Here is a 110,558-nt window from a genome sequence, read left to right as displayed (position 1 = left end):
CCCCAGCGTGCGCAGCACCGTCTGCGTGCTGCGGCGCGGGCGGATGATGCGCAGCCGCAGCAGCCAGGCCGTGGGCAGGCCGGCCACCAGCAGCAGCTGCAGCAGCAACTGGGGGTTGAACAGGTCGCTGCTTTCGCGCAGGTCGGTCTGCAGGATGTTGTTGATCATGCCGCCGTCCATGACCGTGCCGTAGGCGGTCATGAAGTACTGGGCCGAGCCGGCAATCCAGGGCAGGGCGATCCACAGCGGCTTCATGCCGCGCGGCCAGGCCGTCAGCGACAGCAGCAGCAGGATGCCGCCCAGGCCCAGCGGCAGCAGGCGCAGCACCAGGGTGGCCAGGCTGCCGTCATAGCCTTCGAGGTGGGGCAGGCGCAGCCACAGCGCCCAGTTCGCGGTGGCCAGCAGCCACAGCGCCAGCACCAGGGCCACGGCCTGGGGCGAGCGCGGGGCGCTCCAGGCCGTGCGCAGCCGTGCCGGGAGGCTGGCGGGGGCAGGCTGGGCAGAGGATGGGGCCGGGGCTTGGCCGGTGCCGGAGGAGCCGGCAAAGGGGGGGCGGGCGAGCAGGCGTTCTGACATGGCCGCGAGCGTAGAATTCGCAGCTTAAGAACATCTGAACCCCGCGTTCAGACTCCGTTCAGCTTGAACCCCTCCCGTCCCCTCTGTTGCGCCCGTACCCGGTGCACACCCTGATGTGCGAAGGCCCAGCCTCCCATGCGAATCCTCCTGGTCGAAGACGATGAGGCACTGGCCCAGGCGGTGGGCAGCTATCTGCGCTCCAAGGCCTTTCTGATCGACAGCGTGCCTTCTCTGGCCCAGGCGCGCGCCTGCCTGGCCGGTGCCAGCTACGCGGCCGTGCTGCTGGACCTGCACCTGTCCGACGGCGACGGCCTGGCGCTCATGCCCACGCTGCGCCGGCTGGAGCAGCCTCCCGTCACCATCGTGCTGACGGCCCGCGACCAGGTCAGCGACCGCATCCGCGGGCTGGACGCAGGGGCCGACGACTATCTGGTCAAGCCCTACGACCCCGAGGAACTGCTGGCCCGCCTGCGCGCCGTGAGCCGGCGCGGCGGCGGCATGCAGGCCGGGCAGGACGCTGTGCTGCGCATGGGCACGCTGGAGATCGACCTGGCCCGCGAAATGGTGCGCGATTCGGGCCGCACCCTGCTGCTCACGCCCAAGGAATGGGCGCTGCTGCGCGTGCTCACGGCCCAGCCGCAGCGTGTGCACGCGCGCGAGCATCTGCTCGATGCGCTCTACGGCTTCGATGCCGAGGCCGACAGCAACACGCTGGAAGTGTTCATCAGCCGGCTGCGCCGCAAGCTCGGGCGCGACCGCATCCTGACCGTGCGCGGTACCGGCTACCGCCTGGCCCTCGAGCATGGATGAGCCGCAGCGCTACAGCCTGGCGCTGCCGCCCCGTCTGGCCGACCAGCTGGCCCGCGAGCTGACACTGGCCCTGGCCGCCGTCTGGCTGGCCTGCGTGCTGGCGCTGGCCTGGTATGTCAGCCACATCGTGCACCACAACTTCGACCAGGAAATGATCGACAGCGGCCACCGCCTGCTGGAGGTGGCCGTGCACCAGCTGGAACAGGAGGACCACTCGCGAGAGGGCGTGCAGCGCCCGCATGTGGCCTCGCAGCCGGGCGACGAGGCCGAGGATCTGGTCTACCAGCTGCAGGACGGCCGCGGCAACGTGCTGCTGCGCACCCAGGCCGCCCCCGTGGCAGCCTTTGCAGTGCCCATGCGCGAGGGCTTCTACGAGCGCGAGGGCTGGCGCATCTATGTGGTGGCCCATCCCCGGCAGCCGCTGTTCCTGATGCTGGCCGATCCCATGGTCGAGCGCAGCGAGGCACTGCAGCGGGCGCTGCTGGCGCTGGGCGCGGTGATGCTGGTCATGCTCGCCCTCATGGGCTGGGCGCTGCGCGTGACCGCGCGGCGGCGCCTGCGCGTGCTGCGCGACATGCAGCTGCAGCTGAGCGAGCGCGGCGGCTCCAACCTGGAGCCGCTGGACCTGGACGCCATGCCGCGCGAGCTGTGGCGGCTGGGCCGGGGCATCAACCACCTGATGCAGCGCCTGTCGCATGCGCTGCAGGTGGAGCGCTCCATGGCTGCCAATGCGGCCCACGAATTGCGCACGCCGCTGGCCGTCGCCACGCTGCGCCTGCAGACGGCCCTGGACAGGGGCGTGGACAACACCGATGTGCGCGCGGCCTATGAGGCGCTGGAGCGGCTGCGCCAGCGCACGGAAAAGCTGCTGCAGCTGTCGCGCGCGGCCTCGGGCTCGGCCCTGGCGCAGGACGAGGTGCGGCTGGACGCGCTGGCCAGCATGGTGGCCTCCGAGTTCTGGCAGCAGGACGAATCCACCCAGCTGCGGCTGGACGTGGTGCTGCCCGAGCAGCCCTGCGGGCCGGTGGCGGGCGATGTGGACACGCTGGCCATCGCCTTGCGCAACCTGGTGGAGAACGCGCTGCGCTACAGCGATGGCTCGGAGGTGCTGCTCGAAGTCTGCGACAGCCACACCGTCCAGGTGCGCGACGAGGGGCCGGGCATGGATGCGGCGGCGCTGAGCACCGCGCGCGAGCGCCATGTGCGCCATGTGGACGACCTGCGCCTGCCCCAGGGCACCGTGCGGGAGCTGGCGTCGCCGGGCTACGGCCTGGGCCTGTCCATCGTGTCCATGATCGTGGCCCAGCATGGCGGCAGCCTGGAGCTGCAGTCGCCACCGCCTGGCAGCTCCAGCGGCCTGCTGGCACGCATTCAGTTGCCGGGGCGCGATCCGTCCGCGGATTCCGACGCCCCGGCCTGATCCGGGGCGCAGGCAGGCGGCAGGAGCGCATCGGCGGGCATGAGCCCGCACAGCCTTGTGTTGCGCTGCAAGGCAGGCAGGGCGGCCAGTTTCTTTACTTCGGCATAGAAACGCAGCCAGCCCTGGGCGGCCTCGCCGCCGGCATGGGCCGGCGCCTGGGTCTGCGCCTTTTTCCACAGCGCGGTGAAGGCAGGCACCCAGTCGTCGTAGGCGGCCAGCGCGCCAAAGCTGGCGTTGTTGGCATCGGCCACCCACTGGTCCAGCCGCGCCTGGTTGCGGTCGTAGAGCTGGCGCTGTGCATCGGTGGTCAGCAGGGCCGCATCGGCGCTGCGCCATTGCGCGCGCAGCGCGGCGTAGTCGCTGCGGAACTGCTGGTAGATCTGCGCCTTGGCCTGCGGCATGGTGGGGCCGCGCTGCTGCGGGTCCTGGTAGAGCTGCTGCAGCGCCTGGCGCGTGTGGCCGGTCAGCGCCCGCCACTGCGCGCGCCGCAGCTGGCCTGCATCCCAGCGTGCGCGGGCGGCGGGGCCGGCCTCGGTGGCCAGCCACAGCGGCGTGCCCAGGCGCTCCACGGTGGTGGCAAAGGATTCGTTGAAGGCCGTGTCGCCGGCCACATAGACCACCTGGTGGGCCAGTTCGTGGAACAGCAGGCCGGCGAACTCGCCTTCGCCCCAGCCGATGAAGGTGTTGAGCAGCGGATCGCCGCCCAGCCAGTTCAGGTAGCCCAGCGTGGAATAGGCGGGCACGCCGTAGCTGCCGGACTCCAGGCCCTGGTCGGCCAGTTGCCGTGCCTGGGTCATGGCGTCGGCCTCGGCAAAGTAGCCCCGGTAGCCCACGCAGCCGGCCACGGGAAAGCACCAGCGGTGCAGCTCCAGGCTGTCGGGAGGCGCGGCCACCACGTTCCATACGGCAAACGGCCGCTGCAGATCGGCATAGCGGCGGTAGCTGGCGTTGTCGGGCAGGCCCAGGCGCTCCACGGCAAAGGCGCGCATGCGCCGGGCCGACAGCAGGCGCTCGCGCAGTGCGGGCGCAAGGTTCTCGTCCTGCAGCCAGTCGTCAATCGGGCGGCTGGCCTGCAGCAGGTGCATTTGCCCGCGCAGGCTTTGCCAGTAATAGCCCAGCCCGTCGCCACCGGCCCCCCGGCTGGCACAGCCGCCCAGCAGCAGGCCTATGCCCACCAAAATCGCGGGCAGGCCGCGCCTGACTACACTCAAGCCTTCTCGCACCCTTGGCCCCCTTGCTGCTTTCATGGACTTCTTCACGCTGGCGATCATTGTCTTCATCGCAATCTACCTGCTCAAGACGCAGCAACAGCGCCGGCATACCCTGCTGCTGGCCCAGTATCTGGGGCGATTCCAGATCGAGAAGCTGATGGGCGGCCTGATCGAAGGCTATCTGCGCGTCCTGGGTGAGAGCGACGAGCAGCGCCGTGCCCAGATCTGGACCGTGCTGGACAACACCGAGGCCAACCTGGCCGAGCAGTTCCAGCGCTTTGCCAAGGAGATGGCCACGGCCGATCCGCAGCTCACGCGCGTGAGCACGCTGCCCGTGGCGCTGCCCTATCTGGACCGGCTCTTTCCCTCGTCGTCCTTCGATCTGCGCGACGCCATGCAGCTGCATGCGCGCGGCATTGCCTCCGTGCGCGTGGCCGACAGCGCCAACGAGGACGAACGCCGTGCGCGCGCCTTCACGATGACGGCCGAGCTGTTGCTCATGCAGTACACCTGTCATTGGTTTTGCAAATCGCGCGCCGTGGCATCCCTGCGGCTGGTCGCACGGCACAAGACGCCCTTCGAGCAAGTGCTTGCTTCGGTGACGGATCAGACACGGCGCGACTACAGGCAGCTGATCGCCTGATCACTCCCGCCGTGGCGGGGCGCCATGCCCCGCCATGCACAGCCCAGGCTGCGATTGACGCAGTGCGCCTTGCTGTCAAAAATGAACGCCATGACACAAGTGCTGAGCTCCATCGAGGCGCGGCTGGCGTCTCTCCCTGTCCCCGTGGCCGTGATCCTGCCGTCCGGCCAGCGCGCTGGTCCTGCGGATGCGCAGGTGGTGCTGCATTTCCAGACCATGTCGGCCATCGCCAGCCTGGCGGCCGGGCAGATAGGGACACTGGGCAGTGCCATCGTGGAAGGGCTGGTGCGCATCGACGGCCGCATGCGCGACGTGATGGCGGTGGCCGCCAGCCTGCTGCAGTCCGATCCGGTGCGCGGCACATCGCACTGGTGGGGGCATGCCATGGCCCGCATGCGCTCCATGGCCGCGCACACGCTGGCGCGCGACGCCCAGCAGATCCAGTTCCACTACGACATCTCCGACGACTTCTACGGCCTGTGGCTGGACCCGCGCCGCGTCTATTCCTGCGCCTACTTTCGCGATCCGCAGATGACGCTGGCCCAGGCCCAGGAGGCCAAGCTGGAGCACATCTGCCGCAAGCTGGACCTGCGGCCCGGCGAGCGCTTCCTGGACATCGGCGCGGGCTGGGGCGCGCTGCTGCTGTGGGCGGCCGAGCACTACGGCGTCACGGCCACGGGCATCACGCTCTCGCACAACCAGCACCGCTACGTGCAGCAGCTGATTGCCGAGCGCGGCCTGCAGGGCAAGGTGGACATGCAACTGCTGGACTACCGCGCGCTGGCGCCCGCCCAGCCCTTCGACAAGATAGGCTCGGTGGGCATGTTCGAGCATGTGGGCCAGGCCCAGCTGCCCGAGTACTTCCAGACCGTGCACCGCCTGCTGCGCCCGGGCGGCATGGCGCTGATCCACGGCATCACGGCGGGCGGCGTGGACAACACCGAGCTGGGCGCGGGCATGGGCGAGTTCATCGACCGCTACATCTTCCCCGGCGGCGAGCTGATGCATGTGAGCCGCGTGCTGCACGACATGGGCCACAGCGGGCTGGAAATGGTGGACACGGAGAACCTGCGGCCCCACTACGCACGCACGCTGTGGAACTGGTCCGACGCACTGGAAGCCCGGCTGCCGCAGGCGCAGCGTATCCTTGAGCAGCATGCCGATGCCGAAGGTGCCGCCAAGGTGCTGCGCGCCTACCGGCTCTATCTGGCGGGTTGCGCCATGGGATTCGAGCGCGGCTGGATCGCCCTGCACCAGATGCTGTGCACGCATCCCGATGGACGGCTCCAGTCGGGACCCATGGTGGGGGCTCAATCGGACTATGCTTTCAACCGCGAGTACATGTACCGCTGAGTGCATGACACGCCACACAGAAAAAGGATAGCCATGCTCTACAAGTTCAAGTCCCGTGCCACGGCCGACGTCATCATGCTCGAATCCAACGGCCGCCAGGTCCTGGAGATCGTCGGCAAGACGCCCGGCGCCAGCGGCATCATCACGGTGCAGCAGATTCCCGCCGCCATCGAGGCGCTGGAGGCCGCCGTCGCCGACGACGACGCCCGCCGCAAGGCCAGCCATGAAGACGAGTCCCAGGACGGCGAGCAGGACAGCGCCGCAGCGGGCGCGCGCGACGCCGTCAGCCTGCGCCAGCGCGCCGCACCCATGATCGACATGCTGCGACGCAGCGCCGCCGAGAACAGCGACGTCACCTGGTAAGCCGGCGGCCCCACCGGCCCCTTCAGGCGTTGATGCCCTTCATGCCTTCCTCCGTATAGCGCTGCCCGGCCACGGGCAGCTCGTCGCTGGCGCGCCGCAGCTCGTCCAGCTCGGCGGGGGTCAGAGCCACGGACAGCGCGCCCAGGTTGTCCTGCAGATGGGTGATGCGCCGGGTGCCCGGAATGGGCACCACGTCAGGCCCCTGGGCCAGCAGCCAGGCCAGGGCGATCTGCGCGGGCGTGCTGCCCTTGCGCTGCGCCAGGGCCGATACGGCGCCCACCAGGGCCTGGTTGGTGTCGATGTTGCCAGGCTGAAAGCGCGGCAGGCTGGCGCGGAAATCGCCCTGCTCGAAGGCCGTGCCGCCATGGAAGCGCCCCGTGAGAAAGCCGCGCCCCAGCGGCGAATAGGCCACCAGCCCCACGCCCAGCTCGCGGCAGGCGGGCAGCACCTCGTCCTCCACCTCGCGCGTCCACAGCGAATACTCGGTCTGCACCGCCGCCACCGGGTGCACGGCATGGGCGCGGCGCAGCGTGGCCGCGCTGACCTCGCACAGGCCGATGCGGGCGATCTTGCCTTCCTGCACCAGTTGCGCCAGGCCTTGCATGGTCTCTTCGATGGGGCGCGTGGCATCGACGCGGTGCACGTAGTACAGGTCGATGCGCTCCACGCCCAGGCGCCGCAGCGAGTCCTCGCAGCTTTGCCGTGCGTACTGCGCGCTGTTGTCGATGCTGCGCCGGTACTCGCCGGCCTTGCGCACGATGCCGAACTTGGTGGCGATCTTCACGCGCGGCCGGCGCGTGGCCAGGAAGCGGCCGATCAGCTCCTCGTTGTGGTGCGGCCCGTAGACATCGGCCGTGTCCAGGAAGTCGATGCCGGACTCCACGGCATGGTCCAGCGCCTGCAGCGCCAGGGCGTCGTCGCGCGGACCATAGAACTCGCTCATGCCCATGCAGCCCAGGCCCAGGGCGGACACCTGCAGGTCGTGGCCAAGTTTGCGTTGTTGCATTGCATATCCTCTTGCTGAAACAAGGGGCCAGTATGGTTTTCCGAAGCAGCCTTGCCTACTGACAAAATCGCGCTTTGATCTTCCGTTTTCGGAAAGCATTTCCGAAAAATATTCCCGAAAACAAAGGAGCATTCCATTGCAGTGGGACGACGCCCGCATCTTCCTGGCCATTGCCCGCGCCGGCAGCCTGAGCGGTGCCTCGGCCGCGCTGGGGCTGGGCGTGGCCACGGTCTCGCGCCGGCTGGACCGGCTGGAGTCCGCGCTGTCCATGCCGCTGTTCAGCCGCCACCAGAGCGGCTATCGGCTCACCGCCGACGGCCAGGCGCTGCTGGCCCCGGCCGAGGCGCTGGAGCAGGCGGCCCAGGCCCTGGGCGATGCCGCGCAAAGCCAGGCGCAGGTCGCCGGCGTGGTGCGGCTGGCCACGGCCGAGAACCTGGCCAACCCGCTGATCGCGCCCTCGCTGGTCCCTCTGTTCGCCCGCCACCCGGGTCTGCGCGTGCAGCTGGTCAGCGGCGTGCAGACGCTGAACTTGCACCGGCGCGACGCCGACCTGGCCGTGCGCATGACCCAGCCCGAGGCCGGCCACCTCACGATACGGCGCCTGGGCACGCTGGGCTTCGGCCTGTATGGATCGGCCGGCTATGTGCAAGGCCGCGCAGGCGGAAACGGAAGCGCGGGCACCCACGGCTCGGACCCGTTCGAGGGCGATGCCTTCATCGGCTGGGACGACAGCCATGCCCACCTGCCCGCCGCACGCTGGATGGCGCGCGCCCTGCACGGGCGGCCCTGCCGGCTGGAGACCAATACCCTGTCCGCGCAGCTGGCCGCGGCCCAGGCCGGCCTGGGCCTGGCCGTGCTGCCGCATTTCCTGGCGCGGCAGGCGGGGCTGGTCTGCGTGGAGCCGCAGCTGGGCGCCGACCAGCCGATCTGGCTTGCCATGCATGCCGACCTGGCCCATTCGCGGCGCGTGCGTGCCGTGGCCGACCACCTCATTGAACTGTTCGAGCGGCGGCATGCCGAACTCGAAGGCCCGGCCTGAGCCGCAGCAGCGGCCGCGCGCCGTGTTAAACACGCACGCAGATTGCGAGAAAGAAAGGACTTCCATGCACCGCCTCCGTCATTCCTCCCGATTCCTGCCCTGGCTGGGCACGCTGGCCGCCACGCTGGCACTGGCCGCATGCGCCGACAGGCCCAAGGCGCCCACCGGCCCGCAGGCGCCCCCGGGAGCGGCGGCTGCCGTGTATTCGCTGCTGTTTCTGGACAACGCCTCCAACCTCGGCCCCAAGGCGGCGGCCTACTGCATAGGCAACGGCCGGGGATGGGCGCTGCTGGACCCCGATGCGGGCACGCTGGCCCTGCTCAGCGGCCAGAGCCAGGTGCGGCCGGCTTCGGCCTGCGATGTGGGCAAGGGCGGCGAGCAGGTGCTGGACCGGGCCAGCGGCCGGCCGGCGCTGATGTTCGGCGTCGAGCTTGTGCACTGCACGGCCTCGGGATCGCAATGCCTGATGCGCGGCAGCTACTACGAAGGTCCCGGCAACACGCAGAGCAACCTCTACAACGCAAGCCAGCGCGGCGGCAGCTGGCAGGCCGTGATGGCGCTGCGCGGGCCGGCGCCCTGAGCCTGCAGCTGCTGTCGCGCGGCTCCCGCCAACGAAAAAGCCCGGCCGAAGCCGGGCTTGATCGTGGTTGCAACCGGGCGATCCGTCGCGGTGGTGGTCCTCGGGATCAGTCGGCGTAGGTGCCGGCTGCCTTGATGACCTTGCCCCACTTCTCGATCTCGGCCTGGACGAACTTCTTGTGGCCTTCGGGCTCGATGCGGCCGTCGCTGGCGATCACGGCGCCCAGGGCTTCCTGGCGCTTGATGAACTCGGGGTCCTTCAGGGCGGCCTTCATGGCCTCGTTGACCTTCTTGACGATGTCGGCCGGCGTGCCCTTGGGTGCGTACAGGCCGTGCCAGATGGTGACCTGGAAGTCGGGCACGCCCACTTCGGCCAGCGTCGGCAGGTCCTTGAGCGCGGGCATGGTCAGGCGCTTGGGCGTGGTCACGGCATAGGCCTGCACCTTCTTGGCCGTGATCTGGCCCGTGGTGTTGGTGGTCTGGTCGCACAGCAGGTCCACCTGGTTGCCGATCAGGTCGGCAATCGCGGGGGCGGCGCCCTTGTAGGGCACGGGCGTCATTTCCGTCTTCATGGACGCCTGCAGCATCAGGCCGCACAGGTGGGAGGCGGAACCGATGCCGGCATTGGCCAGGTTGACCTTGCCCTGGTTCTTGCCGATCCAGTCCTTGACCTCGGCGAAGTTCTTGGCCGGCAGGCTGGGGCGGCCGATCAGGGTCATGGGCACGTCGTTGATGATGCCGGCGTACTCGAAGTCGTTGAGCACGTTGAACGACAGCTTGCGGTACAGCGACGGGATCGTGGACATGCCGATGTGGTTGATCAGCAGCGTGTAGCCGTCAGGACGGGCACGCGCGGCCTTGGCCGTGCCGATGGTGCTGCCGGCGCCGTCGGCGTTGTCCACCACGATGGTGGCATTGTTCAACTGCTTGCGCATGGACTCGGCCAGATCGCGGGCCACCTTGTCGGTCGGGCCGCCTGCGGTGAACGGCACGATGAGGGTGATCGTCTTGCCTGCGGCAGGATAGTCCTGCGCGTGGGCGCCAAGGGCTGCACCGGCTGCCAGCGCAATGGCTGCGATCTTGAACAATGCTTTCATAGTGTCTCCAAGTAAATAGCGTGCAAATGATAGGGGGCGATGCGCATTTGCCTTCGAGGGCAAACACGCAAGAGAAACCGAATGCACGAGGAGACGGATTTTAAGAATTGTTTCTATTGCGCCGCAGCAGATTCCCTTGCCATTGATCTAGTGCAAACCCTGGGAGTCTTGACAGGCGTCATGTTTTCAGGGTCTGCGAATGCTGCTCGGCGGCGAGGCCGCCGTACCCGCGCCTCGGTGGCTACTTGTACGACCTCGCGTCTTCAATGACCTTCCCGTCATTGGGCAGTGTGCCCGGCAACACCATCTGCACATCGCCGCGCAGCTTGGTGACTTCGCGCACGGCATCGGACAGTTGCTGGGCCAGGCCCGGTGAGGTTTCGCGGGTTTCGACCAGCAGCTGCATCTGGTCGTTGGCCATCTCGCCTGTGACCACCAGCCGCGCGCGCTCCACCTGGGGGAAGCGGCGCACGACATCGGCAATCTGGCCCGGGTGCACGAACATGCCGCGCACCTTGGTGGTCTGGTCGGCGCGTCCCATCCAGCCCTTGATGCGTGCGTTGGTGCGGCCCGTGGGGCACTGGCCGGGCAGCACGGCAGAGAGATCGCCCGTGCCGAAACGGATCAGCGGGTAGTCGGGGTTGAATGTGGTGATCACCAGCTCGCCCACCTCGCCGGGGGCCACCGGGTCGCCCGTGCCGGGGCGCACGATCTCGACGATGACCTGCTCGTCCAGCACCAGGCCTTCGCGGGCCTCGGTCTCGTAGGCGATCAGGCCCAGGTCGGCCGTGGCGTAGCACTGGTAGCCCGCGATGCCGCGCTCGGCCAGCCAGTCGCGCAGCGAGGGCGGGAAGGCCTCGCCCGAGACCATGGCCTTGGTCACGGAGGGGATGGGCAGGCCCATCTCCAGGGACTTTTCCACAATGATCTTGAGGAAGCTGGGCGTGCCCACGTAGCCGGCGGGCTGCAGGTCGGCCATGGCCTGCACCTGTTGCTCGGTCTGGCCCGTGCCGCCTGCGAACACCGTGCAGCCCAGCGCATGGGCGCCGCTTTCCATCATCGAGCCCGCGGGCACGAAGTGGTAGCTGAAGCAGTTGTGCACCAGCTCGCCGGGCCGAAAGCCCGAGGCATGCAGCGCGCGCGCCATGCGCCAGTAGTCGGGGCGGCGGCTTTCGGGCTCGTAGATGGGGCCGGGGCTGCAGAACAGGCGCGGCATGGGCTGGCCCAGGCCAATGGCGTTGAAGCCGCCGAAGATCTGCGCGGGCCGCTGCTCGGCCTGGCGCTGCAGCAGCTCGTACTTGCGCGTCACCGGCAGGCGGGCCAGGGCCTCGCGGCTGGTGATCTGCGTGGCATCGACGCCGGCCAGGATCTGGGCGAAGGCGGCAGAGTGTTGCTGCGCATGGGCGATCTGCCGGGGCAGGGCGGACAGCAGCGCCGCTTCGCGTTCGTCAGGGGTGCGCGTCTCCAGCGCGTCGTAGAAGGCACTCATGGCAATTCCTGTTGGTGGAAAAGGGCTGGCAGGGACTGGGCAGGGGTGTGTCAAAAAATCCAGGGGGCTGTGTTCCGTCCGTTGCCCTTGAAACCGGCGCGGCCCAACCCAGGGACACCGAGGAAGGGCCGCCCCGCACCGAGGGTGTCGTCCCCCCCGCGAAGCGAGAGGGGGAAGGCGCGAAGCGACTCAGGGGGTATTCATGCAAGCCAGCGTTTTCTGCGCTTGTAGCTCTTGACGTCCTTGAAGCTTTTCCGCTCGCCGCCGCCCACGCCCAGGTAGAACTCCTTGACGTCCTCGTTGCTGGCCAGGTCCGAGGCCGCGCCGTCCATGACGATGCGGCCGCTTTCCATGATGTAGCCGTAGTCCGAGTACTTGAGCGCCATGTTGGTGTTCTGCTCGGCCAGCAGGAAGGTGACCTTCTCCTTGCTGTTGAGGTCGCGGACGATGTTGAACACCTCCTCGACGATCTGCGGGGCCAGGCCCATCGAGGGTTCGTCCAGGAGCACCATGCGCGGATTGGCCATCAGCGCGCGGCCGATGGCGCACATCTGCTGCTCGCCGCCCGAGGTGTAGGCGGCCTGCGAGGTGCGGCGCGTCTTCAGGCGCGGAAAGTAGTTGTAGACCTTCTCGAGGTTGGCTGCTATCTCGCCCTTGTCAGTGCGCGTGTAGCTGCCGGTCATGAGGTTTTCCTCGATGGTCAGGTGGGCGAAGCAGTGCCGCCCCTCCATGACCTGGACCACGCCGCGCTGCACCAGCTCGGAGGGCGTGAGGCTTTCGATGCGCTCGCCCTCCAGCTCGATCGTGCCCTTGGTCACCTCGCCGCGCTCGCCCTTGAGCAGGTTGGAGATGGCGCGCAGCGTCGTGGTCTTGCCCGCGCCGTTGCCGCCCAGAATGGCCACGATGCTCTCGCGCGGCACCTGGAGCGAAACGCCCTTGAGCACCAGGATCACATGGTTGTAGATGACTTCGATGCCATTGACCACGAGCAGCGGATCGCTGGGGGCCGGGGCGGAGGTGGGTGCGGTGGTCATGGCGTCGTCCATGGGCGTTGATACGAAAGCGGAGTGCGGGGCCGCAACTCTCGAAGCATCTCTGCGCGGGGCATGCCCCAACTCAGGGACACCGAGGAAGGGCCGCCCCGCACCGAGGGTGTCGTCCCCCTCCCCCGCGAAGCGGGTAGAGAGGGGGAAGGCGCGCAAGCGCCTCAGGGGGTGCAAGTTCTAGCTTTTACGTTCTTTTCCTTGGCGTACTTGTCCGCGTACTCCTTGACCAGCGGTTCGACCATGGACTTGTCGGCCTGGTACCAGTCGGAGACCACCTTCCACTTGGCGCCATCCCACTGGGCAATGCGCGACCAGTCGGTGCCCAGGTGGTTGTCGCAGCTGGTCTTGACGGGGCGGATGATCTTGCCGAAGCCCAGCTCGTTGAGGCGCTCCTGCGTGAGGTTCAGGTTCTCCAGGCCCCAGCGCACCTGCTCGGAGGTCATGACCTTGCCCTTGCCGTACTTTTCCTGTGCCGTGCGGATGGCCTCCACCTGCAGCATGGAGATCACCATGCCGCGAGTGTGGGCCATGGCGCCCAGTTCCTTGGCGTCGGTGGCCGTGCCCTGGCCCTTGTCGTAGACCATGGACTTGACCTCGTCGTGCACCTTGTCGTGCTCGGCCGTGTTGTGGATGGTCACGGTGTTGTAGCCCTTGGCGCCGGCGCCGATGTCCTTCACGTCATGGTCCGAGCCGGCCCACCAGATGGCGTACATCTTCTCGCGCGGGTAGCCGGTGGCCTGCGCCTCGCGCACGGCCGTGGGCGTCATCACGCCGGCCGACCACAGCAGCACGTAGTCGGGGCGCTGCTGGCGGATCTGCAGCCAGGTCGATTTCTGCTCCACGCCGGGCGCTGTCACGGGCAGCAGGGTCAGGTCGAAGCCTTCCTTGGCGGCGCGCTTTTGCAGCAGCGGAATGGGCTCCTTGCCATAGGGCGAGTCGTGGTAGACCAGGGCGATCTTCTTGCCCTTGAGGCTGCCCTTTTCCTTCTTGAGGATGTCCTGGATGATGGAATCGGCCGCTGTCCAGTAGTTGCCCAGCAGCGGGAAGTTCCACTCGAAGACCTTGCCGTCGGCCGACTGCGACAGGCCATAGCCCGTGGTGATGATGGGCATCTTGTCGCCCGGCGCCTTGTCCGTCACGGCGAACGTGATGCCGGTGGACTGCGGATCGAAGCCCGCCGCGCCGCCGCCCTTGCCCTTCAGGCGCTCATAGCACTCCACGCCCTTGGCCGTGTCGTAGGCCGTCTCGCATTCCTCGTAGGCGATCTTCACGCCATTGATGCCGCCCTTGGCGTTGACCAGCTTGATGTAGTCCTGCTTGCCATCGGCCCATGGAATGCCCAGCGGCGCGAACTGGCCCGTGCGGTAGACCAGCAGCGGCACGAACTGGTCCTGGGCCTGTGCGGCAGGGGCGGCCACGAGAGCGCCGATTCCAGCAGCGACCGTGGCAGCGGCGATGGCGACTTTCTTGAACATCATGACGTTGTCTCCTAGTTGGCTGGGGAAGATTCCCCGGTTATCCGGCACTCTGTGGCGCCCTGTCTCGATACAGATCAACTCAATGCGGGAAGGGCCAGACGCGCAGCTTCTGGCGGGCCGTGGCCCACAACTTGGCGAGTCCATGCGGCTCCACAATCAGGAAGAACACGATCAGCGCACCGAAGATCATGTGCTCCAGGTAGGTCGCCGTGGCCGTGGACAGCGGCAGGCCCATCCAGTGCGGCACCTGGGTGAGCAGCAGCGGCAGCAGCACGAAGAAGGCCGCGCCGAAGATGCTTCCCACCACCGAGCCCAGGCCGCCGATGATGATCATGAACAGCAGCTGCAGCGAGCGGTCCAGGCTGAAGGCCGCAGGCTCCCAGGCGCCCAGGTGAACGAAGCCCCACAGCGCGCCGGCCACGCCGACGATGAAGCTGCTCACGGCAAAGGCGCTGAGCTTGGCGTAGGTCGGGCGGATGCCGATCACGCTGGCGGCCACGTCCATGTCGCGCATGGCCATCCATTCGCGGCCGATGGCGCCGCGCACCAGGTTCTTGGCGGCCAGGCCCAGCACGCACAGGATGCCCAGGCACAGCAGGTACTTCTCCATGGGCGTGTCGATCTTCCAGCCCATGATGGACAGCGGGCCTGCGCTCACCGAGCCCGAGGAAGAGTTGTTCGTCACCCAGGCCGCGCGGCTGGCCAGCCAGTCCACGAAGAACTGGGCGGCCAGCGTGGCCACGGCCAGGTACAGGCCGCGGATGCGCAGGCTGGGCAGGCCGAAGATCACGCCGAAGACCATGGCCAGCACGCCGCCGCCGATCAGGGCCACCAGCAGCGGCATGCCCTCGAAGCGGACCTGCAGGTTGTAGGCCGCGTAGGCGCCCACGGCCATGAAGGCGCCGGTGCCCAGAGAGATCTGGCCGCAGTAGCCGACCAGGATGTTCAGCCCCAGCGCCGCCAGCGACATGATCAGGAAGGGGATCAGCACGGCCTGGAAGGTGTAGTCGCTGACGCTGAAGGGAATCACCAGGAAGGCGACGGCCAGCAGTGCCACGATGGCCCAGCGGTCCTGGGCGACGCCGAAGATCTGCTGGTCGGATGCGTAGGTCGTCTTGAATTGACCGTTCTCACGATAAAACATGGTGCAAGTTCTCCGTAACGGTCAAACGCGATCAATGATTTTGTCGCCGAACAGCCCTTGGGGCCGCACGAGCAGGAAGCACAGGGCCAGACCGTAGGCGAACCAGGTCTCGATGCCGCCGCCGACCATGGGGCCCAGGTAGACCTCGGAGAGCTTCTCGCCCACGCCGATGATCAGGCCGCCGATGATGGCGCCGGGCAGCGAGGTCAGGCCGCCCAGGATCACCACGGGCAGGGCCTTCAGGGCCACCAGCGACAGCGAGTACTGCACGCCCAGCTTGGAGCCCCAGATGATGCCCACCACCAGGGCCACGCCGCCGGCCACCGACCAGACGATGACCCAGATGCGCGACAGCGGGATGCCGATGGACTGCGCCGCCTGGTGGTCGTCGGCCACGGCGCGCAGCGCGCGGCCGGTCTTGGTCTTCTGGAAGAACACGCTGAGCGCGGCCACCAGCAGCGCGGCGATGCAGGCCGCGTACAGGTCTTCCTGGCTGAGCAGCACGCCGCCCTGGAACAGGCCCTCGAGGATGAACATGGGGTCCTTGGGCATGCCCACGTTGATGCTGTAGACGGCGCTGCCGAAGATCATCGGGCCCAGGCCGTCGAGCAGGTAGGCGATGCCCAGCGTGGCCATCAAGAGCGTGATGGGCTCCTGGTTGACCAGGTGGCGCAGCGCCAGCCGCTCGATCACCCAGGCCACGACCACCATGATGGCCAGCGACACGCAGATGGCCAGCAGGTTGGTGAACCAGCCCGGCTCCATGCCGATCCACTTCGGGATCCACTCGGAAAAGCGCGCCATGGCCAGGGCCGAGAACAGCACCATCGCGCCCTGGGCGAAGTTGAACACGCCCGAGGCCTTGAAGATCAGCACGAAGCCGATGGCGATCAGCGCGTACAGCGTGCCCACCATGAGGCCGCCGAACAAGGTTTCCAGAAAAAATCCCATGTCAGTCCCCTCAATGGCCTGTGCCAAGGTAAGCGCGGATCACGTCTTCGTTCTGGCGCACCTCGTCGGGTGCGCCGTCGCCGATCTTCTTGCCGTAGTCCAGCACCACGACGCGGTCGCTGATGTCCATGACCACGCCCATGTCGTGCTCGATCAGCACGATGGTGGAGCCGAACTCGTCGTTGACATCGAGGATGAAGCGGCACATGTCCTGCTTTTCCTCCACGTTCATGCCGGCCATGGGCTCGTCCAGCAGCAGCACCTGCGGCTGCATGGCCAGGGCGCGGCCCAGGTCCACGCGCTTTTGCAGGCCGTAGGGCAGCTGGCCCACGGGGGTCTTGCGGTAGGCCTGGATCTCCAGGAAGTCGATGATGTGCTCGACGAACTCGCGGTGGCGGATCTCCTCGCGCTGGGCCGGGCCCAGGCGCAGGGCCTGCATCAGGATGCCGCTTTTGATCTGCAGGTTGCGGCCGGTCATGATGTTGTCGATCACGCTCATGCCCTTGAACAGCGCCAGGTTCTGGAAGGTGCGCGCCACGCCCATCTCGGCCACCTGGCGGCTGTTCATGTGGCTGAAGGTCTTGCCCCGGAAGGTGATCGATCCCTCGGACGGCGTGTACACGCCGTTGATGCAGTTGAGCATGGAGCTCTTGCCTGCGCCGTTGGGGCCGATGATGGAGCGGATCTCGTGCTCGCGCACATCGAACGAGATGTCCGTCAGCGCCTTCACCCCGCCGAAGCGCAGGCTGATGTTCTTGATGTCGAGGATGACATCGCCGATCTTCTTGTGGGTCATGTCAGCGGCTCCGGTCAGGCCCTGGCGGTGGCGGCCACCGAATGGGTTTTGGCATCGATGATGGACAGCGTGGCGCTGACGCTGCCGGTGCGGCCGTCCTCGAACTTGACCTGGGTCTCGATGAACTGCTCACGCTTGCCCGTGTACAGCGCATCGACCAGCACGCCGTACTTGTCGGCAATGAAGCCGCGGCGCACCTTGCGCGTGCGGGTCAGCTCGTCGTCGTCGGGGTCCAGCTCCTTGTGCAGCACCAGGAAGCGCGCCACCTGCGTGTCGGCCATGCCGGCCTCGGCGGCCAGGTCGGCGTTCACCTGGGCCACGCAGTCGGCCACCATCTCCAGCACCTTGGCCTTCGATGCCAGGTCCACATAGCCGCCATAGGGCAGGCCCTGGCGCTCGGCCCAGTTGCCCACGGCCTCGTAGTCGATGTTGATGAAGGCGCAGACCTGGTCGCGGCCGTGGCCGAAGCACACCGCCTCCTTGATCTGGGGGAAGAACTTGAGCTTGTTCTCGATGTAGTTGGGCGCGAACATGGCGCCCCGGCTGGTCTTGCCCACGTCCTTGGCGCGGTCGATGATGCGCAGCTGGCCGCTGGCGTCGATCACGCCGGCATCGCCCGTGTGGAACCAGCCGTCGGCATCCACCACCTCGGCCGTGGCGTCGGGGCGCTTGTAGTACTCCTTGAGCACGGACACGCCCTTGAGCAGCACCTCTCCGTTGTCGGCGATCTTCAGCTCGATGCCCGGTGCGGCCTGGCCCACGCTGCTCAGCTCCACCTGCCCGTCGCGCTGTATGCACACATAGGCGCAGGTCTCGGTCTGGCCGTAGAGCTGCTTGAGGTTGATGCCGATGGAGCGGAAGAAGCGGAACAGCTCGGGCCCGATGGCCGCACCCGCCGTATAGGCCACGCGGATGCGCGACAGGCCCATGGCATTGCGCAGCGGCCCGTAGATGCACAGGTCGCCCAGCGCGTACTTCAGGCGGTCCAGCGTGCCCACCTTCTTGCCGTCCAGGATGTCCGAGCCCACGCGGCGCGCCACGGCCATGGCGCGGCCGTACATCCATTGCTTGAAGGGCGCGGCATCCTCCATGCGGATGGACACCGAGGTCAGCATGCCCTCGAAGATGCGCGGTGGCGCGAAGTAGTAGCTGGGGCCGATCTCGCGCAGGTCGATGGACACGGTCGAGGCCGACTCCGGGCAGTTGATGGTGAAGCCCGCCACCAGCCACTGCGCGAAGGAAAACAGATGGTCGCCCACCCAGGCCGGGGGCAGGTAGGAGATCACGTTGTCGCCGGGGCCCAGGCGGTCCACCTGCACGCCGCCGCGTGCCGACTCGCCAAAGCTGCGGTGCGTCTGGCACACGCCCTTGGGCTTGCCGGTCGTGCCCGAGGTGTAGAGGATGACCGAGACATCGTCGGGCGACAGCGCGGCCAGCATCGCATCCCAGGCGCCCGGGTGTGCGGCATCCCACTCCTGGCCCTTTTGCAGCAGCGCCTCGGTGCTGATCAGCCCGGGCTGGTCGTAGTGGCGCAGGCCGCGCGGGTCGTCATAGATGATGTGGCCGAGGCCGGAGACGCTCTCGCGCACCTCCAGCAGCTTGTCGACCTGCTCCTGGTTCTCGGCAAAGGCGAAGTCGATCTCGGCATCCTCGATGACGAAGCGCATCTCGGCGGCCACGGCATCCTGATACAGCGGGATCGGTACGCCGCCCAGCGCCTGCACGGCAATGAAGCCCATGTAGACATGGGGCCGGTTGTCGCTGATGAAGGCCAGATTCTGGCCGCGTGCCAGGCCCAGCGCCGCCAGGCCGCAGGCCATGTGGCGCACGGTCTCGGCGGCCTCGCTCCAGCTCCAGGTCTGCCAGATGCCGTATTCCTTCTCGCGCAGCGCCGGCGCCTGGGGGCGCTGGGCGGCATGCTGGAGCAGCAGGTGCGGGAACGTGGTCGTCATTCCATGTCCTTGGATGTTCGTGAATGGTGGTCGCATGGTGCAGATGCCCAGGCTGTGACCTACCGGCTTGGACTGCATCCTAGGACTGGCTTTGACGCCGTGGTGTCTGTTTGACGACAATCCGCGGGAAACTCATCATCGGGAAAACGCGCCGTAACAAAAGGTGCCAAAACGGTCTCATGTCCCGCTTGGGGGCTTGCGCATCCGGGAATGTGCGCGCGCCGCGGTCCTTCTGGAAATCCCGCTCACGCCAGCCACCGGGCTCGGGCAATGCTTGGGTGGTTTTGATGATTGATCCGCGCACCCTCGCCGCGACTCCATGAGCCAAGAACTGTCACTGCACCAGCGCCGCCGCGCGCCCCGGCCCGAGGAACTCGAAGGCATTCCCTGGCTGGCCGTACTCCAGCCCGCCGAGCGCGAACGGGCCCAGAAGGCGCTGGTCGTCGGCGACGCCCAGCCCGGCGACTATGTCTGCCGCACCGGCCGCGCGCCCACCTACTGGTTCGGCGTGGTCGAAGGCCTGCTCAAGATGAACACCGACGGCGCCGATGGCGCCAGCATGACCCTGGCCGGCCTGCCCCCGGGCGGCTGGTTCGGCGAAGGCACGGCCGTCAAGCGCGAGCCCTACCGCTACAACGTGCAGGCCATACGCCGCAGCGTGGTCGGCGGCCTGCCCATAGAAACCTTCCACTGGCTGCTGGACCACTCCATCGGCTTCAACCGCTTCGTCATGAGCCAGCTCAACGAGCGCCTGGGCCAATTCATCTCGGCCCGCGAAATCGACCGCCTCACCAACCCCGACCTGCGCGTGGCCCGCAGCCTGGCCGCGCTCTTTCACCCGCTGCTGTACCCGGGCGTGGGCGAGGTGCTGCGCATCACCCAGCAGGAACTGGCCTACCTGGTCGGCCTGTCGCGCCAGCGCGTCAACGAAGCGCTGTCCGTGCTGCAGCGCGAAAACGCCATCGTCGTGGAGTACGGCGGCCTGCGCGTGCTCGACCTGGAAGCGCTGCGCAGCGGGCTGTTTGCGGCGGCGCGGCGGGCGGCCTGACGCCGCCCACTGCCACCCACTTGCGGCCTCAGATCACGCCTTCGCGCCGCAGCCTCTCCTGCTGCTGCGCATCCAGCCCCAGCGCCGCATAGATGCGTGCATTGTCCTGGCCTGTGGCCGGGCCGCTGCGGGGCGAAGGGGCCTGGCGGCCGGTAAAGCGTGGCACGGGCGCGGGGGCGGCGAGGGGGCCCAGGTCGGGGTCGGGCAGGGTGATGAAGCTGCCGCGTGCCGCGAAATGCGGGTCCTGCAGCGCGTCCTCGGCCGAGCAGACCTTGCTGAACGGAATGTCGTGCGCGGCCAGCGCGGCCGTGGCCTGGGCGCAGTCCAGGCCTGCGCACCATTGCACGATCTGCGCATCCAGCGCCTGCAGGTGGCGTATGCGCGCGGCGTTGTCCGCAAAGCGCGGGTCGGCGGCCATGTCGGCGCGGTCCATGGCCTGGCACAGGCGCGTGAAGATGGTGTCGCCCGTGGCGACCACGGTGAGCCAGGCGCCGTCGCGCGTGCGGTAGACGTTGGAGGGCGCCGTGTAGCCCGCGCACGATCCCGTGCGGCTGCGTGCCTGTCCGCCCAGCTGGAATTCGGCCGCCAGAGGGTCCAGCAGGCGCAGCATGGCTTCGGTGGCTGACAGGTCGATCTCCACGCCGCGCCGTTCGCCATGCGGCTGCGCGTTGCGCTCGGCCAGTGCGGCCGCGATGGAGAAGGCGCCGAACAGGCCGGCCACGGCATCGCCCAGCGGGTAGTTCATGTGCTGGGGCGGGCCGTCCGCCTCGCCCGTGAGGTGGGCGAAGCCGCTCATGGCCTCGAAGATGCGCGCAAAGCCCGGCCGGCGCGCATAGGGGCCGGTCTGGCCGAAGCCTGTCAGGCGCAGCACGATGAGGCGCGGGTTGTGGGCATGCAAGGTGGCCAGGTCCAGCCCCCAGCGGTCCAGCGTACCGGTGCGGAAGTTCTCCACGAGCACGTCGAAATCCTCGATCAGCCGCAGGAACAGCGTGCGGCCTTCGGCCTTGCGCACATCCAGCGAGATGCCCTGCTTGCCCCGGTTGGCGGTTTTCCAGAACACGGCGTGGCCGTCGTGCACGGGGGCCAGGCTGCGCAGCGTGTCGCCGCCGCCGGGCAGCTCCAGCTTGACGACATCGGCGCCCAGGTCGCCGCACAGCGTGGCCGAGAAGGGGGCGGCCAGCACCGTGGCCATGTCGAGGATGCGCACACCCTCCAGCGGATAGCCTTGGCGCTGCATCAGTTGCCTTTCAGGTCCACGTTCTTCAGCACGGGCTCCCAGGCGCGGCGGTCTTCGGCCACGCGCTTGTGGAAGTCCGCCGTCTGCGTGGGCAGCGGCGTGGCACCCAGGCGCGCCAGCTTGTCGCGTGTCTCGGGCAAGGCCATGGCCTTGGCCAGCGCCTGGTTGAGCGTGGCCACGATCTGCTGCGGCGTGCCCTTGGGCGCGGCCAGGCCCACCCACAGGCCGGTGTCCAGCCCGGCCACGCCCAGCTCGGCAAAGGTGGGAATGTCGGGCGCTGCGGGCGAGCGGCTCTTGCCGGTCTGCGCCAGGATGCGGATCTGCCCGCCCTGCATGTAGGGCAGGGTGCCGCCCAGGTTGTTGCACATCACCGGGATGTGGCCGGCCATGAGGTCGTTGACGGCCGGGGCATTGCCCTTGTAAGGCAGGTGCTGCATCTTCGTGCCGAGCCGGTGGTTGACCATCTCGCAGACCAGGTGCGAGGGCGTGGCCGTGCCGGCCGAGCCGAAGGACAGCGTGCCGGGCCTGGCCTTGTCGGCCGCCACCAGTTCGGCCAGCGTGCGGTAGGGGGTCTTGGCGTTGACGGCGATGACGTTGGGCAGGTCGGCCACCAGGCCGATGTACTCGTAGTCGGTCAGCGGATTCCACTTGAGGTTGGCGTGCACATGGGGCAGGAAGACATTGCTCAGGCCTGCCATGAGCAGGGTGTAGCCGTCGGGCGCTGCGCGCGCAACGAGTTCCGAGCCCACCAGGCTGCCTGCGCCCGGCTTGTTCTCCACCACCACCGGCTGGCCCAGGGCCTGGCCCAGTTCCACCGACAGTGCGCGGGCCACGAGGTCGGTGCTGCCGCCTGCGGGAAAGGGAACGATCACGCGCACGGGCCGATCGGGAAAAGCCGCCTGGGCCGCCTGGGTAGCCTGCGCGCAGGCACACAGCGCAGCCAGCAGGCCCAGGGTGGCCAAGTGCTTCGAGGTGAGGGGGTGTGTCATGGGGGCCTCCGGTGTCAGGCGCTCTCGCGCAGCATGAGCTTGGCGATGTTGAGCTGGTGGATCTGGCTGGTGCCTTCGTAGAGGCGGAACAGGCGCACGTCGCGGAAGTAGCGCTCGATGGGGCTGAAGTCGGCCACATAGCCTGCGCCGCCGAACATCTGCACCGCGCGGTCGGCCACGCGGCCGCACATCTCGGAGGCGAAGTACTTGCACATGGAGGCGGACAGCGCCACGTCCTCGCCCCGGTCGCGGGCGCGGGCGGCCTCCAGGATCATGGATTGCGCCGCGAAGATCTCGGTGCGGCTGTCGGCCAGCATGGCCTGCACCAGCTGGAAGTTCGCCACCGGCTGGCCGAACTGCTCGCGCTGGCGCACATGGGCCAGCGCCAGGTCCAGCATGCGGATCGCCGGCCCCGTGCACAGCGCTGCCAGGTGCAGGCGCTGCTTGTTGAGCACCTTCATCACGGTCTTGAAGCCCTGGCCCTCGCGCCCGCCGATGATCTGGTCGGCCGGCACGCGGCAGTCCTGGAAATGCACGTCGGACACGGGCGAGCCCGCCTGGCCCATCTTGCGATAGGGCTGGCCCGTCACCAGGCCCGGCGAGCGCTCCACGAAGAAGGCCGTCAGCCCCTCGCTGCCCGTGCTGCCTTCGCCGGTGCGGGCGATGACGGTGAACACATCGGCCAGCGGCGCATTGGTGATGAAGCGCTTGCTGCCGTTGAGCACGTAATGGTCGCCCTCGCGGCGCGCCGTGGTCTGGATGTTGCTCGCCTCCGAGCCCGCGTCCGGCTCGGTCAGCGCCAGGCAACCCGTGAGCTCGCCGCGCGCCATGCGCGGCAGCCAGCGCTGCTTTTGCGCCTCGGTGCCGTCGGCCACCAGGGCTTCCGAGCCAATCCCGGTGTTGGTGCCCACGCGGGCCCGCAGCGCCACCGAGGCCTGGGACAGCTCGAAGGCGCAGCGCACCAGCTCCTCGGTGCTCAGGCCCAGGCCGCCGTAGGCCTGGGGAATGCTCCAGCCGAAATAGCCCTTGTCGCGCAGCTCCTGGACCACGGCGGGCGGAATGCTGTCGTCGCGCTCGATCTGCTCTTCGAGCGGATGCCAGCGGTGGCGCACGAAATGGCGGATGTCTGCAATCAACGCCTGCAGGCGGGCGTCGGCGGGATGGGGGGTGGGGGCTTGGCTCATGGGCCGCACTGTAGGAAGCGCGGGCACCAGGGCTGCAATGCAGTTTCAAATATTGAAATGCAGTTGCGGCTTTGCGGCCGTGGTCCGCACAATCGCCACGTGCCCCACACCCCCATTGCCCACCAACCCAGGGACTCGCAGGATGTCTGCCGCATCCGCGAGCAGGACCCGTATTTCGCGGGCACGCTGGCCAAGGGGCTGATGATTCTCCAGTGCTTCGTCAGCGACCCGCGCCCGCATGCCAACAGCGAGCTGGCCCGCCGCCTGGGCCTGCCGCGCCCCACCGTGTCCAGGCTGTGCCGCAGCCTGCAGACCATGGGCTACCTGGACCATGACGAGCGGCTGGACCGCTACTTCGTCGGCCCGGCCGCCGTCGCCCTGGGCTACCCCTATGTGATCAATACGCCCTTGCTCGGCCCGCTGCGCCTGCCCATGCAGGCGCTGGCCGACCGTGTGAAGGGGGCGGTGTCGGTGGGCGTGGTCATGGACCTGGATGTGGTCTACCTGGATACCTGCGCCTGGGAGGGCGGCACGCTCAAGCGACCCGGCGTGGGCGCCGTGCGCGGCGTGCTGGAAACGGCCATGGGCCGGGCAGGGCTGGCCCAGCTCGATGCCGGGGAACTGCAGCGCTTCCTGGACCGCGTGCGCAGCCAGCGGCCCGAGGAATATGCGCGCTGCATGGACAACGCCAGCGAAAGCCTGGCGCACTATGCCGCCCGGGGCTTTGCGGTCAACATGGGCGACTCCGGCCTGGGCGTGTGCGCCGTGGGTGCGGCCTCGCGCATCCGCTATGGTTCGCGCCGCCTGCTGTTCAACTGCGCTGTGCCGGGCCTGCGCATGCCGGCCCGCACGCTGATCCGGGATGTGGGCCCCCAGTTGGCGCAGTTGGTGGCCCTGTGCGACCGGCTGCCCGTGGACCGCTGATCTGCGGGCCTGGCGCTTCAGAAAGCGGCCAGCACGATGCCGATGGCCAGCAGCACGCCGAAGGAGATCCAGCCGTTCTTCTGGTCCAGGCCGCCGATCTGGCGCAGCGCCTCTTCGCGCGCAGCGCCCACCAGGCCCCTCTGGTTGATCTGCTGTATGCGCGTGACCAGCCATTGCAGGTAGGTGCGCTTGACCGTGAACGAGATGGCCACCGCGATGCCGAGCACGCGCCCGGCGCCGCCCGTGCCGGGCATCAGCAAATTGATGATCAACAGGGTGATGAAGGCCACCACGGCATAGGCGTAGACGCGGCGCGCAATGGCCCAGGAAACGCCCATGAAGGGAATGGCGGTCCAGCAGGGACTCATGGATGCGAAAAAGCCCTTTTTCCCGCTGACCATGCGCGCCCACAGTGGCCGGTATTTTTCAGCATTCGGTCCGATGGCGGTCTCCATATCGGACCACTCGATTCCAGTCAAGTCCGGCTTGGTGATAAGCAGTGCCTTGAATTGTTCTTTCAATGGAGTGGAATTCGATAGGTTGGGTGTATCGCTCATGGTTTTCCTTGTTGAATGAGGCGGGAGTCCGGGCGGGATGGTCTGGATACCGCAGCAGGCGCTGCGCGAAGGGCTGTTGTCTCGAAAGAGCCCCCGTTTCTGGACGGGCGCCATTCTATGGGGAGATGTATGGGCAATGGCAAGCCCAATGGGTTGATTCGCAATCGCCAATGAATGAAATCGCCCAAATAAAATACAGTTTTTTACATATTGCATGCCGTGCCTTGCAAGATCCCAATCGGCCGGATTGAAGATGTTTTGCCGATGTGATTCGCTTCTTGTCGATTTTTCATTGAGGATTCATCAGGTTGTGCATATCGCGCCGGATACAGTGATCGGGATGGGTCGGCCGCCAGGTGCATTGCATGGGGCATGAATGTGTGGTGCGGAACATGGCGAGCCCGCCGGGGCGCAGGGCCGGGCGGCGGGGCTGGCAAGGGGGCCCTGGCGGCCTGCCCGCAGGCCGCCCGATAGCCGCCCGATAGCCGAGCGCAATGCCCGTATTGGCCGCAGGGCGCAGCCGCTGCGGGCCTTGCCGCGCGACAATGGCGGTCTAATGTCATCCCCTACTTCTTCCAAACCGTCCCGGCCCGGCGCCGACGAGGCGGCAGCGCCCTCCGCGCGCCCTGTGCTGCGCCGCCCCGAAAAGCCACAGGCCGAGCCGGCTGGCGATGCCCGCCGCCCTTCGGGTGGCGCGGGCAAATCTGCGGGCGCACGCGGCGGCCCGCGCAGTGACCGCAACGACCGCAATGAACGTGGCGGCGACCGTGGCGGCCGCAATGATCGTTACGAGCGCTCCGACCGCCGTGATGCCCCCCCTCGCGGCGATGCCCGCGGTGCGGCACCCCGAGGCGATGCCCCCCGCGGCGCAGCACCCCGCGACGACGCCCGTGACCAGCGCCCGCGCAGCAGCGGTTTCGGCCGTGCCGAGGACCTGGACCGTTCCCAGCCGCGTGGCGACTGGCGCGAACAGGGCGGCGGCGAAAACCGTGCCCCGCGCGAGCAGCGCGACATGCGCGATGCCCGTGATACGCGCGATGCCCGCTCCCCGCGCCCGCCCCGCCCGGACGATCGCCGCGACCGGCCCTATGGCCAGCGCGATGAGCGTCCGCGTGATGGTCAGCGCGATGGCCAACGTGACGGCCAGCGCGATGGACCCCGTGACGGCCCGCGTGAAGGTGGTTTCCGCGACCGTCCCCGCGACGACGCTCGCGGCCCCCGCCGTGACGATGCGCGCGGACCGCGCCGCGACGACGCCCGTGGTCCCCGCCGTGATGACGCCCGTGGCCCGCGCCGCGACGAGGCGCCCCAGGCCGAGCCCGCCTACCGTCCGCTCAGCGGCATCCGCACCTACCGTCCCGCCGACGGTGGTGCCAGCCGCGAAATCCCCGTCAAGCGTGCTCCCGAGCCGCTGCAGGAGCAGGTTCCCGGTGGCGTGCGCATCAACAAGCGCCTGGCCGACATGGGCCTGTGCTCGCGCCGCGAGGCCGACGAGTGGGTGGACAAGGGTTGGGTCCGCGTCAATGGCGAACTCGCCGTGATGGGCCAGAACGTGGTGGCGGCCGACCGCATCACGGTCGAGCGCGAGGCGCGCGAGCGCCAGGACCAGCAGGTCACCATCCTGATCCACAAGCCCATGGGCTATGTCAGCGGCCAAGCCGAGGACGGGCACGAGCCCGCCGTGGTCTTGGTCACGCCCCAGAACCACTGGAACCAGGACACCAGCCGCACGCGCTTCAACTTCGCGCAGCTCAAGGGCCTGGCGCCCTGCGGCCGGCTGGACATCGACTCCGTGGGCCTGCTCGTCATGACCCAGGATGGCCGCGTGGCGCGCCAGATCATTGGCGAAGACTCGGAGATGGACAAGGAGTACCTGGTGCGCGTGACCTACGGCGACCGCGACATCGACGTGCAATCCGTGTTCCCGGCCGAACAGCTGGCACGCCTGTGCCATGGCCTGTCGCTGGACGGCGAGGCACTCAAGCCCGCCAAGGTGGACTGGCAGAACCCCGAGCAGCTGCGCTTTGTGCTGACCGAAGGCAAGAAGCGCCAGATCCGCCGCATGTGCGAACTGGTGGGCCTGCGCGTGGTGGGCCTCAAGCGCATCCGCATCGGCCGCGTGACGCTGGGCAATCTGCCTGTGGGCCAGTGGCGCTACCTGGGTGCACACGAGAATTTTTAGCACCCCCTGAGCGGCTGCGCCGCTTCCCCCCTCTCTCGCTTCGCGGGAGGGGGACGGCACCCTCGGTGCGGGACGGCCCTTCCTCGGTGCCCCTGATTTGGGCAGCGACGGTTTTGAGCTCGTGTTTAGAATGCGAACCATTCTCAAACGAGCTTCAGCGCTGCGGCACGCCAGTCCGGGGCGCGTCCGTCTTTTCATGCGCGCACCGGCCGATCCCGTACACACCCTCTATGTCGAACACCACGGCTGGCTGCAAGGCTGGCTGCGCCGCAAGCTGGGCAATGTGTTCGAGGCTTCCGATATCGCTCACGACACTTTCGTCAACGTGATCACCTCGGGCATGGCCGGCCGCATCGAGCAGCCGCGCCCCTTTCTGGCCACCGTGGCCCGCCATCTTGTGATCCGCCAGCACCGGCGCCGGCTGCTGGAGCGCGCCTATCTCGACACCCTGGCCCTGTTGCCCGCTGAACTTGCCCCTTCGCCCGAAGAGCGGCTGATCGCCCTCGAATCGCTGCAGGCCGTGGACCAGGCGCTGGACGCGCTGGCGCCCAAGGTGCGCGAGGCCTTCCTGCTGGCCCACCTCGAAGGCCTGAGCTATGCGGACATCGCCACGCGCCTGGGCGTGTCCATGACCAGCGTCAAGCGCTATCTGGCCCAGGGCTATGAGCGCTGCTTCGTGCTGGCGCTGTCCTGATGGCGCCGGTGCCTCCTTCCGATCCTCGGCGCCTGTCCAGCGCCGCGCCGCTACCCGGCAGCAGTATCCAGGCGCCCCAGGCGCTGGGCCGGCCCTTGCCGGCCGGCGTGGCGCGGGCGGCGGCTGGCTGGTTTGCGCTGCTGCAATCGGGCCAGGCCTCGGCCGCCGACCGGGCGCGCTGGCAGCGCTGGCTCGATGAAGACGCCGACCATGGCCGCGCCTGGGCCCATCTGCAGGCCGTCACGGGCGCGCTGACGGGGCTCAACGCCGGTGGCGCGGGCTATCGCAGCCTGTCCGCCGCTCCCCGGGCTGCGCGGCGGCGCCTGCTGGGCCTGTTTGCGGGCCTGGGCACGGCGGCGGGCGCGGGCTGGCTGGCCAGCCGCACGCCGCAGTGGCAGCAGATGGCGGCCGACTACGCCACGGGCACGCAGCGCCGCCGCTGGACCCTGCCCGACGGCACGGACATGCTGTTGGGCCCCGGCAGCGCCGTGGCCTTGCAGTTCGACGGCAGCGAACGCCGTCTGCGCCTGCTGGCTGGCGAGGCGCTGTTCACCACCGGCCATCCCGCAGGAACGTTGGGCGATCTGCCCTTTGTGGTGGAGACCGCCCACGGCCGCGTGCGCGCCCTTGGCACGCGCTTCATGGTGCGCAGCAGCCATGCAGGTGCGCGCGTGGCGGTGTTCGAGCGCGCCGTGGAACTGCGCACGGCCGGCACAGGCGCATCCGCACTGCGTCTGCAGGCGGGCGAGGCCATGGACTTCACGCGCACGGGCTGGAGCAAGGTGCAGCCGGCCGGCCCTGCGGACGACGCCTGGAGCCGGGGCCAATTGTGGGTGGACAACCAGCGCCTGGACGACTTCCTGGCCGAGCTCAACCGCTACCGCCCCGGCTGGCTGCACGCCGATCCGGCCGTGGCCGGGCTGCGGTTCTCAGGCGTGTTCCCGCTGGACGAAGGCGGCATCGATGGCACGGACGCCGTGCTGGCCATGCTGCCCGGTGCGCTGCCCGTGCAACTGCGCTGGCGCACGCGCTGGTGGGTGGTGGTGGAGCCTGTGCAGGCGCGCGGCTGAGGCTTTTTTCTTCCTTTTCGCATTTTTTTTGCGCCGGGGGTGACCCGATTTCCCGCGCCGCGCTTCCTTGTTTCCGAGAGCTTTGATTTTCGACATCGGAACACAGGGAGAACCCAGGACCATGCAACCCCTTTTCATGCCCCGCCCCGCGCTGGCGCTGGCCATCGCGCTCATGCCCGCCGCCGTGCTGGCCCAGGCCCAGCGCAGCTATGACGTCGCTGCCGGCCCGCTGGATGCCGCCTTGCGCAGCACGGCCGCCCAGGCCGGCGTGGCCCTGATCTTCACGGCCGAGCAGACGGCCGGGCAGCGCAGCGCGGGCCTGCGCGGCAGCTATACGGTGGAGGGCGCCTTCGAGGCCCTGCTGGCCGGCACCGCCTGGCAGGCCGTGCGCCAGGCCAGCGGCGCCTATGCGCTGCGGCGCGTGGAGCAGGTGGTGCCCGCTGCCGCTGCAGGCGCCACGCTGGCCACGGTCAACGTGACGGCGGCTGCCGAGCGCAGCGCGGTCTCCGAAGGCACGGGCTCCTACGCCACGCGCCAGTCCAGCACGGCCACACGGCTGGGCCTGTCGCAGCGCGAGACGCCGCAGTCCGTCAGCGTGGTCACGCGCCAGCTCATGGACGACCAGGGCCTGACCAGCCTGCCGGAGGTGCTGGAGAAGACGCCCGGCATCACCGTGGGCCGCAACGACAGCGAGCGCACCACCTTCTACTCGCGCGGCTATGCCATCGAGAATTTCCAGTTCGACGGCGTGCCCAACACCATGGACTCGGCCAACCAGTACACCACCTCGCTGGCCGACAGCGCCATCTATGACCGCGTGGAAGTGGTCAAGGGAGCGACCGGCCTGCTCACGGGCGCGGGCTATCCGTCGGCCGTGGTCAACCTGGTGCGCAAGCGGCCCACCAAGACCTTCCAGGCCTCGGCCGAGGCGGCCATCGGCAGCCATGACCGGTTGCGCGGCGTGGGCGACATCTCCGCGCCGCTGACCGAGGACGGCCGCGTGCGCGCCCGCGTGGTGGCCGTGGCGCAGAACGCCAAGTCCCATGTGGACGACTACAGCCGCAACGTGCGCAGCCTGTACGGCATCATCGAGGCCGACCTGGGCCCGGGCACGGTGGCCAGCCTGGGCATTGACCACATGCAGACGCGCGCCAACGGGGCCAGCTTCGGCCACATCCCGCTGTTCTTCAAGGATGGCAGCCGCACGCATTTCCCCACCTCGCTGAACCCGGCCGCGCGCTGGTCGTACTGGGACAACGACAGCACCAACCTGTTTGCCGAACTCAAGCACAGCTTCGGCAATGGCTGGAAGGCGGACCTGTCGGCCAGCCGGCTGCGCCAGTCGCGCGACGTGGAGGTCGGCGTGGCCGCCCACGGCATGGTGGACCCGGTCAGCGGCCTGGGCATCAACATGCTGTCCAACAAGATTCCCACCGATGCCACCACGCAGGCCGTGAATGCGGCGCTGTCCGGGCCGTTGCAGCTGTTCGGGCGCGAGCACGAGCTGTCGTTCGGCGCCAGCTGGTCGCGCCAGCGCCGCCATGCGCCCGGCTACACCAACGCCTACGGCCCCGTGGGCAACTACTTCGAGTGGGACGGCCAGGTGCCCCGGCCCGATTTCCAGCTGAGCGACCACCGCATGACGCGCATCGTGGAGAAGGGCGCCTTCGGTGCAGCACGCCTGCGGCCCACGGACGAGCTGTCCGTGATCCTGGGCGCGCGCGTGAGCTGGTACGACATGCTGGACGACACCACGGGCCTGGACGGCAGCTACGGCGTGAACAACGCGCTGCGCGTGGCGCACAAGACCGTGCCCTATGCAGGCGTGGTCTATGACCTGAGCCGCCAGCTGTCGCTGTACGCCAGCCAGACCGACATCTTCAATCCGCAGACCTACTACAAGGACGCAGCCGGCAGCCCGCTGCCGCCGCTCACCGGCCGCAGCCGCGAAGTGGGCGTGAAGGGCGAGTTCCTGGACGGCCGGCTCAACGCCTCGCTGGCGCTGTTCCACATCCAGCAGCGCAATGCCGCGCAGTACGTCAGCGCCAATCCGGAAACCGGGGAAGAGGTCTATGCGGCCATCGACGGCGTGACCAGCAAAGGCGTGGAGATGGAGGTGTCGGGCAGCATCACGCCGGCCTGGAACATCTACGGCGGCTACACCTACCGTACTTCGCGCGCACCGGCCCAGCCCGATGTGATCCTCAGCGCCGTCAACACCAACCAGCCGCGCCACCTGTTCAAGCTCAGCACCAGCTACCGTCTCAACCCGCAGTGGACCGTGGGCGGCTCGCTGGCCTGGCAGAGCCTGACCTACTACCAGCAATCCTCCGCCCCCTATGCACGCGCCGACCAGCGCGCCTATGCGCTGGTGGGCCTGATGGCGCGCTACGACGTGGACCGCCAGTGGTCGGTGACGCTGAACGTCAACAACCTGTTCGACAAGACCTATATGCCGGGCCTGGGCTCCTATGGCACGGGCGTGTATGGCGATCCGCGCAATGTGCTGCTGACTGCGCGGTACAGGTTCTGATGCGGCTCCCGGACCGCTCTGTCGTCAGGCCTGCGACCACATCCGCAACAGGTTGTGGTACGTGCCGGACAGCGCGGAAAGCGCGGGGTCGCCCGGGTGGCGCACCGTCAGTTGCTGGATCTGCTGGTCCAGGTCGAACAGGATGCGGCGCTTCTCGTCCGAGGCCACGAGGCTGTGCGTCCAGAAGAAGCTGGCGTAGCGCGTGCCGCGCGTGACGGGGTTGACGCGGTGCAGGCTGGTGCCGGGGTAGACGATGGCGTCGCCTGCGGCCAGCTTCACGCTCTGGTGGCCGAAGGTGTCCTCCACGATCAGCTCGCCGCCTTCGTACTCGTCGGGCTCGCTGAAGAACACGGTGGTGGAGACATCGCTGCGCACCTTGATGGCCGTGCCGGGGATGGTGAAGATGGCGTTGTCTATATGGTTGCCGTAGGTGCCGCCGCCCTCGTAGCGGTTGAAGCGCGGCGGCAGCACCTTCAGCGGCAGGGTGGCCGACATGAACAGCGCGCTGGCCCCCAGCTTGTCGAGGATGAGGTTGCCTATCGCCTGGCCGGCCTGGCTGTCCAGCGGCAGCTGCAGGTTGGCCTTGACCTGGGCTGCCAGAGGGCCGGCCGTGGCGCGGCCGTCCTGCCACGGGGCCTGCTCCAGCGCCTGGCGGCATTGGCGCACTTCGTCGGGGCTGAGCAGGGCGGGTATGCGGAGCATCATGGCAGGCGGTCCTCAGGGGGGAATCAGCGAGTGTCCCGCAAAAAAGCCCCGCAGGCGGCGATGGCCTGCGGGGCTTTGCGGTGATCTGCGCAGCGTCAAGCCGCTGCGCGGTCGCCCGGGGCGATCAGCAGATCAGTACGTCCACTTGAGCGAGGCCACGGCCGAGCGGCCTGCGGCCATGGTCGCGTAGTGGGGCGAGCGGATGCCGCTGTAGTAGACCTTGTCGCCCAGGTTGTACAGGTTCAGCTGCACGGTCAGGTTGCGGTCGATTTGGTAGGCCACCATGGCGTCGTAGCGCGCATAGCCGCTGGCACCCTTGGTGACGATGCCGCCATCCACCGTGGACAGGATGTAGCTCTGGTTCACGCTGCTCTGGGCGTAGATGCCCAGGCCCACGGTCAGCTTCGCCATGGGCTTGTAGCTGGTCCACAGGCTGAAGCTGTGCTTGGGCGTGTTGGGGAAGGGCTGGCCATTGGCCACGCTGCCCGCGCCTGCGTTCTTCTGCTCGCTGTCCATATAGGTGTAGCCGCCGAAGACGCTCAAGCCCGGCAGCACGCTGCCCGTGAAGCCCAGTTCCACGCCGTTGACCACCTTGTTGCCGCCCATGTAGGTGACGCCGTTTTCGGTGATGCGCGCATTGGTCACGTCGTTGCGGAACAGCGCGGCGGTCAGCGCCAGGCGCTTTTCCATCAGGTCCCACTTGGTGCCCAGCTCCAGCGAGCGGGTCTTCTCGGGAGCGAGGTTGGCCAGCTGGTCGGTGGAGATGCCCAGGTCCTCGTTGCCGTTGCCCAGCATGGAGCCGCCGGGGCGCGAGGAGGTGCCGATGCTGGCGTAGATGCTGCCGTTGGTGGCCGGCTTGTAGACCAGGCCCAGCTGGTAGTTGAACAATGTGTCCGAACGGCTCAGGTCATAGGCCGGCGTGTTGCGGCCGGCGGGGCCGGAGGAGCTGATCTTGTAGTGGTCCATGCGCAGGCCGGCATTGAGCAGCCACTGGTCGTTGAACTTCAGCGTGTCGAAGCCGTACAGCGCCACGGTGTCGATCTGGTTGTGGCTGGGGTCGCCCAGCGTCACGGGCAGGTTCCACAGCGGGCTGCTGTCGGGGTTGTTCAGCGAGGCGCACCACAGGCTGGCGGCCATGCAGGTGGTGTTGGTGGTCTGCAGCGCGGCGGTGCGGGATTCAGCCTTTTCCTTGGACAGTTCCAGGCCGAACGAGTAGCTGTGGCCCACGCTGCCGGTCTGGGCCTTGCCCGTGAATTCCGAGAGGTTCTGCAGCGTCTTGATGTCGGCCACGCGTGCATTGCCGCGGCGGAACACATAGCCGTTGACGACATTGCCCTTGCTGTCGTCGGGCTGGGTCCACAGGTAGTCCTGTTCGGTCTTGCTGTAGCGCAGGCTGTTGCGGAACTTCTGGGTGTCGGTGAACTTGTGCTCCACGGTGGCCGTGAACAGGTCGCTCTTTTCCTTTTCATAGTCGCGGCTGGTCAGGCCGTACCAGTTGTCGCGGTTGTTGCCGTAGGTGGGGCGCACCACGCTGCCGCCGCGCAGGCCGGCCGCAGCCGTGCTGCTGTACAGGTAGGGCACGCCGCCATCGGGGATGTTGTCGGTCTGCAGGTGCTGCCAGGACAGCGAGACCTCGGTGGGCGTGCCCATGCCGAAGGTCACCGTGGGGGCAATGCCCCAGCGCTTGTTCTCGGGGCCGCTGCGGCCGGGAACGTCGGCGTCGTGCACCATGGCGTTCAGGCGCAGGCCCACGCCTTCGCCCAGCACGCGGTTGGCGTCGATGGTGGCGCGCCGGTAGCTGTCCGTGCCCAGGCCCACGTCGCCGCTGATGAAGTTCTCGTTCCTGGCCTTCTTGGTCACCAGGTTGATGGAGCCGCCCGCGCCGCCACGGCCTGCATAGGCCGAATCGGCGCCCTTGATGACTTCCACCGCTTCCAGGTTGAACACCTCGCGCGTGCCGGCCGCAATGTCGCGCATGCCGTCCACGAAGGTGCTGGCCTGGGCGTCCATGCCGCGGATGAAGGGCTGGTCACCCGAGGGGTTGCCGCCTTCGCCGTTGCCGAAGGTGATGCCGGGCGTGGACCGCAGGGCTTCCTGCAGGCTGGTCGCGCCGGTCTGCTTGATGATTTCCTCGTTGATGACCTGCACCGTCTTGGGCGTGTCCACCAGCGGGGCCGTGAACTTGGCCGAGGAGGCGTTGTCGGTCTTGACGGGCGCTTCGGTCGAAGACGTCACGTTCACGGTGCCCAGCGTGGTGCTGGTCTGCGCGAAGGCCGAGGTGCCCGCGAGGCACAGGGCAGCGGCAAGGGCCAGCTGCGTGACGTTCGCGGGGGGGAGGATTTGTTGGATTTTGCTCATGTTCACTCCGATGAAAGCCCGCGAATTGTTATTGCGAATCACTAGCGTTCGGTTTCTGTTTCGTAAAGTTGGCCGGTTTGTGCCGGGTGAAAGTCCTTCGCGTTGCCGTCATGCAACAAACGAAAACCGTGTTTCACCAAAGATCCAATGAAAAAAGCGGCTGTCGCCAGCCGCTTGAGTCTGCTGCGGGGCGCCTGCAGCGCCCGTCCCTGGCCTTATTCGTTGGCCGGGTTGGCCAGCAGGGCCTTGTAGATCACGGCGCCGATCAGCGCACCCACGATGGGGGCCACCCAGAACAGCCACAGTTGCGAGATGGCGATCTCGGGGCCGAACAGGGCCGGGCCCGTGCTGCGCGCGGGGTTGACCGAGGTATTGGTCACGGGAATAGAGATCAGGTGGATCAGCGTCAGGCACAGGCCGATGGCCAGCCCGCCAAAGCCGGCTGCCGCGCGCTTGGCCGTGGCGCCCAGGATGACCAGGATGAAGAAGGCGGTCATCACCACCTCGGTGACCAGGGCTGCCGTCATGCCGTAGCCGCCCGGCGAATGCGCGCCGTAGCCGTTGGTGGCAAAGCCGCCGATGTCGGCGCCGGCCTTGCCCGTGGCGATCACATAGAGGATGGCCGCGCCCGTGATGGCGCCCAGCACCTGCGAGACGATGTAGCCCGGCAGTTCGCTCCAGGCAAAGCGCCCGCCCATGGCCAGGCCCACGGAGACGGCCGGGTTGAAGTGCCCGCCCGAGATGGGCCCGAAGGCATAGGCGCCCGTGAGCACCGTCAGTCCGAAGGCCAGCGAGACGCCGACCAGGCCGATGCCCACCTGCGGGAAGGCGGCGGCCAGCACGGCCGCACCGCAGCCGCCCAGGGTCAGCCACAGGGTCCCGAGGAATTCGGCGGACCATTTTTGAACAGAGCTGTGCATGGAAAATCTCCTGAAGCAGGCCCGCCATTGCGCCCGGGCCCTGCGCGCACCGTCCGCCGCACAGCGGAAAGTGGCGCAGTTATAGCTCTGCGCCAGCCCCGCCGTGAGGGCGAAAAAGTGAACAATCGTCCAGAGCCTGCGTCGCCACAGGGGCGGCGGGGTCTTGATAATGCGCTCGCCGGCCCGAGATGAGGGCTGATTTTTTCCCTGTTGTGAACCCATAGGACATAGGACACTGTCTGCATGAGCAAGCAAACCCATTCTTTTCAGGCCGAAGTTGCACAGCTGCTGCACCTGGTCACGCATTCGCTGTACTCCAACCCCGAGATCTTCCTGCGCGAGCTGGTCTCCAACGCCTCCGACGCCTGCGACAAGCTGCGCTTCGAGGCGCTGAACGATGCCTCCCTCTATGAGGACCAGCCCAACCTGGAAGTGCGCGTGTCCTTCGACGCCGCTGCCAAGACGCTGACCATTGCCGACACCGGCATCGGCATGAGCGAGCAGGAAGCCATCGACAACCTGGGCACCATCGCCAAGAGCGGCACCAAGGCCTTCATGGACAAGCTGTCGGGCGACCAGAAGTCGGACTCGCAGCTGATCGGCCAGTTCGGCGTGGGCTTTTACTCGGGCTACATCGTGGCCGACAAGATCACCGTGGAAACACGCCGCGCGGGCCTGCCGGCCTCCGAAGGCGTGCGCTGGACCAGCGGCGGCACGGGCGAGTTCGAGGTCGAGCAGATCGAGCGCCCCCAGCGCGGCACCAGCATCACGCTGCACCTGCGCCCCGAGGCCGAGGAGTTCCTCAACGCCTGGAAGATCAAGCAGGTCATCGGCAAGTACTCCGACCACATCAGCCTGCCCATCCTCATGGAAAAAGAGGAGTGGAAGGACGGCGAGAACGACCAGCCCGGCACCATGGAGAAGACGGGCGAGTGGGAGACCATCAACAAGGCCAGCGCGCTGTGGACGCGTCCCAAGAAGGACATCACGGCCGAGCAGTACCAAGACTTCTACAAGGCCATCAGCCACGACTTCGAGAACCCGCTGACCTGGAGCCACAACCGCGTCGAGGGCAACACCGAGTACACGCAGCTGCTGTTCATCCCGGCCAAGGCGCCGTTCGACCTCTACAACCGCGACAAGAAGGCCGGCGTCAAGCTCTACGTCAAGCGCGTCTTCATCATGGATGACGCCGAGGCGCTGATGCCCGGCTACCTGCGCTTCGTCAAGGGCGTGATCGACTCGGCCGACCTGCCGCTGAACGTCAGCCGCGAGCTGCTGCAGGAAAGCCGCGACGTGCGCCTGATCCGCGACGGCTCGACCAAGCGCGTGCTGTCCATGCTGGAAGACCTGGCCAAGCACGATCGCCACGACGCGGCCGCTGACGCGGCGGCCGACGGCGTCACCGACGTGGTCAGCGAAGAGGACAAGGCCAAGGAAGGCAAGTACAGCCAGTTCTACGCCGAGTTCGGCCCCGTGCTCAAGGAAGGCCTGGGCGAGGACTTTGCCAACAAGGAACGCATCGCCAAGCTGCTGCGCTTTTCCTCCACCAGCCAGGACGAGGCCATCGTCTCGCTGGCCGACTACAAGGCCCGCATGAAGGAAGGCCAGGACGCGATCTACTACATCACGGCCGACTCCCTGACCGCAGCCCGCAACAGCCCGCAGCTCGAAGTCTTCCGCAAGAAGGGCATCGAAGTGCTGCTGATGGCCGACCGCGTGGACGAATGGGCCATGGGCTACCTGACCGAATTCGACGGCACGCCGCTGCAGTCCGTGGCCAAGGGCGCCGTGGACCTGGGCAAGCTGCAGGACGAAGAGGAAAAGAAGGCCGCCGAGGAAGCTGCCGAGACCTTCAAGCCCCTGCTGGCCAAGCTCAAGGAAGCGCTCAAGGACAAGGCCGAGGACGTGCGCGTGACCACGCGCCTGGTGGACTCGCCCGCCTGCCTGGTGGTGCAGGACGGCGGCATGAGCCTGCAGCTGGCGCGCCTGCTCAAGCAGGCCGGCCAGCAGGCGCCGGACGCCCGCCCCGTGCTGGAGGTCAACCCCGAGCATCCGCTGGTCAAGAAGCTGGACGGATCGGTGCATTTCCATGACCTGGCCAACATCCTTTTCGACCAGGCCGTGCTGGCCGAAGGCGGCATGCCCGAGGACCCGGCCGCCTACGTCAGGCGCGTGAACGCGCTGCTGGCGTGAGTTCCTCACAAGGATTGCCTCGCCGCATTCCCTAGGCCTTAGTGCCTGCTCACTGCCGCGCCAGCGCGCGGCAGATCAGCATTGCAAGCCGGTGCCAGCCAAGCTGCCACCGGCTTTTTCACGTCTGCGTTCCGTGAGGAAAACCGACCGGAAAAGGTCGACTCACGAAAAACTCACAAATACCTCTAAATACTCACTTTTGTTAAAAATTCCAGATCATATTTACTTTTGGTAATAAAGAACCATCATGCCTCCTTTTGGTGCGTCCGGTAGTCGGCTTTCTGACAGAGCTGTTCCAGCCGGGCACCTCGTGCGTCCGTGCCTGCGGCATTCGGCGCTGTCAACGAAGCAAAAGAGAGGTTTGTATGGCTTTCACGAGAAAGGGCTGGCTGGCGCGTGCGCTGCTGTCCGGCGGCTTGCTGGCAACAGCGGCTGCCGTGGCGGCGCCGGCCGACACCGACATCCTGGTCAACCAGGACGGTCTCTATGACGGACAGGACGCATCGGCAGGCCCTGCCGGCGGCAACTTCACCTATGTGGCCAAGGTCAGGCACAACAACATCGGTCCCGACGCCGTAGGCGTCACCCTGACCGAGGTGCTGCCCGTGGGCGCCGTGTTCCAGGGCTACAGCAGCAGCCCGGGCGGCATCACCTGCACGGCACCGGCTGCCGGCACGGTGCTCACCGCAGGCAACAACACGCTGGTCTGCAACATCGGCAACCTGGCGCCCGCCGACGGCTTCAAGTCCGTGGGCTTCGAGGTCATCCTGCCGACCGTCGGCACCAACTGGCGCGCCGTGGCCAGCGCGCGCATGGCCTCGCCCGACTACGACAACGACCAGAACAACACGCAGCTCGATCGCAACTTCACCACCACCGAGGCCGCCGATCTGGCCATCGCGATAGCCGCTCCCGCCAGCGTCGCCAACGGCGGCGCCTTCCAGTACGTCATCGACGTGCAGAACAAGGGCCCGTCCGAGGTGCCCGCCGGTGGCCGTACCGTGGTGCGTTTCCCCGTGCCCAACGGCGCCGTGGTCACGGGCGTGCCCTCAGGCAGCGGCTGGAGCTGCACGCCGGCCTCGGGCTATCCGCTGATCTCGGGCGAGCTCAGCTGCACGCGCAGCGGCCCGGTGCTGCCGGGCGCCGTGCTGCCTTCCATCTCCGTGCCGGCCATCGCCAACATGAGCGGCACCATTGCCGGCGCTGCCAGCGTCAAGGGCTACAAGGACGCCAGCACCGAGATGCCCGACGGCCAGTCCGGCAACAACACCGCCAGCGCCGCCGTGGTCTCCAGCGGCAGCGAGTTCGTGGATGTCTCGCTGCGCAAGCAGGTGGCGCCCACGGTGCTGGATGCGCTGCAGGCGACCGAGGTCACCTACACGCTGCAGCCGCGCCGCGAAGGCGGCTCGCTCGTGCCGCGCGATCTCACCGTCACCGACACCCTGCCGGCCGGCGTGACCTTCATGGGCTTCGACGGCAGCACGGCGCCCTGGAACTGCGGCCACAACAGCGGCACCATCACCTGCACCCATGCGGGCGAGTACCCGGTGGCCGGCTACGCCAACATGCAGGCCATCCGCTTCAAGGCCAGCGTGGCTGCGGGTGGGACGCCGGGTGCGCAACTGGTCAATCAGGGCGTGATCGGGGTTCCACCCGAACTCAACGAGCCCAACAAGACCAACAACACGGATAGCGCGGCGGTGAGCTTCAGCAACGATGCACGGCTGCGCCTCGTCAAGGCCGGCCCCAGCCGCCCGGTGCTGGCGGGTGAGGAGTTCCAGTACACGATCACGGTGACCAACAACGGTCCCATGCCTGCGCTGCCGAATCAGCTGATCACCGTATCCGACACCCCTGCGGACAACCGAATGACCGTTATCGGCATGTCCGGTGCGGGCACCGGCGCGGGTGACTGGACCTGCGCCGCCCAGAGCTGCACCTCCACCGCGGGCCTGGCCGTGGGCGCCAGCCGCCAGATCACGGTCAGGGCCAAGGTCACGCTGGCCTCGGGCCATCTGGACTTCACCAATAACGCCTCGGCGGGCGTGATCGGCCGGGACAATGCATCGGCCACCACCTCCGCGACCGTCACCGTGTCTGCCGACAAGGTGGATGTGGGCATCGTCAAGAGCGTGGTCAGCCCTGTGCCGCCGGCCTCCATCAAGAGCGGTGGAGAGGTCACCTACCAGCTGGTGGTGAAGAACCACTCGGCCAGCACGACGGTGACGAATGTCCGCGTGCGCGACGCGCTGCAGTCCCTGGTCAAGCAAATTGACGGCGTGCGCATCGTGGGCGGCAACCCGGTGGACGAGGCCGGCAATCCCGTGCCGTACACCTACCCGGGCGGCGGCTTTGTCTCCAGCCGCATCGTCTCCGGAGCCAACGCCAGCTGCGGCACTCCTTCGGGCGGCGTCAACAGCGAGACGCGCGATCTGACCTGCGACATCTCCTCCATGGCCCCGGAGGCCGAGGTGGTGATCGAGGTCAAGATCCGCCCCAAGCGCGCCACCACCGGCGCCTATGCCAATGCGGCCTCGGCCCAGTCGCTGGACATCCATGACGCCGATCCCGGCAACGATTCCTCTACGGCCAGCATCACCGTGCAGGCCATCGCGGAAATCGCGGCGCAAAAGCAGGTCTCGCCCAAGGTGGCCGCTGCGGGCGAGCCTCTGACCTATACGGTCACGGTGCCCAACTACGGCCCCTCGTCGGCCGCCAATGTCACGCTCAAGGACGTGCTGCCTGCAGACGCCATCTTCATCGGCACGCCCACGGTCACCGGCGGCGGCACCTGTACTCCGGCTGCCACCGATGGCGTGCAGGGCGGAACGCTGGAATGCGCCTGGACCGATCCGCTGGTTGCAGGCGAGCAGTACACCGTGAGCTACAAGATGCGCTCGCGCGGCGATCTGGCGGCCGATACGGAGATCTCCAACACCGTGGCGGTGGACACCACCACCGAGGAGCTGACCAAGGCCAACAACCAGGCCGAGGCCAAGGCCCGGCTCAAGCGTGCCGAGCTGGATGTGAACATCAGCATGCGCCACACTGCAGACGGCCTGGTGCTGGGTGAGGACACCGAATACACCATCACGGTGACCAACTCCGGCCCCTCCTACGCCACCCAGGTGGTCGTGACCGACAAGTTCCCCGCATCGGGCTCCACGGCCACCTTCAGCTACCAGAACGGCCTGGCGTTGGCCGGCATTCCCGGCGCCTCCGCATCCTGGTGCGGCGTGCAGCCGGCGCTGAACGCGACCAGCGGGCCGCTGCAGTGCACCATCCCGGCGCTGGCTCCGGGCCAGAGCATGACCATCAAGTTCAAGATGCGCGCACAGACCTTGCCCGACAAGGCATCGGGCGGCACCATCTACCACGAGGCCTCGGTCAAGCCCTTCGAGACGGAATGGCTGAGCAATGGCGGCGATGTGATCGTCAACAACACCACTACCGACCGGACCTCCACCAGCCGCCAGGGCAATGCCGTGGACCTGGGGATCGGCAAGCAGGGCCCCGCCGGCCCGCTGGACGATGGCGACACGGCCAGCTACACGCTGACCGTCACCAACTACGGCCGCGATCCGCAGTCGCCCGCGGGCGGCTCGGTGACCGACGTGTTGCCCGCAGGGCTGGAGTTCGTCTCGGCCTCGGCAGGCTGCAGCTATGCCAGCGGCACGCGCACCGTGACCTGCAGCGTGCCGCAGCTGGCCCAGGGCGGCACGGCCGTCTTCACGCTGGAGACCAAGCTGGAAAAGCCCTACAAGGGCGCCCGCCCGCTGGTCAACTCGGCCACGGTCTCGGTACCCGGTGACGGCAATCCCGACAACGACAAGAGCACGACCACCACGCCGCTCAAGCCGGGCCCGGACACCACGGCCAGCATTCCCACGCTGTCGCAGTGGGGCCTGATGCTGATGTCGTCCCTGCTGGCGCTGATGGCGCTGGGGACCATGCGCAGGCGCGAGCGTCGGTGATGCGCCCGTGACGGCAAGGGCCGGTGGCGTGATTCACGCACCGGCCTTTGTCGTCTTTGAGCGGTCCGAAGATAATGCGAGCCTATAGAGGGACACTGTTTCGCAACTGCCAGGTCGCAAGCCCGGCAACCAACACTCCAAGACCTGCCATGCTGCGCTTCTTTCTGATCTTTCTGGCCATCCAGCTGACGATGTTCGGGCTGAACCTGCTCAGTTGGGTGCAGCAGCACATCGTGCTGCCCTGGACGTCCTTTCTGGCGCACATCTGCGCCTCGCTGGTGACCTGGTTCGACAGCACGGCCTCGGCCACGGGCAAGGTGCTGTGGAACACGGCCACGGGCTTCGGCGTCTCCATCGAGGCCGGCTGCAACGGCCTGGAGGCCTACATCGTGCTGTTTGCCGCCGTGATGGCCTTCCCCTCCTCATGGCGCCAGAAGCTGGTGGGCCTGCTGGCCGGCTTCGTGGCCGTGCAGGCCATCAACGTGCTGCGCGTCATCAGCCTGTTCTACCTGGGCCAGTGGAGCACCACGGCCTTCAACTTCGCGCATGAGTACCTCTGGCAGGCGCTGATCATGCTGGACGTGCTGGTGTTCTGGCTGCTGTGGGTGCGCTGGAGCGGCCGCAAGGCGCCGTCGCAGGATGACGGCGGCCAGCCGCCGCTGCCGCCCGCCGCTGCAGCTTCTGCCGCCGTGGCCGCCTGAGGAGCAGGCCATGATCGGACGCAATCCCATCTCGCGCTTCGCGGCCCTGGCCATGGGCGGCATCGTGGTGCTGACCCTGGCCTGGACGCTGGCGGCCGGCTGGCTGGCCGTGCCGGTGTCCGGCATGAGCAAGTGGGTGCTGGAGAACGCCGCCAACGGCTGGGTGCAGCGCGTGGACCTGGAGACGCCCCGCAGCCTGGTCGTCAATTCCTCGGTCCAGGTATCGAACGAGCAGACCGGCTGGCGCCGCGCCGAGGCCATCGTCGAGGTCGATCCCGCCCGCTACGGCTACGGCCTGCCGGTGCTGGTGGCCATGCTGCTGGCGGCCTGGGGTCCGGGCCGGTGGTGGCGCATCCTGGTGGGCTATGTGGCGCTGCTGCCCTTGCAGACCTTCAGCGTGGTCTCGCAGGTGCTGATGCAGCTGTGCCTTGCGGCGCGGCTCGACCTCAACGTGCTGGGCATACAGACATGGCAGCTGGAGGCCATCGTCTACGCCTACCAGATGGGCGGGCTGATGGTGCCCACGCTGTGCCCGGTGCTGCTGTGGCTGGCGCTGGACATGGGCTTTGTGCGCCGCGTGCTGCTGCCGGCCTGGAACCGCAGCCGGGCGCCTGCCCCCGCGCCCCAGCCCATGGTGGCGCCCAAGCCCTCGGCCTGGCGCCAGACTGATGGTGCGGCCACCTCCACCGGCCATCCGCTGGTGTCTTCCAGCAGCGCGGCCACCCTGCCCAAGGCCAAGGCCACCAGCGGCACGCCGCAGCGCTGAAGGCCGTGCGCGGCCGTCTTCAGCCCTGCGCGGGCATGGGCGGCAGCAGGCCGCGTTCGGTGATGAAGTCGATCACCTCGCGCAGGCCCTTGCCGCTTTTCACGCTGCCCATCACATAGGGCTTGTGGGCGCGCATGCGCTGCGTGTCGGCTTCCATGATGGACAGGTTGGCGCCCACGTAGGGCGCCAGGTCGGTCTTGTTGACCACGAGCAGATCGCTCTTGGTGATGCCGGGGCCGCCCTTGCGCGGAATCTTCTCGCCGCCGGCCACGTCGATCACGTAGATGGTCAGGTCCGACAGCTCGGGGCTGAAGGTGGCGGCCAGGTTGTCGCCGCCGCTTTCGATGAAGACGATGTCCGCCTCGGGGAACTGGCGCAGCATGCGGTCCACGGCCTCAAGGTTGATGGAGGCGTCCTCGCGGATGGCCGTGTGCGGGCAGCCGCCGGTCTCCACGCCCATGATGCGTTCCGGCGGCAGGGCCTCGGCCACCGTCAGCAGGCGCTGGTCTTCCTTGGTGTAGATGTCGTTGGTGATGACCACCAGGTCGTAGTGTGCGCGCATGGCCTTGCACAGCATCTCCAGCAGCGTGGTCTTGCCGGAGCCGACAGGGCCGCCGATGCCGACGCGCAGCGGGGGGAGTTTCTTGGTGCGGGTGTTCATGGTGGACTTGGAGTGAGTGATCAGGACCGGAAGAGCCGGGAGTACTGGTGTTCGTGCCGTGCCTGCAGCACGCTCCATTGGGGCAGCATGGTGTCCAGCCGGGGCGGCGCCTCGCTGGCGCGGCGGCGTGCCTCGCCCACGGCCTGTTCCAGCAGCGGATGCAGGGCCAGCAGCAGGCTCTGGCCCGCTACCTGGCCCAGCGGCACGGCCTTGATGGCGGCGGCCACCTGGTTCTCCAGCCAGGCAAAGCCATAGGCCAGAAGGGCATGGTCCTCGTCTGCATCCACGGCGGCGCAGGCGCAGGCAAAGGCCGTGGGATAGGCCAGGCCAGGGTCGTCCACCAGCGCGCCCAGTTGTGCGATGCGGGGCGCAAAGGCCTCGCCGCCCCAGGGCACGGAGCGCAGCAGGCTGTGCAGCGACCAGCCCATCTGCAGCGTCTCGGCACGGGCCTCGCGGCTGTCGCGGCTGGCAATGAACCATTGGTTCCATTCGTGCACCGCGCCCTCGTCGCCTGCGCTCCAGGCCCGGCGCAGCAGCAGCCACAGCGGCGCCTCGCAGCGTGCAAAGCCGTGGGCCAGCGCATCGGCAATCCAGGTGCGCGCCGTGCCGGCATCCGTGACCAGGCCGTGCTCGATGGCGGCCTCCAGCCCCTGCGAATAGCTGAAGCCGCCCACGGGCAGCTGGGGCGATGCCAAGTGCAGCAGGGCGCACAGCCCCTGTATCGACAGGTCAGCCATGCGGATGGTCGTGGCCGTGCCCGTGTCCGCAGCAGCCTTTGTGGTCATGGTCATGGTCATGGCTGTGGTCGTGGCCATGTTCATGCCCGTGGGAATGGCCGTGTGAATGGCCATGTTCGTGCCCATGGTCATGCAGCGCATACACGCTCTGCGCCAGCGCCTGGTCCTCGGCAAAGCTGGCGTCATGGCCGTGGCGGTGGCCGCCGCCATAGGCACCGGCCTCGGGCTCGAAGGGCGCATCCACCAGGGCCACCTGCGCGCCCAGGCGCAGCAGCATGTCGTGCAGCACGGGGTCGTTTTCCAGGTGCAGGTGGGTGGGCGTGACCTCCACCGGGATATGCCGGTTGCCCAGGTGGTAGGCCGCACGCAGCAGGCCCAGCGGCGTGGCCGCCGTCACGCGCAACACCGCCTGGGGCGCCGCGCGCACGGCGACCAGGCTGCCATCCTCGGCCACCAGCACATCGCCGCCGCGCAGCACGCTGCCGCGCGCCAGCACCACGGCCAGCTCGCGCCCCGTGGAGTCTGTTGCCGCAAAACGGCTCTTCTGGCGCATGTCCCAGTCCAGTTCCAGCGTGGCGGCGCGCCTGACCAGCACGGCGGCAAGGCCCCCGCCCTGGGGCATGTGTTTATTGACGGTGAGCATGGGGTGATCAGAACAGAAAATACCGCTGCGCCATCGGCAGCTCGGTGGCGGGCTCGCAGGTCAGCAGTTGGCCGTCAGCCACGACCTGGTAGGTCTCGGGATCGACGCTGATGTCGGGCTGCCAGTCGTTGTGCACCATGTCGCGCTTGCTGACGCTGCGGCAGTTTTCCACGGCCACGGTGCGCTTGCGCAGGCCGTAGCGGTCGGCCACGCCGGCCTGCTGGGCGGCCTGCGAGACGAAGGTGAGGCTGGCCGCCGCCACGCCGCTGCCCTGGCCCGCGAACATGGGGCGGTAGTGCACGGGCTGGGGCGTGGGGATGCTGGCGTTGGGGTCGCCCATGGCGGCGCTGGCGATGCTGCCGCCCTTGAGGATGAGGCTGGGCTTGACGCCGAAAAACGCCGGCCGCCACAGCACCAGGTCGGCCAGCTTGCCGACCTCCACCGAGCCCACGACATGGGCGATGCCATGCGTGTGGGCGGGGTTGATGGTGTACTTGGCAACGTAGCGCTTGACGCGGAAGTTGTCGTGGCGCGCGTTGTCGCCCGGCAGGCTGCCGCGCTGGACCTTCATCTTGTGCGCGGTCTGCCAGGTGCGCAGCACCACTTCGCCCACACGGCCCATGGCCTGGCTGTCGCTGGAGATCATGGAGAAGGCGCCCAGGTCGTGCAGCACGTCCTCGGCCGCGATGGTTTCGCGGCGGATGCGGCTTTCGGCGAAGGCGATGTCCTCGGCAATGGAGGCGTCCAGGTGGTGGCAGACCATGAGCATGTCCAGGTGCTCGTCCAGCGTGTTCACCGTGTAGGGCCGCGTGGGGTTGGTGGACGAGGGCAGCACGTTGGCCTCGCCGCAGACCTTGATGATGTCGGGCGCGTGGCCGCCGCCCGCGCCTTCGGTGTGGTAGGTGTGGATGGTGCGGCCCTTGAAGGCGGCCACCGTGGCCTCGACGAAGCCGCCCTCGTTGAGCGTGTCGGTGTGGATGGCGACCTGGGTGTCGGTCTCGTCGGCCACGCCCAGGCAGCAGTCGATGGCGGCGGGCGTCGATCCCCAGTCCTCGTGCAGCTTCAGGCCGATGGCGCCCGCCGCGATCTGCTCGCGCAGCGGCGCGGCCTGGCTGGCGTTGCCCTTGCCCAGCAGGCCGATGTTCATGGGGTAGCCGTCCACGGCCTGCAGCATGCGCTCCATGTGCCAGGGGCCGGGCGTGACCGTGGTGGCGAAGGTGCCCGTGGCCGGGCCCGTGCCGCCGCCGATCATGGTGGTCACGCCGCTGGTCAGCGCCTCGTCGATCTGCTGCGGGCAGATGAAGTGGATGTGCGTGTCGATGCCGCCGGCCGTGACGATCATGCCCTCGCCCGCAATGATTTCCGTGCCGGGGCCGATGACGATGGTCACGCCCGGCTGCATGTCCGGGTTGCCGGCCTTGCCTATGCCTGCGATCAGCCCGTTCTTGATGGCGATGTCGGCCTTGACGATGCCCCAGTGGTCGATGATCACGGCATTGGTGATGACGGTGTCGGCACAGTCGGCGGCCATGCGCTGGCTCTGGCCCATGCCGTCGCGGATGACCTTGCCGCCGCCGAACTTGACCTCTTCGCCGTAGATCGTGTGGTCCTTCTCGATCTCGATGACCAGGGCCGTGTCGGCCAGCCGCAGGCGGTCGCCCACGGTGGGGCCGAACATCTCGGCATAGGCCTGGCGCGTGATGCTTGCCATGAATGTTCCCTTTCTGTTGTCTACGACGCTATGCGTTGCTCGTTGTACTTAAAGCCGGCGTGGTCCAACCCGGGGACACCGAGGAAGGGCCTATGCCGGCCGCGCCGCCCCGCACCGAAGGTGTCGTCCCCCTCCCGCGAAGCGAGAGAGGGCGCCGTGCAACGGGGGAAGCGGCGTAGCCGCTCAGGGGGTACTTCAAAGCCTGCCCATCACCTTGGCGTTGAAGCCGAAGATGATGCGGTCGCCGGAGATTTCCACCAGTTCCACCGTGCGCTCCTGGCCCGGCTCGAAGCGCACGGCCGTGCCGGCCGCGATGTTCAGCCGCCAGCCGCGTGCGGCGGCGCGGTCGAAGTGCAGGGCTTCGTTGACCTCGAAGAAATGAAAGTGCGAGCCCACCTGCACCGGCCGGTCGCCGGTGTTGGTGACCGTGAGGGTCTGCACGGGCCGGCCTGCGTTCAGCAGGATCTCGCCGGGCTCGGCGAGCAGCTCGCCGGGGATGATGCGCTCGGTCATGTGCGGCTCCCGCGCTCAGCCCGCCAGCGCCACGGCACCGTAGCCCATGGCGGCCACTCCGGCCAGGCGTGCGGCCCAAGCCGAAGCCGTGCCGCCGCGCATGGCCCGGCCAAAGGCCACGCCCAGCGCATGCAGCACCAGCGTGGTGGCGACCATGCCCGCCATGTAGGCCCAGAACACGGCTGCGGGCAGCGCGTGGGGGAAGACCTCGCCATGCGCGTATCCGTGGAACAGCGCGAAGGCGCCGGCCAGCACCATGGCCAGGGCCACGGGCAGGCGGCGCTGGGCCACCAGCAGCAGGCCGAAGGCCAGCAGCGATGCAGCCACCATGGGCTCGACAGCTGGCAGCTCCAGCGGGGTCTGCGTCAGCGCCAGGCCCAGCGCCATGCATGCGGCAAAGGCCACGGGCGGCAGCCACTGGCGCTTGAGCATCAGCCCGCACCACAGGCCCAGCGCCAGCATGGCCAGCAGATGGTCCAGGCCCGCGATGGGGTGGGACAGCCCGGCCATCAGGGCCTGCATGGCGCCGTCACCGGCATGCAGGTGGGCGCCGGCCCCCGTATGGGCGCTGGCGGCCGTGGCGGCGGCCAGCAGGGCCGGGGCGAGCAGAAGGCGGGGATGGAACATGGCGGATCTCCTCAAACGATCGGGTGATGAACGGTGACCAGCTTGGTGCCGTCCGGGAAAGTGGCTTCGACCTGGATGTCCGGGATCATTTCTGGAATGCCCTCCATCACATCGGCGCGCGTCAGCACCGTGGTGCCCAGGTGCATGAGCTCGGCCACGGTCCTGCCGTCGCGCGCCCACTCCAGCACGGTGGCGCTGATCAGCGCCACGGCCTCGGGGTAGTTGAGCTTCAGGCCGCGCGCCTTGCGCCGCTCGGCCACCAGGGCTGCGGTGAACAGCAGCAGCTTGTCTTTTTCACGGGGCGTGAGTTCCATCGATGAGTCTCCGTTGATCAGGTGGCCCACAGGCGCGGGGGGCGGGCTTGTTGATTGAGCAGTGCCGGGCGCAGCAGGCGCCAGCCTTCATGCAGCACGGCCCCTGCCGCCTCCATGCGCCGTGCCTGCACGCGCAGCAGCAGCACCGAGGGTGCGCCGCCTTGGCCGGTCAGCAGGCTGACGCCGGCGCGCACTTCATCGCTCCAGGGCAGGCTGGCGGCCAGTTGCTCGCTCAATGGCTCCATGGCCGCCAAGGGCTCGGGGGCCACGGCCCAGAGGCTGGCCTGTATAGGGAAGCCGGCCCAGGCAACTGGGCTGGACAGCAGGGCATGGCCGGCGTGCAGTTCGCCTTGCTCCAGCCACAGAGGCCGTCCGCCACATGCGAGCCGGTTGTGAAGCTGCAGGCGCGCGGCAGCGGTGGGCGCGGCGCCGGTGTGGTTCCAGTGTTCGCCCGCGCCATAGCGGCCCAGCACCACGGCGTCCCAGCCGATGGCGCGCGCGCCCGGCGCAAGATCCAGGTCCAGCGCCATGGTGGCGTCGGCACCGGCGAACAGCATGTTTTCCTGTGGCAGCCATTCCAGGATGGCGCTTTCTTCCACGCGCAGCCGCACGCGCTGCGCGGCCGGGCGGCCCTGGGACTTGTACCAGCGCGTGGCGCCCGGTGTGGTCAGCAGGGCGTGGGCGCCGGGCTCCACGGTCACATCGATCTGCAACTGGTCGCCGCCGGCCACGCCGCCGGGCGGGTGCAGCAGCACGGCATGGCAGATGCCGGGGCCTTCGGGGTGCAGCGGTTTTTGCACGCGCAGCGGGCCGCTGTGGCGTGCGTGGGAAAGCACGCTGCCCTGGCCAGTGCGGTGCCCGAAGCGCAGGTCCAGCATGGCCTGCCAGCCCGAGGCGCAAGCGGGCACGGCGGTGATCGGTAGCGCTGCGGACATGGGCGTGACGGGCGGTACAGGGCGTGGTGGTTGTAACGGCCTTTGTCATGCATTTAGCGTGCCAATCCGGTGCAGTGGCGGTTGCGCCATGCTGGTGCGCTGGCGCATCGGATTGGTGCGTTTCCTGCATGGCAAGGCGCGCAAGACGGCACGTTTGCAGTGCATTCTTGCGCAGCGTGCCGCAGGCTGGTGCGGCTTTTACGCGCTTGCCCGGGTCTGACGCGCCAGGCTTCTGTCCCAGGCCACGACGGCCAGCGTGGCCAGGCTCAGAATCAGACCCGCCACGCTGGCACCTGTCCATCCCCAGTGCAGCCAGACCGCCGAGCCCACGGCCGAGCCTGCCGAGGCGCCGATGAAGTACCCCGTCATGTAGACCGCATTGATGCGCGATCGCGCCGAAGGCGCCAGCGCGTAGATCACGTTCTGGTTGCTGATGTGCAGGGCCTGCAGCGCGGCATCGACGATGAGCAATCCCGTCAGAAACCACCACAGGCTGGTGCCGCCCAGCCACAGCGCCCCCCAACCCGCCAGCATGAGCAGGCCGCCGGCCAGCGTGGTGCGCTGCTCCAGCCCCCGGTCGGCCAGCCGGCCGGCCATGTTGGCCATGAGGGCGCCGGCCACGCCGACCAGGCCGATGAGGCCGATCTGCGCATCGCCAAACCCGTAGCCCGGCCCGGCCAGCAGCAGTGCCATGGTCGAGAACAGCACGCTCACCGTGGCAAAGCCCATGCCGCCGATCAGCGCCCGGCTGCGCAGACGCGGCTGCTCGCGCGCCAGCGTGAGCAGGGAGCGCATCACCGCGCCATAGCCTATGGGCTGGGCCGGCTGCGCCAGGGGCAGCGCGCGCCGCAGCAGCAGGGCCACGCCGGCCGTGGCCAGGGCGCCCACCCAGTAGACGGCATTCCAGCCGCCCAGCTCCGACAGCAGGCCCGCCACGCTGCGTGCCGCCAGGATGCCGATCAGCAGCCCGCTCATGACCAGGCCCACGGCGCGCCCGCTGGCGCCGGGCGCCGCAAAGCTGGCCGCCATGGGCACCAGCACCTGGGCCGCGACCGAGAACAGCCCCGTCATCAGCGTGCCCGCCGCCAGCAGCGCAAAGCTGTGCGCCATGCCGCTGGCCAACATGCCCAGCGCGGCCAGCAGCATCAGGCCCAGCACCAGGCGGCGGCGTTCCAGCATGTCGCCCAGGGGCACGAGCAGCAGCAGTCCCAGCGCATAGGAGACCTGGGCCATGGTCACCGTCAGCGAGGCACGCGCCTCGCTGATGCCCAGGTCGATGGCGATGGAGTGCAGCAGCGGCTGGTTGAAGTAATTGGCGCCCGCGCACAGGCCGCAGGCCGTGGCCATGAGCAGCAGGGTGCTCTGGGGCAGCACGGGCGTGGCGGTGGCCTGCATGGGCGGTGAGGGCTGGGCGCAAGCCTGGGAGGATCTGTTCATCTGACGAATGCCTGTGTTATCTGCTTATGGGTGGCAAACGGATGGCTCAGACCCACAGCGGCGGCCGTGCGGGCTGGGCGTGGGCGGGCAGTGCGGCCACGGCATCGACCTCGATCAGCATGCCGGGCAGGGCCAGCCGGGGCACGGGGATCAGGGTGCAGGCCGGAAAGCGCGGCAGGGTATTGCCGGGGGCACCATCGCCGGGGGCACCGTCGCTCCAATGCAGGCGCACGGCGGCCTGCCAGTCGTTGAAGCGGGCCTCCGAGTGGTCGACGATGAGCAGGGTCAGCTTGACCACCTGGCCCATGTCCGCGCCCGCCGCCTGCAGCGCCAGCTTGAGGTTGGACAGCGCCTGCTGCGCCTGAACCGCGAAGCTCTCGGGCAGGTCGCCCGCCTGGTTCTCGCCCCCCTGGCCCGAGACGAAGGCCCATTGCGCCGGCCCGTGCACGGTGACCACATGGGTGTAGCCGTTGGGCGTGGCGTCGTAGAGGCCGGCGGGCTGCAGATGGTGCAGTTGCGGGGCCGTGGAAGCAGCGGGCTGCGCCGAGGAGGTGGCAAGTGCGTCGTGTGGCATGTATGGCTTGGAGTCTGAGAGTGGGCCGGACCGGGCGGCGAGGCTTGCCAGTGTGAAACCTCAACCAAAGTTGAGGTCAAATGCAGGCCTGCTTGGACCTATTTTTCCTGCGCCTATTTTCCTGCTGCCATGAATCTGTCTTCTGCCGGTGTCACCGCGTCCGACCATGACGGGCCGGCCATCCTCTCCGTGGGCGAAGTCGCCCGGCGCAGCGGCATCACCGTCTCGGCCCTGCATTTCTACGAGCGCCAGGGACTGATCGAGAGCCTGCGCACGCCCGGCAACCAGCGCCGCTATGCGCGTGCCGTGCTGCGGCGCGTGGCGGTCATCAGGGTGGCCCAGCGCATGGGCGTGCCGCTGGCCGAGATTGCCGAGGCGCTGCAGGACCTGCCCAGCGGCCGCACGCCCACGCAGGCCGACTGGGCCGCGCTGTCCGCGCGCTGGCGCCACGCGCTGGATGCGCGCATCCAGGGCCTGACCCAGCTGCGCGACCAGATCGACGGCTGCATCGGCTGCGGCTGCCTGTCCCTCAAGGTCTGCCCGCTGCGCAATGACGGCGACTGCCTGGCCGAAGACGGGCCGGGACCGCACTTTCGCTGAACAGGCATGCGCCCTTGGCGGAACTAGTGCTTGGGCATGGGCAGCGTGGGCGTGCGCGTGCACATCCAGCACAGCCAGCCGGCCAGCGCGCCCATGACGATGCAGTAGGCGACCAGGGCCTCGGTGATGCCGATATGGTCCGAGAGCCAGCCCAGGCCGAGGATGGGCACGATGGTGCCCAGGTAGCCGACCACCAGGTACGTGGACAGCAGGCCCGTGCGCGTGGCCGGCGTGGAGACCTTGTTGACGATGGACATGCCCGCCAGGTTGCACAGGCCGTGGCCCGCTGCCGTGGTGATCACGCTGAGCGCGAACAGCAGGGCCGAGCCCGCGAAGCTGTTGATCAGCAGCAGGAGGTTGCAGGCCACCAGGCAGGCAAAGCCCACAATGGCCGAGCCCTTGGTCGGGCGCGGGCGCGCCAGGTACTGGAAACCCGCCGAGAGGAACAGGATCACGCCGATGGACAGGCCCGAGACAGCCGGCCCGTGCCAGGGCACCATGCGCTGCATGAAGCTGGGCGCCAGCGATGCGAACAGGCTGAACATGCCGAAGGCGCAGAACGCGCACATGCCGCCCAGTGCATAGTGGCGCGCAAAGCGGCGCTCCGGCAGCGTGATGGTGGGCATGAAATCGCGCCAGTGCAGCGCGCGTGCCTGGGTGAAGGCCAGCTCGGCCGGCTCGGCGATGCGCACCTGGTACAGCGCATAGACGGCCAGCAGGCCCAGCCCCAGCGAGGGGATGTAGGCCGTGACCAGCGGCCAGGGCAGCCACTGCGCGATCAGCCCGCCCACCACGGGGCCCAGCCCGAAGCCGAAGGCAATGGTCAGGCTGGTCGTGGCCGCGGCGCGCTGCAGGTCGCCCCGGTTGTTGAGCCGGGTCATGCCCACCGAGGCCGAGGTGGTGATCAGCCCCGAAGCCACGCCGATGACCACGCGCCCCAGCGCAAAGCTGGGCACGTTCCAGGCCACGGCGGAGGCCAGCACGCCCAGCGTCATCAGGATCAGCCCGGCGCGCAGCACGGTGACAAAGCCGAATCGGTCGGTCAGCCGGCCCAGGAACAGCAGGCTGGCCAGCGCGCCGAACATATAGGCCACGAAGATCTGCGTGATGTGGCTGGGCTGCAGCCCCCAGGCCTGCTGGTACAGCGGGTACAGCGGGCTGGCCAGGGCGGTGCCCATGACACCCACGCACATGGAAAAACACACCCACGCATAGGGTGGCCAACGGGTTTGCATAGAAAAGGGAGCGAAAAGGGAGCGCGAAGAAAGCGAAGGGGAAAGCGGCGCTGCGCAGGCGTGGCGCCACCGGGGCGCCACGGCACTGTCCGGGAGCGCATGGAATCTGGAATGACCCGCAGGCCAATGGGTGAATTCTAAGAAACCCGCGTGTCCTGAGTGTTTCGCTGCCTCCGAGCCCCTGGCATGGACCCGGGCATACCGCTGGCAACGTGCGCCGGGCGGGCGGGTGTACCCTGTGGCCGTCCCTGTGTTTTCCCTTGTCCAGAGAGTCCGGCATGCCAGTTCCATCCTCCGCCTTCATGACCTCCCAGCTATCCCGCAAGGCAGCGTGGACCGCGCTTGGCGCCTGCGCGCTGCTGCTGGCCGGCTGCGGCTCGGTGGGCGGCGGCGTGGGTATCGGAATTCCGGTCGGCCCCGTGTCGGTGGGCGTGGGGCTGGGCAGCGGCGGGCTGAGTGCCGGAGTCGGCACGGGCGTGGGCCCGGTCGGCGTTGGCGTCGGCGTCAACCAGAGCGGCCAGGTGCTGGGCAGCGCAGGCGTGGGCGCCTCCACGGGTGTGGGCGGCGCGCGGGTCGGCGTGGGCGTGGGTTCATCCACCGTGCTGCACGATCCGCAACGCTCCAACGTTCAACCGGCCCAGGAGCCAGCGCCTGCCGCCCCGCCTCAGACCCCGGCCGGCCAGGTGCAATGGCGTGATGCCAGCGGTCAGGTCGTGCCGACCTGCCGCGTCGATGGACGTTGCTGAGGTGCGAGAGAGGGGAACGGCGCGTAGCGCCTCAGGGGGTGTTTCCTGTCACCCCTCCCAGACGATGCGGTCGCGACCAGCGTTTTTTGCGAGATAAAGGCGCCGATCGGCATCGGCCAGCAGTTGCTGGGCACTGTTGGTGGGCGAAGGCGCAATGCAGGCCACGCCCAGGCTCACGGTCAGCGCCTGGCCCAGGGGCGATGCGGCATGGGGCAGGTCCAGCAGCCTGAGCGCATCGACGATGCCCTGCGCCACCAGCACCGCGCCATCCAGCGCCGTATGGGGCAGCAGGCAGACGAATTCCTCGCCCCCATAGCGCGCCAGCAGGTCGCCCGGCCGGTGCAGTGCGCCCTGAATGGCCTGGGAGATCTGGCTCAGGCATTCATCGCCGACCAGATGGCCGTAGTGGTCGTTGTAGGCCTTGAAGTGGTCCACGTCCATCATCACCAGCGACAGCGGCTCGCCCAGGCGCTGCAGGCGCATGAACTCGCGCTCCAGCTGGGCACTGAAGAAACGCCGGTTGGCCACGCCCGTCAGCCCGTCGCTGTGCGACAGCAGTTGCAGCATCTGGCGCTGCTGCGCAATCTCCAGATGCGTGCGCACGCGTGCCTTGAGCACGGCCGGGCGAAAGGGCTTGGTCACGAAATCCACGGCGCCCAGGTTCAGGCCCAGTTCCTCGCAATGGGGCTCGGTCAGCGCGGTGAGGAAGATGATGGGGATATGCGCGGTCTGCAGGTCGGCCTTGAGGCGGCGGCAGACCTCGAAGCCGTCCATCTCCGGCATGCGGATGTCCAGCAGGATGAGGTCGGGCAGGTACTGGCGGGCCAGGGCCAGCGCCTCCTCGCCGGTGTAGGCCACAAGCGGGCCGCACAGATCCTTGATCACCTGGCAGATGATGGTGGCGTTGTCCGGAACGTCGTCCACCACCAGCACCTTTTGCGCGGCAGGCAAGGGCTGTAGCGGGTTGGGCAGCGATGGTGGGAAGGCGGAGTAGGGCATGGCCGATGGGATTTCGGGCCGAGAATACCCCGGAACCCGCAGCCCTGGATAGGGCGCCGCGGGCCTGGACAATTTGTAAAGATATCTGTCTTCGGGAGGCAGGCAGCCCGGTGGCCTCAGGCGTATAGAGGCTCTTCCTGCATGGCCTCGATCTGCTCGTTGAGCATGTCCACCTGCCCGCGCCAGTAGTCGGGCGTGCCGAACCAGGGGAAGTTGATGGCAAAGATCGGGTCGTCCTGGCGCCGCGCCAGCCAGGCGCTGTAGTGGATGAGGCGCAGCGTGCGCAGCGGCTCGATCAGGGCCAGCTCGCGGCGGTCGAAGGGACGGAACTGCTCGTACCCATCCAGCAGGGCGCCCAGCTGGCGCGTGCGCTGGCCCCGGTCGCCCGACAGCAGCATCCACAGGTCCTGCACGGCCGGGCCGGTGCGCGCATCGTCCAGGTCCACGAAATGCGGGCCGCCGCGGCCTTCGTCGTCCAGCGGCGTCCACAGCACGTTGCCGGGATGGCAGTCGCCGTGCAGGCGCAGCGTGCGCGCGCTGTGCAGGCCGAAGTGGCCGGCCGCGCTCATGCCGTCGGTGGCGGGTGCCATCAGGTCCAGCGCGCGCTGGCAGGCGGCCTTCCAGGTGGATTCCACTTCCAGCGGAATCATTTGCCGGTCCAGCAGCCACTGCATGGAGTCGTGGCCGAAGCTGGCCAGGTCCAGCGCCGGCCGGTGCGCAAAGGGCCGGGTCGCGCCCACGGTGTGGATGCGGGCCAGGAAGCGCCCGGTCCACTCCAGCACCTCGAAGTCGTCCAGCTCGGGCGGACGGCCTCCGCGCCAGGGGCTGACCGAGAAATCAAAGCCCGCGTGGCTGTGCAGCGTGGCGCCTTCCAGCACCAGCGGGGGCACGGCGGGCACTTCGGCGGCCGTCAGCTCGGCGCTGAAGGCGTGCTCCTCCAGGATCTGATCGCGGCTCCAGCGGCCCGGGCGGTAGAACTTGAGCACGACGCGATCGCCGTCTTCCAGTACGGCCTGGTAGACGCGGTTTTCGTAGGAGGCCAGGGCCGTGAGCCGGCCGTCGCCCCACAGGCCGACCGAGGCCAGGGCGTCGAGCACCACGTCGGGCGTGAGGCGGGCATAGGCGTGCGATTCGTCGTCGGGGACGACATTCAGATCAGGATCGTGCGGTGTGGCGGACATGGGCCGATTGTCGCCGGGCTGGCTTAAGCTGTGCGGCTGCCTAGCCTTCGCCGATTCGCCCGCCGTGCCGCTGCTGCCCCATTTCCTGCAATCCCATGCCATAGCGAGCGCCAGCGCGGCAGGCGCATCCGACGACTGGAGCGGCTGGCACCTGGGCCGGCGCCGCTATGCGGTCTGGGTGCTGGAGCTCCATGCGCTGGGCCCTGCCGAGGGCGAAGCCGTGCGCCGCGCCTGTGCGCAGGCGCGCCAGGCCCTCGCCGCTGCGCTGGTTCCGCGGTACGAGCGGCAGCTGCATGTGACCCTGGCCACGGCCGGCTTTCTGGATGGCGATGCGGCGCTGCCGGACGCCTACGGCGCGGCGGAACTATCGCGCGACTTGCACGCGCTGCAGGACCTGCCGGCCGCACCGCTGCAGCTGGAATTCGGCGGCTGGGGCAGTTTCGAGATGGCGCCCTATCTGCAGGTGCGCGACCGCAGCCAGGGCGGGCCCACGCTGGGCATGCTGCATGGTGCACTCAGGCCGGCAAGACCCGAACTGGCGCTGACCGAGGCGCTGCGCCCCTACGTGCCCCATGTGACGCTGGGCGCCTGGAACGCCGCCTGGCCGCGCGCCCAGGTGCTGCAATGGATAAGCGGCCTGCCGGTGCTGGAGCACTGGCAGGCCGCCGTGGGCGAGATCGCGCTGGTCAGCTATGCGGCCGACGCCTTGCACGGCCCGTTGACCTGCCATGCACGCTACGACCTCCGGGGTCGCAGGCTGCAATGGCGGGAGCGGCCGGGCTGGGCCTGATCAGACCAGGGTGATCTGCACGTCGATGTTGCCGCGCGTGGCGTTGGAGTAGGGGCAGACCTGGTGGGCTGCGTCCACCAGGGCCTGGGCGGCGGCCTTGTCCATGCCGGGCAGGCTGACCTTCAGGCGGGCAGCGATGCCGTAGGCGTTGGGGATGGTGCCCAGGTCCACTTCTGCGTCGATGGACAGGTCCTGCGGCAGGCTGATCTTCTGCTTGCCGGCCACTGCCTTGATGGCGCCGATGAAGCAGGCCGAGTAGCCTGCGGCGAACAGTTGCTCGGGATTGGTGCCCGTGCCGCTGGTGCCTGGCGAGGAAAGGGTCACGTCCAGGCGTCCGTCATCGGTGCGCGAGGCGCCGTCGCGGCCGCCGGTGGTGTGGGCACGTGCGGTGTACAGGACTTTTTCGAGCTGGGCCATGGTGTCTTCCTTTTGCAAAGTTGTCCGGCTGTGCGGACGGGTGGAGGAAATCGGCAATCCGTTGTCAGTCGCTGCGGCGCGGCGCCAGCCGCTCGCGCAGTGCGCCGAGTTGCTGCGTCAGCGCCTGCAACTCGGGCAGCGTGCACTGCGTGCTTTGCAGCACGCAGGCGGGAATCTTTTCAGCCGCATCGCGCAGTGCCCGGCCTTGCGGGGTGAGCGTGATGCGCACGCGGCGCTCGTCCTGCGCATCGCGCACCCGCTCCAGCAGGTTCGCGCCTTCGAGCCGCTTGAGCAGCGGCGTCAGCGTGCCCGAATCCAGGGTCAGCTGCTCGCCGATCTCCGACACGGTCAGGCCGTCGCGCTCCCAAAGCACCAGCATCACCAGGTACTGCGGATAGGTCAGGCCGATGCCGTCGAGCAGGGGCTTGTAGAGCTTGGTCATGGCCAGCGACGCCGAGTACAGCGCAAAGCAGACCTGGTTGTCCAGGCGCAGAAGCTCGGGGGTGTCGGTGGGCAGGGCGTTGCGTGGCATGGGCTGAATTATTGCTGTCAATTAAATTGTGCACAACTTAATTGATGAAATCCCTCCAGATCGGAGGGGGAAGATCGGGAGGGTGAGAAAGGCCTATCGGCCCGTGAAGCGCGCGGGGCGTTTCTCGATGAAGGAGCGCACGCCTTCGGCGGCATCCTCGCTGCTGGCCAGGCGCTGCTGCACGGGAATGAAGTCGGCCACGGCGGCGGCCTGGCCCAGCTCGATGGCCTTGAGCACATTGAGCCGCGTGGCCACCACAGCCTGCGGGGCCTGGGCGGCAATCCGCTCGGCAATGCGCAGGGCCTCGGCCAGTTCCTGACCGGCCGGCACCACCTTCTGCACGAAGTTCAGGCGATAGGCCTCGGCGCTGTCGAACTCATCGGCCGTGAGCAGGTGCAGCATGGCATTGCCCACGCCCGCACGCTCGGCCATGCGCAGCGTGGCGCCGCCCGTGGGCATGATGCAGCGCTGCACTTCCAGCTGGGAAAAGCGGCAGTCATCGGCCGCGACCACGATGTCGGCGCCCAGCATCAGCTCGATGCCCACCGTGAAGCAAATGCCCTTGACCGCCACCACCATGGGCTTGGCGCGGCGCCGGTAGCCGACCAGGCCGTAGTCGTGCGGCTCCACCAGGCCTTGCGGGATGGCCTTCCTGCCCGAGCGCAGGTACTCCGCCATCACCGGCAGGTCCAGCCCCGCCGTGAAATGGCTGCCAAACGCATGCAGCACGCCCACGCGCAACTCGGGATCGTCGTCCAGGCGCGTATAGGCCTCGGCCAACTGCTGGAACATGGGTGGCGTCCAGCCGTTGCGCTTGGCGGGGCGGTTGATCCCGATCAGCAGCACATGGCCGCGCACTTCGCAGCTGATGCAGCCTTCGGGCGGCGGGGTGGGGGTGTTGATGTCCATGGTTGTCTCCTGCGCATGGACCTTAGTGCAGGCCAGGGATGGGTGCAGTCGCGCAGAGGACGGTTGAAAAGGGGGTGAATATCTAAGCAATGCTTTCGTTTTTCTGGGGTTTGGGAAGCTGCTCGATGAAAATCGATAAGGTCGTTTCGATTCATTGCCAGCGCCGTTGCCGATCGATAAGATCGAAACCATGCTTTCGATTTCATTGAAGCCATGAAGATCTCCATCGACTCTGTGGATGCCCTCGGTGACGCGGTATGGGCCGTTCGCAAGGCGCGGCGCTTGCGCCAGGACGATGCAGCAGGCGCCGCAGGCGTGAGCCATGTCTTTGTGCGGGACGTGGAGCGCGGCAAGCCCACGGTCCAGTTTGGGCGCGTGCTGCAACTGCTGTCCGAACTGGGAATCGAGGTGCTCATCGACCTTCCCGAGGGAACCGAGCAGGCCTATCTGCAGCGCCGCCAGGCCAGGCTGCCACCTGAGCCCCATGGTTCCCACGAGTACCGAACGCGCCAGGGCGCACCGGACGGAGGGCCAGCCGCTGAAGTCAGGGAGGAGCCCGGTGCCCGTGACTCGGACGATGCGTTCTTCCGCACTGCCTTCGAAAAGAACAGGCCGTGACCGCACGCATCCTGGACGTATTCATCAACGGCCGGCTTGCCGGAAAGCTGGTCGAAAACAGGGATGTCTGGGGCTTTGCCTATGAGGAGGAGTGGATGGGCGACCCTCGCGCCTTCCCATTGGCGCCCGGCATTTCCTTGGCAAAGCGCAGGCACATCGACGGATCTACGCACCGCAGCGTCCAATGGTTCTTCGACAACCTGCTGCCCGAGGAAGCACTGCGCAGTGCGATCAGCAAAGAGCTGGATGTGAATGAGCACGATGCCTTCGGCCTTTTGCAGGTCCTTGGCGCGGAATCGGCCGGATCCCTGGTCCTGCTGCCGCCTGGGGCGGACGCAGCCGAGCGCGGCGCAAGGAGGCTGGAGTTCGGCGAACTGTCACTGAGACTCAGGAACTTGCCGCGCACGTCCTTGCATGCCGGATCACCCAAGCGCATGTCCCTGGCTGGAGCGCAGCACAAAATGGTGGTGCTGTACGACGAGAAAACCGCTCGCCTGCAGGAACCCTTCCAAGGGACGGCTTCCAGCCATATCCTCAAGCCGGACTCCACGGCCGAAGGCTATCCGCACTCGACCGTCAACGAGGCCTTCACCATGAAGCTTGCCGGGCGCCTGGGGCTTGATGTGCCGCCGGTACACCTGCTGTACACGCCCGAGCCGGCCTATGTCATCAACCGCTTTGACCGCGTGTTTGATGAAGCGTCCCAAGAGTGGCTGCGACTGCATGTGGTGGATGCCTGCCAACTGCTCGACCTGGCCCGGACTTTCAAATATCAAGGAGCCAGCATCCAGACACTGGCGTCGTTGATGGACCGCTGCCGCGAAAAGGCGCAAGCCCGGATGGGCATCTATCAGTGGCTGCTGTTCAACACCCTGGTGGGCAACAGCGACAGTCATCTGAAGAATCTGTCGTTCCTGGTGGACCGGGGCGGCGTCAGGCTGGCGCCGTTCTACGATCTCCTGAGCACCGCCGTCTATCACACGCGGGCTTACGCCGATGAACATGCGGTATGGCCACAGGAGCGGCTGACGGTTCCGCTTGCGGGTGCGGCCTTCTTTGCCGACGTGACCTACGGAAAGCTGATGGCCGCAGGTACGGCCTTGGGCTTGACCCAGAGCACAAGCGGACGTGTGCTCGACAGGATGCTTGGCATGCTGGCTCCGCAGGCCGATGCGTTGATCGCAGAATTCGAGGCTGGCCAGCTCCACCAGCCTGCCGACTCTGCAATGGACCATTCCACAAGAAGTGCCCACCTGAGAATGCTCAGGTCGATACGTCACATCGTCATCGAGGACATGCTGGCGCTGGTGCGCAAAACCAAGTAGCGCGCTGCCACCAAAACAAAAGGCGAAGGCCAGCCTGAGCTGCCTTCGCCTTCGCTTGGCTTTGGGGGCCGTGTATCAGTAGCTGTACACGCCGCGGCCCGTCTTGCGGCCCAGGCGGCCGGCGGCCACCATTTCCTTGAGCAGGGGGCAGGCGCGGTACTTGCTGTCGCCGAATTCCTTGAGGTAGACCTCCATCACGGCCAGGCACACGTCCAGGCCGATCATGTCGGCCAGGGCCAGCGGGCCGATGGGCTGGTTGCAGCCCAGCTTCATGCCGGCGTCGATGTCCTCGGCCGATGCCAGGCCTTCGGCCAGCACGAAGAAGGCCTCGTTGATCATGGGCACCAGGATGCGGTTGACCACGAAGCCGGGCGCGTTCTTCACGGTGATGGGGCTCTTGCCCAGGCGCTCGGACAGTTCCTTGACCGTGGCGTGCGTCTCGTCGCTGGTCTGCAGGCCGACGATGATCTCCACCAGCGCCATCATGGGCACGGGGTTGAAGAAGTGCATGCCGATGAACTTGTCGGCGCGGCCCGTCACGGCGGCCAGCTGGGTGATGGAGATGGACGAGGTGTTGGTGGCGACGATGACGTCGGCATCCAGCAGCGCGTCCAGCTGCTTGAGGATCTTGACCTTGAGCTCGTAGTTCTCGGTGGCGGCCTCGATGACCAGTTGCGCGCCCTTCAGTGCCGCGTAGTCGGTCGATGTCTTGATGCGGGCCAGGGCGGCGGTCTTCTCTGCCTCGGTCAGCTTTTCCTTCTTGATCAGGCGGTCCAGGCTGCCCGAGACGGTGGCCACGCCCTTTTGGACGGCGGCCTCAGAGATATCCACCATGACCACGTCGATGCCCGATACCGCGCAGGCCTGCGCGATGCCGTTGCCCATGGTGCCTGCGCCGATGATGCCTACGGTTTGAATTGCCATGACTGTCAGTCTCCTCAAACGAACAAAGTGAATGCGAACGTGAATGCGATCCGGCGATCGTAGCGGGATTCGGAGCATCCACCGGGTTTGCCCCGGCTTGCGGCGCCGCGCAGGCGACTGCAACAGTGGATGGCTACACCGCAGGGGAGGGGAGACATGCTGGACTACATCGTGATCGGAGGGGGATCGGCGGGCTCGGTGCTGGCCGGGCGGCTCAGCGAGGATGCCGAGACGCAGGTGGCGCTGCTGGAGGCCGGGCCCCCCGACTCCAGCGTGCTCATCCACTGTCCGGCGGGCATGGCCGCCATGGCCAAGGGCGGACGGCACAGCTGGGGCCTGTCCACCGTGCCGCAGCCGGGCCTGGGCGGGCGGCGCGGCCACCAGCCGCGCGGCAAGGTGCTGGGCGGCTCCAGCGCGGTCAACGCCATGGTCTATGTGCGCGGCCAGCCGGCCGACTACGACCACTGGGCGGCCCAGGGCAACCCGGGCTGGAGCTGGAGCGAGGTGCTGCCCTATTTCCTGCGCGCCGAGCACAACGAACGCGGCGCCGATGCCTGGCATGGCGCGGGCGGGCCGCTGAACGTGGCCGACCTGCGCGATCCCAACCCGCTGTCCCGGGCCTTCGTGCAGGCTGGCGTGCAGGCCGGCCATGCGCACAACGCGGATTTCAACGGCCAGGCGCAGGAGGGTGTGGGCCTGTACCAGGTCACCCAGCGCAACGGCGAGCGCCACCACGTCGCCAAGGCCTATCTGGCGCCGCACCGTGCCAGGCCCAATCTGCGCGTGGAAACGGGTGCCCAGGTGCTGCGCATTCTGTTCGAGGGCCGGCGCGCCGTGGGCGTGGAGTACCTGCAGGGCGGTACGGTGCAGCAACTGCACTGCCGGCGCGAGGTGCTGCTTTGCGGCGGCGCACTGCTGTCGCCGCAGCTGCTGATGCTGTCTGGCGTGGGGCCGGGCGATCATCTGCGTTCGCTGGGCATCGATGTGGTCCACCATCTGCCCGGCGTGGGTGCCCATCTGCAAGACCACCCGGATGTGGTGCTGGTGGTCGATGGCGCGCAGCTGACCGACAGCTTCGGCCTTTCACTGGGCGGTGCGCGCAGATTGCTGGCCGCCGTGGGCCAATGGCGCAGCCAGCGGCGCGGCATGCTGACCACCAACTTTGCCGAGGCGGGCGGCTTCATCCGCAGCAGCCCTGGCGAGCCTGCGCCCGATCTGCAATTGCACTTCGTCGTCGCCAAGCTGGTGGACCACGGGCGCAAGACGGTCTGGGGCCATGGCTATTCGCTGCATGTCTGCGTGCTGCAGCCGGCCAGCCGGGGCAGCCTGCGCCTGGCCAGTGCCGACCCGCTGGCCCTGCCGCTGGTGGACCCGGCCTTTTTCTCCGACGCGCAGGACCTGCGGCGCATGGTGAACGGCGTGCGCCGCGCCCAAGAGATCCTGGCCCAGCCCGCGCTGGCGGCCCTGGGCGGGCGCGAGATGCCGGCCTCGGCCGGTGCGCAGGACGATGCAGGCATCGAGGCCTTCATTCGCAGCCACGCCGACACCATCTACCACCCCGTGGGCAGCTGCCGCATGGGGCCGGGGCCCATGGACGTGGTCGATGCGCAGCTGCGTGTCTACGGCATCAAGGGCCTGCGCGTGGTCGATGCCTCGGTCATGCCGCGCATCGTCAGCGGCAACACCAATGCCCCCACGGTGATGATTGCGGAGAAGGCCGTGGACATGATCCGCCACGGCGCGCGCTAGGTGCCTGGCGTGCGCCCGTGCGCCATGGCCTGCTCCGGGATGGAGGCCGACGGCTGCGGCCCCTGCTCCTCGGACGCGGCCACCGGACTCAGCCGCACCTGCGTCCAGCAGTCGCGCCCGCGGCGCTTGGCGGCGTAGAGGGCGGCGTCTGCGGGGGCCAGCATCAGCTCCAGGCACAGGCCGTTCCAGGCCTGGGGTGCGTGGGCGCAGCCGGCGCTGAAGCGCACTTCGAAGCCCAGCACCTTGCGCGAGGCCTGCAGCAGCGCGGACTGCAGGCGGGTGCACAGGGTGTCCACGCCGTCGTCCGTGGTGTAGAGCAGCAGGCAGAACTCCTCGCCGCCCCAGCGCGCGGCGATTTCGTCGCTGCGCAGCTGCTGCTGCAGCAGGCGGGCGAACAGGCACAGCGTCTGGTCGCCCACGGCGTGGCCGTGCTCGTCGTTGACATGCTTGAAGTGGTCCAGGTCCAGCATCACCAGGGCCAGGGCCTGGCGGTGGCGCTGGGCATGGGCCAGCATGGCGGGTGCGCGCTCCAGCAGGGCGCGGCGGTTGGGCAGCCCGGTGAGCATGTCCTGCAAGGCCAGGTCGCGCAGTTGCTGGCTGGTCTCGTCGCGCCAGGCCACGAGCACGGCCACCATGAGCAGCGTGCTGCTCAGCGTGGTCAGCAGGGCGAAGATCTGGTTGGCGCCGCTGTCCGCGGTGAAGCTGGGCAGGAAGGGTGTGGCCAGGGCCAGGTAGCTGCGCACGAACAGCATCAGCCCCATGAAGGCGGCCACGCCGCACATCAGGTAGCGCCAGCTGCGCGCCACGGGCCGCTGTGGGTCCAGGCACAGGCCGGCCAGCGCCATCAGGCACAGGCCATGGACGGCGCTGAACCAGCCGGTGCGCAGGGCCGCCTGGGGCAGCAGCAGCGCAAAGCCCAGCGGCCCCAGCACGCACAGCGCGATCAGGCCGCGTTCCAGCAGCATCGGGCGCGGCCCCAGCCATTCACGCAGGGCGCGCGCCATCTGCCACTGGGCGGTGGCGGCCAACGCCGCCGCGCCCAGCGACAGCAGGTCACGTCCCATCAGGCCGTGGGGCAGGCGGCTGGCGATCAGGATGAGGGTCCAGGCCACGGCCTGCATCAGGAAGAAGTGCTGCGCATGGCGCGCCGCACCGCTGACGCGCCGCCCCATGGCCAGCGGCAGGGCGGCCGACATGGCCATCATGTTGATGGCCACGACGGCGGTCATGGAGAAAAAGTCCAGGGTAGGCAGCGTGGATGGCATGTGCGTCCCTGGATGGCGGTGCGAAGCGTGGCCCGTGAGAAGCGGTGGCCGGTGGCGGGGCGCTACTGGAACGCCACCTCCGCGAAGCTGCGCAGCTTGCGGCTGTGCAGGCGCTGGGTGCCGCCTTCGCGCAGGATGTCGATGGCGCGCATGCCGATGCGCAGATGCTGGTCCACGCGTTCGCGGTAGAAGTGGTTGGCCATGCCGGGCAGCTTGATCTCGCCGTGCAGCGGCTTGTCGGACACGCACAGCAGCGTTCCATAGGGCACGCGGAAGCGGAAGCCGTTGGCCGCGATGGTGGCGCTTTCCATGTCCAGCGCCACGGCGCGGCTCTGGCTGAAGCGCAGCTGGGGCAGGTTGTTGGGCAGCAGTTCCCAGTTGCGGTTGTCGGTGCTGGCCACGGTGCCGGTGCGCATGATGCGCTTGAGGTCGGGGCCGTCCATTTGCGTGACATCGGCCACGGCCTGCTGCAGTGCCAGCTGGATTTCGGCCAGCGCGGGAATGGGCACCCACAGCGGCAGCTCCTCGTCCAGCACATGGTCCTCGCGCACGTAGGCGTGGGCCAGCACGTAGTCGCCCAGTTGCTGGCTGTTGCGCAGGCCCGCGCAGTGGCCCAGCATCATCCAGGCATGCGGGCGCAGCACGGCGATGTGGTCGGTGATGGTCTTGGCATTGGCCGGGCCCACGCCGATGTTGACCATGGTGATGCCGCTGTGGTCGGCGCGCACCAGGTGGTAGGCCGGCATCTGCGGCAGGCGCGGCGGCGGCGTGCCCAGCTCGTCATTGGGCTGGGCCGGCAGGCCGGTGCGGCGCGTGACCACGTTGCCGGGCTCGATGAAGGCCACGTATTCGCTGTCTTCCCGGGCCATCTCGGCGTGGCCCAGGCGGATGAATTCGTCGATGTAGAACTGGTAGTTGGTGAACAGCACGAAGTTCTGGAACCACTCGGGCTGGGTGCCCGTGTAGTGGCGCAGGCGGTGCAGCGAGTAGTCCACGCGCGGGGCGGTGAACAGGGACAGCGGCAGGGCCTCGCCGGGATGCGGGCGCCAGGTGCCGTTGGCAATGCCGTCGTCCATGGCTTCGAGGTCGGGCAGGTCGAACACATCGCGCATCAGCTGGCGCCGCTCGCGCGTGAGCGTTCCCTCGATGTGGTCGTTCTCGGCGAACGAGAAGTGGATGGGAATGGGCTTGTCGCTCAGGCCCACCTCCAGCGGCACGCCGTGGCTCTTGATCAGCAGGCGGAACTGCTCGGCGTAGTAGCGCGAGAACAGGTCGGGCCGCGTGAGCGTGGCCTCGTGCGTGCCCGGGCCCTCGACGAAGCCGTAGGCCAGCTGCGTGTCGGCGCGCGCCACGGTGCTCGTGTGCATGCGAACGAAGGGGTAGTAGGCGTGGACGGGAGCGGCCGGGGTTTCGCCGGAGACGAAGCGCTGCATGTTCGAGCGAAGGTGCTCTATCTGCTCCCGGTAGATCTGCTGTACGTGCTCCAGGGCCCGCTGGGGGTCGGTGTGCAAGGTGGCTGCGGCCCTGGAGGCCTGCGAGGGGTTGTGAAGCAAAACCATGGGCTATTGTCGTTGGACTGGATGACTGTTGTGCAATTGCCAGGCGCGCGCCCTCTCGGCCGGCAGGGGCGGCGCCACAAGGTATCCCTGCATCATGCCGCAGCCCAGCTCGCGCAAAAGCGCCAATTGGGCAGGTGTTTCCACGCCTTCCGCCACGATGTCCAGGTGCAGGCTGTGGCCCATCTGCACGATGGCGGTGACGATGGCCGTGTCGTCCTCGCTATCGGGGACGTCGGCGATGAAGGAGCGGTCTATCTTGAGCTGGTTGATCGGGTGGCGGCGCAGGTAGGCCAGGGAGGAGTAGCCGGTGCCGAAGTCGTCGATGGCCAGGCCCACGCCCAGGGCCTGCAGCGCCTGCAAGGTGTCCTGCACCTGCCCGCTGGTGTGCATCAGCGTGGACTCGGTCAGCTCGATGTGCAGCCAGCGCGCCTCCAGCCCCGTTTCCTCCAGCACCTGTGCCACCTCGCGCGCCATGTCGCGCTGGCGGAATTCCAACGCCGAGAGGTTCACGGACAGCGGCACCGGCGCCAGGCCCTCGTCCTGCCACTGGCGCGCCTGGCGGCAGGCCTCGCGCAGCACCCAGTGGTCTATGGCCGAGATCAGGCCGCGCGCCTCGGCAAAGCCGATGAACTCGCCGGGCAGCACCAGGCCGCGCTGCGGGTGGCGCCAGCGCACCAGGGCCTCGAAGCCGGCAAGCCGGCCATCGGCCGTGAAGGTCTGGGGCTGGTAGTACAGCTCGAACTCGCCGCGCTCCAGTGCGCCGCGCAGCTGCTGCTCCTGCATCAGCATCTGGGCCTGGGTGGCCTGGCCGTCCTGGGCGGGTGCATAGAACTGCAGGTTGCGGCGGCCGCTGTCCTTGGCCATGTGCATGGCGCTTTCGGCGCGGTTGAGCAGCTCTTCGGCGTTTTTCCCGTCGCCGGGGTACATGGCGATGCCCATGCACGGCGAGATCACCAGTGGCGTGCCATCGATGGCGCAGGGCGCCTCGATGATGCGCTGCAGGTGGCTGGCCTGTGTCTCGGTTTCCTGCGGATCGGGGTCGTCGGTGAGCACGACCACGAACTCGTCGCCGCCCACGCGCGCCACCAGGTCGTGGGCGCGCACGCTGCCGCGCAGGCGCTGGGCGACCTCGCACAGCAGCAGGTCGCCGGCCTGGTGGCCCAGCGAGTCGTTGATGGTCTTGAAGTGGTCCAGGTCGATGATGAGCACGGCCAGGGCGCGCCGCTTGACCGAGGCCAGCGACAGCGCCTGGCGCAGCATCTGGATCAGGCGCACCCGGTTGGGCAACTGGGTCAGCTGGTCGTGCTGGGCCAGGAAGTCCATGCGCTCCTGCGCCAGCTGGCGCAGCGTGATGTCGCGCACCAGCACGATGCGGTAGGGCCCGCCCTCGGCCGGCATGGTCTTGGCCTCGATCTCCACGGGGATGCGGTGGCCGTCCTTGTGCTGGATGGCGCCGTCGAAGCGGTCCTCGCGGCCGCTGCGCATGTACTGCAGTGCGTAGAGGCGGAATTCGGGGCAGATGTAGTCGAGGATGGGGCGGCCGGTCAGCTCGTCCAGCGTGTAGCCGGCCAGGCGGGACAGGGCCTCGTTGCCGTCGATGATCAGGCCGTCGCGGTGCATGACGATGGCCTCGGTCGTGACCTCGGTGAACTTGCGCATGCGCTCTTCGCTGTCGCGCACCTTCTGCGCCACATGGTGGTGGTGGCTCACGTCGGTGATCTGCACCACGGCGCCCTGCAGCTGCCCGTGCTCGAAGTGCGGCATCAGCAGCGATTCGATATGGCGAGGCGGCCCATCCGGCTGGGGCACCTCGCGCTCGTAGCGCACATGTTCGCCGCGCAGGCCGCGCTCCACATGCTCGGCGATGAGCTGCCACACGGCTTCGCCCACGATCTCGCGCACGGTCTTGCCGATCGCCTCGGCGGGCGTCAATCCGAAATTGCGTGCGTAGTTGATGTTGGCGAAGCGGCAGCGCAGCGTGCGCGCATCGAAGTAGGCCAGCATGGCCGGAGCCGTATCTGCTATCAGCCGCAGCAGCGTATCGTTGGGCCCCGTGATTTGCGCATCGACGTTCTCTGGCATTCGTCCCCCTCGCTGGGGATTTATAGCGGAATCGCCGAGATTTTGATAGCGCTCTTGTGCGAGGGTGAGCGGCCGCTGACGCGAGGGAGCGCGTGCGGCTGTCGAGCCTCCGGGGCGACCGTGGCGGCCTGTCTTTTTTTTGCAGCGCCGCATCACGTGCGGCGCGGCTTCTTTACTTGAGCACGTCCTGCACCTGGCCCAGTGCAGCCTGGGCGCACTTGTCGTCCAGGTGGCCGCCGGGCGCGCCGCCGATGCCCACGGCGCCGATCACCTCGTTGCCCACCTTCACCGGCAGGCCGCCGCCCAGCAGCAGGTAGCCGGGAATGTTCACCAGGTTGGCTGCGCCGGGGTTCTTCTGCGCGCCTTCCATGATGGCCAGCGTGCTGTTCTTGGCCGATGCGGCCGTATAGGCCTTCAGGCGGCTGGCCTCCAGCGTGTGGGGGCCCGCGTTGTCGGCGCGCTGCACGGCGCGCACGGTGCCGGCACGGTCCACCACGGTGGCGGTGACGGCATAGCCGTCGGCGGCGCAGGCGGCCACGCTGCGTGCGGCGATCTGGTTGGCCAGCTCCAGCGACATGTTCTTTTCCGTGCGCACGGCCTCGGCCTGGGCGGCGGTGGTGATCAGGCCCAGGGTCAGGGCAGCGAGGGTGGCGAGCTTGGTGGCGTGGCGTTGCATGGTCTTCTCCTTGGGGGTCAGGACGGCCCGGGCCACAAGCCCGGACGGCATGCATGCACTGTAGAAAATGCCGTCGCCGCGCACCATTCGGACGGCTACGCGCGGCGCTGCGTAGAAATACGGAGAAGCCAGGCGCGCTGCTGGGCGAGGAGGTGGCGCCTCAGGCGCCTGCCGCCGTGTCCGCCAGGCTGGCGTAGCGGCGTATGAGCTGGGCCAGGCTGGGCGCCTCCAGCTTGGCGAAGAGGTTGGCCCGGTGCGTTTCCACCGTGCGCGGCGACAGCTCCAGGCTGCGGCCTATCTCCTTGTTGGTCAGGCCCTGCACGATCAGCGCCAGCACCTCGCGCTCGCGTGCCGAGAGCTGGGCGAAGCGCTGCTGCGCATCGCGGTCGGCCTGCTGGCGTTCGCGCGACTGCACATGCTGGCGCACGGCGCCTTGCAGCGCGTCGATCAGCACTTCGTCGTCCACGGGCTTTTCCAGGAACTCGGCCGCGCCGGCCTTGAAGGCGCGCCGGCACATGTCCACCGTGCCATGGCCGGTGAGCATGATCACGGGCTGGTCCACGCCCTGCTCCACCAGCCGGCCCAGCAGGGCCAGTCCGCCGATGCCGGGCATGCGCACGTCCATCACGATGGCGCCTATGCCCTGGCGGTCCAGCCCTTCGAGAAAGGCCAGCGGATCGGCCCAGCACTGCACGCGCAGGCCCACGGTACCGATCAGCAAGGCCAGGCTGTCGCGCACGGCCTCGTCGTCATCGACCAGATGGATCAGCGGGGACAGGTCTTGGGCAGGCGCGGCGGTCATGGGTTCGGTGGTGGTGGTGTGGATGCGGTGGGGGCAGCGCGTGCCGTGGATGCATTGGCGCATGCATTGGCGCATGCACTGGCGCACGCCGCAGGCAGCAGCAGCTCGAAGCGGGCTCCGCTGCCCGGTCCCGAGGCGGCCAGCTCCAGGCTGCCGCCCATGGATTCGGCCAGGCTCTGGCTCAACGTCAGGCCCAGGCCCAGCCCCTGGGCGCGGCCCGTGGCAAACGGGGTGAACAGGCGCTGGCGCATCTCGGGCGCCACGCCGGGTCCGCTGTCTTGCACCGCCACCAGCAGGCGGGTGTCGCGTCGTTCCAGCTCCACCCGCAGATGGCGTGTTGCGGGCGGCTGCTCGTGCATGGCCTGCAGCGCATTGACCAGCAGGTTGTGCAGTATCTGCTGCACGGCCACGGGGTCGGCCTGGGCGGCGGGCAGATCGGCGGCCTGCACTTTCATCTGCACCTTGACCTGGACCTGGCGGCGCCGCAGCTCGGGCTCCAGCAGATAAAGCGCTTCGGCAACGGCCTGGTTCAGATCCAGCGGCTCGGCCTGGGGCGCAAGCCCCGGTTGCTCCACCAGGCGGCGCAGCCGGCCTACCACGGCGGACGCACGCTTGGCCTGCTCGGCCGCCTGCGTCATGGCCTGGCGGGCGGCGTCCATCTCGGGCGGGTCCTCGGCCAGCAGGCGGCGCGCGGCCTGGCTGTTGGACAGCACGGCCGTCAGCGGCTGGTTCAGCTCATGCGCCATGCCGGCGGCCAGTTCGCCCAGCGTATTGAGCCGTGCCACCTGGCCCAGCTGCAGCAACTGCTCGGCGCGGCGGCGGGCCACGCGCTGGCGCAGCAGGGCGCGCAGCGCGGCCACGGCCAGCGCGCAGCCCAAGGCCCAGCCCAGCATGGCCGTCCAGGGCAGTACCGAGGCGTCCAGCGGCTGGCGCAGGTACAGCACCAGCGGCTGGCTGGGTGAGGCCAGGGTCTTGCTCACCTCCCAGGACCATGTGTTCCAGCCTGGCGAGCCGGTGCTGCCTGGCTGGATCAGGAATTCCTGCCCGCCCAGGGCCAGCCAGGCGCGCACCGGGCTGGTGGCCGGTGGCATGGGCCATTCGTCGGCGGGAATGGTGGAGCGCAGGTCCAGCAGCAATGCATAGCTGGCCGGCAGCCCGGCCTGCACCAGGTACAGGCGGCCCCGGGCCAGATCGGCCAGGGCCAGTTCGGCATGGCCGCTGGCCTGGGAGCGGCGCTCGGCCTCGGCCATGCCGTGCGGCCAGGGCTCGGGCCAGGACTCGCCTGCGGCGGCCGAGCGGCGCGCCACATCCAGCACCTGCGGATACAGGCGCGGCAACTGCTTCCACGAGGCCTGGTCGGGCGCGGGCTGGCGCGGCTGCAGCAGCGCCAGCGTGCCCAGGATGGCATCGTGCTGCACCATGCGCTGGCTCAGCAGCCGGTGGGCAATGCGGGCATCGGTATCGAAGACCTCGCGCAGCGACTGCAGGCGCCCATGCGCCAGCCAGGCCGCGCCGCAGCCTGCGGCCACGGCCCAGGCCAGCACCCACCCCGCTGATCGCTGCCATCCATTCATGGCGCGGATTCTGGCATGCGGCCCGCGCAGGCAGTGGTCTAATCCGCAGCACCCCCACCTACCGCAGCGCAGCATGGCCGAGTCCACTCCATCTACCGCCAACGCACCCGACTGGATGGCGCCGCACAGCCTGCTGCGCATCTCGGTGGTCGTGGCGCTGCTGACCATCGTGCTCAAGACCCTGGCCTGGTGGCTCACGGGCTCGGTGGGCCTGCTGTCGGACGCGCTCGAATCCTTCGTCAACCTGGCCGGTGCCGTGTTCGCCCTGACCATGGTCACCATCGCCAAGCGGCCGGCCGACACCGATCATCCCTATGGCCACCACAAGGCCGAGTACTTCTCTGCGGGCTTCGAGGGCATCCTGGTCATCGGCGCCAGCCTGGCCATCGCCTGGGCGGCGCTGGCGCGGCTGTGGAACCCGCAGCCGCTGGAGCAATTGGGCTGGGGCCTGGCGCTGTCCGTGGTCAGCTCGGCCCTCAACGGGCTGCTGGCCGTGGCCATGCTGCGCTCGGCGCGCCAGCACCGCTCCATGGCGCTGGAGGGGGATGCCCGCCACCTGCTCACCGATGTCTGGACCTCGGCCGGCGTCGTCATCGGCCTGATCGGCGCATCGCTCACGGGCTGGCTGTGGCTGGATGCGGCCGTGGCCATCGGCGTGGCGCTCAACATCTGCGTGCAGGGCGCGCAACTGGTCTGGCAATCTTCCCAGGGCCTGATGGACCAGGCGCTGGACGCGCCCGAGCGCCTGCGCATCGACGCCGTTCTGGACCGCCATGCGCACCGCGAGCAGGGCGTGGTCTTCGACAACATCTCCAGCCGGCGCGCCGGCGAGCGCAGCTTTGCCGACCTGCACATGCATGTGCCCGGGGACTGGAGCGTGGCCCGCGCCGCGCGGCTGCGCACCGAGATCGAGGCCGAACTGCTGCAGGCCGTGCCCGGCCTGTATGCGCGCATCGAGCTGCTGCCGCTGGGCATGCAGACCGCCATGGAAGCCGCCATCGAGGCGGCAGGCCAGGCGGACACTCCTTCCCCATCCACCGACAAGAACCCCGAACAATGATCAGCATCCTGCAGCGCGTGAAACAGGCGCGCGTGGAAATCGACGGCCAGGTCGCCGGCAGCATAGGCCCCGGCCTGCTGGCCCTGGTCTGCGCAGAGCGCGGCGACACCGAGGCCGAAGCCGACAAGCTGCTGGCCAAGATGCTCAAGCTGCGCATCTTTGCCGACGACGCGGGCAAGATGAACCGCAGCGTGCAGGACCTGGACGGGCAGGGCGCCTGCGGCGGCCTGCTCATCGTCAGCCAGTTCACGCTGGCGGCCGACACCGGCGGCGGCAACCGCCCCAGCTTCACGCGCGCCGCGCCACCGGCCGAGGGCGAGCGCCTGTATGACTACATCGTGCAGCGGGCGCGCGCCCTGCACCCGGAAGTCGCCACGGGCCGCTTCGGGGCCGACATGCAGGTGCACCTGCTCAACGACGGGCCCGTGACCATTCCGCTGTCGATAGCTCCGGCCACCGCGGCATAGCGCGCCGCAGACCTGCTGTTCTGGGGCGGATTCTGGCGCGATCTGCGAGCACGTCCTGGCCGGAAAAGCCCTGCAAAGCCCGTATTCTTGCGGCCTCAGCATTCATCGACAGACCGACGACCATGAAGAACCATCCGTTCAAAGCCTCCACCCTGGCCCTTGCCATGAGCATGGCCCTGGCGTGGAGCGGCGCGGCCGGCGCCGACACCCTCAGGAAGCCCGCGCTGGACGCGCTGGCCCAGGCGCAGCCGGCACCCACCGACTTCGCCAGCTTCCTGAAGCAGGCCGCAGCCGCGCAGCCTGCCATCGCCCAGGCCGTGCAGCGCCATGCCGCAGGCGCCGCGCTCACGGGGGATGAACTCAACCACATCGCCCGCCTGCTGGGCCTGTACACGCGGCTCACGCAGGAGCAGGCGGTGCTGGCCAGCATCGAGCGCATGGTGGCCCTGCCCACGGTGCGCGATGCCAAGGTGCCGCCCCATGAAAGCCCGGCCATCCTGGCCTTCGGCGAACTGGTACAGCAGATGGCCAGGGACTTCGGCCTGCAGTACCGCAACGTGGACAACCGCATCTTCGAGGCGACCCTGCCTGCGAACACCGCGAGCGCCTCGAACTCGGGCACCGATGAATTCGGCATCCTCACCCATGCAGACGTCGTCCCCGTCGTTCCCGCCGAATGGGTGCTGGACGGCCAGGCCATCGACCCCTTCAAGGTCACGCGCGTGGGCGACAAGCTCTACGGGCGCGGCACCATCGACGACAAGGGCTCCATCGCCACCGTGCTGTTTGCCATGAAGGCCGTCAAGGACAGTGGCCTGCCCCTGTCGCGCGGCATACGCCTCATGATCGAGACCACCGAGGAAACCGGCGGCGACGCCATGAAGTACTACCAGGGCAAGACCACGCTGCCCGCCTACAACATCGTGCTGGACAGCAAGTACCCCGCCGTCGTCGCGGAAAAAGGCTCGGGCGCGCTCAAGGCCGTATTCGACGACGTGAAGGCCGACCCCGCCCAGCCCGCCATCACCGCCATGGCCGGCGCCGCCTCGGCCAACGCCATTGCGCAGACTGCCACCGCCACCATCACGGCCGGCGACGAAGCCGCCATCGAAGCCATCGCCGCACGCCTGCAGGCGGCCAAGGGTGACTTCACCACCAGCTATGCAGGGCAGGGCGGGCCGTTCACCATCGACATCCAGCGCAGCGGCACTGCAGCCACCGTCAAGGTCACGGGCACCTCGGCCCACGGCTCGCGCCCTGAGGAAGGCGTCAACCCCGTGCCGCGCCTGACGCTGTTCCTGCAGCAGGTGCTCATGCCCACCGATGGCGTGGCCCTGGTCCAGCCCAATGCCTACAGCAACGCCCTGCGCTACATCAACGGCGCCTTTGGCCTCGACTACTTCGGCAAGCAGCTGGGCGTTGCCTATGCCGACGACTTCATGGGCCCGCTGACCCTGTCGCCCAACCTCATCAAGGCGGCAGACGGCAAGCTGGAAGTCACCACCAACGTGCGCATGCCGCGCGGCAAGACGCCCGAGCAACTGCGCACCGAAGTCGAGCAACGCATCACCCGCTGGAGCGCGGCCGCCAAGGTCCCCCTGACCCTGCAATACACCCAGGGCAACTGGATGGCGCGCGACCCCAAGGGCGCCTGGCTGTCCACCCTGCTCAACATCTTCGGCGACACCACGGGCCTGGACGCCAAGCCCGTGCCCACGGCCGGCAGCACCACGGCCAAGCTCATGCCCAACGCCATCAACTTCGGCCCCGCCATGCCCGGCAAGAAGTACACGGCGCACAACGCGCTCGAATACAAGGAACTGCCCGACCTGCGCGCCGACATGCAGATGTTCACGGAAATGCTGGTGCGCATCGGGAATCTGAAGCAGATGCAGTGACACTCTCCGGCTATTGAAATGCGAAAGCGCCTTGTGAAAGCAAGGCGCTTTTTTTCATCCACTTCCGCCCAGTCATTCGACACATGAAAGCCGACTGCCCTGGATGCGGCACAGGCCTGCCTGCATTCAGCCCTCCGGACCATGCTCCGCGTATTCCACAAAGGACGGTGCTTCATCAAACAGTTGCAGGAGCAGTTTCAGGTGCCGGGCGTAGAGGCTCTGTGGCCGGCGGAAGGACTTGGCGGCGAGGGCGATGGCTGCGTGGGCGAGGTACCACTCGTTGTCGAATTCGCTGGCGTCCTCGAATACCTTGTGCCGAATTTGCCGGATGTGGTTCAGCGCCAGGTCTGCGGCCAGGTCCACCTCTACATCCGCGTCATGCCAGTCCATGTCGGCACAGCGTGTTTCGATCAGGGCAACCAGCCCCATCTCTGCGCGGGCAATGGACAGGGCGATCATTTGCTGCATGGTGGGCCAGGCAGCGGTGTCCATCGTGCAGGGCTTGTTCGTTGAGTGCCGTGACGCAGCCATATCGATTCCTTTGTCGTCGCTTCAATGACTCGGGCTTTCTATGCACGATCTATGCACTCAATATTCTATGCACTGTGCATAGAAAATGGCAAGTGTGTTCCATGGCAAAGTGCGCGGATGGCACGCGACGACCCAACCATCTACATGCGTATCCCTCAGGAGCTGAAGGATCTGCTGGATGCCGCTTCCGAAGAGAACCGGCGCTCAATGACTGCTGAGGTCGTGGCTCGGCTACAGCAGACCTTTGCGGCGCCGCGCGTTTCGGGCATGGACAGCGATAGTTCGCAAATGAATCTGGATACCCGCGTCGGTGACGAAACGCTGGAAACCGTGAAGCGTATCGAAGAGCGGTTGCAATCGCTTGCGCAAGCCCTGGCCCTGCCACAGAGCGGCTCTCAGCCAGCCACGGATGCGGCGACGCCGGAAAAATCCACAGGCAAGCGCGTATCGAAGTCAGCGCAGAGTGCTGCGCCGAAGAAGTAGCTTTCAGGCCTCACTGCCTCCAGAAAAACACCCCCGCCATCACCAGCCCCGTCAGCACGATGCCCGCGCGCAGCCATTCGGGCGGGATGCGGCGCGCCAGGCGGGCGCCGCCGTAGCCGCCTGCGGTGGCGGCAATCATCATGACCAGGGCCTGCTCCCACTGCACGACGCCGCCGGCCGCATAGATGGCGACGGCAATGGCCGTGAGCAGAGCGGAGACCAGGTTCTTCATGCCGTTCATGGCATGCAGCCTTGTCTGGCCCAGCAGGCCGAACAGGGCCAGCAGCAGGATGCCCAGGCCGCCGTTGAAGTAGCCGCCGTAGATGGCCACGGCCAGCATGCCGGCGCCGGCCTTCAGGGGCGATGCATGGGCGGCATGCTCGGCGCTGCCGCGTGATGCCATGCGCCTGAGCTGGGGCGCGAAGGCGAACATGGCGGTGGCGGCCAGCAGCAGCCAGGGGACGACCTTGCGGAACAGGTGGTCGGGCGTGACCAGCAGCAGGGCCGCGCCCAGCGAGCCGCCGATGAGCGACAGCACGATCACGCCGCGCATGCCCAGGCCGGGCGGCGGCTCCATGTCCTGCCGGAAGCCCCAGGCACCGGCCATGTAGCCGGGCAGCAGGGCGACGGTGCCGGTGGCATTGGCGGCCACGGGCGGCACTCCGGTGAAGACCAGGGCGGGCAGGGTGAGGAAGCTGCCGCCCCCGGCAACGGCATTGAGCGCGCCGGCCACGAAGGCGGCGCTCATGAGCAGTGCGATGTCCCACATGGGTGTTGTCTCCTCCTGGAGCCGGGCATCGGCAGGCCGCCGTGGCCTTGCGCGGCCAGGCCGGTGTTATAGGTCGAGGCCGATCTTAGTGCCGGACCATCGGGCGGGCTGTCGCACCGGCATGGCGGCGGGGTCAGGGCTGCTTTGCGCAAAAGGACAGGATCGCGCCGGCGTGGCGGCCACCGGGCGACTAGGGCGGCTCCACCACCGGGCCGGGCAGGCCCAGCGTGGCGCGCAGCAGTGCGACGCGTGGGTTGGCGACGGCGCTGCGGTAGATCAGCGCCACGGGGCCCATGGAGATGGCGGGTGTGACATGCACCCTGCGCACCCCCAGCGACCGGGGCGAGGCCTGCAGCGTGGAGTCGGGCACGGCGCTGAGCCCCAGGCCGGCCCGGACCAGTTGCAGGTTGGTGAAGGGGCTGGTGGATTCGATGACGGGCGTGGGCGCGATCACGCCTTCGCGGCGGAACACCTCTTCCATCATGCGGCGCAGCATGGAGCTGCGCGTGGGCAGGATCCATCGCTGGCGCGCCAGCTCCTCCCAGCGGTTGCTGCGCGCGTGGCCTGCAGGGTGGTCCGGCGGGGCGATGACGGTGAAGCCGGTGTCGAACAGTTTTTCGTAGCGCAGCGGCTGGCCTGCAGCCTCGGGCAGTTCGGTGGGGTAGCTGGTGATGAGGGCGTCGAGCTCGCCGTCCAGCAGGCATTGCACAAGCAAAGGCACGCGCTCTTCCTTGAGCTGTACACGCACATGGGGCTGCTGTGCGGCCAGGTCCGCCAGTACTCCGGGCAGGTAGCCCTGTGCCACGAAGGGCGGGGTGCCGATGCGCAGCAAGGTGATGGCGGGTTGCTGGGCGGTCTCGCTGCCCAGATGGCGCAGCTCGGCCAGCAGCATGGCCGCGCCGCGGATGGCGATCTCGCCCTGGGCCGTGGGTTCGAGCCCGCGCGCATTGCGCAGGAACAGCGTCACGCCGAAGGCCGCCTCGATCTCGCCCAGGGCCTTGCTCAGCGCGGGCTGGGTCAAATGCATGAGGCCGGCGGCGGCACGCAGGCTGCCTCCCTGGTGCAGGGCCAGCAGGAGCTGCAGGTGCTTGAAGCGCAGCCGCGACAGCAGGCGTTGCGGGTCGAAGTCGTGCATGTTCCCGGGGGTGGAGTGATTACCGGAGGTTTGCCATCCATCCAAACATATCACTATTGGAAATGGGCCTGCCGTTCTATCGTGACCCCACGACGACAAGCGACAAGGAGACAGGACCATGGACAGACGCGTCTTTCTGGCAGGCAGCCTGGCGGCTGCCGCGCTTCCGCTGGTGCGGGCCAGCGATTTTCCGAGCCGGCCGGTGCGGGTGATTTCCCCGTATGCGGCGGGCGGGGGGCCTGATGTGCAATTGCGCCAGGCCGGCCCGGTGCTGGGGGAGATCCTGGGACAGTCCATCGTGATCGAGAACAAGGTGGGCGCGGCCGGCGTGCTGGCCGCGCAGTATGTGGCGCAGCAGCCCGCCGATGGCTACACCTGCCTGATGGGCTCCAACACCCACCTGATCCAGAAGCTGCTGCAGCCGGGCCTGCGCTTCGACCCCATCGGCGACTTCACGCCCGTCAGCAACCTGGCCTCGTCGCCCACGGTGCTGGTGGTGCGTGCCGATGCGCCCTGGCGCACGGCCCGGGAGCTGATCGCGGGGCTGAAGGCCCAGCCGGCGCAGGCCAACTACGGCTCGGGCGGCATAGGCACTTCGGCCCATCTGGCGGGCGCCACGCTGGCCTCGCTGGCGGGCCTGCAGGTCACGCACATACCGCTCAAGGGATCGGTGGAGATTGCGGCATCGCTGATCCGCGGGGATACGCAGTATGCGTTTCCGGTGGCGGGCACCGGCATCCCCCAGGTGCAGGGCGGCAAGCTGCGGGCCCTGGCGGTGACCAGCCGCAAGCGCCTGGCGCAGCTGCCCGAGGTGCCCACGCTGCAGGAGGTGCTGGGCAGCGAGCTGGCGGTGCAGGAGTCCTGGTTCGGGCTGTGGGCTCCGGCCAGGACGCCCCCTGCCGTGGTCGAGCGCCTGCACGCCGCCGTGCGCCAGGCCGCCGCCCAGCCAGCGCTGCGCGCCTCGTTCGAGGCTGTCGGCAACGAGGCCACGGCCAGCGCTTCGCCGCAGGCCTTCGCCGATTTCGTGCGCAGCGAGAACCGCAAGTGGGCCGCCATCATCGAGCTGGCCGGCATCACCGCCAACAGTTGAACCAGGGAAAGGCAAGACGGGTATGGACAAGCCGCTGCAAGGAGTGCGCGTCATCGACATGTCGCACGTGATCGCGGGGCCGCTGGCCTCGCACTACCTGGCCCAGCTCGGGGCCGAGGTCATCAAGGTCGAGCCCACGCGTGGCGAGGTCATGCGCAACAGCCGGGCGCCCGGCGAGCCCGGGGGTGGCATGCCTTCGGGCTTCGTGGCGCTCAATGCGGGAAAGCGTTCGCTGGCGGTGGACATCCGCCAGCCCGAGGGCGCGGACATCGTGCGTGCCCTGGCGCGCACGGCCGATGTGTTCATCGAGAACTTCCGCCCCGGCGTGGTGGCGCGCCACGGCCTGGGCTACGAGGACATCCGGGCGGTGCGTCCCGACGTGGTGTACTGCTCCATCTCGGGCTTTGGCCAGCAGGGCGAGTGGGCCGGGCGGGGCGCCTATGACCATGTGGTGCAGGCGCTCACGGGCATGATGATGATGGCGGGGGGCGACGAGGAAGCGCCGCCTGTGAAGGTGGGCTTTCCCGTGATCGACGTGGCGGTGGGCATGCTGGGGGCGCTGTCGGTCACGGCGGCCCTGCACCAGCGCAACGCACGGGCGCCTGGCGAGCGGCGCAGCCAGCACATCGATGCCTCCATGCTGCAGGCCTCGCTGATGCTGATGTACCCGCATGCCTGTACCTATCTCACCCATGGCGTGGAGCCTCGGCGCGTGGGCAACCGGGGCTATACGGGGAGCCCGGCGGCCGACACCTACCGGTGCGCCGACGGCTGGCTGTCCACGGCCGCCAACACGCCGCAGCAGTTCCGCAGGCTCGCCAGCGTGCTGGAGCTCGATGCCCTGTGCGAGGACGCCACGCTGCTCGACCTCGATGCCTTCAACGCGCCCGAGGGCGGCTTTGTCGCCGCGCGCGATGCGTCCGCGCTGCAGCGCCTGCAGGCATGCCTGGCCGAGGCCTTCGCCGCACGCAGCGCACGGGACATGGAAGCCCGGCTCAACGCCGTGGGCGTGCCTGCCGCCAGGGTGCGGCGCCTGGGTGAATTCCTGGGCGAGGCCCGCGCTGCCGGCACCGTGTCACCTGTGAGCTATGGCGCCGGCGGCGCTGCGGTGGACACTCCGGGGCTGGGGTTCCGGTGGATGGATGCCGAGCCCCTGCCGGGTGCGCCGGCCCCCGTCCTGGGCGATGGCAATCTCGCGCTGCTGCGGGAACTGGGGATGGCGGACGAGGCCATCGCCCGCCTGTGCCGCAGCGGCGTGCTGGGCGCGCCGCAGTCCTGATTGCCTTTGGATTCCTTTGCCACTGCCTTGCTGGAGACCCCATGTTCAAAGCCTTGCTGCTGACCCAACCCGTACCGCGTGAAACCCGTGCCGAGTGTGTGGAGCTGGACGAAGCCAGCCTGCCCGCCGGCGCGGTGCGCGTGGCCGTCTCGCATTCCACGCTCAACTACAAGGATGCACTGGCCATCACGGGGCGCTCGCCCGTGGTGCGCCAGTTCCCCATGGTGCCGGGCATCGACCTGGCCGGCACGGTGCTGGACAGCGAGGACGCGCGTTTCCAGCCCGGCGATGCCGTGCTGCTCAACGGCTGGGGCGTGGGCGAGACCCACTGGGGCGGGCTCGCCCAGCAGGCGCGGGTGAACGGCGACTGGCTGATCCGCCGGCCCGAGGCCTTCAGCGCACGGGATGCCATGGCCATAGGCACGGCCGGCTATACGGCCATGCTGTGCGTGATGGCGCTGCAGGCGCATGGCATCACGCCCTCCAGCGGCCCGGTGCTGGTGACGGGGGCCAACGGCGGCGTGGGCAGCATTGCCGTGGCCCTGCTGTCGCGCCTGGGTTTCGAGGTGCACGCCGGCACCGGGCGGCCCGAACAGGCCGAGCACCTGAAGGCGCTGGGCGCGGCGCGGATCGTGGAGCGCAGCAGCCTGGATGCGCCGGGCAAGCCGCTGCAAAAGGAGGTCTGGGCGGCGGCCGTGGACAGCGTGGGCAGCCATACGCTGGCCAATGTGTGCGCCAGCCTGCGCTACGGCGGATGCGTGGCGGCCTGCGGACTGGCCCAGGGGCTGGACCTGCCGGCTTCCGTGGCACCGTTCATCCTGCGCGGCGTGTCGCTGCTGGGCATAGACAGCGTCTATGCGCCGCAGGCGCGGCGCGAGCAGGCCTGGGCGCGGCTGGCCGCCGAACTGCCGCGCGAGGTGCTGGAGCGCAATACCGAAGAGGCGGGCCTGGCCGATGCGGTTGCGCTGGCGCCCAGGCTGCTTGCCGGCCAGGTGCGCGGCCGGGTCGTCATCGATACGGCGCGCTGAGGCCCGCGCGGGCCCTACTTGGCGTAGGGGTCGGCAAAGCCCAGCTCGACCATGATCTCGGTCTCGTAGGCTTCCATTTCCTCGGCGTCCTGCTCGCTGGTTTCATGGTCCCAGCCCTGGGCATGCAGCGTGCCATGCACCAGCAGGTGGGCGTAGTGCTCCTCCAGCGTCTTGTTCTGCTCGCGCGCCTCGCGCTCGACCACGGGGGCGCACAGCACCAGGTCGGCCATGGCCGTGGGCTCCTGCTGGTAGTCGAAGGTCAGGACGTTGGTGGCGTAGTCCTTTTGCCGGTACTCGCGGTTGAGCTGCTGGCCTTCCTCGGCATCGACGATGCGCACGGTGATTTCGGCATCGACGGCCAGGGCGTGGCGTATCCAGCGCGTGACCTTGCTGCGGGACAGCACGGCGCGGTGGACGGGCGCCTCGGCAAAGCGCGCGAATTGCAGGGACAGTTGCAGTTGGTTCAGGGACATGGGGAAGTGCGTGGGCGTGAGCTTGTGCTTTGGAGCGCCCGTGGGCGGGCGTCTGCTGTGGCTGTCGGGATCAATGCGCGGCAAGGCGCGGTGCGGCACGGCGCGCAGGGGCCTGGCCGCGTGCGTCGTAGGCGTCCACGATGCGGGCCACCAGCGGGTGGCGCACCACGTCGGCGCTGGTGAAGTGGTTGATGGCGATGCCCTTGACGCGCTTCAAGACGCGCTCGGCATCGATCAGGCCGCTCAGGGCGCCCTTGGGCAGGTCGATCTGGCTGACGTCGCCCGTGACCACGGCGCGGGCGCCGAAGCCGATGCGCGTGAGGAACATCTTCATCTGCTCGGGCGTGGTGTTCTGCGCCTCGTCCAGGATGACGAAGGCGTTGTTCAGCGTGCGCCCGCGCATGAAGGCCAGCGGTGCGATCTCCAGCACATTGCGCTCGAAGGCCTTTTGCACCTTCTCGTAGCCCATGAGGTCGTAGAGCGCGTCGTACAGCGGGCGCAGGTAGGGATCGACCTTCTGCGTGAGGTCGCCGGGCAGGAAGCCCAGGCGCTCGCCTGCCTCCACTGCGGGGCGCGTGAGCACGATGCGCTGCACGGCGCTGCGCTCCAGCGCGTCCACGGCGCAGGCCACGGCCAGGTAGGTCTTGCCGGTGCCGGCCGGGCCGATGCCGAAGGTGATGTCGTGGCGGGCGATGTTCTCCAGGTAGGCCGACTGGTTGGCCGTGCGCGCGCGCAGGTCGGGGCGGCGCGTGGACAGCTGGATGGCGTCCTGGGGCTGCTCGATGAGTTCGGTGTCACCGGCCAGCATCAGTTGCAGGGAGTCGTCCAGGATAGGGTCGTCGGCCATCTCGTAGAGGGCCTGCAGCAGCTCCAGTGCGTCGTTGGCCTTGGCCTTGGGGCCGTCGATCTTGAATTGCTCGTGGCGGTGGGCGATCTTGACGCCCATTGCGATCTCGATGGTGCGCAGGTGCGCGTCGGCCGGGCCGCAGACGTGGCTCAACCGGTTGTTGTCGTGGGGTGTGAAGGTGTGGCGCAGGATCACGCGGATAATTCCAGAGATTCCGGGCGGCGGCCAGCGCGAGGGCGTGGTGCCATACCCTGTGAATGGGCCGGCGTTCGGTTGCGGACGGGCATGAAAAGCCGCCCCCAGGGCGGCAAAGGACACCAATGATAGGCAAATTGACAGGAACGCTGCTGGAAAAAAACCCGCCCGAGGTGCTGGTGGACTGCGGCGGCGTGGGCTACGAGGTGCAGGTGCCCATGAGCACCTTCTACAACCTGCCCGCCAGTGGGGCCAAGGTCAGCCTGCTGACGCACTTCGTGGTGCGCGAGGATGCGCAGCTTCTGTACGGCTTTGGCACGCACAGCGAGCGCCAGGCGTTCCGTGAGCTGATCAAGATCACCGGCATCGGCCCGCGCATGGCGCTGTCGGTGCTCAGCGGCATGAGCGTGGAGGACCTGGCCCAGGCCGTGACGCTGCAGGAGGTGGGCCGCCTGGTCAAGGTGCCGGGCATCGGCAAGAAGACGGCCGAGCGCCTGCTGCTGGAGCTCAAGGGCAAGATCGGCGCCGATACGGGCGCGCAGTCGCTGTTCGTGAACAACGATCAGAACGACATCGTGCAGGCGCTGATGGCGCTGGGCTATTCCGACAAGGATGCGGCCGCCGCGCTCAAGAAGCTGCCGCCCGACGTGGGCGTGACCGAAGGCATCAAGCTGGCGCTGAAGGCGCTGGCCAAGTGAGCGGCGCATGAGCATCCATACCGACGATTTCGGGCAGGGCGGCTTTCCGCAGGGGGGCTTTGCGCCCGACAAGGCACCGGACAAGCCGCGCATGATTTCGGCAGCGCCGGTCTCGCGCGGGGAAGAGGCCATGGAGCGCGCGCTGCGCCCCAAGCTGCTGCAGGAGTACGTGGGCCAGGCCAAGGCGCGCGAGCAGCTGGAGATCTTCATCGGCGCGGCCCGCAAGCGCAACGAGGCGCTGGACCATGTGCTGCTGTTCGGCCCGCCGGGCCTGGGCAAGACCACGCTGTCGCACATCATCGCGGCCGAACTGGGCGTGAACCTGCGCCAGACCAGCGGCCCCGTGCTGGAAAAGCCCAAGGACCTGGCGGCGCTGCTGACCAACCTCGAGGCCAACGATGTGCTGTTCATCGACGAGATCCACCGCCTGTCGCCCGTGGTCGAGGAAATCCTCTACCCGGCGCTGGAGGACTACCAGATCGACATCATGATCGGCGAGGGGCCGGCGGCGCGCTCCATCAAGCTGGACCTGCAGCCGTTCACGCTGGTGGGCGCGACCACGCGCGCGGGCATGCTGACCAACCCGCTGCGCGACCGCTTCGGCATCGTGGCGCGGCTGGAGTTCTATACGGCCGAGGAGCTGGCGCGCATCGTGCGGCGCAGTGCAGGCCTGTTGAACGCGCCGATTGACGACGAGGGCGCCTTCGAGATCGCGCGCCGCTCGCGCGGCACGCCGCGCATTGCCAACCGCCTGCTGCGCCGCGTGCGCGACTATGCCGATGTGCGCGGCGACGGCAGCATCACGCGCGAGCTGGCCGACCGCGCGCTGGCCATGCTCGATGTCGATCCCCAGGGTTTCGACATCATGGACCGCAAGCTGCTGGAGGCCGTGGTGCACCGCTTCGACGGCGGCCCCGTCGGCCTGGACAACATCGCGGCCAGCATCGGCGAGGAAGCGGGCACCATCGAGGACGTGATCGAGCCCTACCTGATCCAGCAGGGCTTTTTGCAGCGCACGCCGCGCGGGCGCATGGCGACCCAGGCGGCGTACCGCCATCTCGGGTTGCCGGTGCCGGAAAAAGACACCCCCTGAGCGGCTGTGCCGCTTCCCCCTCTCTCGCTTCGCGGGAGTGGGACGACACCCTCGGTGCGGGGCGGCCCTTCCTCGGTGTCCTAGATCTAGGACTGTGTGATACCCCTACTCATTCCTCCGTGCCGGCGTTCCAGAAGGCCTGCAGCACGCCGGGTAGGGCCTCGATGGCGGCGATCACGCGGTCCAGCTCGTCGGAGTCCACCGAGGTGGCGTAGAGCATGGCCTCGATCTCCGTGTCCTGCGGGCCGAAGGCGTGTGTTTCCACGCCGCGCACGGGGTAGCTGGCGTTCTCCAGCAGCTCCAGCATCTGCTCGCGCACATCGCCCTGGGCGCCGCGGTGGCAGATGGCGTAGACGTAGTAGGTCGACTCCGTGGATTCGTCATCCACCGGGCGGCGGTTGATGCGGTTGACCACGGGGCGCAGCAAGGTGTTGCTGGCCAGCACGAAGAGCGTGGCCAGGCCCGCCTCGGCCACCAGGCTGGCGCCCGCGCAGGCGCCCACGGCGGCCGAGCCCCACAGCGTGGCCGCCGTGTTCAGCCCGGTGATGTTGGCCCCTTCCTTCATGATGGCGCCCGCACCCAGGAAACCCACGCCCGAGACCACGTAGGCCACCACGCGCGTGGCGCCCTCGGCCCCGCCCAGGCGCACGGCCAGGTCCACGAAGACGGCCGCGCCCACGGCGACCAGGGTGTTGGTGCGCAGCCCTGCCGTGCGCTGGCGCACCTGGCGCTCCAGGCCGATGAGGGCGCCGAACACGAAGGCCGTGGTCAGGCTGACGAAGGTGTCCAGCATGGCGCCGGGGTTGAGGTTCTGCAGGGCCTGCATGGGGTTCCGGGCTTTCCTGGTGAATGGGTTGAAGGGGCGTTGAAGGGTGCGTCACTGCCAGCCGTAGCGGCGGATGTAGACGCGCTTGAGCAGCGTCGCCAGGCAAGCGTAGCCCAGCAATATGGCAATCATCCACGGGAAGTAGGCCGCAGGCAGCGCCTGCAGCTTGAAGTAGCCGGCCAGCGGCCCCATCGGCAGGAAGATGCCGGCCGCCATCACGGCCGCCGTGGCCAGCAGCAGCGGCCAGGACGGGCGGCTTTGCAGGAAGGGGATCTTGGGCGTGCGGATCATGTGCACGATCAGCGTCTGCGTGAGCAGCCCGATGACGAACCAGCCCGACTGGAACAGCGTCTGCTGCTCGGGCGTGTTGGCGGCGAAGACGAACCACATCAGCGCGAAGGTCAGGATGTCGAACAGCGAGCTGATGGGCCCGAAGAACACCATGAAGCGGCCCAGGTCGGCCGGGTTCCAGCGCAGCGGCTGGCGCACCAGTTCGTCGTCCACGTTGTCGAAGGGGATGGCGATCTGCGAGAGGTCGTACAGCAGGTTCTGCACCAGCAGGTGCAGCGGCAGCATGGGCAGGAAGGGGATGAAGGCCGAGGCCACCATCACCGAGAACACGTTGCCGAAGTTGGAGCTGGCCGTCATGCGGATGTACTTCAGCATGTTGCTGAAGGTGCGCCGGCCCTCGATCACGCCCTGCTCCAGCACCATCAGGCTTTTTTCCAGCAGGATGATGTCGGCCGCCTCCTTGGCGATGTCCACGGCGCTGTCCACGCTGATGCCGATGTCGGCCGCGCGCAGGGCCGGGGCGTCGTTGATGCCGTCGCCCATGAAGCCGGTGATGTGGCCGTTGGCGCGCAGCGCATGCACGATGCGCTCCTTGTGCAGCGGTGTGAGCCGGGCGAACAGCTGGTGCCGCTCCACGGTCTGGCGCAGCATCTCATCGTTCATGTGCTCGATCTGCGTGCCCAGGATGATGTGGTCTGCAGGCAGCCCCACATCGCGGCAGACCTTGGCGGCCACCAGTTCGTTGTCGCCGGTCAGCAGCTTGACGGCCACGCCGTGCGCGGCCAGGGCGGCCAGCGCCTCGGCCGTGGTTTCCTTCGGTGGGTCCAGGAAGGCGATGTAGCCGATCAGGGTCAGCTCCGACTCGTCGGCCACGCCGTAGTCGCTCTTGTGCGGCGGCACTTCCTTCATGGCCACGGCGACCACGCGCAGGCCCTCGCGGTTGAGTTCGCGCGTCACGCGGCGCACGCGGGCCAGTTGCTCCTCGTCCAGCGGGCGCGTGCCGTTGCCTTCGCGCAGCCGGGTGCAGGTGCCCAGAATCTCCTCGACCGCGCCCTTGCAGATCAGCTCGTGGTGGTGGTTGCGCTCGGCCACCACCACGGACATGCGGCGGCGCTCGAAGTCGAAGGGGATCTCATCGACCTTGCGGTAGTCCTCGGCCACGCGCATCTGGGTGTGCAGCTCCACATGCTCGAGCACGGCATGGTCGAGCAGGTTCTTCAGTCCGGTCTGGTAGTGGCTGTTGAGGTAGGCGAAGCGCAGCGTCTCGTCGCAGGGCTGGCCGAAGGCGTCGGTGTGGCGCTCCAGCACGATGCGGTCCTGGGTCAGCGTGCCGGTCTTGTCGGTGCACAGCACGTCCATGGCACCGAAGTTCTGGATGGCGTCCAGCCGCTTGACCACGACCTTGCGGCGCGACAGCACCACGGCGCCCTTGGCCAGGGTGGAGGTCACGATCATGGGCAGCATCTCGGGCGTCAGGCCCACGGCCACGGACAGCGCGAACAGGAAGGCCTCGGCCCAGTCGCCCTTGGTGTAGCCGTTGATGAACAGCACCACGGGCACCATCACCGCCGCAAAGCGGATCAGCAGCCAGCTGACGCTGTTGACCCCGGTCTCGAAGGCCGTGGGCGCGCGGTCGTTGGAGGTCACCCGCGTGGCAATGGTGCCGAAATAGCTGCGGTTGCCCGTGGCCAGCACCACGGCCAGCGCCGTGCCCGAGACCACGTTGGTGCCCATGAACAGCAGGTTGCTGGCATCCAGCACGCCAGTGCCATTCGATGCACTGGCGTCGGCGCGCTTTTCCACGGGCAGGGATTCGCCGGTCATGGTGGACTGGCTCACGAACAGGTCCTTGGCGCTGAGCACGCGGCAGTCGGCAGGGATCATGTCCCCGGCCGACAGCACCACGAAATCGCCGGGCACGACCTCGCGCAGCGGCACCTCGTAGCGGCGCGCCTGCTGGCCGAAGCCGCTGTGCGGGGCGTCTGCGGAGTCGGCATCTGCCGGCGCCGTGGGGCCGCCATTGCGGCGCAGCACCGTGGCCGTGCTGCTAACCATGGCCTTGAGCCGCGCGGCGGCGCGGTTGGAGCGGCCTTCCTGCACAAAGCGCAGCAGCGTGGACAGCAGCACCATGGAGGCGATGACGACCGTGGCCTTCATGTCCTCGGTGGCGTAGGAGACCACGGCCAGCAGCGTCAGCAGCAGGTTGAAGGGATTGCGGTAGCAGTACCACAGGTGCAGCCAGCCGGGCAGCGGCTTTTCGTGCTCGACCTCGTTGGGGCCGAAACGCGTGAGCGCGGCGCGGGCCTGCTCGCGGGTCAGGCCGTCCTCGCTGGAGCCGGTGCGCGCCAGCACGGCGGCGATGTCATCGCGCGAGGCGCGCAGCAGCTCGCGCGTGAGGGTCGGCGATACCGAGCGCGAGTGGTGCACGGCCGTGCCCGAGGGCAGGGCATTGCGCCGGAACAGCCCCAGGGCGTGGCGGCTGCGCAGAAACGCCTGGAACAGGTGCTTGAGGCTTTTCATGGTGACCTCCCTGGCGGCTCAGGCCTGGCTCGAACGAAGGGTGGCGCGCAGCCAGTGCCAGTTGCGCTGGCAGGCGCACAGCAGGCGGCGGCGCAGCGGCGGGCGGGTCACGGTGGCCGACTGCAGCCATTGGCGCCGCGCATGGGCAGGCAGATGGCGGTAGACCTCGGCGCGCTCCTGCGCCGCCAGCAGGGACAGGACGTCGGCCTGCTGGCGCTGCGTGAGCGCCACGAGGGCATGGGCGAAGAGATCGGGGCCGTGTTGCTGCAGCAGGGCGTGCAGTTGTCCGGTGTGGCGCGCCGCAATGGCGGCTTGCAGGGCCAGCTGCAGGGTGCTGGCGCGGGAGGTGTGGCTGGCGCGCGCGGAGACGGGTGCTGTGGCGGGCGTGGTTGCCGGCGTGGTGCGCAGCGCGGTGATGACGTGTTGCATGGCGGGCTTCTTTCGTTGCGGCCGAAGGAAGCCCGGCACCTATCCGTCAATGGACGTGCGCGGGTCTCCCGGCCGGGGCCTTGGGATGAGGCGGAAGGGCCGCAGGCATGTGCGGCCGGACCGTATCGGAGGGGTCAGGGCAAGATCGACTCGGATCGGGGTCCATGGGGGAGCTCCTTTCTGACGATGGGGCGGACAAGGCTGCGGCGCGCGTTCAGCGCGGCTGCAGGCTCAGAAAGCTGCGGATGCGGTGCGTGGGCCAGTGGGTCTGCAGGTCCAGGTGCATGGCGTGCTCCATGGCCGAAGGGGCCTGGGCTTGCATCTGTGCCTGTGCCTGTGCCTTGGCCTGCATTGCTGCCTGGGAGGCAGCCACGCGCGTGCCGGTGGCGCCGGGGCAGGGCGCGGCAGTGGCAGGCTGCAGGCGTTGCATTGCGGGGCGGACGAACGGTGTGGACATGGCTTTCTCCTTGGCGAACCAGGAAGACCGCCGTAGGCAGGGCCGTCAAGCAGCGTGGGCCGGGCGCTGCTCGATGGCAGCCACACGGGCACGCGGTCAGTGATCAACAGCCATTGGAATCTTCGGTGCAGGAGCGGCGTGCCTGATGCAGGCCAGGCGCCACTGCAGCGCCAGGCGGCGCGAAGATCCAAGGGGAAACGCAGCAATGGATGGAAGCCGACCGACATGGCCGCTCCCATCACAGGAGTCGGTCAGTCAGCCAGCAGCGAAGCCATTGCGGCGCGCTGTTTGTCACTGGTTGAACTGGCACTGTCCACGGAGGACTCCTGAAAATGCGATCCCTCGATTGTGCCTTGCGAGCTGCTTCGGGTCAACCCTGATGTCGATGCGCCACGGGCCAGCCAGCCCTGCACGATCAGCAGTTGCGCCGTGTAGTAGGTGGACAGCACGCCGGCTTGCGCGCCGTCGAAGGGCTGCACAAATCGGTTGATGGCCAGCAGCGAGTCGCTGGCCATGAAGAAGCAGGCACCCATGGCCACCTGCCAGGCCGCCTTGCCGCCCAGATGCCGCGCGCGGCCCAGGGCCTGGGCCACCATCAGCGCAATGACCAGCACATAGGCGGCCACGGGCAGGCGCAGCGCGGCGGGCAGGCCGCCCTGCCAGAGCACGGCATACATGCCCGCGCCCAGGGCCAGCGTGGCGGCCAGCGAGGGCCGGTGTGCAAACCAGGGGGCGTCCTGGCGCAGCAGCACGATATAGGCCAGGTGGGCCAGCAGAAAGCTGGCAAGGCCCGGGATGAACAGATCGGGCAGCATCAGGAACACGTCGCCCGCCAGGGATGCCGCCAGTGCCGCGGCCAGCCAGCAGGCGCCGCGCGCGGGTTTCGCCAGTGCCGAGAAGGCCGTGCTGCCGCGCCACAGCTGCATGACGGCGATCAGCGCAAAGACCATGGTCAGCGGCTTGAACAGCCAGTGCCAGTGCAGCATGTCCAGCGCGGCGGTGGCGGTGGCCAGTGCGCCGGCCTCGATGGCCAGTGCCAGCCACAGGCTGATGCGACCCTGCATGGCTGCGCCCAGCGCCCATTGGCAGGCCAGCAGCACGGCAAACCACAGTGCATTGCGGGCCGTCGAGGACTGGTCGGCATGCCAGAGAAACAGCGACACTCCGGCGATCAGCGCCACGAACTGCAGTCCCGCAAACCAGCGCAGGCCGCGCTCCATCCCCGGTGCGTAGAGCACGCGGTGCGCGTCCAGGTCGAAGGCCGGCCTGGGAAAGCGCTGCGCCACATCGGCAGGGCGCCATCCGGGCGGCTTGAGCCAGACGCGCAGCTTGTCGCTCCAGCGCCGCGCATGCCAGCTGTCATGGATGAGTTGCCGGTACACCACGGCGTTGGCCCACAGCGGGTCCCAGCTTTGCAGCAGGCCGCGCGTGCCGTAGACACAGGGCTCGCTGTCGTCCTCGGGCTTGAAGGTGCCGAACATGCGGTCCCAGACGATGAGGATGCCGCCGTAGTTCCTGTCCAGGTAGGCGTCGTTGACGGCGTGGTGCACGCGGTGGTTGCTGGGCGCGCAGAACCAGCGGTCGAACCAGCCCAGGCGCCGCACCTGCTCGGTATGGACCCAGAACTGGTAGAGCAGATCGATCAGGCCCACGATGGCAAACACCAGCGGCGGCACGCCGGCCAGCGCCATGGGCAGGTAGAACAGCCAGCCCAGCAGCGCGCCCGAGCTGGTCTGGCGCAGCGCCGTCGACAGGTTGTAGTCCTGGCTCTGGTGGTGCACGGCGTGGGCTGCCCACAGCACGGCCACCTCATGGCCCATGCGATGCAGCCAGTAGTAGCAGAAGTCGTAGAGCAGCAGGGCCAGCAGCCAGCCGGGAATGCTGGTCCAGAAGGCATCGTTGCGCCACAGCGCCAGGTGCTCGAAGGCCAGCGTGTACAGGCCCACGCGCAGCAGCGTGGTGAAGACGGCGCTGGTCTGGCTGAGCATGCCCAGGCTGATGGAGCTGACGGCATCGGCCAGCCGGTAGGCATTGCGCCCGCGCCACAGGCTCACGCCCCATTCCAGCGCGATCAGCAGCAAAAAGGCCGGCGTGGCGAAGACGATGATTTGGCTGGGTGAGGGCATCATGGCCTGCCAATTCTGGACAGGGCCGTTGTGCGGCGCCTTAGGCGTGAACCCTAGGACACGGAATCACAAGGGTTGAAACGGATTGCAATAAATGGGGCTTCATGGCAAGCGCATGGCAGGAAAATTGTGCCCTATGGCAGAATCGCCCGCTTTCCACGCGCTGGACGTGCTTGCCCTGCAGGCCATCGCCAGCCCGCACCGCCTTTGCCGGCATGCGCCTTGCATGCCCAAGCCCCATGCCCCTGTCCCGCCGCTCCCTGCTATCGGCTGCCGCCTCACTGGCTGCGGCCCTTGCCGCTGCACCCGCCGCCCATGCCGCGCCGGGCGCGGGCAAGCCCTGGCCGGCAGCCGGGCCCATCACCCTGATCGTGCCCTTTGGCGCAGGCAGCGATGTGGACGCCACCGCACGGCTGATCGCCGAAAAGCTGGGTGCGCGGCTGCACCAGTCGGTGGTGGTGGACAACGTGCCGGCCTCCGGCGGCGTGCTGGGCGTGAGCAAGGTGGCTCGCTCGCACGCCGATGGCTATACGCTGCTGCTGGGCTTTGACGGGCCGGTGAGCATTGCGCAACTGGTGAACTCCTCCGTGCGCTATGACGCCGAGCGTGATCTGGCGCCCGTGGGCCTGATTACGGTGGCGCCCATGGTGATCGTTGCCCGCCCTGGCCTGCCGGTGCACAACCTCAACGAGCTGATCAGCATGGCCCGCGCCCGGCCCGGCGCGCTGACCTATGCCACGCCGGGCGTGGGCACGGTGCTGCACCTGGCCATGGAGCGATTGCAGGAACGCGCCCGCATCCGCCTGGTCCATGTGCCCTATCGCGGCGTGGCCCAGGTGACCAGCGAGGTCATGGGCGGCCAGGTCGATCTGGGCATTCTGATGACCACCGGCGCCACGCCGCTGGTGCAACAGAAAAAGCTGGAAGGCGTGGGCGTGACCTCGGCACAGCGCATCGACGTGATTCCCGAGGTGATGAGCTTTGCGGAGGCGCCCGATCTGAAGGGCTTCGAGCTGGAAGCCTGGACCGGCCTGTTCGCCCCCGCCCGCACGCCCGAACCCGTGGTGAGCCGCCTGGCCGCCGAACTGGCCGAGGTGCTGAAGCTGCCCGAGGTCCGCAAGCGCCTGCAGGACAGTGGCGCCACGCCCGGCTCGGGCACGCCGGCCACGTTCGCCCAGTTCCTGAAAAAGGAAAAGGCGAGTTACACGCAGATCGTCAAGTCCGCCAATATCCAGGTGGAATGAGGGACTGCGCTGCAGTGCGGGCGTTCAGCTGAAAACCTCGTCGCGCGCACCGCCTTCCAGGTGCTGCACATCGCCCCAGCCGACCAGGCCCAGGCCCTGGGGCGTCCACAGCAGGCGGTTGATGGCCGCGTTGCCCAGCGCCCAGGTGCGCGGCGCCTGCACTTCCTGGTGCGTGGCCAGGCGGTAGAGCACATCCATCACGCCGCCATGCGCCACGATCACGATCTGCTCGCCGGGATGGCCACTGGCCAGCCGGTTCACCGTGGCCGAGATGCGGTCGCGCAGCATCAGCAGCGACTCACCGCCGCCAGCGGGCACGAACTCGGGATCGCGCTTGCGCCAGCGCAGCGCATCTTCCGGGTGGGACGCCTCGATATCGTTGAAGGTCTGGCCCTCGAAGCTGCCGAAGCAGCGCTCGCGCAGGCCCTTGTCGGCCGTCAGCGATGCGCCCGTGGTCGCGGCCACGGCCTCGGCCGTGACATAGGCACGCAGAAGGTCGCTGCTGTAGATGGCGGCCACCGGCTCACCCGCCAGGGCCTTGCCGGCCTGGGCGGCCTGCCAAAGTCCCATGTCGTTCAGAGGAATGTCCAGATGGCCCTGGATGCGGGCGTCCACATTCCAGGCGGTTTCTCCGTGGCGGATGGCAATGATGCGCGTGGCTTGCATGAGGGGCTGGCGTGGGGTGCTGCAAAAAGAGCAGGCATTGTCCCGCAAGCCAGGCAAGCCTGCATCGCGCGCCACCGTTGAAACTGGCGCGGCCCAACTCAGGGACGCCGAGCAAGAGCCGCCTCGCGGCGGGGGCGCCCAGCCGAAGGCGTCGTCCCCCTCCGCGAAGCGAGAAGGGGGAAGCGGCGCAGCCACTCAGGGGGTCAGATCAGCGATTTTGCGTTGTTCAGCACGAAATCGCAGGCCTTTTCCTTGAGGTCGCCCTTGAGCTTGTCGATGCTGAAGCTCTTGCCGTTGGAGCCGGTGACCAGGCCGCCCAGGCCGTTCTGGAATCCCGTGTCCTTGGGCTCTTCCTGCTTTTGCATGCCCAGCTTGCCCAGCAACTGGTCCTTGACCTGGGCCGCCTTGTCGGCATTGAGGTAGTTGTTCTTCATGCAGTAGGAGATGACGCCTGCCGCATTGCCGGCCGTGGCCGAGGGGCTCAGGCCCAGTGCGGACAGCGCACCCGCACCGCCCGCCCCCGCACCCAGCATGCCGCCGAGGCCGGAGCCGGCGCCTTCGCTGCTGGCGGCGGCCTTGTCACCGCCAAGGCCCGAGGCCTGGCGCAGCGAGTCTCCCAGGCCCGACGCCTGGGCAGGCAGGGCGCCCAGGCCCAGCATGGCGCACAGCAGTGCGCTGGCAATGGATGTCTTCATGGATGCTTCCTTTCCGCGGCAACCCGCAGGCTCGATACAGGGCCTGAAATTAGCACGCCGTGCGGCGCAGACCTGTGCCCGATTGCAAACCTTTGCCAGAGTGGGCCGTGGCGGTCTTTCGCGTTTTCACTAGCTGTCAAAGCCGTTGGCCTGTCCATGATGGCCGCACGCCAATGGCGGGCCGCAGGCGACGGGCTTGTTATTTGGAAATGGCTTTTAAGTATAAAAATCAATTCAACAAGCTGTAAAAGTTATTTACAGTGGGGCGCACCTATATGGCCCGCTTCTTGCGGCGCCCGGGCTGCTGCGTCGCATGACCGCCGCCCTTCCAATCAATCCACAGGGGAGCAGACAAATGATCATGAAGATTCTGGGCAGTTCTTTGCTGGCCGCAGGCCTGTTGACCTCGGCCGCGCTGGCCCAGGCCGAGACCGTGCGCTGGGCGCGCGGCTCCGATCCGACTTCGCTGGACCCGCATGCCTTCAACGTGGGCACCAATTTCGTGCTGCTGCACCAGATCTACGAAACCCTGGTCATCCGCTCGGCCGACGGCAAGCTGGTGCCCACGCTGGCCACCTCGTGGAAGATGACCTCCGACCCGTCGGTCTGGGAGTTCAAGCTGCGTCCCAACGTCAAGTTCCATGACGGCACGCCGTTCACGGCGCGCGACGTGGTCTTCTCGCTGAACCGCGCCAAGGGCGAGAACGCCCAGGTCAAGTCCCTGCTGTCCTCGATGGAGGAGGCCAAGGCCGTGGACGATCTCACGGTGCAGGTGAAGACCAAGGGCCCGAACCTGATCTTCCCCGACAACCTGACCAACCTCTTCATCATGAGCGAGAAGTGGTCCAAGGCCAACGGCGCCGAGACCACGCAGGACACGGCCAGCAAGACCGAGAACGGCGCCACGCGCGCGGCCAACGGCACGGGCGCCTATGTGCTGGCCAGCCGCGAGGTCGATTCGAGGACGGTGATGAAGCTCAACCCCGACTACTGGGGCAAGGGCCAGTTCCCGCTGCAGGTGACCGAGCTGATCTACCTGCCCATCAAATCCCCGGCCACGCGCGTGGCGGCCCTGCTGTCGGGCGAGGTGGACTTCGCCCAGGACATTCCCGCGCAGGACGTGGCGCGCCTGAAGCAGGACAAGCGCCTGCGCATCAATGAAGGCCCCGAGAACCGCTCCATCTTCCTGGGCCTGAACGTGGGCGCGGCCGAGCTCAAGAGCAGCAACGTCAAGGGCAAGAATCCGCTGGCCGATCCCAAGGTGCGCCAGGCCATCGAGCTGGCCATCGACCGCGATGCGATCAAGCGCTCGGTGATGCGCGGCCTGTCGATTCCCACGGGCGTGATCGCGCCGTCGTTCGTCAACGGCTACGACAAGGCCTTTGCGGCCTATCCCAAGGCGGATGCCGCCAAGGCCAAGCAGCTGCTGGCCGAGGCGGGCTACCCCAACGGCTTCACCATCACGCTGAATACGCCCAATGACCGCTATGTGAACGACGAGGCCATTGCCACGGCGGTGGCAGGCTTCCTGGGCCGCATCGGCATCAAGACCGAAGTCTCGGCCCGGCCGATCGCCATGCACAGCGTGTCGCTGACCAAGGCGGACAGCGACTTCTACCTGTACGGCTGGGGCGTGCCCACCTATGACTCGGCCTACATCTTCGACTTCCTGGTGCACACGCGCGGCAAGGACAGCCGTGGCGCGCAGAACGCGACGCACTACAGCAATGCCGATGTGGATGCCAAGATCCTGTCCCTGTCCTCGGAGAGCGACAAGGCAAAGCGCGATGCCACCATCAAGAGCATCTGGGAGACCGTGCAAAAGGAGCGCTTCTACATTGCGCTGCATGACCAGGTGATCCACTTCGCGTCCGTGCCCCGGATCAATGTGCCCGTGCACCCGGACAACGCGCTGCACTTCAAGTTCGTCAAGTTCGAGAAGAAGTAAGCACCGATGCTGGTCCATCTGCTGCGCCGGCTGGGCCAGTCCGCCCTGGTCCTGCTGGCCGTTTCCTTTGTCTCGTTCATGGTGTTCCGCCATATCGGCGATCCCACGATCAGCCTGCTGGGCGAGGACGCGACGGTTGCCGAGCGCGAGGCGCTGACGGAAAGCCTGGGCTTCAACAAGCCCGTGCCCCTGCAGTACCTGGGCTACGTGGGCAAGGTGCTGCAGGGCGACCTGGGCATCTCCTACCGGCTCAAGCGCCCCGTGACCGAGATCATTGCCGAGCGCCTGCCCGCCACGCTGGAGCTGGCGATGACGGCGGCGCTGTTCGCCCTGGTCATCGGCGTGGCGCTGGGCGTGTACACGGCCATACGGCGAGAGGGCTGGCTGAGCCGCTCGATCATGACGGTGTCGCTGGTGGGCGTGTCCCTGCCCACCTTCCTGATCGGCATCGCCCTGATCTACCTGTTTGCCGTGGAGCTGCGCTGGCTGCCGTCCTTCGGGCGCGGCGAGACGGTGAAGCTGGGCGGCTGGGAGACCGGGCTGCTGACGGCTTCGGGCTGGTCGGCGCTGATCCTGCCGGCCATCACGCTGGGCTTCTACAACATGACGCTGATCATGCGCCTGGTGCGCGCCGAGATGCTGGAGGTGCTGCGCGCCGACTACATGCGTTTCGGCCGTGCGCGCGGGCTGCGCGAGCGCGACCTGTACTTCGGCCATGCGCTGCGCAATACCCTGATTCCCGTGATCACCATCGCGGGCCTGCAGATCGGCTCGCTGATCGCCTTTGCCATCGTCACCGAGACCGTGTTCCAGTGGCCCGGCGTGGGCCTGCTGTTCATCTCCTCCATCCAGGGCGTGGACGTGCCGCTGATCGCCGCCTACCTGATGTTCATCGCGCTGCTGTACGTGGGCATCAACCTGCTCGTCGATTTCCTGTACGTGATCGTGGACCCCCGCTTGAGAAACCGATGACCGATTCCGCCAAACAAGCAATCCCTCCCACGGGCTGGCGCGCCAGCGACTCGCCGGTCAAGCGCGCCTTTGCACGCTCGCGCCTGGTGCAGGCGGCGGCGCTGGTGCTGGCGCTGATCGTGGCGGCCACGCTGCTGTCGCCCTGGCTGGCCTGGCAGAACCCCTTCGATCCGGCCAATCTGGACCTGATGGATGCCTTCACGCCGCCGGGCCAGGCGGGCACCAGCGGCACGCTGTACGCGCTGGGCTCGGACGACCAGGGCCGCGATGTGTGGAGCGCCATCCTCTACGGGCTGCGCATGTCGGTGCTGGTGGGCGTGTCGGCCGTGGGGCTGTCCCTGCTGATCGGCGTGCCGCTGGGCCTGGTCTGCGGCTATGCGGGCGGCTGGTTCGACACGCTGATGATGCGCATCGCCGATGTGCAGCTGACCTTTCCCGTGATCCTGGTGGCGCTGCTGGTCTTCGGCATCGCACGCGGCCTGCTGCCCGAGGGCTACCGCGACGACATGGCGGTCTTCGTGATCATCGTGGCCATCGGCCTGTCCGACTGGGTGCAGTACGCACGCACCGTGCGCGGCGCGGTGATGGTGGAAAAGCACAAGGACTACGTGCTGGCGGCCCAGCTCATTGGCCGCAGCCGCGTGGCCATCCTGGTGCGCCACATCCTGCCCAACCTGCTGGCGCCCATCCTGGTCATCGCCACCATCAGCTTCGCGCATGCCATCGTGGCCGAGTCCACGCTGTCCTACCTGGGCGTGGGCCTGCCGCCCACCCAGCCCTCGCTGGGCACGCTGATCCGCATCGGCCAGGGCTTCCTGTTCTCGGGCGAGTGGTGGATATTGCTGTTCCCCTCGCTGGTGCTGCTGGCGCTGGCGCTGTCCGTCAACCTCGTCGGCGACTGGCTGCGCGACGCACTGAACCCCAAGCTGCAATGAGCACGACACAAGAACCCGGGCAGCCCCCTGCACAGCCTGCGGTGCTGAGCGTTCGCGGCCTGTCCGTCACCTTCGACACCTACAAGGGCCCCGTGCAGGTGCTGGACGATGTGTCCTTCGACATCGCGCCCGGCGAGATCCTGGGCGTGGTCGGCGAGTCGGGCGCGGGCAAGTCCATGACGGGCGCCGCCGTGATCGGCCTGATCGAGCTGCCGGGCCGCATCTCGGCCGGCACGGTGCAGCTGCGCGGCGAGCGCATCGACACGCTGCGCGGCGAGGACCTGCGGCGCATACGCGGCCGGCGCATAGGCTCCATCTTCCAGGACCCGCTGACCAGCCTGAACCCGGTCTACACCGTGGGCTGGCACCTGGTGGAGACCATCCGCACGCACCTGCCCGTCTCCGAGAAAGAGGCCGAGGCGCGCGCGCTGGCCCTGCTCGAAGAGGTGGAGATCCCGCAGGCGCGCGAGCGCATGGCCCAGTATCCGCACCAGTTCTCGGGCGGCATGCGCCAGCGCGTGGCCATCGCCCTGGCGCTGTGCGCCGAGCCCGAGCTCATCATTGCCGACGAGCCCACCACGGCGCTGGACGTATCCGTGCAGGCGCAGATCATTGCCCTGCTGCGCCGCGTGTGCAAGGAGCGCGGCGCGGCCGCCATGCTGATCACGCACGACATGGGCGTCATTGCCGAGACGGCCGACCGCGTCATGGTCATGTACCAGGGCCGCGTGCTGGAAACCGGCCCCGTGCGCCAGGTGCTGGACGCACCGCAGCAGCCCTACACCCAGGTGCTGATGGGCGCCATTCCCAGCGTGCACCACCGCGTGCAGCGCCTGCCCGTGCCCGAGGTGGGCGGCGGCCCGGCCGCGCCCGCCGTGCCCTGGCAGCCCGCGGCCGGAGCGCAGGAGCCCGCGGCTGCCCTGCTGGAGGTCAGGGATCTGTGCAAGGAGTTCGACCTGTCCAGTGGCTGGCTGGCCCGGCTGCTGGCGCGCGAGGACAAAAAGATCCTCAAGGCCGTGGACGGCGTCGGCTTCTCCATCCGCAGGGGCTCCACCTTCGGCCTGGTCGGTGAGTCCGGTTCGGGCAAATCCACGGTGGCGCGCATGGTGGCCGGGCTGACGCCGCCCACCAGCGGCACCGTGCTGTTCGACGGCGTGGACAAGTGGAGCCCGGCCGCCCAGACCGTGGCCATGCGCCGACGCTTCCAGATGATCTTCCAGGACCCGTATGCCAGCCTGAACCCGCGCTGGACCGTGCAGGAACTGATTGCCGAGCCCCTGCAGGTGCTGGCCCTCACGGCCGGCAAGGACGAGACGGCCGAGCGCGTGCAGGAGGCGCTGCGCCGCGTGCGCATGAAGCCCGACGATGCGCGCAAGTACCCGCACCAGTTCTCGGGCGGGCAGCGCCAGCGCATCGCCATCGCGCGCGCCCTGGCCAGCCGGCCCGAATTCATCATCTGCGACGAGCCCACCTCGGCGCTGGACGTCTCGGTCCAGGCCCAGGTGCTCAACCTCATGCGCGACCTGCAGGAGGAGTTCGGCCTGACCTATCTGCTCATCAGCCACAACCTGGCCGTGATCCGCCACATGTGCGACGACATCGGCGTCATGCAGCGCGGCCGCCTGGTCGAGACCGGCGAGGCCGGCGCCGTGCTCGATGCACCGCAGCATGCGTACACGCGTGCGCTGATGGCTGCCGTGCCGGATATGGAGCATGTGCACTGAGGCGGGTGCACTGCCATGGCCTGGCGTTCAGGTCGCGGCAACGACCCGCACGTCGAACCGGACCTGAAGCCAGTTCTTGATGGCGGCAAAGATGGCGGCAAGATTGTCCATGCTGGGGTTGCCTTTCGGCGATAGCATCCGGTGCAGGCTCTTGCTCGGCTTGTGCGTGAGGTCTGCCAGCGTCTCGAATCCCACCGTTGCGTTGACGAGATCGCGCAGGACGAGGCGTGCCGTTTCTGGCTCACCGCTCAGAAAAAGAGTGGCCGCCTCATCAAGCAGCGCCTGTGCGAAAGCAGGGTCGCGCTCAATGCGCTGAATGACCGTTTGTTTGAAATCGCGGGTGAGCGTCATGCCTTCGTTCCTTTTTTGGCATTGTCCGAGGGGCGTTGCTTCTTGCGAGCCTTGTATTCGCTGTGCAGGGCCTCGGCTTCGTCGATGGCCTTCTGCTGGCCCTTTTTCGTGCTGCCCCCGAACAGGATGATCAATCTTTCCCCGTCCTTGGCGAGATAGATGCGGTAGCCCGGGCCCCAGTCGAGCTTGTATTCGCCAATACCCCGGAACCATTCGATATTGGAGGTGTTGCCCAACTCCATGCGGGCCATGGCGACGGCCACCTTGGCGGCCGCCTGGCCATCCAGCCCGTTGAACCATGTCTGGTACGCGCTGCTGCCGTCTTCGCGGATGTACTCCTGGAGCTGGATTCGCATGGACTGGATGGTAACTTATGAGTTACCAATGCTGCAAGGCGCTGTCCACATGACTTACAGCGTTCTCATGTTCCCAGGAACGAATGACAGCGATGGACCCAAAAAAGGCCTGCGGATGCAGGCCTTTGCTTCTGAGACACGATGGCTTACCGAGCGGGTGCTGGCGTGGCCGGTGCTGCCTGCGCTGCAGGCGCCCCCTGGGCCGGCGGCTGCGCCGGCGCGCCACCCTGCTGCACCGGACCGATGGTGGTGCGCACCACGCGCGAGCCCTTGGGCGGGTTGGGGAAGCCGGTCAGGGCGGCGTCGAACAGGATGCCGAAGATGGCCGGGTCGTCGGTCCACACATCCTGGCGCTGGGCCGAGGTCTCGTAGACGATCTGCTGCGTGGTGGCGTTGCGCATCACGATGCTGACGGCGCGGTAGTACTCCAGCGGCGGGCCGTCGAACATGAAGCTGCCGCCAAAGCCCATGCCCCAGCCGCGCCCGTAGCCCACGCCCCAACCCCAGCGCGGGCCGCCCCAGCGGTCGTAGTAGGGCCAGGCGGCGTAGTCGCGCGCATAGCGTGCGTCGGCACCGATCTGCACGATCAGGCTGGCCCGGGAGTCGTCGCGCTGCAGGCCCACGCGGCCCAGGGCCTGCTGGGCCTGGGATTCGATGGCCGCGAAATGCGTCTGCGCCTCGCGTTGCGAGGGCAGCACTTCCAGGCGGTAGGTGGGCGGCGCGGGCAGGGCGCCGAGCGTGGAATAGCTCTGGACGGTGCTCTGGACTTCGCGCACGCTGGCGCAGCCCGTAAGCAAGGCCGTGGCCACGATGGCCAGGACATGGATGCAGCGCAGCTTCATGGTGTACTCCTTGGTCGAAAAAAGGCCCGTTTGCACGGGCCTTGGTTGGAGTGGGGCGATTGTTATAGGTTCAGCCGTCAGGACGACAGTTGTACCACCTGCAGGCCGGGCAGTGATGCGGAGACGGGCATCTCTTCATGGTCGAAGGCCATGTCGCCATTGGGGTCGGCAATGCCGGTGGCCTTGGCGTTCTTGAAGTCGTGCAGTTCGGGGTCCATCATGTGCGTGGTCACGATGTGGCCCATGGCGCGGAACATGCTTTCCACGCGGCCCGGGAATTTCTTGTCCCATTCGCGCAGCAGCTCGCCCACGGCCACGCGCTGCAGGCCGTCCTGGCTGCCGCAGAGGTTGCAGGGGATGATGGGGAAGTTCTGGTACTGGGCCCAGCGGACGGTGTCCTTCTCGGGCACGTAGCACAGCGGGCGGATCACCACATGCTTGCCGTCGTCCGAGACCAGCTTCGGGGGCATGCCCTTCATGCGGCCGCCGTAGAACATGTTGAGCATCAGCGTCTGCACGATGTCGTCGCGGTGATGGCCCAGGGCCACCTTGGTGCAGCCCAGCTCGTCGGCCACCTTGTACAGGATGGCGCGGCGCAGGCGCGAGCACAGGCCGCAGGTGGTCTTGCCCTCGGGCACGACGCGCTTGACCACGCTGTAGGTGTCCTGCGTTTCGATGTGGTAGTCCACGCCGATGCTCTTGAAGTACTCGGGCAGCACATGGTCGGGAAAACCGGGCTGCTTCTGGTCGAGGTTCACCGCCACCAGCTCGAATTTGACGGGCGCGCGCTTTTGCAGCTTGCGCAGCACGTCCAGCATCGTGTAGCTGTCCTTGCCGCCCGACATGCAGACCATGATCTTGTCGCCTTCCTCGATCATGTTGAAGTCGGTGATGGCGCGGCCCACCTCGCGGCACAGGCGCTTTTCCAGCTTGACCTGCTCGCGCTCGATCTTGATGCGGTTGCCGTTCGCGGTATGGGCTTGGGCATCCGCATCGGCGGCGGCGGTTTCGGGGGCGGCTTCTTCGGCCAGCCAGGGGTTGTCGGTCACTGCATTCATGGGGTTCACCATTGTCCGGTTTCTATGCGAATGGCCACTTCGCAGTCTTCAAAGATTTCCAGCTTGGCGATTTTCACGCGCACGCCCAGCACGCCGGGCAGCTGCATCAGGCGCTGGGCCAGCTTGCCGATCAGGCTCTCCAGCAGGTTCACATGCTCGGCCGTGCATTCATCGATGATGATCTGGCGCACCTTGCGGTAGTCCAGCACATGCAGGATGTCGTCGTCGCGCGGCGCCAGCGGTTGGGTGCCCAGGCTCAGCTCGGCATCGACCTGGATGGGCTGGGGCATCTGTTTTTCGTGGGCGAGGATGCCCAGGTTGGCGTCGAAGCGCAAACCCGTGAGCGTCAGGATCTGTTGTCCGGTGGCGGAGTGCATGGGGAAAAGCCGTGGAGTGTTTGGGGTGGCGCGCGCAGGCGCCTACATCATGGAAAAGTCGCGCTCGAAGCGCTGCAGGTGCTGGCCGCCATCGACCAGCAAGGTGGTGCCGGTGATGGACTGGTTGTCCAGCGCAAAGCACACGGTGGCGGCCACGTCGGCCGCGCTGGACGAGCGGCCCAGCGGGCTGAGGCGGTGCAGCGACTCGAAGCGCTCCTGGCTCAGCATGTGGCTGGTCAGCGTCAGGCCCGGGGCCACGCCGACGACGCGCACGCGCGGGGCCAGCGCCAGCGCCAGCATGGTGCCGGCGGCCTCGAGAGCCGCCTTGGACAGCGTATAGCTGAGGAAATCGGGGTTCTGGTTCCAGAGCTTCTGGTCCAGCATGTTGATCACGGCGCCGCTGGCATGCTCCTCGCCGGCCGCCACGCGGTCCTCGATATGGGCATGCAGCGCCTGGGCCAGCAGGATGGGCGCGCCGGTGTTGCTGCGCAGGTGGGCTTCCAGGGCCACGTAGCTGAAGCTGCCGGCATCGTCATGCTCGAACAGCGAGGCGTTGTTGACCACGGCATCCAGGTGGCCGAAGTGCGCCACGGCGCGCGGCACCAGGGAGCGCACCGAGTCCTCGTTGAAGAAATCGGCATCCAGGGCGGCGCTGTCGCCGGCCAGTTCAGCGCAGGCGGCGGCCGTCTCCAGCGCCTCGTCGTGCGAGTCGCGGTAGTGCACGGCCACTTGCCAGCCGGCGCTGGCAAGCGCGAGCGCGATGTCGCGCCCCAGGCGGCGGGCCGCGCCGGTCACCAAAACGGTGCGTGTTCGGGCAGGTGTGGACATTCGAGGACAATGTACGGATCGTGACGACAGAACCCTCAATTTTAACGGCCGCCCTGCAATCCCGTGTTGCGCAAGAGATTGCGTCCTCTGGAGGCTGGCTGGCTTTCGACCGTTTCATGGCCCTGGCACTGTACGAGCCGGGCCTGGGCTACTACGCCAATGACACCGCCAAGTTCGGGCTGATGCCATCGTCGGGCAGCGATTTCGTGACCGCGCCCGAGATGTCCCCGGTCTTCGGCCAGCTGCTGGCCGCCCAGGTGGCCGAGGCGCTGCAGCGCACGCATACCCGCGAAGTCTGGGAGTTTGGTGCCGGCACGGGCGCGCTGGCGCTGCAGGTGCTGGACGAGCTGGCCGCCCTGGGCGTGCGGCCGGACCGCTACACCATCGTCGATCTGTCGGGCACGCTGCGTGCGCGCCAGCAGCTCAGGCTGGTGAAGTACGAAGGACTGGTGCACTGGGCCGATGCCTTGCCCGAGCGGCTCGAAGGCGTGGTCATCGGCAACGAGGTGCTGGATGCCATGCCCGTGCAACTGCTGGTGCGCAAGGCAGGTGTCTGGCACGAGCGCGGCGTGGTGCTGCAGCCGGACGGCAGCCTGGGCTGGGAAGACCGGCCCACGCAGCTGCGCCCGCCCATGGAGATCGAGGGCGAGCACGACTACCTGACCGAGATCCATCCGCAGGGCGAGGCCTTCATCCGCACGCTGGGCGAGCGCATGGCGCGGGGCGCTGCCTTCTTCATCGACTACGGCTTCGGCGAGTCCGAGTACTTCCACCCGCAGCGCCACATGGGCACCCTGGTCTGCCACCGCCTGCACAAGGTGGACGACGACCCGCTGGCCGAGGTCGGCCTCAAGGACATCACGGCCCATGTGAACTTCACGGGCACGGCCGTGGCCGCGCAGGAGGCGGGCTTCGAGGTGCTGGGCTATACCTCGCAGGCCCACTTCCTCATCAACTGCGGCCTGGGACCCAAGCTCGACGCCCTGGCCCAGGGCCCGCGCGCCATGGCCACCAAACTGATGATGGAGCACGAGATGGGCGAGCTGTTCAAGGTCATCGGCCTGGCCAAGGGCGTGGAGCCCTGGGACGCCATGGGCTTTGTGCGCGGCGACCGCACGCACCGCCTGTAGCCGCCGGCCTGAGCTCCGCCCCGGGCCTCAGCGCTGGACGCTGCGGCCGTTGCTCACCTCGTAGGTCGTCTGGTCCTTGAGGTTGATGCGGTAGATCTCGCGCGTGACGTTGCCCGAGAAACCCAGCTCCACGATGGACAGGTTCTCGAACGTGGTCGTGAAGCCGCCGGGCAGGATGCGGTTCAGGCGCGCGGCGGTCTCGCCCATGGCGCGCTCGATCTCGGGCGTGAAGGTGGCTTCGCTGTAGACCAGGGTGTTGTGCGGGTTGTGGCTGCGCACCTCCTTGCCGGCCTGCACCTGGTTGATGCCGCTGACGCCCACGCTTTGCACCATGGCCTTGGCCGAATCGTTCATGCGGGCATAGACGGGCCCCGTCACGCGCGGCAGCGGGCCGTCGCGCAGCGGTGCCATGGCGGCGGTGGCGCGGGTGTTGAAGTCCATCATGGCCTCGTAGGCCGGGCCGGACTTGACGATGCCCAGGTCCAGCCACCACGGCTTGCCGGCGCCCTTGGCGGCCTCGGTGGTGTAGAAATTCTTCAGGTGTACGTCCTGCAGCACGGGCGGCAATGCCGGCAGGGCGGCCAGCATCTTGCGCGGCGTGGTCGGGTCGGCGCTGTGGATATGCACCACGGTGACATGGGGCAGGTTGAAGGTGTTGGCCTCGGCCACCAGCTTCAGGCGCAGCAACTGTTCGTGCACCACGGGCGTGACCTGGCTGTCCATGATGGCCGTGGCATCGGCCGGCAGGCGGTAGACCAGGCCATAGGTGGCCTGGTGGGCGCGGAAATCGCTGCGCTGCAGGGCGCTGTTGTCGATGGCGCCCGACGCTGCGGCTGCCGTGGTGGGGGCCGGAGCGCTGGCGCAGGCTGCCAGCAGGGCGGCAGGCAGGATGGCGAGAAGAAGGCGCCTGGATGTGTGTTGCATGGTGGGTTTGTCTTGTTGCGGCATGGAGCCATGGAAGAAGGGGGCTTGTCGCGAATGGTCCCGAAGCCTCCCGCCACGGGACTTTCCCAATGTAGGACGCCCATGTGTCCCGCCCATGACGCGCCGCCGCCGTACACTCGGCGCCATGATCCGCTGGCTCCTCGTCATCTTCCTGGCCCTGCTGCTGTTCAATGGCCTGCACGCCTGGCTGGAGCGCATAGGCCTGGGCCGCCTGCCGGGCGACTTCCGCTTTCGCCTGTTCGGCCGCGTGATTTTTCTGCCCATTGCCAGCACCGTGTTGCTCAGCGTGATTGCCGCCCTGATCGCCAAGCTGGTCTGAGCATGGCTTGAAGCACGGGCGCGCCGCCCGTATATGCAGGCATTGCCCCATGACTTCCGAACAAGAGGCCGCCCATGTCCGACAAGCTGCATTTCGTCTGCCCCCATTGCCACACCACCAACCGCATTGCGGCCGACCAGCTCGGCAGCGCGCCTGACTGCGGCAGCTGCCACCAGCCGCTGGTCACCGGCCAGCCCGTGGCGCTGGATGCGCAAAGCTTTGCCAGGCATGTGGGGCGCAGCCAGGCGCCGGTGGTGGTCGATTTCTGGGCGCCCTGGTGCGGCCCCTGCCGCATGATGGCGCCGGCCTTCGAGCAGGCGGCGCAGGCGCTGGCGCCCGGCGTGCAGCTGGCCAAGCTCGATACCGAAGCCCATCCCCAGGCTGCTGCGCCCTACAACATCCGCAGCATCCCGACCATGGTGGTGTTCAAGGAAGGGCGCGAGATCGCCCGTGTCTCCGGCGCTTTGCCGGCCGGCGAGATCGTGCGCTGGGTGCGTTCGGTCGTCTGATTTCTCTGCGGGTCCCCAAGGCCGGGCGCTTTCAAGCCCGCCCTCAGGCCTGCACTTCGCCCGGCTGGTAGAAGCAATAGCCGCTGTTGCGCAGCGTCTTGACGGGTAGTTGCTGGCCGCTGGCCTCCTCCACCTTGCGGCGCAGCCGGCGCATCTGGGTGTCCAGGCGGCGCTGGTCGTAGACCAGGTAGTCGCCGCCCAGGGCCTGCACGATCTTTCGGCGGCTCACCTCGGTGCCTGCCTGGCCCATGAGGCACTGCAGCACCAGCAGGTCCTGCTGGGAGAGCGCGACCGGCGGGGCCGATGGGGGCAGCAGGCGGCTCGGACCCAGCTGCAACAGCCAGCGCGCCTGGCGCTGCTGCAGGCCCAGGCGGCGCACCAGCGCGGCCAGCGTGGCCTCCAGCTCGTCCAGATCACAGCCTTTGCCCAGGTAATGGTCGGCTCCGTTTTCCAGGCCGTCGATGCGGTTGGCGCTGGTGTTGTGCGCGCTGAACACGATGATGCCCAGTTGCTGGCCCTGCTGGCGCAGGCGCTGGATCAGGGCTAGGCCGCTGCCATCGGGCAGGCCGATGTCGATGATGGCCAGACGGTGGCGCCGGGCGTCGAAGTGGCGGTCGAACTCCTGCAGGCTGGCAACGCATTGCGGCGCGTAGCCCAGGCCCTCCAGGAATTCACCCAGTTCATGGCGCAGCACGGGCTCGTCTTCGAGCAGGATCACATCAAGCATGGGGGAAGGGGGCTGAGCGGCGAGGCCGGGAGGCTGGTGTACGCTGGCGGCCCTGTGGTGGACCTCCGATGCGATATTACCGTGCAACCCTCCTGCTGCTGGCCTGGCTGCTGTGTCCGCTGCTGACCCAGGCCCAGGCGCTCCTGCTGAACCCCGATGTGCCCATGCTGGAGACCGCCGGTCAGTGGCAGCGGCTCGATGACGCCGCTGGCCTGCTCGACGCCGGGCAGGCCGACGCCGCCCCCGGATGGCAGCCGCTGCCCGGTCACCTGAACGCCAGTTTCACGCAGGCGGCGGTCTGGCTGCGCATGCCGCTGCAGGTGGAGCAGCCCGGCAGCTGGATGCTGCTGCTGGGCAATGCCCTGCTGGACGAGGTGGAGGTCCACGTGCGCAGATCCGGTGGCCCCTGGCAGCTGCTGGGGCGCAGCGGCGAAGAAGTGCCGCGCCACGCCTGGCCGGTGGACTACCGCAGTCCGGCATTCCAGTTCGAGCCCCCTGCTGCCGGGTCTTACGAGTTGCTGGTGCGCCTGCGCGCGCGCAACGCGCTCGTCACCCGCATCGATCTGTGGCAGCGACTGGCGTTCGACAACCACACGCGGCGCGAGGCCCTGTCGTTCGGCCTGTATTTCGGGCTGTACCTGCTGTTGATCGGCGTGCAGCTGGTGTTCTGGCTGGGCACGCGGGCGCCCTTGAGCGGCCTGTTCCTGGCCTATCTCAGTGTCTGCGTGCTCAATGAGGTGGTATCGCTGGGGCTGGTGCAGCAGCTGACGGGCCTGCCCGGGTTCTGGAGCGACCGCCTGCTGGGATGCGGCATTGCCGCCGCCCTGGCGATCTCCATACAACTGGCCTGCAGGCAGCTGGACCTGGCGTCGCTGTATCCGCGGCTGGTGCGCCAGATCGTGCCGCTGCTGTGGCTGTTCAGCCTGTGCTGCATGCTGCTGGTGGTGTCGGGGCACTACTCGGCGGGCATGGTCCCGGTGCAGGCCATGACCCTGCCGCTGACCCTGGGCTTTCTCGCGTTCGCCCTTTGGCTGTGGCGGCGCGGCCATGCCCCGGCGCGGTTCTTCATGCTGGCGTTCGGCATCTTCTATGCCGGCGTGCTGATCTCTTTCCTGCGCAACCTGGGCTGGCTGCCCATGAACGCGCTGACCGCGCTGGTGTCCACGCATGCGTCCGCGCTGGGCACCATGGCGCACATGCTGCTGCTCAGCGGCTGGATCATCGGCGGATACGAGCACAGGCGCCGCGTTCGAGAGCGAGAGCAGGTGCTGCTGGAGGCCGAGCTTGTGCAGCGCCAGTTGCGCGAGAGTGAACTCAGCGAGGCGCTGGTGCTGGAGCGCAGGGTCCGCCAGGAGCAGCGCGACTTTGTCGCCATGGTCTCGCACGAACTGCGCACACCGCTGGCCATCATCCTGACCAGTGCGCAGCAACTGGCGCGCAATCTGGCGGCACCGCCCGACAAGACGCTGGCACGCAGCCGCAACATCCGCGAAGCCGCCCAGCGCCTGCTGGCCCTGGTGGACGACTGCCTGGCCGACGACCGCATGGCCGACCCCCAGCCCCATGCCGAGCCACGCCTGCAGCCCTGCGACCTGCACGCGCTGGTGGATGGCTTGTGCCTGGACTTTGCGCCCGGCCGCATCGTCTGCCAGCTGGGCGGGGGCACGCAGCAACTGGTCACCGACGCCGGCCTGCTGCGCATCGCGCTGCGCAATCTGCTGGCCAATGCAGACCGCCACACGCCCGAGGGCGAATCGGTCCGCCTGGACGTGACCAGGCAGGACGAGGGTCTGGAGTTCCAGGTCTCGAACCCCTCCGAGCCCATTGCCCAGGCGGACCAGGACCAGTTGTTCGAAAGGTATCACCGTGGCCGCAACGCCCAGCACCGGCCCGGCGCCGGGCTGGGGCTGTACCTGGTGCGGCGCATCGCCGAGCGGCTGGGCGGCAGCGTGGCCTTGTTGACGGCAGGGGGCGAGCAGCCGGTGTGCCTGCGACTGGTCCTGCCCGTGGCGCGAGCCTGATTCCCGTGTGTGGCGGCCTTTGCGCTCAGGCCGCCTGCGCCAGCCAATCGGCCACGGCCTGCGCGCGGGCTGCCTGCACGGCCTCGCCTATGGCCTTGCCCTGTTTGCCGCGCGCGGCGGCCTGGGCCGCGATGTCCGAGGTGGAGATGGACAGCGCGGCAGCCAGCGCATCGCGCAGGCGGGCGCGCTGGGGGTAGGGCCGGTCCTCGAAACCCAGGCGCCCCCGCGCGTCGCATTCACAGGCCGCAAGGGCCTGCTCGAAGCGCGCGGGCTTGCGGATGGCGTCGCAGCGCTCCAGCAGGCGCACGATGGCGGCGCCGTTGAGCTCGCCGCTGCGGTGGATGTTGCCGTGCTCGCGCGCCACCACGTCGCCCAGTTCGCGGCAGTCGGTGGGCACGCGCAGCCGCTCGCCCACCTTTTCGGCCAGGCGGGCGCTGCGGTGCTCGTGTCCTATGTGGCGCGGCAGCACATCGGCCGGGGTCGTGCCCTTGCCCAGGTCGTGCACCAGGCAGGCATAGCGCACGGGCAGCGGGGTGTCCAGCTGCGCGGCCATGTCCAGCACCATCATGGCGTGCACGCCGGTATCGACCTCGGGGTGGTATTCGGCACGCTGGGGCACGCCCCACAGGCGCTCCAGCTCGGGCAGCAGCACGGCCAGCGCGCCGCATTCGCGCAGCAGCTCTAACATGCGCGAGGGCTGGCGCTCCATCAGGCCCCGGCTGATCTCCTGCCAGACGCGTTCGGGCACCAGCGCATCCACCTCGCCGGCGGCCACCATCTCTTGCATCAGGGCCATGGTTTCCGGTGCCACCGTGAATTCGTGGAACCGTGCCGCAAAGCGCGCCACGCGCAGGATGCGCACCGGGTCTTCGCGAAAGGCATCGGTCACATGGCGCAGCACCCGGGCCTGCAGGTCGGCCTGGCCGCCGTAGGGATCGTCGATGGCGCCTTTGCCATCCCAGTCCGGCGGGGCGGCCATGGCGTTGATGGTCAGGTCGCGCCGGGCCAGGTCCTGCTCCAGCGTGACGTCGGGCGCCGCCTGGACGACGAAGCCGCGGTAGCCCGGCCCGCTCTTGCGCTCGGTGCGCGCCAGGGCGTACTCCTCGTGGGTTTCGGGGTGCAGGAAGACGGGGAAGTCCCGCCCCACGGGCATGAAGCCGCGCTCGGCCATCTGCTCGGGCGTGGCGCCGACCACGACCCAATCGCGGTCATGCACGGCCCGCCCCAGAAGGCGGTCGCGCACCGCGCCGCCCACCATGTACACCTGAAATTCGCTCATCCCGCAATGGTACGGCCTGCGCGGTGACATGATGGCGGGCTGCACCGGGCGCCGAGGGGCGCCGTATGCCCATTTTCCATTTGGAGACAAAACCATGGCTTGGTCCTTTCGACCGCGTGTTCCTGCCCTGATCCTGGGCCTGGCGGCTGCCGGCCTGCTGTCCGCAGCCAGCGCCGCACCGCTGGCCGACACCACCCGGCAGGCGGCCCGTGCCAGCCTGCATGAATGGGTCCAGGTGCTGGCCCTGCCCAACGACGCCAATGTGCCGGCCGACATCCAGAAGAACGTGGCCTGGTTTGCCAAGGCCTTCGAGCGGCGGGGCTTCGAGGTGCGGCAACTGGTCAATGGCGACAAGCCCATGCTCATGGCCACGCTGCCGTCGGCTGGGCCGGGGCGCAAGACCGTGCTGTTCTACGCCCACCTGGACGGTCAGGCCGTCAAGCCCGAGGAGTGGCAGCAGGCCAGCCCCTGGCAGGCCACGCTCAAGCAGCGCCAGCCGGACGGCCGCTGGGCCGCGCTGCCGCTGGAGCAGCTGTACGGCGAGCAGCCCGATCCGCAGTGGCGCGTGTTTGCGCGCTCGTCCTCGGACGACAAGGCGCCCATCGTCATGCTGCTGGCGGCGCTGGATGCGCTCAAGGCCCAGGGCAAGCAGCCGGGCGTGGACATCAAGGTGCTGCTGGATTCCGAAGAGGAAAAGGGCTCTCCCACGCTGGGCCGCGTGATCGGCGAGAACCTGGCTGCGCTGAAGTCCGATGCCATGGTGGTGCTCGACGGTCCCATGCACGCCAGCAACCGGCCCACCCTGGTGTTC

105 protein-coding genes (2 of these 105 running past the window's edge) are annotated in these 110,558 nt (G+C 68.2%); 43 read left to right on the top strand and 62 right to left on the bottom strand.

The genetic code is table 11. The features are described from left to right. On the bottom strand, window positions 1-576 hold the beginning of the coding sequence (locus tag AC57B5_RS16235) for a phosphoethanolamine transferase (RefSeq protein ID WP_496399921.1). It extends 1,182 nt beyond the left edge of the window; 576 of the gene's 1,758 nt are visible here — the first part of the coding sequence; its start codon is at window positions 574-576; its stop codon lies beyond the left edge, outside the window. A gap of 135 nt (window positions 577-711) precedes the next feature. Between AC57B5_RS16235 and AC57B5_RS16230 the strand changes: the two genes are divergently transcribed. Together AC57B5_RS16230 and AC57B5_RS16225 are read left to right on the top strand one after the other, a co-directional pair. Beyond that, entirely contained in the window at window positions 712-1,386 is a 675-nt protein-coding gene (locus tag AC57B5_RS16230; protein WP_496399920.1) for a response regulator, read from the top strand. Further along, window positions 1,379-2,806: an ATP-binding protein gene (locus tag AC57B5_RS16225; RefSeq protein ID WP_123694264.1), complete on the top strand. Its 1,428-nt coding sequence runs from the start codon at window positions 1,379-1,381 to the stop codon at window positions 2,804-2,806. The genes AC57B5_RS16230 and AC57B5_RS16225 overlap by 8 nt, the downstream gene beginning before the upstream one ends. On the opposite strand, the gene AC57B5_RS16220 is transcribed toward AC57B5_RS16225, so the two are convergent. Beyond that, window positions 2,758-4,029, bottom strand: a complete 1,272-nt coding sequence (locus tag AC57B5_RS16220; RefSeq protein WP_496400119.1) for an aminopeptidase — start codon at window positions 4,027-4,029, stop codon at window positions 2,758-2,760. The genes AC57B5_RS16225 and AC57B5_RS16220 overlap by 49 nt on opposite strands. 22 nt (window positions 4,030-4,051) lie before the next feature. On the opposite strand from AC57B5_RS16220, the gene AC57B5_RS16215 reads away from it, so the two are divergent. The 3 genes from AC57B5_RS16215 to AC57B5_RS16205 are packed head-to-tail and all read left to right on the top strand — an operon-like array spanning window position 4,052 to window position 6,376. Next, entirely contained in the window at window positions 4,052-4,660 is a 609-nt protein-coding gene (locus tag AC57B5_RS16215) for a hypothetical protein (RefSeq protein WP_013804359.1), read from the top strand. 24 nt (window positions 4,661-4,684) lie between these two features. Continuing rightward, entirely contained in the window at window positions 4,685-6,013 is a 1,329-nt protein-coding gene (locus AC57B5_RS16210; protein ID WP_065347318.1) for a class I SAM-dependent methyltransferase, read from the top strand. A gap of 33 nt (window positions 6,014-6,046) precedes the next feature. Beyond that, the gene (locus AC57B5_RS16205; RefSeq protein ID WP_013804357.1) at window positions 6,047-6,376 is read left to right on the top strand and encodes a DUF1840 domain-containing protein; all 330 of its coding nucleotides are present in this window, start codon (window positions 6,047-6,049) and stop codon (window positions 6,374-6,376) included. 22 nt (window positions 6,377-6,398) lie between these two features. On the opposite strand, the gene AC57B5_RS16200 is transcribed toward AC57B5_RS16205, so the two are convergent. Then, window positions 6,399-7,382, bottom strand: coding sequence for an aldo/keto reductase (locus AC57B5_RS16200; protein WP_496399919.1), 984 nt, complete (start codon window positions 7,380-7,382; stop codon window positions 6,399-6,401). 136 nt (window positions 7,383-7,518) lie between these two features. Here AC57B5_RS16200 and AC57B5_RS16195 point away from each other — a divergent pair, with 136 nt between their 5' ends. Next, entirely contained in the window at window positions 7,519-8,421 is a 903-nt protein-coding gene (locus AC57B5_RS16195) for a LysR family transcriptional regulator (protein WP_013804355.1), read from the top strand. A 64-nt stretch (window positions 8,422-8,485) separates the two neighbouring features. Further along, window positions 8,486-9,001, top strand: coding sequence for a hypothetical protein (locus AC57B5_RS16190; protein WP_496399918.1), 516 nt, complete (start codon window positions 8,486-8,488; stop codon window positions 8,999-9,001). Window positions 9,002-9,107: 106 nt separating this feature from the next. On the opposite strand, the gene AC57B5_RS16185 is transcribed toward AC57B5_RS16190, so the two are convergent. From AC57B5_RS16185 to AC57B5_RS16150, 8 genes are all read right to left on the bottom strand, one after another. Then, window positions 9,108-10,097 (bottom strand): tripartite tricarboxylate transporter substrate-binding protein, encoded by a 990-nt coding sequence (locus tag AC57B5_RS16185; protein ID WP_012203083.1) that lies wholly within the window; start codon window positions 10,095-10,097, stop codon window positions 9,108-9,110. 241 nt (window positions 10,098-10,338) lie between these two features. Beyond that, on the bottom strand, window positions 10,339-11,586 hold the full coding sequence (locus AC57B5_RS16180; protein ID WP_496399917.1) for a phenylacetate--CoA ligase family protein: 1,248 nt from the start codon (window positions 11,584-11,586) through the stop codon (window positions 10,339-10,341). Between the two features lie 200 nt (window positions 11,587-11,786). Then, window positions 11,787-12,620 carry an ABC transporter ATP-binding protein gene (locus AC57B5_RS16175; protein WP_013804352.1) on the bottom strand — a complete coding sequence of 278 codons (834 nt, stop codon included), beginning with the start codon at window positions 12,618-12,620 and terminating at the stop codon, window positions 11,787-11,789. 173 nt (window positions 12,621-12,793) lie between these two features. Further along, window positions 12,794-14,110 carry an ABC transporter substrate-binding protein gene (locus AC57B5_RS16170; protein ID WP_012203086.1) on the bottom strand — a complete coding sequence of 439 codons (1,317 nt, stop codon included), beginning with the start codon at window positions 14,108-14,110 and terminating at the stop codon, window positions 12,794-12,796. A 79-nt stretch (window positions 14,111-14,189) separates the two neighbouring features. Continuing rightward, window positions 14,190-15,254: a branched-chain amino acid ABC transporter permease gene (locus AC57B5_RS16165; RefSeq protein WP_012203087.1), complete on the bottom strand. Its 1,065-nt coding sequence runs from the start codon at window positions 15,252-15,254 to the stop codon at window positions 14,190-14,192. Between the two features lie 21 nt (window positions 15,255-15,275). Then, the gene (locus tag AC57B5_RS16160) at window positions 15,276-16,205 is read right to left on the bottom strand and encodes a branched-chain amino acid ABC transporter permease (RefSeq protein ID WP_012203088.1); all 930 of its coding nucleotides are present in this window, start codon (window positions 16,203-16,205) and stop codon (window positions 15,276-15,278) included. A gap of 10 nt (window positions 16,206-16,215) precedes the next feature. After that, window positions 16,216-17,001, bottom strand: coding sequence for an ABC transporter ATP-binding protein (locus AC57B5_RS16155; protein ID WP_012203089.1), 786 nt, complete (start codon window positions 16,999-17,001; stop codon window positions 16,216-16,218). Between the two features lie 14 nt (window positions 17,002-17,015). Beyond that, window positions 17,016-18,953: an AMP-dependent synthetase/ligase gene (locus AC57B5_RS16150; protein ID WP_013804349.1), complete on the bottom strand. Its 1,938-nt coding sequence runs from the start codon at window positions 18,951-18,953 to the stop codon at window positions 17,016-17,018. A gap of 319 nt (window positions 18,954-19,272) precedes the next feature. On the opposite strand from AC57B5_RS16150, the gene AC57B5_RS16145 reads away from it, so the two are divergent. Then, entirely contained in the window at window positions 19,273-20,001 is a 729-nt protein-coding gene (locus AC57B5_RS16145) for a Crp/Fnr family transcriptional regulator (RefSeq protein WP_012203091.1), read from the top strand. 28 nt (window positions 20,002-20,029) lie between these two features. On the opposite strand, the gene AC57B5_RS16140 is transcribed toward AC57B5_RS16145, so the two are convergent. From AC57B5_RS16140 to AC57B5_RS16130, 3 genes are read right to left on the bottom strand one after another with little or no spacing between them, the layout of a single operon-like run. Next, complete coding sequence (locus AC57B5_RS16140) at window positions 20,030-21,238, bottom strand: CaiB/BaiF CoA transferase family protein (protein ID WP_496399916.1); 1,209 nt, start codon at window positions 21,236-21,238, stop codon at window positions 20,030-20,032. Next, window positions 21,238-22,227 (bottom strand): Bug family tripartite tricarboxylate transporter substrate binding protein, encoded by a 990-nt coding sequence (locus AC57B5_RS16135; protein WP_496399915.1) that lies wholly within the window; start codon window positions 22,225-22,227, stop codon window positions 21,238-21,240. The genes AC57B5_RS16140 and AC57B5_RS16135 overlap by 1 nt, the downstream gene beginning before the upstream one ends. 14 nt (window positions 22,228-22,241) lie before the next feature. Further along, entirely contained in the window at window positions 22,242-23,411 is a 1,170-nt protein-coding gene (locus tag AC57B5_RS16130; RefSeq protein WP_180318188.1) for an acyl-CoA dehydrogenase family protein, read from the bottom strand. Between the two features lie 57 nt (window positions 23,412-23,468). On the opposite strand from AC57B5_RS16130, the gene AC57B5_RS16125 reads away from it, so the two are divergent. Then, window positions 23,469-24,335, top strand: coding sequence for an IclR family transcriptional regulator (locus AC57B5_RS16125; protein ID WP_013804345.1), 867 nt, complete (start codon window positions 23,469-23,471; stop codon window positions 24,333-24,335). Window positions 24,336-24,352: 17 nt separating this feature from the next. Here the strand turns inward: AC57B5_RS16125 and AC57B5_RS16120 are convergent, their stop codons facing one another. Beyond that, complete coding sequence (locus tag AC57B5_RS16120; RefSeq protein WP_496399914.1) at window positions 24,353-24,892, bottom strand: hypothetical protein; 540 nt, start codon at window positions 24,890-24,892, stop codon at window positions 24,353-24,355. 556 nt (window positions 24,893-25,448) lie between these two features. Between AC57B5_RS16120 and AC57B5_RS16115 the strand changes: the two genes are divergently transcribed. The 4 genes from AC57B5_RS16115 (at window position 25,449) to AC57B5_RS16100 (ending at window position 31,371) form a co-directional block, all read left to right on the top strand. Further along, window positions 25,449-27,074 carry a pseudouridine synthase gene (locus tag AC57B5_RS16115; protein ID WP_496399913.1) on the top strand — a complete coding sequence of 542 codons (1,626 nt, stop codon included), beginning with the start codon at window positions 25,449-25,451 and terminating at the stop codon, window positions 27,072-27,074. Window positions 27,075-27,270: 196 nt separating this feature from the next. Continuing rightward, window positions 27,271-27,768, top strand: a complete 498-nt coding sequence (locus AC57B5_RS16110; RefSeq protein ID WP_013804342.1) for a sigma-70 family RNA polymerase sigma factor — start codon at window positions 27,271-27,273, stop codon at window positions 27,766-27,768. After that, window positions 27,768-28,838: a FecR domain-containing protein gene (locus AC57B5_RS16105; protein WP_496399912.1), complete on the top strand. Its 1,071-nt coding sequence runs from the start codon at window positions 27,768-27,770 to the stop codon at window positions 28,836-28,838. Before AC57B5_RS16110 ends, AC57B5_RS16105 begins: the two co-directional genes overlap by 1 nt. Before the next feature lie 121 nt (window positions 28,839-28,959). Further along, a complete protein-coding gene (locus AC57B5_RS16100) occupies window positions 28,960-31,371 on the top strand; it encodes a TonB-dependent siderophore receptor (RefSeq protein ID WP_496399911.1) in 2,412 nt (803 codons plus the stop codon). Window positions 31,372-31,395: 24 nt separating this feature from the next. On the opposite strand, the gene AC57B5_RS16095 is transcribed toward AC57B5_RS16100, so the two are convergent. From AC57B5_RS16095 to aqpZ, 3 genes are all read right to left on the bottom strand, one after another. After that, the gene (locus AC57B5_RS16095) at window positions 31,396-32,076 is read right to left on the bottom strand and encodes a Fe2+-dependent dioxygenase (RefSeq protein WP_012203103.1); all 681 of its coding nucleotides are present in this window, start codon (window positions 32,074-32,076) and stop codon (window positions 31,396-31,398) included. 132 nt (window positions 32,077-32,208) lie between these two features. After that, a complete protein-coding gene (locus AC57B5_RS16090) occupies window positions 32,209-34,434 on the bottom strand; it encodes a TonB-dependent receptor (RefSeq protein WP_496399910.1) in 2,226 nt (741 codons plus the stop codon). A gap of 215 nt (window positions 34,435-34,649) precedes the next feature. Beyond that, the gene (gene aqpZ, locus AC57B5_RS16085; protein ID WP_012203105.1) at window positions 34,650-35,354 is read right to left on the bottom strand and encodes an aquaporin Z; all 705 of its coding nucleotides are present in this window, start codon (window positions 35,352-35,354) and stop codon (window positions 34,650-34,652) included. A gap of 243 nt (window positions 35,355-35,597) precedes the next feature. Between aqpZ and htpG the strand changes: the two genes are divergently transcribed. The 4 genes from htpG (at window position 35,598) to AC57B5_RS16065 (ending at window position 42,991) form a co-directional block, all read left to right on the top strand. Further along, window positions 35,598-37,550: a molecular chaperone HtpG gene (htpG, locus tag AC57B5_RS16080; RefSeq protein WP_012203106.1), complete on the top strand. Its 1,953-nt coding sequence runs from the start codon at window positions 35,598-35,600 to the stop codon at window positions 37,548-37,550. 365 nt (window positions 37,551-37,915) lie between these two features. After that, window positions 37,916-41,524, top strand: coding sequence for an IPTL-CTERM sorting domain-containing protein (locus tag AC57B5_RS16075; protein ID WP_496399909.1), 3,609 nt, complete (start codon window positions 37,916-37,918; stop codon window positions 41,522-41,524). 149 nt (window positions 41,525-41,673) lie between these two features. Beyond that, window positions 41,674-42,225, top strand: a complete 552-nt coding sequence (xrtH, locus tag AC57B5_RS16070) for an exosortase H (protein WP_063327363.1) — start codon at window positions 41,674-41,676, stop codon at window positions 42,223-42,225. A gap of 10 nt (window positions 42,226-42,235) precedes the next feature. Continuing rightward, entirely contained in the window at window positions 42,236-42,991 is a 756-nt protein-coding gene (locus tag AC57B5_RS16065) for an exosortase H-associated membrane protein (protein ID WP_496399908.1), read from the top strand. A 19-nt stretch (window positions 42,992-43,010) separates the two neighbouring features. On the opposite strand, the gene ureG is transcribed toward AC57B5_RS16065, so the two are convergent. The 8 genes from ureG to AC57B5_RS16025 form a co-directional block, all read right to left on the bottom strand. Continuing rightward, window positions 43,011-43,652 carry an urease accessory protein UreG gene (gene ureG / locus AC57B5_RS16060; protein WP_012203110.1) on the bottom strand — a complete coding sequence of 214 codons (642 nt, stop codon included), beginning with the start codon at window positions 43,650-43,652 and terminating at the stop codon, window positions 43,011-43,013. Window positions 43,653-43,672: 20 nt separating this feature from the next. Beyond that, complete coding sequence (locus AC57B5_RS16055; protein WP_492804598.1) at window positions 43,673-44,389, bottom strand: urease accessory UreF family protein; 717 nt, start codon at window positions 44,387-44,389, stop codon at window positions 43,673-43,675. Further along, on the bottom strand, window positions 44,382-45,032 hold the full coding sequence (gene ureE, locus AC57B5_RS16050; protein WP_496399907.1) for an urease accessory protein UreE: 651 nt from the start codon (window positions 45,030-45,032) through the stop codon (window positions 44,382-44,384). Before ureE ends, AC57B5_RS16055 begins: the two co-directional genes overlap by 8 nt. 7 nt (window positions 45,033-45,039) lie before the next feature. Beyond that, window positions 45,040-46,743 (bottom strand): urease subunit alpha, encoded by a 1,704-nt coding sequence (gene ureC, locus AC57B5_RS16045; protein ID WP_448678126.1) that lies wholly within the window; start codon window positions 46,741-46,743, stop codon window positions 45,040-45,042. A 195-nt stretch (window positions 46,744-46,938) separates the two neighbouring features. After that, on the bottom strand, window positions 46,939-47,244 hold the full coding sequence (locus AC57B5_RS16040) for an urease subunit beta (protein ID WP_175403235.1): 306 nt from the start codon (window positions 47,242-47,244) through the stop codon (window positions 46,939-46,941). Between the two features lie 27 nt (window positions 47,245-47,271). Then, window positions 47,272-47,883 (bottom strand): HupE/UreJ family protein, encoded by a 612-nt coding sequence (locus AC57B5_RS16035; RefSeq protein WP_012203115.1) that lies wholly within the window; start codon window positions 47,881-47,883, stop codon window positions 47,272-47,274. 11 nt (window positions 47,884-47,894) lie between these two features. Then, window positions 47,895-48,197, bottom strand: a complete 303-nt coding sequence (locus AC57B5_RS16030) for an urease subunit gamma (protein ID WP_496399906.1) — start codon at window positions 48,195-48,197, stop codon at window positions 47,895-47,897. A 17-nt stretch (window positions 48,198-48,214) separates the two neighbouring features. Continuing rightward, a complete protein-coding gene (locus AC57B5_RS16025) occupies window positions 48,215-49,132 on the bottom strand; it encodes an urease accessory protein UreD (RefSeq protein WP_496399905.1) in 918 nt (305 codons plus the stop codon). A gap of 88 nt (window positions 49,133-49,220) precedes the next feature. Here AC57B5_RS16025 and AC57B5_RS16020 point away from each other — a divergent pair, with 88 nt between their 5' ends. Then, window positions 49,221-49,352 carry a hypothetical protein gene (locus AC57B5_RS16020; protein ID WP_496399904.1) on the top strand — a complete coding sequence of 44 codons (132 nt, stop codon included), beginning with the start codon at window positions 49,221-49,223 and terminating at the stop codon, window positions 49,350-49,352. Here AC57B5_RS16020 and AC57B5_RS16015 read toward each other — a convergent pair. Further along, entirely contained in the window at window positions 49,331-50,569 is a 1,239-nt protein-coding gene (locus AC57B5_RS16015; RefSeq protein ID WP_496399903.1) for an MFS transporter, read from the bottom strand. The genes AC57B5_RS16020 and AC57B5_RS16015 overlap by 22 nt on opposite strands. 46 nt (window positions 50,570-50,615) lie before the next feature. Next, window positions 50,616-51,143, bottom strand: a complete 528-nt coding sequence (locus AC57B5_RS16010; RefSeq protein WP_353179351.1) for a RidA family protein — start codon at window positions 51,141-51,143, stop codon at window positions 50,616-50,618. 129 nt (window positions 51,144-51,272) lie between these two features. Between AC57B5_RS16010 and soxR the strand changes: the two genes are divergently transcribed. Further along, window positions 51,273-51,743: a redox-sensitive transcriptional activator SoxR gene (soxR, locus tag AC57B5_RS16005; RefSeq protein ID WP_013804325.1), complete on the top strand. Its 471-nt coding sequence runs from the start codon at window positions 51,273-51,275 to the stop codon at window positions 51,741-51,743. A gap of 23 nt (window positions 51,744-51,766) precedes the next feature. Here soxR and AC57B5_RS16000 read toward each other — a convergent pair whose 3' ends face one another. Beyond that, window positions 51,767-52,936 (bottom strand): MFS transporter, encoded by a 1,170-nt coding sequence (locus tag AC57B5_RS16000; RefSeq protein ID WP_496400118.1) that lies wholly within the window; start codon window positions 52,934-52,936, stop codon window positions 51,767-51,769. A gap of 320 nt (window positions 52,937-53,256) precedes the next feature. Here AC57B5_RS16000 and AC57B5_RS15995 point away from each other — a divergent pair, with 320 nt between their 5' ends. Then, complete coding sequence (locus AC57B5_RS15995) at window positions 53,257-53,724, top strand: hypothetical protein (RefSeq protein ID WP_496399902.1); 468 nt, start codon at window positions 53,257-53,259, stop codon at window positions 53,722-53,724. 48 nt (window positions 53,725-53,772) lie between these two features. On the opposite strand, the gene AC57B5_RS15990 is transcribed toward AC57B5_RS15995, so the two are convergent. Both AC57B5_RS15990 and AC57B5_RS15985 read right to left on the bottom strand, forming a co-directional pair. Then, window positions 53,773-54,723: a diguanylate cyclase gene (locus tag AC57B5_RS15990; protein ID WP_202757965.1), complete on the bottom strand. Its 951-nt coding sequence runs from the start codon at window positions 54,721-54,723 to the stop codon at window positions 53,773-53,775. A gap of 116 nt (window positions 54,724-54,839) precedes the next feature. Then, window positions 54,840-55,904 carry a serine/threonine protein kinase gene (locus tag AC57B5_RS15985; protein WP_496399901.1) on the bottom strand — a complete coding sequence of 355 codons (1,065 nt, stop codon included), beginning with the start codon at window positions 55,902-55,904 and terminating at the stop codon, window positions 54,840-54,842. Between AC57B5_RS15985 and AC57B5_RS15980 the strand changes: the two genes are divergently transcribed. Then, a complete protein-coding gene (locus tag AC57B5_RS15980) occupies window positions 55,903-56,694 on the top strand; it encodes a 2'-5' RNA ligase family protein (protein WP_496399900.1) in 792 nt (263 codons plus the stop codon). The genes AC57B5_RS15985 and AC57B5_RS15980 overlap by 2 nt on opposite strands. On the opposite strand, the gene AC57B5_RS15975 is transcribed toward AC57B5_RS15980, so the two are convergent. The 3 genes from AC57B5_RS15975 to AC57B5_RS15965 all read right to left on the bottom strand — a co-directional run bounded on the left by AC57B5_RS15975 (window position 56,695) and on the right by AC57B5_RS15965 (window position 58,552). Beyond that, entirely contained in the window at window positions 56,695-57,111 is a 417-nt protein-coding gene (locus tag AC57B5_RS15975) for an organic hydroperoxide resistance protein (RefSeq protein ID WP_012203126.1), read from the bottom strand. A 64-nt stretch (window positions 57,112-57,175) separates the two neighbouring features. Beyond that, window positions 57,176-57,643 (bottom strand): MarR family winged helix-turn-helix transcriptional regulator, encoded by a 468-nt coding sequence (locus AC57B5_RS15970; RefSeq protein ID WP_012203127.1) that lies wholly within the window; start codon window positions 57,641-57,643, stop codon window positions 57,176-57,178. Window positions 57,644-57,736: 93 nt separating this feature from the next. After that, window positions 57,737-58,552 carry a crotonase/enoyl-CoA hydratase family protein gene (locus AC57B5_RS15965; protein ID WP_012203128.1) on the bottom strand — a complete coding sequence of 272 codons (816 nt, stop codon included), beginning with the start codon at window positions 58,550-58,552 and terminating at the stop codon, window positions 57,737-57,739. Window positions 58,553-58,765: 213 nt separating this feature from the next. On the opposite strand from AC57B5_RS15965, the gene AC57B5_RS15960 reads away from it, so the two are divergent. Both AC57B5_RS15960 and AC57B5_RS15955 read left to right on the top strand, forming a co-directional pair. Further along, complete coding sequence (locus tag AC57B5_RS15960; RefSeq protein WP_043825756.1) at window positions 58,766-59,170, top strand: helix-turn-helix domain-containing protein; 405 nt, start codon at window positions 58,766-58,768, stop codon at window positions 59,168-59,170. Next, window positions 59,167-60,495, top strand: coding sequence for a HipA domain-containing protein (locus AC57B5_RS15955; RefSeq protein WP_496399899.1), 1,329 nt, complete (start codon window positions 59,167-59,169; stop codon window positions 60,493-60,495). The genes AC57B5_RS15960 and AC57B5_RS15955 overlap by 4 nt, the downstream gene beginning before the upstream one ends. 75 nt (window positions 60,496-60,570) lie before the next feature. Here AC57B5_RS15955 and AC57B5_RS15950 read toward each other — a convergent pair whose 3' ends face one another. Next, a complete protein-coding gene (locus tag AC57B5_RS15950; RefSeq protein ID WP_012203129.1) occupies window positions 60,571-61,419 on the bottom strand; it encodes a 3-hydroxybutyryl-CoA dehydrogenase in 849 nt (282 codons plus the stop codon). Window positions 61,420-61,575: 156 nt separating this feature from the next. Here AC57B5_RS15950 and AC57B5_RS15945 point away from each other — a divergent pair, with 156 nt between their 5' ends. Beyond that, on the top strand, window positions 61,576-63,168 hold the full coding sequence (locus AC57B5_RS15945) for a GMC family oxidoreductase (protein WP_496399898.1): 1,593 nt from the start codon (window positions 61,576-61,578) through the stop codon (window positions 63,166-63,168). Here the strand turns inward: AC57B5_RS15945 and AC57B5_RS15940 are convergent. The 6 genes from AC57B5_RS15940 to AC57B5_RS15915 all read right to left on the bottom strand — a co-directional run bounded on the left by AC57B5_RS15940 (window position 63,165) and on the right by AC57B5_RS15915 (window position 71,126). Then, window positions 63,165-64,397 carry a GGDEF domain-containing protein gene (locus AC57B5_RS15940; RefSeq protein ID WP_269197576.1) on the bottom strand — a complete coding sequence of 411 codons (1,233 nt, stop codon included), beginning with the start codon at window positions 64,395-64,397 and terminating at the stop codon, window positions 63,165-63,167. The two genes, AC57B5_RS15945 and AC57B5_RS15940, sit on opposite strands and share 4 nt — an antisense overlap. Before the next feature lie 98 nt (window positions 64,398-64,495). Further along, window positions 64,496-65,992 carry an AMP nucleosidase gene (locus AC57B5_RS15935; protein ID WP_012203132.1) on the bottom strand — a complete coding sequence of 499 codons (1,497 nt, stop codon included), beginning with the start codon at window positions 65,990-65,992 and terminating at the stop codon, window positions 64,496-64,498. Window positions 65,993-65,995: 3 nt separating this feature from the next. After that, window positions 65,996-68,074, bottom strand: coding sequence for a putative bifunctional diguanylate cyclase/phosphodiesterase (locus AC57B5_RS15930; protein WP_269197574.1), 2,079 nt, complete (start codon window positions 68,072-68,074; stop codon window positions 65,996-65,998). Window positions 68,075-68,246: 172 nt separating this feature from the next. Further along, window positions 68,247-68,750, bottom strand: coding sequence for a GlcG/HbpS family heme-binding protein (locus tag AC57B5_RS15925; RefSeq protein WP_207443714.1), 504 nt, complete (start codon window positions 68,748-68,750; stop codon window positions 68,247-68,249). A gap of 160 nt (window positions 68,751-68,910) precedes the next feature. Further along, window positions 68,911-69,552 carry a response regulator transcription factor gene (locus AC57B5_RS15920; protein WP_013804314.1) on the bottom strand — a complete coding sequence of 214 codons (642 nt, stop codon included), beginning with the start codon at window positions 69,550-69,552 and terminating at the stop codon, window positions 68,911-68,913. Further along, window positions 69,549-71,126 (bottom strand): sensor histidine kinase, encoded by a 1,578-nt coding sequence (locus AC57B5_RS15915; protein ID WP_496399897.1) that lies wholly within the window; start codon window positions 71,124-71,126, stop codon window positions 69,549-69,551. Before AC57B5_RS15915 ends, AC57B5_RS15920 begins: the two co-directional genes overlap by 4 nt. A gap of 73 nt (window positions 71,127-71,199) precedes the next feature. Here AC57B5_RS15915 and AC57B5_RS15910 point away from each other — a divergent pair, with 73 nt between their 5' ends. From AC57B5_RS15910 to AC57B5_RS15900, 3 genes are all read left to right on the top strand, one after another. Beyond that, window positions 71,200-72,186 (top strand): cation diffusion facilitator family transporter, encoded by a 987-nt coding sequence (locus AC57B5_RS15910; protein WP_180318173.1) that lies wholly within the window; start codon window positions 71,200-71,202, stop codon window positions 72,184-72,186. Further along, window positions 72,183-72,653 carry a D-aminoacyl-tRNA deacylase gene (gene dtd, locus AC57B5_RS15905; RefSeq protein WP_012203138.1) on the top strand — a complete coding sequence of 157 codons (471 nt, stop codon included), beginning with the start codon at window positions 72,183-72,185 and terminating at the stop codon, window positions 72,651-72,653. Before AC57B5_RS15910 ends, dtd begins: the two co-directional genes overlap by 4 nt. 122 nt (window positions 72,654-72,775) lie before the next feature. Then, the gene (locus AC57B5_RS15900; protein WP_496399896.1) at window positions 72,776-74,551 is read left to right on the top strand and encodes a dipeptidase; all 1,776 of its coding nucleotides are present in this window, start codon (window positions 72,776-72,778) and stop codon (window positions 74,549-74,551) included. A gap of 126 nt (window positions 74,552-74,677) precedes the next feature. Here the strand turns inward: AC57B5_RS15900 and AC57B5_RS15895 are convergent, their stop codons facing one another. Continuing rightward, entirely contained in the window at window positions 74,678-75,043 is a 366-nt protein-coding gene (locus AC57B5_RS15895) for a hypothetical protein (RefSeq protein ID WP_496399895.1), read from the bottom strand. A 156-nt stretch (window positions 75,044-75,199) separates the two neighbouring features. Here AC57B5_RS15895 and AC57B5_RS15890 point away from each other — a divergent pair, with 156 nt between their 5' ends. Next, a complete protein-coding gene (locus AC57B5_RS15890; RefSeq protein WP_496399894.1) occupies window positions 75,200-75,565 on the top strand; it encodes an Arc family DNA-binding protein in 366 nt (121 codons plus the stop codon). 10 nt (window positions 75,566-75,575) lie between these two features. Here AC57B5_RS15890 and AC57B5_RS15885 read toward each other — a convergent pair whose 3' ends face one another. Next, window positions 75,576-76,334, bottom strand: coding sequence for a sulfite exporter TauE/SafE family protein (locus tag AC57B5_RS15885; protein ID WP_012203149.1), 759 nt, complete (start codon window positions 76,332-76,334; stop codon window positions 75,576-75,578). Between the two features lie 190 nt (window positions 76,335-76,524). After that, window positions 76,525-77,469 carry a LysR family transcriptional regulator gene (locus AC57B5_RS15880; protein ID WP_099734737.1) on the bottom strand — a complete coding sequence of 315 codons (945 nt, stop codon included), beginning with the start codon at window positions 77,467-77,469 and terminating at the stop codon, window positions 76,525-76,527. A gap of 118 nt (window positions 77,470-77,587) precedes the next feature. Between AC57B5_RS15880 and AC57B5_RS15875 the strand changes: the two genes are divergently transcribed. From AC57B5_RS15875 to acuI, 3 genes are read left to right on the top strand one after another with little or no spacing between them, the layout of a single operon-like run. Then, a complete protein-coding gene (locus AC57B5_RS15875) occupies window positions 77,588-78,559 on the top strand; it encodes a tripartite tricarboxylate transporter substrate binding protein (RefSeq protein WP_013804299.1) in 972 nt (323 codons plus the stop codon). A 22-nt stretch (window positions 78,560-78,581) separates the two neighbouring features. Further along, on the top strand, window positions 78,582-79,838 hold the full coding sequence (locus AC57B5_RS15870; RefSeq protein WP_496399893.1) for a CaiB/BaiF CoA transferase family protein: 1,257 nt from the start codon (window positions 78,582-78,584) through the stop codon (window positions 79,836-79,838). Between the two features lie 41 nt (window positions 79,839-79,879). Further along, entirely contained in the window at window positions 79,880-80,866 is a 987-nt protein-coding gene (gene acuI / locus AC57B5_RS15865; protein ID WP_012203153.1) for an acrylyl-CoA reductase (NADPH), read from the top strand. Window positions 80,867-80,880: 14 nt separating this feature from the next. Here the strand turns inward: acuI and ybeY are convergent, their stop codons facing one another. Further along, window positions 80,881-81,339 (bottom strand): rRNA maturation RNase YbeY, encoded by a 459-nt coding sequence (gene ybeY / locus AC57B5_RS15860; protein WP_012203154.1) that lies wholly within the window; start codon window positions 81,337-81,339, stop codon window positions 80,881-80,883. Between the two features lie 70 nt (window positions 81,340-81,409). Next, window positions 81,410-82,381, bottom strand: coding sequence for a PhoH family protein (locus AC57B5_RS15855; RefSeq protein WP_012203155.1), 972 nt, complete (start codon window positions 82,379-82,381; stop codon window positions 81,410-81,412). A 125-nt stretch (window positions 82,382-82,506) separates the two neighbouring features. Here AC57B5_RS15855 and ruvA point away from each other — a divergent pair, with 125 nt between their 5' ends. Together ruvA and ruvB are read left to right on the top strand one after the other, a co-directional pair. Then, on the top strand, window positions 82,507-83,079 hold the full coding sequence (gene ruvA, locus AC57B5_RS15850) for a Holliday junction branch migration protein RuvA (RefSeq protein WP_012203156.1): 573 nt from the start codon (window positions 82,507-82,509) through the stop codon (window positions 83,077-83,079). Between the two features lie 7 nt (window positions 83,080-83,086). Next, window positions 83,087-84,172 (top strand): Holliday junction branch migration DNA helicase RuvB, encoded by a 1,086-nt coding sequence (gene ruvB / locus AC57B5_RS15845; RefSeq protein ID WP_496399892.1) that lies wholly within the window; start codon window positions 83,087-83,089, stop codon window positions 84,170-84,172. Between the two features lie 109 nt (window positions 84,173-84,281). Here the strand turns inward: ruvB and AC57B5_RS15840 are convergent, their stop codons facing one another. The 5 genes from AC57B5_RS15840 to AC57B5_RS15820 all read right to left on the bottom strand — a co-directional run bounded on the left by AC57B5_RS15840 (window position 84,282) and on the right by AC57B5_RS15820 (window position 90,821). Beyond that, window positions 84,282-84,998: an MgtC/SapB family protein gene (locus AC57B5_RS15840; RefSeq protein ID WP_012203158.1), complete on the bottom strand. Its 717-nt coding sequence runs from the start codon at window positions 84,996-84,998 to the stop codon at window positions 84,282-84,284. Window positions 84,999-85,049: 51 nt separating this feature from the next. Then, window positions 85,050-87,809: a magnesium-translocating P-type ATPase gene (gene mgtA, locus AC57B5_RS15835; protein WP_496399891.1), complete on the bottom strand. Its 2,760-nt coding sequence runs from the start codon at window positions 87,807-87,809 to the stop codon at window positions 85,050-85,052. Window positions 87,810-87,827: 18 nt separating this feature from the next. Further along, the gene (locus AC57B5_RS15830; RefSeq protein WP_043780774.1) at window positions 87,828-88,238 is read right to left on the bottom strand and encodes a hypothetical protein; all 411 of its coding nucleotides are present in this window, start codon (window positions 88,236-88,238) and stop codon (window positions 87,828-87,830) included. A gap of 214 nt (window positions 88,239-88,452) precedes the next feature. Further along, entirely contained in the window at window positions 88,453-88,695 is a 243-nt protein-coding gene (locus tag AC57B5_RS15825; RefSeq protein ID WP_123694200.1) for a hypothetical protein, read from the bottom strand. Window positions 88,696-88,946: 251 nt separating this feature from the next. Beyond that, entirely contained in the window at window positions 88,947-90,821 is a 1,875-nt protein-coding gene (locus AC57B5_RS15820; RefSeq protein ID WP_496400117.1) for a lysoplasmalogenase family protein, read from the bottom strand. Between the two features lie 239 nt (window positions 90,822-91,060). On the opposite strand from AC57B5_RS15820, the gene AC57B5_RS15815 reads away from it, so the two are divergent. Further along, window positions 91,061-92,065 (top strand): Bug family tripartite tricarboxylate transporter substrate binding protein, encoded by a 1,005-nt coding sequence (locus AC57B5_RS15815; protein WP_496399890.1) that lies wholly within the window; start codon window positions 91,061-91,063, stop codon window positions 92,063-92,065. 24 nt (window positions 92,066-92,089) lie between these two features. On the opposite strand, the gene AC57B5_RS15810 is transcribed toward AC57B5_RS15815, so the two are convergent. Then, window positions 92,090-92,731, bottom strand: coding sequence for a histidine phosphatase family protein (locus tag AC57B5_RS15810; RefSeq protein ID WP_046988196.1), 642 nt, complete (start codon window positions 92,729-92,731; stop codon window positions 92,090-92,092). 203 nt (window positions 92,732-92,934) lie between these two features. Further along, window positions 92,935-93,426 carry a YjjA family protein gene (locus AC57B5_RS15805; protein ID WP_013804286.1) on the bottom strand — a complete coding sequence of 164 codons (492 nt, stop codon included), beginning with the start codon at window positions 93,424-93,426 and terminating at the stop codon, window positions 92,935-92,937. A gap of 355 nt (window positions 93,427-93,781) precedes the next feature. Here AC57B5_RS15805 and AC57B5_RS15800 point away from each other — a divergent pair, with 355 nt between their 5' ends. From AC57B5_RS15800 to AC57B5_RS15785, 4 genes are read left to right on the top strand one after another with little or no spacing between them, the layout of a single operon-like run. Beyond that, window positions 93,782-95,374, top strand: a complete 1,593-nt coding sequence (locus AC57B5_RS15800) for an ABC transporter substrate-binding protein (RefSeq protein WP_099734726.1) — start codon at window positions 93,782-93,784, stop codon at window positions 95,372-95,374. Window positions 95,375-95,380: 6 nt separating this feature from the next. Beyond that, window positions 95,381-96,346 (top strand): ABC transporter permease, encoded by a 966-nt coding sequence (locus tag AC57B5_RS15795; RefSeq protein WP_012203171.1) that lies wholly within the window; start codon window positions 95,381-95,383, stop codon window positions 96,344-96,346. Further along, window positions 96,343-97,281, top strand: coding sequence for an ABC transporter permease (locus AC57B5_RS15790; protein ID WP_012203172.1), 939 nt, complete (start codon window positions 96,343-96,345; stop codon window positions 97,279-97,281). Before AC57B5_RS15795 ends, AC57B5_RS15790 begins: the two co-directional genes overlap by 4 nt. Next, the gene (locus AC57B5_RS15785) at window positions 97,278-99,005 is read left to right on the top strand and encodes a dipeptide ABC transporter ATP-binding protein (protein WP_496399889.1); all 1,728 of its coding nucleotides are present in this window, start codon (window positions 97,278-97,280) and stop codon (window positions 99,003-99,005) included. The genes AC57B5_RS15790 and AC57B5_RS15785 overlap by 4 nt, the downstream gene beginning before the upstream one ends. Window positions 99,006-99,032: 27 nt before the next feature. Here AC57B5_RS15785 and AC57B5_RS15780 read toward each other — a convergent pair whose 3' ends face one another. The 6 genes from AC57B5_RS15780 to AC57B5_RS15755 form a co-directional block, all read right to left on the bottom strand. Beyond that, the gene (locus tag AC57B5_RS15780) at window positions 99,033-99,356 is read right to left on the bottom strand and encodes a helix-turn-helix domain-containing transcriptional regulator (protein ID WP_012203174.1); all 324 of its coding nucleotides are present in this window, start codon (window positions 99,354-99,356) and stop codon (window positions 99,033-99,035) included. Then, window positions 99,353-99,712, bottom strand: a complete 360-nt coding sequence (locus AC57B5_RS15775; RefSeq protein WP_496399888.1) for a type II toxin-antitoxin system RelE/ParE family toxin — start codon at window positions 99,710-99,712, stop codon at window positions 99,353-99,355. Before AC57B5_RS15775 ends, AC57B5_RS15780 begins: the two co-directional genes overlap by 4 nt. A gap of 146 nt (window positions 99,713-99,858) precedes the next feature. Further along, window positions 99,859-100,554, bottom strand: coding sequence for a DUF4136 domain-containing protein (locus AC57B5_RS15770; RefSeq protein WP_065345344.1), 696 nt, complete (start codon window positions 100,552-100,554; stop codon window positions 99,859-99,861). A 77-nt stretch (window positions 100,555-100,631) separates the two neighbouring features. After that, window positions 100,632-101,624 carry a tRNA 2-thiocytidine(32) synthetase TtcA gene (ttcA, locus tag AC57B5_RS15765; RefSeq protein ID WP_013804282.1) on the bottom strand — a complete coding sequence of 331 codons (993 nt, stop codon included), beginning with the start codon at window positions 101,622-101,624 and terminating at the stop codon, window positions 100,632-100,634. Continuing rightward, window positions 101,618-101,989, bottom strand: a complete 372-nt coding sequence (locus AC57B5_RS15760) for a dihydroneopterin aldolase (protein WP_013804281.1) — start codon at window positions 101,987-101,989, stop codon at window positions 101,618-101,620. The genes ttcA and AC57B5_RS15760 overlap by 7 nt, the downstream gene beginning before the upstream one ends. Before the next feature lie 42 nt (window positions 101,990-102,031). Continuing rightward, window positions 102,032-102,817, bottom strand: coding sequence for an SDR family oxidoreductase (locus AC57B5_RS15755; RefSeq protein WP_012203180.1), 786 nt, complete (start codon window positions 102,815-102,817; stop codon window positions 102,032-102,034). Between the two features lie 116 nt (window positions 102,818-102,933). Here AC57B5_RS15755 and AC57B5_RS15750 point away from each other — a divergent pair, with 116 nt between their 5' ends. Further along, the gene (locus tag AC57B5_RS15750) at window positions 102,934-103,947 is read left to right on the top strand and encodes a class I SAM-dependent methyltransferase (protein WP_097203798.1); all 1,014 of its coding nucleotides are present in this window, start codon (window positions 102,934-102,936) and stop codon (window positions 103,945-103,947) included. Window positions 103,948-103,974: 27 nt separating this feature from the next. Here the strand turns inward: AC57B5_RS15750 and AC57B5_RS15745 are convergent, their stop codons facing one another. Then, on the bottom strand, window positions 103,975-104,871 hold the full coding sequence (locus tag AC57B5_RS15745) for a hypothetical protein (RefSeq protein ID WP_496399887.1): 897 nt from the start codon (window positions 104,869-104,871) through the stop codon (window positions 103,975-103,977). Window positions 104,872-105,016: 145 nt separating this feature from the next. On the opposite strand from AC57B5_RS15745, the gene AC57B5_RS15740 reads away from it, so the two are divergent. Further along, window positions 105,017-105,211, top strand: coding sequence for a DUF2905 domain-containing protein (locus tag AC57B5_RS15740; RefSeq protein WP_012203183.1), 195 nt, complete (start codon window positions 105,017-105,019; stop codon window positions 105,209-105,211). Window positions 105,212-105,285: 74 nt separating this feature from the next. After that, window positions 105,286-105,720 (top strand): thioredoxin TrxC, encoded by a 435-nt coding sequence (trxC, locus tag AC57B5_RS15735; RefSeq protein ID WP_065345346.1) that lies wholly within the window; start codon window positions 105,286-105,288, stop codon window positions 105,718-105,720. A 43-nt stretch (window positions 105,721-105,763) separates the two neighbouring features. Here trxC and AC57B5_RS15730 read toward each other — a convergent pair whose 3' ends face one another. Then, on the bottom strand, window positions 105,764-106,447 hold the full coding sequence (locus AC57B5_RS15730; RefSeq protein WP_012203185.1) for a response regulator transcription factor: 684 nt from the start codon (window positions 106,445-106,447) through the stop codon (window positions 105,764-105,766). 68 nt (window positions 106,448-106,515) lie between these two features. On the opposite strand from AC57B5_RS15730, the gene AC57B5_RS15725 reads away from it, so the two are divergent. Next, window positions 106,516-108,468 (top strand): sensor histidine kinase, encoded by a 1,953-nt coding sequence (locus AC57B5_RS15725; RefSeq protein WP_496399886.1) that lies wholly within the window; start codon window positions 106,516-106,518, stop codon window positions 108,466-108,468. Window positions 108,469-108,493: 25 nt separating this feature from the next. On the opposite strand, the gene AC57B5_RS15720 is transcribed toward AC57B5_RS15725, so the two are convergent. Then, window positions 108,494-109,747, bottom strand: coding sequence for a multifunctional CCA addition/repair protein (locus AC57B5_RS15720; RefSeq protein WP_496399885.1), 1,254 nt, complete (start codon window positions 109,745-109,747; stop codon window positions 108,494-108,496). A gap of 94 nt (window positions 109,748-109,841) precedes the next feature. Here AC57B5_RS15720 and AC57B5_RS15715 point away from each other — a divergent pair, with 94 nt between their 5' ends. Further along, window positions 109,842-110,558: the 5' portion of a M20/M25/M40 family metallo-hydrolase gene (locus AC57B5_RS15715; protein ID WP_496399884.1), read on the top strand. 825 nt of this gene lie beyond the right edge of the window; only the first 717 of its 1,542 coding nucleotides appear in the window; it begins with the start codon at window positions 109,842-109,844; its stop codon lies beyond the right edge, outside the window.

It is taken from the genome of Delftia sp. BGA-UO-ETr-SB1, assembly GCF_059567865.1.
The sequence above is the reverse complement of the archived record's forward strand: the minus strand, read 5'-3'. Positions and strand labels throughout refer to the sequence as shown.

Bases quoted from the DNA above. Each gene is read 5' to 3' on its own strand.
- AC57B5_RS16230 (WP_496399920.1), top strand. From the start codon at position 712: ATGCGAATCCTCCTGGTCGAAGACGATGAGGCACTGGCCCAGGCGGTG.
- AC57B5_RS16225 (WP_123694264.1), top strand. From the start codon at position 1,379: ATGGATGAGCCGCAGCGCTACAGCCTGGCGCTGCCGCCCCGTCTGGCC.
- AC57B5_RS16215 (WP_013804359.1), top strand. From the start codon at position 4,052: ATGGACTTCTTCACGCTGGCGATCATTGTCTTCATCGCAATCTACCTG.
- AC57B5_RS16210 (WP_065347318.1), top strand. From the start codon at position 4,685: ATGCCCCGCCATGCACAGCCCAGGCTGCGATTGACGCAGTGCGCCTTG.
- AC57B5_RS16205 (WP_013804357.1), top strand. From the start codon at position 6,047: ATGCTCTACAAGTTCAAGTCCCGTGCCACGGCCGACGTCATCATGCTC.
- AC57B5_RS16200 (WP_496399919.1), bottom strand. From the start codon at position 7,382: ATGCAACAACGCAAACTTGGCCACGACCTGCAGGTGTCCGCCCTGGGC.
- AC57B5_RS16190 (WP_496399918.1), top strand. From the start codon at position 8,486: ATGCACCGCCTCCGTCATTCCTCCCGATTCCTGCCCTGGCTGGGCACG.
- AC57B5_RS16185 (WP_012203083.1), bottom strand. From the start codon at position 10,097: ATGAAAGCATTGTTCAAGATCGCAGCCATTGCGCTGGCAGCCGGTGCA.
- AC57B5_RS16180 (WP_496399917.1), bottom strand. From the start codon at position 11,586: ATGAGTGCCTTCTACGACGCGCTGGAGACGCGCACCCCTGACGAACGC.
- AC57B5_RS16175 (WP_013804352.1), bottom strand. From the start codon at position 12,620: ATGACCACCGCACCCACCTCCGCCCCGGCCCCCAGCGATCCGCTGCTC.
- AC57B5_RS16170 (WP_012203086.1), bottom strand. From the start codon at position 14,110: ATGATGTTCAAGAAAGTCGCCATCGCCGCTGCCACGGTCGCTGCTGGA.
- AC57B5_RS16165 (WP_012203087.1), bottom strand. From the start codon at position 15,254: ATGTTTTATCGTGAGAACGGTCAATTCAAGACGACCTACGCATCCGAC.
- AC57B5_RS16160 (WP_012203088.1), bottom strand. From the start codon at position 16,205: ATGGGATTTTTTCTGGAAACCTTGTTCGGCGGCCTCATGGTGGGCACG.
- AC57B5_RS16155 (WP_012203089.1), bottom strand. From the start codon at position 17,001: ATGACCCACAAGAAGATCGGCGATGTCATCCTCGACATCAAGAACATC.
- AC57B5_RS16150 (WP_013804349.1), bottom strand. From the start codon at position 18,953: ATGACGACCACGTTCCCGCACCTGCTGCTCCAGCATGCCGCCCAGCGC.
- AC57B5_RS16145 (WP_012203091.1), top strand. From the start codon at position 19,273: ATGAGCCAAGAACTGTCACTGCACCAGCGCCGCCGCGCGCCCCGGCCC.
- AC57B5_RS16140 (WP_496399916.1), bottom strand. From the start codon at position 21,238: ATGCAGCGCCAAGGCTATCCGCTGGAGGGTGTGCGCATCCTCGACATG.
- AC57B5_RS16135 (WP_496399915.1), bottom strand. From the start codon at position 22,227: ATGACACACCCCCTCACCTCGAAGCACTTGGCCACCCTGGGCCTGCTG.
- AC57B5_RS16130 (WP_180318188.1), bottom strand. From the start codon at position 23,411: ATGAGCCAAGCCCCCACCCCCCATCCCGCCGACGCCCGCCTGCAGGCG.
- AC57B5_RS16125 (WP_013804345.1), top strand. From the start codon at position 23,469: ATGCAGTTGCGGCTTTGCGGCCGTGGTCCGCACAATCGCCACGTGCCC.
- AC57B5_RS16120 (WP_496399914.1), bottom strand. From the start codon at position 24,892: ATGAGCGATACACCCAACCTATCGAATTCCACTCCATTGAAAGAACAA.
- AC57B5_RS16115 (WP_496399913.1), top strand. From the start codon at position 25,449: ATGTCATCCCCTACTTCTTCCAAACCGTCCCGGCCCGGCGCCGACGAG.
- AC57B5_RS16110 (WP_013804342.1), top strand. From the start codon at position 27,271: ATGCGCGCACCGGCCGATCCCGTACACACCCTCTATGTCGAACACCAC.
- AC57B5_RS16105 (WP_496399912.1), top strand. From the start codon at position 27,768: ATGGCGCCGGTGCCTCCTTCCGATCCTCGGCGCCTGTCCAGCGCCGCG.
- AC57B5_RS16100 (WP_496399911.1), top strand. From the start codon at position 28,960: ATGCAACCCCTTTTCATGCCCCGCCCCGCGCTGGCGCTGGCCATCGCG.
- AC57B5_RS16095 (WP_012203103.1), bottom strand. From the start codon at position 32,076: ATGATGCTCCGCATACCCGCCCTGCTCAGCCCCGACGAAGTGCGCCAA.
- AC57B5_RS16090 (WP_496399910.1), bottom strand. From the start codon at position 34,434: ATGAGCAAAATCCAACAAATCCTCCCCCCCGCGAACGTCACGCAGCTG.
- aqpZ (WP_012203105.1), bottom strand. From the start codon at position 35,354: ATGCACAGCTCTGTTCAAAAATGGTCCGCCGAATTCCTCGGGACCCTG.
- htpG (WP_012203106.1), top strand. From the start codon at position 35,598: ATGAGCAAGCAAACCCATTCTTTTCAGGCCGAAGTTGCACAGCTGCTG.
- AC57B5_RS16075 (WP_496399909.1), top strand. From the start codon at position 37,916: ATGGCTTTCACGAGAAAGGGCTGGCTGGCGCGTGCGCTGCTGTCCGGC.
- xrtH (WP_063327363.1), top strand. From the start codon at position 41,674: ATGCTGCGCTTCTTTCTGATCTTTCTGGCCATCCAGCTGACGATGTTC.
- AC57B5_RS16065 (WP_496399908.1), top strand. From the start codon at position 42,236: ATGATCGGACGCAATCCCATCTCGCGCTTCGCGGCCCTGGCCATGGGC.
- ureG (WP_012203110.1), bottom strand. From the start codon at position 43,652: ATGAACACCCGCACCAAGAAACTCCCCCCGCTGCGCGTCGGCATCGGC.
- AC57B5_RS16055 (WP_492804598.1), bottom strand. From the start codon at position 44,389: ATGGCTGACCTGTCGATACAGGGGCTGTGCGCCCTGCTGCACTTGGCA.
- ureE (WP_496399907.1), bottom strand. From the start codon at position 45,032: ATGCTCACCGTCAATAAACACATGCCCCAGGGCGGGGGCCTTGCCGCC.
- ureC (WP_448678126.1), bottom strand. From the start codon at position 46,743: ATGGCAAGCATCACGCGCCAGGCCTATGCCGAGATGTTCGGCCCCACC.
- AC57B5_RS16035 (WP_012203115.1), bottom strand. From the start codon at position 47,883: ATGTTCCATCCCCGCCTTCTGCTCGCCCCGGCCCTGCTGGCCGCCGCC.
- AC57B5_RS16030 (WP_496399906.1), bottom strand. From the start codon at position 48,197: ATGGAACTCACGCCCCGTGAAAAAGACAAGCTGCTGCTGTTCACCGCA.
- AC57B5_RS16025 (WP_496399905.1), bottom strand. From the start codon at position 49,132: ATGTCCGCAGCGCTACCGATCACCGCCGTGCCCGCTTGCGCCTCGGGC.
- AC57B5_RS16020 (WP_496399904.1), top strand. From the start codon at position 49,221: ATGCTGGTGCGCTGGCGCATCGGATTGGTGCGTTTCCTGCATGGCAAG.
- AC57B5_RS16015 (WP_496399903.1), bottom strand. From the start codon at position 50,569: ATGAACAGATCCTCCCAGGCTTGCGCCCAGCCCTCACCGCCCATGCAG.
- AC57B5_RS16010 (WP_353179351.1), bottom strand. From the start codon at position 51,143: ATGCCACACGACGCACTTGCCACCTCCTCGGCGCAGCCCGCTGCTTCC.
- soxR (WP_013804325.1), top strand. From the start codon at position 51,273: ATGAATCTGTCTTCTGCCGGTGTCACCGCGTCCGACCATGACGGGCCG.
- AC57B5_RS16000 (WP_496400118.1), bottom strand. From the start codon at position 52,936: ATGTGCGTGGGTGTCATGGGCACCGCCCTGGCCAGCCCGCTGTACCCG.
- AC57B5_RS15995 (WP_496399902.1), top strand. From the start codon at position 53,257: ATGCCAGTTCCATCCTCCGCCTTCATGACCTCCCAGCTATCCCGCAAG.
- AC57B5_RS15990 (WP_202757965.1), bottom strand. From the start codon at position 54,723: ATGCCCTACTCCGCCTTCCCACCATCGCTGCCCAACCCGCTACAGCCC.
- AC57B5_RS15980 (WP_496399900.1), top strand. From the start codon at position 55,903: ATGGGCCGATTGTCGCCGGGCTGGCTTAAGCTGTGCGGCTGCCTAGCC.
- AC57B5_RS15985 (WP_496399901.1), bottom strand. From the start codon at position 55,904: ATGTCCGCCACACCGCACGATCCTGATCTGAATGTCGTCCCCGACGAC.
- AC57B5_RS15975 (WP_012203126.1), bottom strand. From the start codon at position 57,111: ATGGCCCAGCTCGAAAAAGTCCTGTACACCGCACGTGCCCACACCACC.
- AC57B5_RS15970 (WP_012203127.1), bottom strand. From the start codon at position 57,643: ATGCCACGCAACGCCCTGCCCACCGACACCCCCGAGCTTCTGCGCCTG.
- AC57B5_RS15965 (WP_012203128.1), bottom strand. From the start codon at position 58,552: ATGGACATCAACACCCCCACCCCGCCGCCCGAAGGCTGCATCAGCTGC.
- AC57B5_RS15960 (WP_043825756.1), top strand. From the start codon at position 58,766: ATGAAGATCTCCATCGACTCTGTGGATGCCCTCGGTGACGCGGTATGG.
- AC57B5_RS15950 (WP_012203129.1), bottom strand. From the start codon at position 61,419: ATGGCAATTCAAACCGTAGGCATCATCGGCGCAGGCACCATGGGCAAC.
- AC57B5_RS15945 (WP_496399898.1), top strand. From the start codon at position 61,576: ATGCTGGACTACATCGTGATCGGAGGGGGATCGGCGGGCTCGGTGCTG.
- AC57B5_RS15940 (WP_269197576.1), bottom strand. From the start codon at position 64,397: ATGACCGCCGTCGTGGCCATCAACATGATGGCCATGTCGGCCGCCCTG.
- AC57B5_RS15935 (WP_012203132.1), bottom strand. From the start codon at position 65,992: ATGGTTTTGCTTCACAACCCCTCGCAGGCCTCCAGGGCCGCAGCCACC.
- AC57B5_RS15930 (WP_269197574.1), bottom strand. From the start codon at position 68,074: ATGCCAGAGAACGTCGATGCGCAAATCACGGGGCCCAACGATACGCTG.
- AC57B5_RS15925 (WP_207443714.1), bottom strand. From the start codon at position 68,750: ATGCAACGCCACGCCACCAAGCTCGCCACCCTCGCTGCCCTGACCCTG.
- AC57B5_RS15920 (WP_013804314.1), bottom strand. From the start codon at position 69,552: ATGACCGCCGCGCCTGCCCAAGACCTGTCCCCGCTGATCCATCTGGTC.
- AC57B5_RS15915 (WP_496399897.1), bottom strand. From the start codon at position 71,126: ATGAATGGATGGCAGCGATCAGCGGGGTGGGTGCTGGCCTGGGCCGTG.
- AC57B5_RS15910 (WP_180318173.1), top strand. From the start codon at position 71,200: ATGGCCGAGTCCACTCCATCTACCGCCAACGCACCCGACTGGATGGCG.
- dtd (WP_012203138.1), top strand. From the start codon at position 72,183: ATGATCAGCATCCTGCAGCGCGTGAAACAGGCGCGCGTGGAAATCGAC.
- AC57B5_RS15900 (WP_496399896.1), top strand. From the start codon at position 72,776: ATGAAGAACCATCCGTTCAAAGCCTCCACCCTGGCCCTTGCCATGAGC.
- AC57B5_RS15895 (WP_496399895.1), bottom strand. From the start codon at position 75,043: ATGGACACCGCTGCCTGGCCCACCATGCAGCAAATGATCGCCCTGTCC.
- AC57B5_RS15890 (WP_496399894.1), top strand. From the start codon at position 75,200: ATGGCACGCGACGACCCAACCATCTACATGCGTATCCCTCAGGAGCTG.
- AC57B5_RS15885 (WP_012203149.1), bottom strand. From the start codon at position 76,334: ATGTGGGACATCGCACTGCTCATGAGCGCCGCCTTCGTGGCCGGCGCG.
- AC57B5_RS15880 (WP_099734737.1), bottom strand. From the start codon at position 77,469: ATGCACGACTTCGACCCGCAACGCCTGCTGTCGCGGCTGCGCTTCAAG.
- AC57B5_RS15875 (WP_013804299.1), top strand. From the start codon at position 77,588: ATGGACAGACGCGTCTTTCTGGCAGGCAGCCTGGCGGCTGCCGCGCTT.
- AC57B5_RS15870 (WP_496399893.1), top strand. From the start codon at position 78,582: ATGGACAAGCCGCTGCAAGGAGTGCGCGTCATCGACATGTCGCACGTG.
- acuI (WP_012203153.1), top strand. From the start codon at position 79,880: ATGTTCAAAGCCTTGCTGCTGACCCAACCCGTACCGCGTGAAACCCGT.
- ybeY (WP_012203154.1), bottom strand. From the start codon at position 81,339: ATGTCCCTGAACCAACTGCAACTGTCCCTGCAATTCGCGCGCTTTGCC.
- ruvA (WP_012203156.1), top strand. From the start codon at position 82,507: ATGATAGGCAAATTGACAGGAACGCTGCTGGAAAAAAACCCGCCCGAG.
- ruvB (WP_496399892.1), top strand. From the start codon at position 83,087: ATGAGCATCCATACCGACGATTTCGGGCAGGGCGGCTTTCCGCAGGGG.
- AC57B5_RS15840 (WP_012203158.1), bottom strand. From the start codon at position 84,998: ATGCAGGCCCTGCAGAACCTCAACCCCGGCGCCATGCTGGACACCTTC.
- mgtA (WP_496399891.1), bottom strand. From the start codon at position 87,809: ATGAAAAGCCTCAAGCACCTGTTCCAGGCGTTTCTGCGCAGCCGCCAC.
- AC57B5_RS15830 (WP_043780774.1), bottom strand. From the start codon at position 88,238: ATGCAACACGTCATCACCGCGCTGCGCACCACGCCGGCAACCACGCCC.
- AC57B5_RS15825 (WP_123694200.1), bottom strand. From the start codon at position 88,695: ATGTCCACACCGTTCGTCCGCCCCGCAATGCAACGCCTGCAGCCTGCC.
- AC57B5_RS15820 (WP_496400117.1), bottom strand. From the start codon at position 90,821: ATGCCCTCACCCAGCCAAATCATCGTCTTCGCCACGCCGGCCTTTTTG.
- AC57B5_RS15815 (WP_496399890.1), top strand. From the start codon at position 91,061: ATGCCCCTGTCCCGCCGCTCCCTGCTATCGGCTGCCGCCTCACTGGCT.
- AC57B5_RS15810 (WP_046988196.1), bottom strand. From the start codon at position 92,731: ATGCAAGCCACGCGCATCATTGCCATCCGCCACGGAGAAACCGCCTGG.
- AC57B5_RS15805 (WP_013804286.1), bottom strand. From the start codon at position 93,426: ATGAAGACATCCATTGCCAGCGCACTGCTGTGCGCCATGCTGGGCCTG.
- AC57B5_RS15800 (WP_099734726.1), top strand. From the start codon at position 93,782: ATGATCATGAAGATTCTGGGCAGTTCTTTGCTGGCCGCAGGCCTGTTG.
- AC57B5_RS15795 (WP_012203171.1), top strand. From the start codon at position 95,381: ATGCTGGTCCATCTGCTGCGCCGGCTGGGCCAGTCCGCCCTGGTCCTG.
- AC57B5_RS15790 (WP_012203172.1), top strand. From the start codon at position 96,343: ATGACCGATTCCGCCAAACAAGCAATCCCTCCCACGGGCTGGCGCGCC.
- AC57B5_RS15785 (WP_496399889.1), top strand. From the start codon at position 97,278: ATGAGCACGACACAAGAACCCGGGCAGCCCCCTGCACAGCCTGCGGTG.
- AC57B5_RS15780 (WP_012203174.1), bottom strand. From the start codon at position 99,356: ATGACGCTCACCCGCGATTTCAAACAAACGGTCATTCAGCGCATTGAG.
- AC57B5_RS15775 (WP_496399888.1), bottom strand. From the start codon at position 99,712: ATGCGAATCCAGCTCCAGGAGTACATCCGCGAAGACGGCAGCAGCGCG.
- AC57B5_RS15770 (WP_065345344.1), bottom strand. From the start codon at position 100,554: ATGAAGCTGCGCTGCATCCATGTCCTGGCCATCGTGGCCACGGCCTTG.
- ttcA (WP_013804282.1), bottom strand. From the start codon at position 101,624: ATGGTGAACCCCATGAATGCAGTGACCGACAACCCCTGGCTGGCCGAA.
- AC57B5_RS15760 (WP_013804281.1), bottom strand. From the start codon at position 101,989: ATGCACTCCGCCACCGGACAACAGATCCTGACGCTCACGGGTTTGCGC.
- AC57B5_RS15755 (WP_012203180.1), bottom strand. From the start codon at position 102,817: ATGTCCACACCTGCCCGAACACGCACCGTTTTGGTGACCGGCGCGGCC.
- AC57B5_RS15750 (WP_097203798.1), top strand. From the start codon at position 102,934: ATGGCCCTGGCACTGTACGAGCCGGGCCTGGGCTACTACGCCAATGAC.
- AC57B5_RS15745 (WP_496399887.1), bottom strand. From the start codon at position 104,871: ATGCAACACACATCCAGGCGCCTTCTTCTCGCCATCCTGCCTGCCGCC.
- AC57B5_RS15740 (WP_012203183.1), top strand. From the start codon at position 105,017: ATGATCCGCTGGCTCCTCGTCATCTTCCTGGCCCTGCTGCTGTTCAAT.
- trxC (WP_065345346.1), top strand. From the start codon at position 105,286: ATGTCCGACAAGCTGCATTTCGTCTGCCCCCATTGCCACACCACCAAC.
- AC57B5_RS15730 (WP_012203185.1), bottom strand. From the start codon at position 106,447: ATGCTTGATGTGATCCTGCTCGAAGACGAGCCCGTGCTGCGCCATGAA.
- AC57B5_RS15725 (WP_496399886.1), top strand. From the start codon at position 106,516: ATGCGATATTACCGTGCAACCCTCCTGCTGCTGGCCTGGCTGCTGTGT.
- AC57B5_RS15720 (WP_496399885.1), bottom strand. From the start codon at position 109,747: ATGAGCGAATTTCAGGTGTACATGGTGGGCGGCGCGGTGCGCGACCGC.